Below are 115,343 nucleotides of genomic sequence, written 5' to 3'. Positions count from 1 at the left end.
GGTGGGATATTTGCACCGCGCCTTTGCGCACGCACTGGCTACCCGTAAGCCCATTGTCGTCTTGGTGTACAGTGATGCGTCCCATGCGGTCGACGCCATTGATCAACGTCGTCGCGACGGTTTGTTACATGAAATGCGGGCAAACGCCTTTGTGCATGACGTGCAACGAGGTGATGAAGCACGTTCGGTAGTAGAGACCTTTGTTGATGATCTATTGTCGCAGGATGCTTTGCCGGGTTGGTATCGTATGGATCGCCTACCCAGCGACAACAGCCACCGAGTGGCGGAGTTGCAGGCACAGGTTGAACGTCTCAGCCAATTATTGAACGAGCAGCGTGGCGCGGCCCGGATGAGTGATTTGGCTTCGGGCAAGCTCGAGGTGAATTATCGGGTCAAGGTTTTTCAAGACGGTAATGTCACCACCATTGCGCGAACCATTGGTTGCACCTGGCAACAAGTGTTTGCATTATCAGCACCGTTATTAACCGAGCCAAGACGCGAAGCCGAATGGAAAAGCAAATTGGAAGAACGCCTTTTGGCTACCGAGATTCCCAGCTTGCGAAAACTGCACAGTAAAGCGCACAGCTTTGTTGATTTACGAATGGATGGCATCATTTTCGATCACATTAAACGACAATTTCGACAACTGGATTGGGTACATAACCATCAAGGTATGTGGAGCCTGAGTTCGGTGGGTGAACACCAGTGGTTAACGTCGAAATAGTTGGGTGGTCGTTACTTTGTCGTAATAGTGTTCCATTCGAAACTCAGCCTACCATTGACTGTCCGGCGCAAAAATCGAAATAAATTCCTTTCGGTAAGGCGCTTCGTCGGGCCATGAAAGCCGCATATTCAATCGAACTCAGGTGGCCCTGTGCGTCGGTGAGCAGCAGGCTGTCAGTGATGCCTGCTTGAGTGTGTAAGAGCGCGTGTACGGCCTTTTTCAAATTGAGATATCGATGCTCACGGTTGGGCCCGGCCATGCCGGTCGCCGACGAGGTGTTGCACGCACGATACCCCCACCAATGGCGTTGCAGGTTTCCATGACCATGAAGGCGCCGTTGCAAGGCAGCGAGTCGTGTATCTAACGACATGGTGTTCAAAAGGTTCGGTCGGGCTAATGCCTGCGCATACCACCCGGCTTCGGCCAGTGAATTTACGGTTATACACCGCACCGGCCATGGAGCTTTACGCCACTGACGTTGCCACTCCAACGTTGCGGTGTGTATCTTGGTGGCCCATTTAGGCAGAGGTTGTGCGACAAAAATACAAACGCCAGCATCGGTATGGACAGACACCTCTTCTAACCGGCTAACCCATTTGCGCGCCTGTGCTGTAGGCGTGGTTTCCCACTGTACATTGGGCAACCAACCAGAGGGTAACGAGGTTGTGGATTGGAGAGTTTCCGGTACGGCAATCAGGACGCCACAGCGCCAGTCAGGCAGTTTTTTGTTTGTACTCACACAGATCCTCTATCAAGCAACTGCCACAACGTGGCTTGCGTGCTATACAGGTATAGCGCCCGTGCAGAATCAGCCAATGATGAGCATCCAGGAGAAAGGGCTTAGGGATAAGGCGCATCAGTCGATCTTCGACCTCACGGACATTCTTTCCCGGCGCAATACCGGTTCGATTGGCTACCCGGAAGATGTGCGTGTCGACCGCCATAACCGGCTGCCGAAACGCTGTGTTTAAGACGACATTTGCGGTTTTTCGTCCGACCCCGGGCAAAGCTTCTAAGGCCTCCCGATCCGCAGGGACTTCTCCGCCATATTGCTCCACCAAAATACGACAGGTCTTGATGACATTCTCGGCTTTGCTGTTAAACAAACCGATGGTTTTAATGTATTGCTTTACGCCTTCCACGCCCAATGCCAGCATGGCGGCTGGGGTGTTGGCGACCGGAAATAGATGTTGCGTGGCTTTGTTTACACTCACGTCAGTGGCTTGAGCCGACAACAACACGGCAATCAATAGCTCGAAGGTCGAATTATAGGCCAGTTCGGTTTTAGGCTCCGGGTTCGCGGTTTGCCAGCGTTGAAATATTTCAGTGCGTTTCTCTTTGTTCATGCGATTTTACCCGTCACCCGCACCCGTTTACTGCCTTTTACAACCGGGGCTTTTACGTGGCGTTGTTGCACGTAGTCGTCGAGGGCATTCTTTATGGCGATCAATAAGCCGGTGATCACAAAGGCACCGGGCGGCAACACGGCAAACAGAAATTTCGGATAATCCGGGTTGGGTTGCCAAACCCAAGCCCGCGCACCTTCACCAAACAACAAGTGCATATTACTGAACAAGGTGCCCAAACCCAGCAACTCTCGAATGGCGCCCAACAATACCAACACCAAGGTAAACCCTAATCCCATCATGAGGCCATCCAATAGGGCTATGGGCCAGGTGTTTTTACGCGCAAAGCCATCGGCACGCCCTAAAATCACGCAATTGGTCACGATGAGTGGAATGAATATGCCGAGAATTTGATACAGCTCATACGTGAAGGCTTGCATCAGCATCTCCGCACAAGTAACCAGTGCGGCGATGATCATCACAAAGGCCGGTAAACGAACAGCGTCGCTGACGAAGTTACGGATCAGCGAAACAGCAACGTTGGAACCGGTTAACACCACCAGCGTAGCAATGCCCAGCCCTAAGGCATTGACCACTGTGCCGGTGACGGCCAGTAAAGGACAAAGCCCCAATAGCTGCACGAGGGCCGGGTTGTTGTGCCATAACCCTTGTTTCATCACATCGTGCGCTGCAGTGTTCATGGCTGCTCATTCTCCGATAATGAAGAGGGTTCTGGAAACAGCAGTGCAGGCCGATTGTCGGCAAAAAATTCCAAACTGTCACGTACTGCGCGAACGACCGCTCTTGGGGTAATGGTTGCGCCGGTCAGTTGGTCGAAGTCACCGCCATCCTTTTGTACCGCCCAACGGTCGGGTCTCGGGTTGCCGAGCGATTTTCCAACAAATTGATGAATCCATCGACTCTTATCAGCCTCTATCGCATCACCCAAACCGGGCGTTTCTTTGTGTTCGACCACGCGCACACCCAAGAGCTGCCCCATGGCATCTATCGCAATCAATAGGTGGATATCACCGGTGTAGCCATCAGGCGTAGTCGCTGGCAGTACCACGGCGGTGACCGCATCGTTCACCATGGCACGGTAGGCGGGGCGCGCTGAACGGAGGCCCAATCGAGCCAGTCCTTGCCATTGCGCCGGGTCAGCCAGGGCTAGCTGTTGCTGTTCAATCGGTTGATCAAAGTAGGTCGCTGGCACCAGCTCATAAAGAATGCGTGCGGCATAGGCCTCGGCGTTTAGGATGACCCGTTCACGAGTAAGGGAGTAACTGGTCGCAATCAGCCCGGCCGTGAAAAAGGCAAACAATCCAAGACCCACGGCGTTTTTGATGATCGATTGGCGGACGGTGCTCATAAGGAGTGCCCTCCACCGTTGGTTTCTCCATAGGCTTTGGGACGCACAAAATAGTCAATCAACGGCGCGGCGAAGTTCATCAATAGCACCGCGAAAGCAACGGCATCGGGGTAGTTACCCCAGGTTCTAATCACATAGATGAACACGCCAATGCCTGCACCATAAATCAGTTTTCCGGGCTTGCTGGTAGCGGATGACACGGGGTCGGTGGCAATGAAGAATGCCCCCAAAATGGTCGCTCCGCCCAGCAAGTGCAGTGATAACGGCACGCGAACATCCGCATCCCAACTGAACAGAATGGCACAACTGGCCAAGGCTACGAGTACAGTGATGGGTGTATGCCATGTGATGATGTTGCGGTATATCAAAAACAGGCCGCCGCACAGATACAACAAACTGACCCATTCCCAGCCATACGCTCGGTAGCCCTGCGCGAACACCGGGTCTAACAACACTTCGGCCTGAGTACGGGCGGCGATATTATTTTTGTAGACATCCAACGGCGTGGCCATGGTAAAGGCATCGACTTGCAAGGGGTTCAATTGCCCGAACACCGCTTGCCAAGCCACGTAGAACGAATGGCTGTCGGTTAGGTAAGCATCGGGGGTTGCCCAGCGCGTGGTCATTTCAACCGGGAAGGCGATGAGCACCAAGGCAAAACCGATCATGGCGGGATTGAAGGGATTGAACCCTAAGCCGCCATAGAGATGTTTGGCGAACACGATGGCGGTGAAGACGGCGGTGACGGTGACCCACCAAGGTGCCATGGGCGGAAGCGCTAACACCAGTAGCCAAGCCGTTAACAGGGCGCTGCCATCGAGCAGATAAAACGTCAATGGGCGGCGGCGTAACAGGAGCACCAATGCTTCAGCCAGCAACGCCGTGACAACACCGATGATGGCATGCAGGAGATACCCCCAGCCAAAAAACACCACCAGTGCAACGAAACCGGGCAGGGTGGCGGCCCAAACGGTGAGCATGATGCGCTGCACGCTCTGGTTGCCTACCGCATGGGGCGAACTCAACCTATGCAAGGTCATGATGCAGCCTCTTGTTCTGTGGCGCTGGCAAGATCTGCTTCGCATTTACGCCGCTGCTCGTGCAACTTGGCCAGTGTGGTCGTTAACGCCTTAACCAGCTCCGGGTCGGTGGTTCGGGCTTCTTCGAGTTTTACTTCAGCCTTGGTAATACGGTTCTGTAGATTGGTCAATTTTGCGCGTAGTTGCTCGCTGTTGAGAACTGGCGGTTGGACTTTTACCGGTTCGCTTAAGGTACTCTCCGGCTGGCGCTTATTCTGCTGGCGTTCAAGCGCTGCATGCACGGCATCGGGTGCGACGGGAATGTCGAGCTTGGCGGCGTTGGCGCGTGCGGCGGCTTCTGCGCGTTCGCGGCGACGCGCTTCTTTTTCGGCCGCCTCGTCTGCTAAGCGGGCTTGCCGGGCCTCAAACCGCTGCCGTGCACGCTCGGCTTGCTGTTGGGCAGCCTGTTCCTGTCGAATGGTGCCTTTGGCCGCGCGGTAGTGGTGAACCAGTGGAATATGACTGGGGCAGACATAGGCGCAGGCACCACATTCGATACAGTCGAAGAGCCGGTGCGACTCAGCCTTTTCCCATTCCTTGGCCTGCGCAAACCAGAGCAGTTGTTGGGGTAGCAAGCTTGCAGGACAAGCATCCTCACAGAGTCCACACCGAATACAGGGTTGTGCGGGCGGGGGAAGAGGGATCTCCATGGCGGATGGCACCAATAGACAATTGGTGGCTTTTACCACGGGCAGATCAACGCTGGGCAAAGTAAATCCCATCATGGGGCCACCCATGATGATGCGTTGCACCACGTCCAAGTCTACCCCGGCATGCTGTAATAAAGCGGCCATCGGCGTGCCAATCAGTACCTCATAATTCCCAGGACGTTCGGCGCCTTCACCGGTTATGGTGGTGATGCGACGGATCAGTGGCTCATCCCGGTACACGGCATCGCCAATGGCCGCCAAGGTGCCAACATTGTGACAAAGCATCCCCAAGTCCATCGGCAGGCCGCCGGAAGGTACTTCTTGCCCGGTCAAAATATAAATGAGCTGGCGCTCACCACCGGAGGGATAGCGCGTCGGGAACGAACGAATATGCACGCACTCTTGCAGGTCGGTCGGAAGTGCTTGCCGCATGGCCTGTATGGCATCCGATTTGTTGTCTTCGATGCCGACCAAAATGCGCTCAAAATGATACAGTCGATGCACCACCCGAATGCCTTCATAAATACGCTCGGCCTGCGCCCGCATCAGGCTATGGTCGGCCGTAATATAGGGTTCACATTCTGTGCCGTTCACGATTAGCGTGGTGATGCGTTGACGATCACTGTCCAGTTTTACCGCGGTCGGAAAGCTGGCCCCACCCAATCCTGTTAAGCCTGCCCGTTGTATGCGCGCCAGAATATCCGTGGTGGAATGATCGTTTAACTCTGCCCAGAGATCACGCGGCCGCCATTGGTCTTTGCCGTCTGCACTGATGACAATACAGGTAGTGGTCAAGCCCGACGCATGTGGAACCGGTCGTTCTTCAACAGCAATCACCGTGCCGCTGGTCGGCGCATGCGCCGGTGCACTGATGTAGCCATCCGCTTCGGCAATCAAGTCGCCCTTTAGTACGGCTTGGCCTACCTGCACACTGGGCAGTGCAAAAGCCCCGATATGTTGATTCAGTGGCACCACATACTCTGTGGTTAACGTCATGGTTTGAATAGGCTGCGTCAGGCTTTGTGTTTTGTTTTCTGGCGGATGGATACTTCCTGGCAGTGGCCAGTAGAGGTCGCCAGAGGCCGTTTTTTTTGGCTTCCGAGTGCGGCTTAAACCAAACATTAGGCAGCCTCGCTGTGTGACGGAGAACGATCAGTGGCGATGATACCCGTCGCGGTATTTGGGGGTGCCCACTGCCATGTTTGTAAGGTGGTTTTAATCGGCACCATGTCAATACAATCGACCGGACAGGGGTCAAGACACAAATCGCAGCCGGTACATTCATCGGCAATCACCGTATGCATTTGCTTTGCCGCGCCGAGAATGGCGTCTACCGGGCAAGCTTGAATGCACTTGGTACAGCCAATGCATTCTGCTTCCCGAATGACGGCTACCTGGCGTGGTTTTTCTTCACCGTGTTCTGCGTCTAACGGGGGCGCTTCGACATCCAGTAAATCCGCCAACGCCTGAATGGTGCTCTCACCGCCGGGAGGGCATTTATTGATCATGTCGCCATTGGCGATGGCTTCCGCATAGGGTCGGCAGCCGGGATAACCACACTGACCACACTGGGTTTGCGGCAGTATAGCGTCGATTTGTTCGACAATCGGGTTGCCTTCGGACTTGAAGCGCACTGCTGCAAATCCCAACAGCGCGCCGAATGCCACAGCCAACATCAACAATGCCAGAATTGCCCAGAGAATGATCATGCCTTGCCTACCCTCACAGCGTGATCAACCCGGTAAAGCCCATAAAAGCTAACGACATAAACCCGGCGGTAATCATGCCGATAGCAGCGCCTTTAAAGGGTTTGGGAACATCGGCAACGTTGAGTCGTTCCCTCAAAGCGGCAAACAAAACCAACACTAACGAGAAGCCAACCGCCGCGCCAAAACCATACAAGAGAGACTCGATAAAGCCATTCTCTTGTTGAATATTCAGCAGGGCCACACCCAAAACCGCACAATTCGTGGTGATGAGCGGTAGAAAAATACCCAATACGCGATACAGCAGCGGGCTGGTTTTGCGCACCACCATTTCCGTAAATTGCACCACCGCAGCAATGACTAAAATAAAACTGATGGTACGCAGAAAAGTGACATCCAGCGGCACGAGTATGAAGTTGTACACCAGATAACTGAATAACGAGGCTAGCGTTAGCACAAATGTGGTGGCGAACGACATACCCATTGCGGTTTCCAGTTTGTTGGACACACCCATAAAGGGGCACAGACCTAAGAACTGAACCAAAACGAAGTTATTGACGAGCACAGTGCTCAACAGCAGTAATAAATAATCGGTCATGGCGCATAGGGTTCCTGAACCGGGCGCTATTATGCGGAATGATCTTATTCCGATCAATACGGACAACTAAGCTGGTTATGACATTTATCTATAAGCATAAACGGCCCAGTCGAAGACGATGTCATTCGCTCAGGCCGTACGAACGAGTTAGCTGATTTTGGTGCCAGGTGGGATGGCGTTATTGGGCTCAAGAACCCAGAGATCCTTACCTTCTCCCGCGGCCAATACCATACCTTCGCTCATGCCGAAACGCATTTTACGGGGCGCCAGGTTGTAGACCAATACCACATTTTTGCCCACCAGATCCTCCGGCTGATAATGGGACTTAATGCCCGAAAATACCTGGCGTGTCGTATCTTCGCCAACATCCAAAATGAGTTGCAGTAGCTTGTCCGCCCCGTCGACATGGTCCGCGCTGACCACCTTGGCGACACGCAAGTCAACCTTAGCGAAGTCATCAAACTGAATGGTCGTCGGTGCCGCGGGTTCTTTTATCGCCTTCTTGTCTGTTTTAGCGTCTTTAGGCGCAGGTGCAGCCTGAGCCGATTTCGCTTTTGCATTGGCGGCTGGTACGGTGGTGTCGCCTTCTTTGCTGACTTCGACCATGGCATCCACGTGGGCTTTTTCGACCCGTGTCAGCAAAGGAATGAAGGCATTAAGGTTATGATTCAACAGCGGTGTACCGGCTCTGTGCCACGCAAAGTCCTCGATGTTGAGAAAGGCTGCCGCCTTGCCCGCCATTTCGGGTAGTACTGGATTCAGATAGGTCATCAAGACACGGAAAAGGTTTAACGCCTGCGTACACACGGCAATCACTTCATCTTGCTTGCCTTCCTGTTTGGCCAGCACCCAGGGCGCGTTTTCTTGAATGTATTCGTTTGCGCGGTCGGCCAAGGCCATGATCTGACGAATGGCTTTGCTGTATTCCCGTTGTTCGAAATACTCGGCAATTTCGTTACCAGCGGCCACAAAGGCGTCATACTGCGCACGATCATGCAACGTACTGGCCAGCTTGCCGTCGGCAAATTTGTGCACAAAACCGGCACAGCGACTGGCAATGTTGACCACTTTGCCTACCAAATCCGAGTTCACACGTTGAACAAAATCTTCCAGGTTGAGGTCTATGTCCTCAACCGTGCTGCCGAGCTTAGCGCTGTAGTAGTAGCGCAGGTACTCAGGATTCAAGTGATCGAGGTAAGTGCGGGCCATGATAAAGGTGCCGCGCGACTTGGACATTTTGTCCCCGTTTATCGTCACGTAGCCATGCGCGTATACCCCGGTCGGCTTGCGGAAACCAGCGGTGTCCAGCATGGCGGGCCAGAACAGGGCGTGGAAGTTGATGATGTCCTTGCCAATAAAGTGGTACAGCTCGGCCGTGCTGTCTTTTTTCCAGAACTCTTCAAAGTCGAGATCGTCACGGCGCTCACACAGATTCTTGAAACTGGACATGTAACCGATTGGGGCATCCAACCACACATAGAAATACTTGCCGGGCGCATCGGGGATTTCAAAGCCGAAGTACGGCGCGTCACGGCTGATGTCCCATTCCTGTAAACCACTGTCGAGCCATTCCGACAGTTTGTTGGCCACGGCGGGTTGCAAGGTACCGCTGCGCGTCCAGTCTTTCAGCATCGCGTTGAAATCGGGCAATTTAAAGAAGTAATGCTCGGATTCTTTTTCTACTGGCGTCGCACCCGACAGTGCCGAGCGCGGATTGACGAGTTCACTGGGTGTATAGGTGGCGCTGCAAACTTCGCAGTTGTCACCGTATTGGTCCTCAGCGCCACATTTCGGGCAGGTGCCTTTGATGAACCGATCAGCCAGAAACATCTGTTTTTCGGGGTCGAACATTTGCCGAATGGTGCGTACGGCAATATGTCCGTTGTCGCGGCAACGCGTATAAATCAGTTCACTCAGCTCGCGGTTTTCCGGTGAATGGGTGCTGTAATAGTTGTCATAACTGATCAAGAAGTCCTGAAAGTCCTGCCAGTGCTCGGCTCGGATGCGGTCGATCAGAGCTTCTGGCGTAATGCCTTCTTTTTCTGCGCGCAGCATGATCGCGGTGCCGTGGGTGTCATCGGCGCATACAGCGATGCAGCGATTTCCACGCGCCCGTTGAAAGCGTACCCAAATGTCAGTTTGAATGTGCTCCAACATGTGGCCCAAATGAATGGGGCCATTGGCGTAGGGGAGAGCACTGGTGACAAGAATGTTGCGCGGCGTCTGGTCGGTCATAATCTACAACGGCTACCATGAAAACGTTAAGAGACCGCGTATGTTAAAGCCTGTGGGGGTTGAATGCCACCGCTAGGGCATACTTCAGAACTTCCCTAGCCATAATGAATGATGTCATGAAAAAAGGTAGGCACATTGCCGGAATTGCGATAGCCGTGTGGCTGGTCTGCCGCAAAGCGTATGGCTTCTCCTGCTTGCAAGGTGATCCATTCGTTGTTCAGTAAAAAATCCAACGTTCCAGACACCACAATGCAATGTTCGGTGACCTTAGCATCGTGTGGTTCCGACATACTTTGGCTGCCGGGCTGCAGCAGCAACGACATCACTTCAAAGCCGAGCGTAGGGTCAAAAGGAAACAGCGTGGTGACCTGAATATCGGTATTTGCGGTCGGGATGCGTTCTGCTTCAATACTCCCTCGCAGCGCCGAGACCGGCTCCGGTAGCAGGTTTTGCGTCAGGGTCGAAAACGAGAGATGCAAGCCCGTGGCAATTTTCCACAAGGTCGCAATAGTTGGGCTGGATTCGCCACGCTCTATCTGCCCCAGCATGGCTTTACTGACACCCGTCTGCGCCGCTGCCTGATCTAAACTCAACTGTTTTTCCATACGCCGTTGGCGCAGGTGATTTCCCAGTTTTTGGTTGACGCTTTCCAAAGGTTATTTCTCTTTGCGTTGAATCGTTCCATGATTGTGCGTTATAGCGCACGGTGGTAAAGTGCGCGCAATGATGTGCGTTATAGCGCACGTGCAGTCCGTCTTCAACCTTTCTATGAGTGTCTTTTCAAATGCCAAACTCACCACAGAGCGCTGCCCAGCGGCCCATGCACCTCAAGGATGTGTCGGTGTCGGCCTTAGTCTCCGGTTTTGTTGCTGTGTTGGTGGGGTACACCAGTGCCGCCGTGATTATCTTCCAGGCGGTGGCGAATGCCGGTGGCGGACCTGAAATTGTCACGTCATGGTTTTTGGCCTTAGGGGTTGGCATGGGCATAACGTCCATTGGATTAACGCTGCGCTTTCGTGCGCCGGTGCTTACGGCGTGGTCGACACCGGGCGCAGCGCTATTGGTCACCAGCATGGCAGATTTTAGCTATGCGGCTGCCATCGGTGCTTTTGTGTTCAGTGCGTGTTTGATTACTCTGGTGGGTATAACCGGTTGGTTTGAGCGGCTAATGAACCGAATACCGCAGGCCATCGCGGCGGCCATGTTGGCGGGCGTGTTGTTGCAATTTGGCCTAGGCGTCTTTCAAGCCATGGAGCAGCAGTGGATATTGGTGGTTCTGTTATTTTTGGTGTATTTGGTTGCTAAACGTACACTGCCACGTTATGCCATTCCGTTGGTGTTGGTCATTGGTATGGCGGCGGCATGGGCCATGGGGCTGCTCAGTTTCGCCACCGTCGAGTGGCAGTTGGCGAAGCCTGTGTTTACCAAACCTGAATGGTCTTTGGGGGCGTTGATCAGCATTGGGGTGCCATTGTTCATTGTGACCATGGCATCACAGAACATGCCGGGTGTGGCGACAATGCGCGCATCCGGTTATGCAACGCCCGTTTCACCGGCTATTACCTGGACTGGCCTTGCCACGTTGTTACTGGCGCCCTTTGGTGCATTTGCGTTGAATTTGGCGGCTATTTCGGCCGCTATTTGCATGAGCGAAGAAACCCACCCCGATCGTAACCGGCGTTACGTTGCCACATTGTCAGCGGGATTCTTTTACCTTTTAACGGGTCTATTAGCGGGCACCATGGCGGCGTTGTTCTACGCGTTTCCAGAAGCCTTGGTATTGGCCATCGCCGGCTTGGCGTTGTTGGCGACCATTGGCAATAGCTTGGCTTTAGCCTTGCGCGAGGAAACTGTGCGTGAAGCTGCGCTCATCACCTTTTTGGTGACGGCGTCCGGGGTTACGTTGTTTTCTGTGGGCTCGGCATTTTGGGGCTTAGTCGCTGGGTTGATGGCATGGTATTTGGCCTCAGTTCGCTAGGTCAAATAAAGGAGAATTTGCTTTGGTCAGGGCGATATATGGCATGGACAGTCAACCTACCCTATAATCCGCTAAATCCTACTAATTCACTTGGTTATTCGGGGAGGCATTGTTGAGCAAGCCAGCACTGGACCGTAGTCAGATTGTACAATGTTTAAGTCGTATACAAGACCCTTATACGGCGCAGCCATTAGGCGCTAAACAACTCAAATCATTTGCAGCGGACGATAGCCATCTGCATGTTGTACTCGAACTGGCATACCCGGCGCAGCGGTTTGGCAAGGGTTTGGCCATGCTGGTGGCCGCGCAATTTGAAGCCCTATTTGCCGGAAAAATTACGGTCGATATTGAATGGCAAGTCACGCGCCAACCGGTCGCCAATCAATCCGCGGCAATGCCTAATGTGAAGAACATCATCGCGGTGGCAAGTGGTAAAGGTGGCGTAGGCAAATCAACTACGGCCGTCAATTTGGCCCTCGCCATGGCACAAGAAGGCGCGCGCGTCGGCATTTTGGATGCTGACATCTACGGGCCCAGCCAAGGTATGATGTTGGGAATTCCAGTAGGTACGAAGCCGGAAACCATCGACAACAAGTGGTTTGTGCCTATTAAAGCGCATGGTATCCAAGCCATGTCGATGGCTTTTCTGGTCAATGATAAAACGCCGATGGTATGGCGCGGGCCTATGGTCAGCGGTGCGCTGCAACAGTTGTTGACGCAAACCCAGTGGGATGACATAGATTATTTGGTGGTGGATATGCCGCCGGGTACGGGCGATATTCAATTGACCTTCGCGCAAAAAGTACCGGCGACCGGGGCCGTCATTGTAACGACACCGCAAGACATTGCCTTGTTAGACGCCAAGAAAGGTATAGAAATGTTCCGCAAAGTGAACATTCCCGTTCTGGGCGTGGTGGAAAACATGGCGCTGCACATTTGTTCAAACTGCGGGCATGCGGAGCACATTTTTGGTGAGGGGGGCGGTAGTCGGCTGGCTGAAGAATACGGGGTGAGTACGCTGGCCAGTATGCCTTTGGATATTCACATTCGTGAGCAAGCGGATGGCGGTGCGCCCACCGTGGTAGCCGATCCCGATTCAGAGGTGGCATTGCAATATTTAATGATGGCTCGCCAAGTGATGGCTAATGTGTCCCTATTGAACGAGGGTAAAACGACCATTCCAACCATTACAGTGAGTGATGACTGACGCCATGCTGTGTTGTTCGGCCGTTGCCCTCAACGCCATACCCCGCTAACATAGCGCGACTTTTTTCGTGGTCAGGAGAGGCACTGCATGAGCATTAAATCAGATCGTTGGATTCGCCAAATGGCTGAACAACACGGCATGATCGAACCCTACGAGCCTGGCCAAGTAAAAGCCGCTGCTGACGGTAGCAAGCTTATTTCCTATGGTACGTCGAGCTACGGGTATGATGTACGTTGCTCGAATGAGTTTAAGGTGTTTACCAACATTCATTCAGCGACGGTGGACCCAAAACACTTCGATGAAAACAGCTTCGTTGACGTGCAAAAAGACGTATGCATTATCCCGCCTAACTCGTTTGCCCTGGCGCGCACTGTGGAATATTTTCGAATACCCCGTGATGTGTTGACCATTTGCCTGGGTAAATCGACCTATGCGCGTTGCGGTATCATCGTTAACGTCACCCCGTTAGAGCCCGAGTGGGAAGGCCATGTGACGCTGGAGTTCTCCAATACCACCACCTTGCCAGCAAAAATCTATGCCAACGAAGGTGTAGCGCAGATGTTGTTCTTCCAGTCGGATGAAGCCTGTGAGGTGTCGTATAAAGATCGCAGCGGGAAGTATATGGGGCAGCGAGGTGTAACTCTGCCTAAAGCCTAGGCAAAACGCCTTTTTCTCAATCTGGCGGCGACGCCGTCAGTTGGGCTTCGACCACGCGTTTTCAGCACAAGCAATGCCGAGTGAAAATGATCCCGGCCCAAGGTAGGTTGCACCCGCTAAACCCATGGTGCTGATCAGCAGACGGATCTGTTTGCGTTCGTGCCGAGCACGCAGTTCGGCAATGCCTTGGTAGACGTTCAGGTCTTGTAAATCGCCAGAGTAACTAACTGCGATATAAGGCGAAGCCAGTTGCCCCGCGTCGACCTGGCGCAGGGCATGCGCAAGGGTGGCTTCGACCGCGGTAGAGAAGCCTTTAAATTTCGCGCAAGGAAAGTTTCTCTCCCGGTGGCCGCACACAACCGGTGTGATACCCAGAGCCTTGCCCATAAACGCGCTGACAAAATTAATGCTGTCTTCACCACGTTGGCGCGCGCGTTCGCGGATATAGCGTAAATCCGAAGGCACAACAAAGGTATGGACTTGATCCGCCACCAAATTGGTTAACCGGCGAACTTCGCTGCCTTCTAGTCCTTTGTTGATCAGCGCTTGCGTATGCGCAACCACCACCCCCATGCCGGCAAACAGGGCGCGGGTATCCATAACACGGATGACTTTTAACGCTCCACTCGACTTCAATTTCTGGTTCAGTCGCGCCGCCGCTTCATTCATATTGTCGTAAGTTTTAGAGCGATGGCGTCCAGTGGTTTGTACGATGACATAGTCGGCATGGCTCAGACATTGGTCTTCAATAATCTTCAGACCTTCTTCCGCCGTTACCGGTTGCGTGGTGACTTTTTTGCCCCGGTCTACTAGATGATCACGGTAATAAGCCAACGTTGTGGCGGCATCCCGCGTGTCTTGCATGGCCTGTTGATCCGTCAAAACGGTGACGGGCAAAATGGTGATGCCGTAGTCCGTGATCATGCTTTGCGGTATGTCGCATGAAGCGTCCGCAACCAAAGCAATACCCATGTATGAGGTCTCCAAAGCTGTACCCAAGGCCAAGGAGACTATGCAAATTTATGGGCTGCGCCTACTCAATGCCATGGACTGTCTTTGAAATGGCATGAACACGGGCTTTACATGGGCGATTATCAACCAAAAGTACAGAGGTCCGGGCGTTCAGCGACGAACGCAATGCACCTTTTCCATCTCCTGATGTTTGAAACCCAATAGGTTTTGTACCGTGGTGCGGGCAATGGCATCCAAAGCTTCACGGGTAAAGAACGCCTGGTGGCCGGTGATAATAACATTAGGAAAGGTTAGCAGGCGTGCGAACACGTCGTCTTGCAGTACCGTATTGGAGTAGTCTTCAAAAAACAGATCGGCTTCTTCTTCATAGACATCGAGCCCTAGATACCCGATATGGCCGCTCTTTAGCGCGGTGATGACCGACTGTGTCTGGATTAAAGCACCACGACTGGTGTTAACCAGCATGACGCCGCGCTTCATTTGAGCGATGGAACGACTGTTAATGAGGTGGTGGGTTTCGGGCATAAGTGGGCAATGCAAAGAGATGACGTCGGATTCCGCCCAGAGGCGTTCTAAGGGCACATACTCAATGTTCAGTGCCTGTACGGCCGGGTTAGGGTAGGGGTCATAGGCCAGTACTTGGCAGCCAAAGCCCTGCATGATGCGCGCAAAGGTGGCACCAATTTTCCCGGTGCCCACCACCCCTACGGTTTTTTGATACAGGTCGAAGCCCAGTAAGCCATTCAGCGAATAATCGTGCTCGCGCACCCGGTTAAAAGCGCGGTGGATATTGCGGTTCAGGTCTAATATTAACGCGACGGCGTGTTCGGCCACCGCGTGTGGTGAATATTCAGGTACGCGCGCCACAAGGATGTTGAGGCGTTCGGCACACTCCAAGTCGACATTGTTAAAGCCTGCACATCGCATAGCGATCATGCGGATACCCAGGTCAGCGAGTTGTGCCAGCGTCGGCTCGTCTAAAGTGTCATTCACAAAGCAACACACCGCATCGTGACCAGCCGCCAGGGCCGCGGTGGTCTGGTTCAGGTGAGGCTCAAGAAAGGTAAAAGACAGGGTGCCTGAATCGCAACGACTTAGGTGTTCTTCGTCGTAGCGTTTACTACTGAATACAGCAACGTTCACAAGTTTTTCCTTCCAGCGGACATAAATAAGTAGTCAGTGTAGACCATGAATGGACGGTCGGCATTGATGCTTATCAACTGGGCAGGTTACTGCGTGGGTCCGACCAGTGCGGTAGATCGGATACGTTGCGGTCACCCACTCGTGCCTCAAGCGCTCGAATTTGCTGGTCTAACTTGTCGTTGCGCCAGCGTAAAAAGTGGGTGGGAATTTGCCATTGGGTATCCAGTACGATGTAGGTGATGCCGCGCGCGGGAACACGTTGCGCAATCACGACCGCATGCGGTTCATTGACGGACGTATCGGTGGCGATGGAAAACTCGTAGTGGCGTGGGTTCCGTCGGTCTATGACTGAAAACTGAAATTCGGTTTCGCCGCGTGCCAAGCCATTCAGCAGTAACAGGGTGTACGACAAAGGGTCAAAGACATTGGCGTCATACGGGTAGGTGTAAGCATCGTCATTTAGATTGACGCGAATGCGTTGTTGTTCGGGTTCAAACCGGAGCCGTCTCGATTCATTGTTGAACGGCACACGTTGGTTGTAACGATACTCCAAGGGAACCGGCTCCCCATCGACCCAGCGGAAGTCTACCCACTCTTCAATTCGCGTCAAGGGACCGCGTAATTCTAAAGCGAGCCGCCATAACCCTTCACCACGCTGCACGAGGGTTTGCGTACCGGTTACTTTTACCGGCACGGCGGCATACTGATACCCTTCCAAGTCAATGTGAAAGGGTACTAGGGTGCGGCCATTCACCGCAGCACTTAATAAGGTGGCCAACAGAAAGAAGCTGAAGCAGCGTTGCTTAATGCGGAGTTTCAGGGTCATGCCAGTTGAGTCCTGTTTGGCCTAGGGGCTTACCGTCCATATAGGCCGCTCCGGCGCGCATTGTCAAGCGCTGCGCAGAAAACCAGCGCACCACGGCAGGGTATATACAATGTTCCTGGGCCTGCACTCTCTGCGCCAGAGTCGTAGGGGTGTCGTCTGGTAGAACGTCGACTGCCGCTTGCACGATGATAGGTCCACCATCCAAGTCTGCTGTCACGAAATGAATGCTGGCACCATGTTGTGCATCGCCGGCCGCAATGGCACGTTCATGGGTATGCAGACCGGGGTATTTTGGCAGCAGCGATGGGTGAATGTTAATCATGCGGCCAGCAAAGTGTTGCACAAACTCAGGCGTTAAGATGCGCATAAACCCGGCCAGCACCACCAGGTCGGGTCGCCACTGTTCTATCTGTTCCAGCAGAGCGCTGTCAAAAGCTTCCCGGCTCGGAAAATCCTGATGGTTTAAGGTCACGCTCGGGATCCCGGCCTGTTCTGCCCGCTTCAGTCCTCCAACATTAGGTCGATTACTGATCACACCCACCAGTTGCGCATCGTTCAGATCATGGTTACGGGCGGCATCAATTAAGGCTTGGAGATTGGTGCCACTGCCACTGATAAGCACAACAATGCGACAACTCATGCCGAGCGCGCCACCATATCCACCCAGGGCGCGCCTTCGCTGGCCTCAATGGATCCCAAAATCACCGGCGCTTCACCCTCGGCTTGCAAGGCTGACACGATAAGGTCGCTGGCGGCGGCCGGTACCACCAAGACCATCCCGATACCACAGTTGAAGGTACGGTACATTTCGGTGTCGGTGATGTTGCCTTCTTGTTGCAGCCAGTCAAAGACCGCAGGACGCTGCCAAGCATCGGTATGAATTACCGCTTTGGTGTCTTCGGGCATCACGCGGGGAATGTTTTCCAGGAAACCACCACCGGTAATGTGGCTCATGGCGTGGATCGGGTGTTCTTTCAGCACCGCCAATAACGGCTTCACATAGATGCGCGTTGGGGCCATCAAGGCCTCACCTAAGGTTGTGTCGCCTAAAGACTGCTCAGGTGAGTGACCACTGACTTCCAAGACCTTGCGGATCAATGAATAACCGTTGGAGTGCGGTCCGCTGGAAGGCAAGCCTAGAATTACATCTCCCGCTTGCACCTTGCTGCCATCAATCAATTTGGCTTTCTCAGCAATACCGACACAGAAACCGGCTAAGTCGTAATCTTCACCCTCATACATGCCGGGCATTTCAGCGGTTTCACCGCCCACTAAGGCACAGCCTGCCAACTCACATCCGGCACCAATACCCGTCACCACATCGGCGGCGATATCAACGTTCAATTTGCCGGTGGCGTAATAGTCGAGAAAGAATAAGGGTTCAGCGCCGGCCACAATAAGATCGTTGACGCACATCGCCACCAAGTCGATACCAATGGTGTCATGACGACCCAGATCCATCGCCAAACGCAACTTGGTGCCAACGCCATCGGTTCCAGAGACCAATACCGGCTCGTTGTACCCTTTAGGTAGCTCGAACAAGGCCCCGAAACCACCTAAGCCGCCCAGTACACCGGCCCGATGCGTGCGCCGCGATACAGACTTGATGCGCTCTACCAGCTGGTTTCCGGCATCGATGTCTACGCCTGCGTCTTTGTAACTGAGGGATGGCTTGGCCATGGCGGTGTGTTCTCCTGGGCGGGGTCAAAAGTTGCGCGGCATTGTAGCCTGAAAAAAAGAGAAATTCATGCTCTGCACGCCATGCGTCATGCCTTATCGGTAAAGTTCTGGTCATTCCTTTTCTGCAAAGCGTGTTAAATGGCAGAGAGTTTGTCAGAATAGCGCCCTAAACCGTTCGAATAAGCCTCTAGGAATGCCGAGTGCATGAATAAACTGATATCAATTTCGATGCTTCTGTACCTGTTGTTTTCCGGTATGGCAGGGGCGCAAGCCCGCACGCAGTCGGTCAATCTGTATGCCGCGGAGCGGGTTATATTGCAGAACGCGGATCAGCGAACTCAACTGGCTGCGGTGCGTGAGGCACTGCGTGAAGTGTTGGTGCGCGTTTCTGGCGATCCTTCTGCGGCGGATGCCGGTGGTGCCGTGGCGGCGGCACTGGAAGCCCCGAATGACGTATTAGCACAGTTTGGTTTTGGGGCCAGTGATGCCTTGTTGCCGGATGCGATCGGCAACCCGCAACCTACTTATCGACTACAAATGGTATTTGATGAACAACGCGTGCGTCAGGCCTTAACGCAATCAGGTTTTCCCATTTGGTCTGCCCAACGGCCCAGCGTTTTGATGTTGTTGGCCGGGCCATACGATGGTCGTATTGACCTTATTCACGAGGGTACTCCGACCGATGGCGTTGCCATGGCTCAATTGGCTGGCCAGCGCCAGGGTATACCTTTGTTTTGGCCTGACTGGGATATTGACGATCTGGCTTTGGCAACGGCAGATGACTTATGGGTCGGTAATGAAGGGCCAATGAATGCCTTGGCTGCGCGCTATCAAACGGAGCCGGTGTTGGCGGGTTATGTTGGGGTGCAGCCTGATTCGGGTCAATGGGTTGGGCGCTGGCATTTTCTCTACGCAGGACAAAAATTTACCGCGACATTTTTTGGTGAATCACAAACGTCGGTAATAGAACAAGGGGTTCGTTTAGCAACAGATGCCTTGGCCGATCGCTATGCAGTGGACCTGTCGGCACCCGTTCAGACGCTGACGGTAGATGTGCTTAATGTCACCAATATTGCCAATCATGGGGCCGTAAGGCGCTATCTGCGCGGTGTCAATGGTGTCAGCGCAGTGACCATGGAACGTATGCGTGGCGATGTGGCGACCTATCAGTTGGCACTACGAGCACCGCCCACACAATGGCTGGACATTTTGGCGCTGGAAGGACGCCTGCAAGGGCTCAGTGACATACAGCGTGCTGATGAGGTAGTGGCCTTGCAGTTCATTTGGCGGGAATGAAGGCATGACCCCAAACACCACCCGTCATCCCCAATTAGCCTTGCCGGTCACCTTGCGCGCCGATGCTCGGTTGTCGTCACTGTTTGCCGGACCGAATGCATGGCTGATTGACTGGTTACAGTCAACCTGGTGCTCGGGTAGCGAAAATTCCTTGTTTTTGCACGGCGTGCACGGCAGTGGATTGACGCAATGGTTGCAAGCCATTTGCCAGCAAAGTGAAGAGCAGGGCAGTAGCGGGTTTTACCTTAATCTCACGGAAGTTCGGGATGAGTCACCGGCTGTTTTGCTGGAGCTTGCAGGTACACCGCTGGTGTGTTTAGACGATGTGGATACGGTGCTGGGTCAGCAGGAGTGGGATCAACAGCTCTTTCATTTGTTTAATGCTCAAAAGGATCAGGGTTTGCAGTTGGTGCTGGCGGCGCATTGTTCGCTGCCAGAACTGGCGGATCGTATGCTGGCCGATTTGCATTCCCGTTTAAGCTGGGGCATGCGGGCGCAATTGAAGCTCCCGGAAGACGACGACTGGACCGCCGCGATTACCTGGCTGGCGGCCCAATATGGCTTAACCCTAAGCCATGAGGCAGCGCTCTATATTGCCTATCGGGGACCACGCGAGTGGCAGGGTCTGAACGCGCTCCTGCAACGTTTGGATACGGAGTCCCTAGTGGCGCAACGCAAACTGACCCCGCCGTTTATTAAGTCCGTTATGCAGTGGTAAGGTCTTCAGAGCGTATTAGTTTTCTCTTCCATCAAATGCGCATAGGCGGCACGCCAAGCCAGAATGTTCTGTTCCGCTAAATGTGGTGAAAGGTCCAGGCGGTCAATGTAGAGGCGGCGGATAGACTCCACGTGTTCGGCGTCCCACTCGGCAAAGGTTTCTAGCATGGGTGCCACTTCATACGGGCATTCTTGCTCAAGAGCGGTGTAAAAGCGTTCCAGCATGGCGGCCACCAGCTCTGGGTCCTCAGCATACAGCGTTCCTTCGGACCGGTCTTCAGCCAGCTCACGTGCTATATCGACCAGATTTTCGCCCATTTCCAGCAGCTCTGAGACCGGACGGTCCATAGCGGTTACGTCATCGTTCAAGTGGTTCAACCACTCGTCTACGGGTTGGATTAGGACGCCTTTATACATCCCGTCATCTAAAGTCCAAGCAATGGCGGTAGGAAATCCGCGTTCATCGTATTCGCTGTATTCAAGGGCGATCATGGCGGGGAAGGTCATACGACACTATTTTCCTGTTATAGATTTCCGCGCATTGTATAATGCGCGCCGAAGAATGGGTACGGGTGACGATATGAGTGATGAAAGAATCCCGCGCGACTTTTATGCGCGCGACGGTGAAGAACAGGCGGCTTTTCTAAGTCAAACGTGGTGTCAGAACTGCATGGCGGCTGATTTGGGCATGACCAATCCTGAAGAGTACGCCATCGGTGATCGGGTGTACATTACCGGAAGCTGTGTACAGTGCGGTCAACCGGTGACCACCGAGCTGATCGAAGGTGACGACGATGGCTACTACGAAGATGAAGCCCCCTAGCATTTTTACATCCAGCTATTTTACTTCCTACTTTTGAGAATAATTTATGTTTAATGTGAATCAATATTTTGACGGGAAAGTTGCTTCTATTGCCTTTCAAGGTGAACAACTGCCAGCTACCGTTGGCGTGATGGCGCCGGGTGACTATGAGTTTGGCACGTCGCAGCACGAAACCATGACAGTCATCAGCGGTGCGCTCACCGTTTTATTGCCGGGTAGTGAAAGCTGGCAAACCTTCAAAGCCGGTGCTGTATTTGAAGTGCCTGCGCACGCATCGTTCAAACTTCAGGTAGCGCAAGATACCGCGTATCTCTGTACTTACGCCTAACCGTGCAGGGTATGGGTGGTACACGCGGGGTGGATGCCCCGCCTACGAAGAATTCATTGCGGCTTAAAGAAACCATTGGCTATCTATGGCCTTACTTATGGGATTTTAAAGGCCGCGTTATTCTGGCCGTATTGGCGTTGTTGGCCGCCAAAGGTGCGACCTTGTTAATGCCGTGGGCATTGAAGAACATTGTCGATGGTGTTGATCGTAGTCTTCAGCCTGAAGTGATTTTGCCTTTGGCCTTTTTGCTGTTCTATGGGCTGTTGCGCTTTGGTGGGGTGTTTTTTGGTGAATTGCGCGATGCCTTGTTCAGTCGCGTAACCGAACATGCCATGCGACAAGTAGGTTTGAGGGTATTCAAGCACCTGCATGCACTTGAACTGGCGTTTCACTTGGAACGCCAGACCGGCGGGGTTAGCCGCGATATAGAACGTGGTACCAGTGGCATCAGTTTCCTTATGCGTTTCCTGATGTTCAACATCGTTCCCACGCTGTTTGAGATACTGATGGTCGCGGCCATTTTTACCTTCGCCTTTTCCCCATGGTACGCCCTGATTACGGTGATTGCGGTCGGTTTCTATATTCTGTTCACCATTATCACAACCGAGTGGCGCAACCGTTTTGTGCGCGAAGCGAATCAGGCCGATTCCTCCACCAACACCCGGGCCATCGACAGCCTGTTGAATTATGAAACGGTCAAGTATTTCAATAATGAGTCGTTTGAAGCGTCGGCATACGATGGATTTTTGGCCCGCTGGGAAAGCGCCAAGCTGAAAAATAGACTTTCGCTTTTGGCGCTCAATTCAGGGCAGGCACTCATCATCGCCCTCGCCATTACCGCCATGATGATCATGGCCGCGCAAGGGGTGGTGGATGGCAGCATGACCTTAGGTGATCTGGTCATGATTAACGCCTACATGATTCAGCTTTTTATACCGCTCAACTTTTTAGGTTTTGTTTACCGGGAAATACGTCGGGCACTGACGGACCTGGAAAATATGTTGGGTCTGTTGAGCCGTGCCTCAGCCATTCAAGACGCACCGGATGCCGCACCCTTAGTGCTGCAAACTGGCCGTGTAGAGTTCAAGCAGGTGATGTTTGGCTATCACCCGGACCGCGCCATTCTTAAGGGCTTTTCACTTTCCGTTCCCGCCGGTAGTAAGGTTGCCGTGGTCGGTGCCTCGGGTGCCGGAAAGAGCACTCTGGCGCGCTTGCTGTATCGTTTTTACGACGTCTGGGATGGGGTCATTGAAATCGATGGGCAAGACATTCGTAAGGTCACGCAAAGCAGTGTACGCCAGAACATAGCCATCGTACCGCAAGATACCGTACTGTTTAATGCCAGTATTCGAGACAACGTGGCCTATGGCTGCCCGACCGCCACCGAAGCAGAGATTGCCGAGGCGATACGCATGGCGCAGTTGGACGGATTTATTGCGGCCTTGCCAGACGGCGACCAGACCATGGTGGGTGAACGCGGACTGAAGGTTTCCGGCGGCGAAAAACAGCGCATTGCCATTGCCCGGGTGCTGTTGAAGAACGCGCCCATTGTGGTGTTTGATGAAGCGACCTCGGCACTGGATTCAAAATCCGAAGGTGCGATTTTGGATGCCATGCGCACCGTGGCCGCTAACCATACAACCTTGGTGATTGCGCATCGCCTTTCCACTGTTACGGATGCTGATCAAATTGTGGTGTTGGATGGCGGTCAAGTGGTGGAGCAGGGTAGGCATGAAGCGTTGTTAAAACTCAACAGGCGTTATGCGCAGTTGTGGGCGATGCAGCAGCGGGAGCGCTTAGAAGGCTAAAAACCGCCCAATGGCGGTTTTCAATTGCGTCTTTCGGTGACTTAATCTTCGTCCTCTTCTTGCGGCACTGGTGGGTGCTTTTTGATCTTCATGGCGTCGGGAGGTAAGACGTGTTTCGGTAGCTCGCTCTCGCCGACGCCCATATCCACCAACTTGGCGCGAAGCTCCAGATTCTCGTTTTCCAGGCCGCCAATGCAGGCCACCATGTCTTCGCTGTCGGTGACAAACTTCCGCAGTAAGTTCTCCATTTCGTTCGCCTGTTTATTCACTTCTTTATTATTTTTAGCTTTTTTGGCGACTTTGTGCAGCTTGCCAATCTTCTCGTTCGCATCGCGCAGTTCGTTTTCCAGTATCATCACGCAGGTTTCAGATTCTTTGAGAGAAGCCTCCATGGTTTGTATCTGGCTGTTCTGGCGTTCCAGTAGCTCTTCGCGCTCGCTTTCTTCTTTTGCGGCACGAAAGGCCACCAGGTTATCGCGCATCGCAGCAATGCTGTTCTTCTGATCGTTCGCGTAGTCGTTGAGCTTTTCGACACTTTCCGTATTTAAGGTTTCAACGGCTTCGGCGGTTTCAAAGTCGACACCCGATGGCGCAGGCATGTTTTCCAACTTGAAGCGTAAATCGGAGACCATCTTATTGGCAGTTTCCAACTCTTTTTCTAGCAGGGTAATGGCCGTATCAGATTCCTTCATGTACTGCGCTTGCTGCGAAATCTGTAACTCCATCAGATCGACAATGTCTTGTGCGTTACCGTCTGCGATGGCTTTTTGTAGTTTGAGGCGTAACTCGTTGACCGATTCCATTAAGTCAAAACGTTCCGATTTCAAACGATGAATTTCATCGGTGTGTTCGCCGGGCTCGGACGATTGATAGCCGGGGCCAAAGTCATTTTCTGTGATGGTGCGGAGCTCTTCAATCTTACGTTCAGCCTCATCCAACTCAGCCTGCAGCGAATTGACCTGGGCTTCGAACGGCTCCAACAGCGCAATGCGCTTTTTGTGCAGTTCAATTTGTTCTTGCAGTTGACCCAGTTCCGAGTCAACCGGAATAAGGTTGGCTCGCGCGCCTACGGCCTTCTCTAATTGCTGAATGAACTCTTCGGTGGCTTTTTCGCGGTTAGCGCCCGGGGCCGACATCAGGGCTTCGTATTCGAGAAAAATTTTACGCAGTTGCGCTTGATGGGAAATGTCTTCCCCTTCTTCTTCGGAGGCATCCTTCATCCGGCGACTCGTTTCTGCATCTACCTCTTTCAAGCGCGACTGAATTTGTTGCAGATAACTGTTGCCACTGTCTTCCCGAATCTTTACCACGTCAGCGGCCAGCGCTTTATTTTCCTGGCGCAGTTTGGCCAACTCGGCACGTCGTTCCATTTCACGGCGGGCGCGCTCTTTGCGCAAATGCGTCAAGATCGCAATCATGACCCTCAACAGGCGACTTTTATAGAACAGGAAGCCGGATACCACGATGACGGCGATAAATACTTCCAGCAGAATAAATAGCGCCAACGGTTCAATATACATGGGCCAAATCGCCTGTCCGAGTCATGATGAAGTTGAATCTTTATGCTTTGCCAAGGCTGCCATGGTTCGATTCCGACAGTTGTCCACCGCGAGAGTAGGTCGGATCAGGATGGCTATTTTTTAATAGTCGGTTTAACAGTTGGTATTTAATGTGGGTGCGCGCTAGCAAGCGACCGTTGATATGATTGTATTCGTCGCAGTCGTTCAAGATGGCTTTTACATCATCCAATAAAAGAATTAAGTCCGGTGCTTCACTGGCCAACTGTTGACGTAAATCGACAATGTTCCGTCCATCAATCAATTGGTCGTAGGTGCCATGCATATCCGCAAGGATACTGGCCAGTTGCGCTTTTTCTTCGGTGATGGATGCGGCAGGGGGTTCGCGCTGAATCAGTGCATCACGTTCTGCCGTTAGGACGGCAAGCATTTGCCGCCCGGTGCGCAGTAAAGAAACAAGAATATTGTGGAGGGCGGTACTTTGTTCATTGGACCAGTGCATACGGTGTGCTCCTCATTAGCATCCCATGCAGCGGTCTCAAGGTGCTAAATTCAGAGGGAACCCTCGAATTTCTGGATGGCCGCTGCCAGTCGCTCGTAATTAATCGTGTATTCGCCATTGGCGATGGCTGACTTGATTTGGTCTACACGACCCAAATCCGCATCAGGCATTTTTTTAATCTCTGCCTCAAGGCTCTGCAAGGATTGTACCTGACTGCTCAAATTCACTGAGTCGTCTTTCGCACCCTGTCCGTTAGACGTGTTCATCCCGTCGCGATGTAAGGGTGTAACGTTGTCTTTGCCTTTGGTGCCGTTCAGGCTGTTCTGGCCTGACCCGATACCGTTGTTGAAATTTATAGCCATGATGTTGCCCTCAAAATACAGTTCCGCTAGATGCAGTAGCGGCACCGGCATAAAAAACTTTAGTACAAAATGCATTTAATTGCGCGTTTTTTTTGACGCGTGAAATGGGCATTATCGGGTGGCCGTAAACGGAACTTCAACCAGCCCCCGGTCTACTACCCAAGCCCGTAAGACTTTGCCCGAACTGTTGTTTCTGACAGAAATTTGACGCCCCTCTGTGCCATCCATCATGGCCGTACCGGCCATGGATACAGAGATTCCGCCGCCGGTAGCGCGTATGGTTACAGCATCTCCACGGGAAACCAGCGTTGGTGCATTTAACACACGACTGTGCAACACATAACCTAAGCCAAGGTCACGCGCCAGCGCAGAGCCAATGACAGCATCGGCATCCAAGTAAAAACCTTGATGTTCATCGGCGATATTTTTAACTTGCATGCTGATGTCGTCGGCTGTGATCACGCTGTTTCGCGGCAGCGACCGACTGAGGGTGACAACCGGCAGATGCATGCCGACACTGGCGGTGATGTACGTTGTCCAAGTAGATTCGCCTGCACAACTGACCACCAAACGGACATTGCCTACCCATTGATTACGGCTGGCAGAGATCTCCAGCGGTGCCGTACATTCATCCAAGGAACGCACAGCGTTCGGCATGTTGATCGTGATGGAAATATTTTCTGCCGTCGCTTGCGCATAATGGTCTAGAATACTGGTAGTAATGTACTGCTGTAAGGTATGTTGTAAACGGTCTTCGTCAAGCGCTATGCTGTGGGTTGCCGACAGGAGCAGTGACAGACCGGCGACAAAGACGCGGAAGAATGTGATCAGGGCTGTTACGAACTGCGCCATGCACGTGCCTTTTGGTCTACAATGTCAGAAGTTCGACGGGATGTACCGCAGGCAGTAAAACATTCAATTATTATGCCAGTCACCAAGATTCTGGAGTGCTGAAATGGCCGGAGTATTAGACAGTGTCAACCAACGAACCCAACTCGTTGGGCAGAACCGTTTAGAATTATTGTTGTTTCGTTTGGCCGGTAAGCAGCTATACGGCATCAATGTGTTCAAGGTGAAAGAGGTTTTGCAGTGTCCTAAACTTACCAGTATGCCGAAAAGTAAGTCGGTGGTGCGCGGCGTTGCCCACATCCGAGGCGGGACGACACCCATTCTTGACCTTGGGTTAGCCACCGGAAAGCGGGCGCTGGACAATATTGAAGATGCCTTTGTGATCATTACCGAATACAACAATCGGGTGCAGGGTTTTCTGGTGCATTCGGTTGACCGCATAGTGAACATGAATTGGGAAGATATTTTGCCACCGCCAAAGGGAACCGGGCATGATCATTATCTGACGGCGGTGACCAAACTGGACAATCAGATGGTGGAAATCATCGACGTTGAAAAAATTCTGTCCGAGGTGTCGCCGGTTAATGAAACCATTCGTGAAGGTTTGATTACCGATGATGCCCGTAAAGCTGCCGTGAACAATAAAGTATTGATTGTCGACGACTCTCGAATTGCGCGTAAGCAAATCAGTCGTTGTGTTGAACAAATTGGTATTGAAACCGTGGTGCTCGAAGACGGTAAAGAAGCGTGGGATTATTTGCGCCAAATGCTGGCTGACGGTAAAGACCCGAAAAACGAGTTTGCGATGATCATTTCGGACATTGAAATGCCAGAAATGGATGGTTACACCTTGACGGCCAACATTCGTAATACCCCGGAATTGAAAGACATGCACATCATACTGCACACCTCTTTGAGTGGCGTGTTTAACAAAGCGATGGTGCAGAAAGTGGGCGCGAATGACTTCCAGGCCAAATTTCACCCGGATGAATTAGCACAAAAAGTTATCGATCAAATCATGGCGCGTGGCGGTTCTGTGCCTGCGCTCGAAGAATAAGTAAGGAGTACCCAGCCCTATGTCGGCTGTTAGCAAAGGTTACGAGGAATTTAGCCAGTTTCTGGAGAAACATTCAGGCATTGCGCTAGGCCCCAACAAGCAATACTTGGTTTCGAGCCGTCTACGAACCATTTTAAAGGACACGCAAGCAGAAACCCTGGCCGATTTGGTGAAGTTGATTGAGCGAGATGTGCGAGGTGGCTTGCGGGCCCAAGTGGTGGATGCCATGACCACCAACGAAACCCTGTGGTTTCGTGACATGCACCCGTTTGACATCTTGCGCAATAAATTGTTGCCGGAATACGCCGCTGAAAAGGTGAAGCAACCGCTGCGTATTTGGTCTGCGGCCTGTTCGACAGGGCAAGAGCCTTATTCCATTTCTATGATCATGGAAGAGTTTAAACGCACTCGCCCCGGCGTCTTTCAGGGTGAGAAGATTATCGCTACCGACATCAGCACACGCGCCCTGGGCGATGCAAAGGCCGGAGAGTACGCCATGTTGGCGCTTGGACGCGGCCTGGACACCGCCCAATTAAAGCAATACTTTGACCAGACCGCCGATGGCCGCTGGCGCATAAAGCCCAACATTTCGTCACGCGTGGAATTCCGTATTTTAAATTTGCTCGAGAGCTATTCGATGCTTGGGCAGTTTCAGATTATCTTTTGCCGCAATGTGCTGATTTACTTCACCACAGAATTAAAAATGCAGATTTTAAAGAAGATGCATCAAGCACTGCGTCCGGGAGGCTACCTGATTGTGGGTGCCTCGGAAGCTGTTAACGGGTTGAACGATTACTATGAAATGGTGCATTGCCGCCCCGGCATTATTTACCGCAAAAAATAGCGGCAGTGGCAGCGGAAAAAGCGGCAATCTTTGTCGTGTAAAACCGCTTTTTTCAATGGTGAATTCCCAAAAACCCGCATTCTATGCGGGTTTTCTGTTTTTGGCACGTATGTTGTATTAGAAAACGCAGTCACCATAGGAGCTTAGTCCATGTCCGCTTTAGGGTTTCAAAATTCGTTAGGTATTCACCAGCAGGCGCTGTTGGTTCGTGCACAGCGTACAGAAGTGTTGGCGAACAACCTGGCTAACTCGGATACCCCTGGGTTTAAAGCCCGCGACATCGACTTTGAAGCCATTTTACGTGGTGAAGTGAGCAAGAATGCCAGCTTGCCCGTGGAGCGCACGAGCAGTAAGCACTTGGCGGGCCGTGGCTCGATGAACCAGGATATGCTGTACCGCACACCGTACCAGCCCGCGATTGATGGCAATACGGTGGACGACAACGTAGAGCACGCAGAATTTACCAAGAACGCCATGGCGTACAACGCAACCTTCGAGTTTCTGAACTCCCGATTCACCGGCTTGCGCAGCGCACTGCGAGGAGAATAATCATGTCATTCAGTAACACCATCAATATTGCAGGGTCTGGCATGAACGCGCAGTCAGTGCGCTTGAACACCACAGCCAGTAACTTGGCGAACGCGCAGAGTGTGAGTTCCAGCATCGATGAAACGTATCGAGCCCGTAAGCCTGTATTTCAAATGATTCCCAAGCAGTACCATGACCCTAACTTCCGGCACATTACCGCGAATAAGGACATCGGTAACGGCGTGAACGTGGCCGCTATTGTCGAAAAAGATGGTCCGCTGGAGATGCGTTTTGATCCATCGCACCCGATGGCCAATGAAGAAGGCTATGTGTTCTATCCGAACGTGAACGTGGTGGAAGAGATGGCCGACATGATTTCCGCTTCTCGTACCTTTCAGGTGAACGTAGAAGTTTTTAACACCGCCAAAACATTGGTGCAGAAAACACTGACGCTAGGTCGATAAGGGTAGGTAGCCAGAATGTCTAATATCAATCAAGTCGGCCCGGGCAGTGCGTTAGAGCAATACGGCATTGACAAAAAAGCGCCCGCTAAAGCAGATAACGGCGAATTGGGCAAAGATCAGTTTTTGGAATTGATGATCGCTCAGCTGACCAATCAAAACCCATTGGAGCCGAAAGAAAACGGTGAGTTTATTGCCCAGTTGGCGCAGTTTTCTACCGTAGAAGGCATCACCAACATGAGCGGTGGTTTTGACCAGCTGGCCACCGCTATGAAGTCCAGTCAGGCCTTACAAGCCAGTAGCCTAGTCGGTGGCTCTGTCACCGTTGATGGGCAGCAAGAAAGTACGTTGCGATATGGTGAATTGGTATTTGGAACCGCCAATGTGGCCAGTGGTGCTGATAACTTGATGCTACAGATCGAAGACAGCAGCGGACAAATCATTGAATCGGTTGAACTGGGTCCTCAGTCAAATGGGGAGCTGACGTTCAAATGGAACGGCATTGATTTGGAAGTGAATGGCGAAATGGCGGATATTGACTACGACAAGTTTGAAACGGACGAAGACGGCAATATCTTGCCGCATCCGGAAGGGGAGTATACGTTCCGGGTTATGGGTAATGTCTTGGGACAGAATATGGCTCAAGACCTTTCCATGAGCTCGCGCGTGGACAGCGTATCCATTCAAGCGGACAACACCGTGGTCTTGAATTTGGACAGTGGACGTGAAACCACTTTGGATAAAGTAACGCGTATTAATAGCGTTTTCTAACACGCATATAACGACATAACAGAATAGCGCGGGTAAATGAATATTTACCCGTTTATGGCGAAGCCTTGCCGCTCGCCAGAGAATTACTACCCCGAAACCGGGCGAATAAGAGGAAAACATCATGAGTTTCAGTACAGGTTTAAGTGGACTTGCCGCGGCCAATAAAGACCTCCAGGTCACCGGTAACAACGTTGCTAACGCCTCTACGACCGGTTTCAAAGCCAGCCGCACGGAGTTTGGCGATGCCTACACCTCAAGCATGATCGGCTCCGGCCGCAATGTTGTCGGTGGTGGGGTTAATGTGGCGAACATCGGGCAGAAAATGACCCAAGGGAATATCACCCAAACCGGCAGCGTGTTGGATTTGGCCATCGACGGAACAGGCTTCTTTGTGACGGAATATCCCAACGGTGAAATCACCTATACCCGGTCTGGTATTTTTGGTGTCGATGAGAACGGTTTTATCACCAACAACCAAAAAGCCCGCTTGCAAGGCTATGGGGCTACATCGACCGGTGTGGTCGACGGCATCTTGCAAGACTTGCGTATTGATACCTCCAGCCAAGCGCCGCGTGGCACACACAGCGTAAATGCCGGCGTGAACGTACCGGCAGGGGCGCCTGTATTGGCACAACTCGGTAGCATAACGCGCACGAACGGTTTGGCGATTGGTCAAGTGCAGGTCGGTTCACCCGAAGCCACGGCGACAACGCTAAGCACAGTGGGCGTACCCACTACGGCCGGTACAGCTTCTTCGGTCACGGGCAGCCTGAGTCTAGCGGATATTTATACCGCCGGTGATGTGGTCGAGCCTTTGGAAATTTATTCCAGTGGTATCACGACGCCAGAATTTAATGGGCTTCAAGGTGTCGACGTAACCGGTACGTTACCCGCGACCGATGTCACTGACACCATTGAATTGGAGTTGACCCTGCCTGGCGCAGCTTCGTCCACAACGGTCGAAATTGGGCCTATGTTGGCCATTGCCACCACGCCTGCGCAAGCACGTACCGTGATGGAAACTGCATTGAACGCTAACTCAGCAACGGCGGGGCGGGTGTTCGTTAACTTGAACGCAGCCAACCAATTGGAACTCTTTACCACCGATGGTACAACGTTGCAGGGCATTGATAACGTCGGTACCGGCACCTTGGCCGATGAATTGGGCTTTGCAGCCGGTGGTGCGGTAACCGGACCTCGGTTGTTGTTTGATAACTTGGCTGCTGCTGAAGACATTGAAATTCAATATGTCGATGATACAGATACGAACCAAACGCTGACCGTTACCTTTCCATTAGGTACCAACTACGCTTCACAAGCTGATTTGCTGACCGCTTTGAACGGTGCGGCAGGTTTGCCAGCAGAACTGGAATGGCAGGCAACGCCCGATGGCTCTGGCATTGAGCTGGTTGCCGTTGATCCTGACTTTTCCATCACCAATGTGGTGGACGATGGCGGCACGGTTGGTTCGCAATTGGGTTTAGCCGGTGGTTCGGTGTTTGAGCGTGTATTCCAAACTCCGCCTGCAGCGACCGACACCATTCAGATTCAAATTCAAGATCCATTATTGAACGGTGGTGCGCCGTTGGGTGTGACCCTTGCCCCATTTCCGAACGGCGCTTTGTTTAGCAGTTTTGGTGCGATGATCGATGCTTTTCAACAAAGTATTGACAATAATTCGACCCTAGGCGGTCGGATCATTGTGCAGGCCGACCCCGAGCAAGACCCAGACTCTGCGGTTCAATTTGTGTCAACCACGGGTACACGCGTTCTGTCGGTGAATGACATTGGCACCAGTGATATCGCCCAAACCCTGTTCCTGCGCACAGCGGATGGCGCTGCAGCACAAACCTCAGTGTTCAGCCAGTTACCACCAGCCTCGCCGCAGACCATTGATATAACTATTCAGGGACCCAACATTAACGAAGGTGTGTCGACCACCATCACCTTGGAGCCTTTTCCAGTGGGTGGACAGATTCGCAGCATGAGTGATGTGATCGAGTCGTTCCAGGCCGCTGTCGACAATGATGCATCCTTAGCGGGTCGCTTGCGAGTGCAGGAAGACCCTGACCGTCCCGGATTCTTGCAGGTTATTACCGACGGTCCCTTCGCGGCTGACGGAACCTCGATTGTGCGTATTACTGACAACGTAGGAACCTTGACCGGCCTTTTAGGCATTGATACGGAAGATACGGGTACTGATGCACCTCTGGTCACGGCACCCATCGTCGGTACGGATTTGTTTGCTAATGGCGGTAGCATCGACTTAACCACGATTGAAGGCTCACCCATTCAAGTGGGTGGTAATCAAACGACTGGGTTGACGTTCAATAACTTTGAGTCAGGCTCGGTCAGTACGTTGCGTGGGTCGTTGTCTCTGCCCAGCACGGCCATCGGTGACCAAGGTGGTACAGCCGGTCGTACGCTGGATTTACGCATACTGTCGGGCAGCCTTGACAGCACAATTTCCATCAGCGTGCCTGCGGCTGGCTTTGCGTCACGGGCAGATTTAGCCAATGCCCTTAACAATGCCTTATTTACCAATCCGACATTGAGTGGCCAGGTCACCGCCGGTTTGGACGGAACGAACCTGTTGTTCGCCAATACCGCCAACAACTCGAATCCTGTAACGGTAGTAGATGACAGCAGTACGGCGGTCGGATTTAACGGCGATACCTTGGGCTTAACCGCCAGCAGTGTACCGTTGCCAACCTCCACGCCCGGTACAGCCGATGTACCTGCCAATAACCAGCTGCGCGTGAGCGTAGGCGGTGAAGATCCGGGCGTCGCTACGGTGGTCATTCCAGCGGGCGAATACACCAATGCTGATGAAGTAGCTGAGGCTATCAATCTGCAAATTAATGCCTCCGGCCAAATTGCTGGCAAAGTGGAAGCCAGCAATGTGAACGGCCGCATCGTATTCTCTCTGACTTCTTTAGGTGGTTTTCCGAATACGCTGAACATCACCAACGTATCGGGTAATACGGGATCATTAGCGGCCATTGGTCATGCATCACAAACCTCATCAACTGCCATTGACCCAGTCGATCGCCGCAACTCCTTCCGCATTAATCTGGCGGTACCGTTACCAGATACTGAAGGCCGCTCGGGCTCTGTTGAGATTGCTTTGGATGAAAATATTCGCAGCATTGAGCAATTGGCCCAGGCGATCAATCGTGAATTGGCCGATGTGCCAGAGGACGAATACATTGGTGTTCGGGCGCGCGTGCAACTGAATGACGACGGCACAAAACAAATCCAATTGGTCGCAACTGAAGCGGGTGAAGCCTCGCAAATCAGTATCTCAAACGTAATCGCCATTGGTGAAGACATCACCGTGGAAGAACTGAATGCGCTATTACAAGTGGATCGCTTGAACAGCGAGTACCTGGAATTGGGCCAGCCAAAGGTCAATAACGGGTATCCCGAGCAATCCTTCATTCTGTTTGATCCAGAAGAAAATGAAGAGCGTTTGGTCACCATTGATGCACAGCAGACAGCCGCGCAAATTGCCACCCAATTGTCCGGTTTGCCCGGGGTGAATGCGACGGCGAACACGACCCTGCGATTTGTTGCATCGGATTACTCGAACGCCGGTGATATGAATGTGTTCATCAATGGTCAGGTCATCAACGCCAATGACTTCTTAGCCATGGTGGAAGAAATAAACCAGTATCAGCAATCATCGCTGGCGGGTATCACGGCTGAGTTGGATGCGGAATCTGGGGACTTGATTTTAACCTCCTCAACCGGTCAAGACATTCAAGTAGGTATTGAATCACCTCGTGTCGCAGATCGCCTGACCTTGCTGGGTGAAACCGGCACCGCGCCAGTTACTTTGGGTGCTGTTGAAGATGGTGAGACCACGGCGCTGGTGGGTGGTAGCGTGGAAATCATCTTGAACAATGGCTATACCATGCGCCAGCCAGACCCACGGGTCACTGGTTTGTTCAATGGTTTAACCACCGATGATTTCGAAGATTACGTGATCAATGCCTTTGATCCGGACAATCCGGAAACCTATAACGAGACGGCTTCGCTGACGATTTACGACTCATTAGGTAATCAGCACGCGTTGCAAATGTTTTTTGTGAAGGATCAGGACGACCCGAATCGCCCCTTTGATTTGAACTCTTGGACCGTCTACGCCCAAGTCGATGGCCGTGATGTAGGTGACCCGGATTTGAGCCTGCCATTCCCGCAGAACCAAGAACCGACTCAAGCGTCGTTCAGAATGTTCTTCAACGCGGACGGCACCTTAAACCGTGACGCCAGCGGCTCATGGTTGATCTCTAACTGGTTGCCGCGTGATGACGAAGGTGGTGCCACTGGTGGCTATGGTCCATTGCCTGAAGCACAGGGTGGCCGTTTGCCGATTGTAGAGCCAAACACCAGCTCTAACTTTGTCATTGATTTCGAGCGTGTAACCCAGTTTGGTGGCCCGTTCTCGCGTGATAACTTTTCGCAGGATGGCTATGCCTCAGGGCAGCTGAAAGACCTGGAGATCAATGACCGGGGTGAAATTTCAGCACGCTATACCAACGGGCAATCACAAACCATCGGACAGGTATCTATTGCATCCTTCCGGAATCCTGAAGGACTGAATCCGATTGGTTTCACCGAATGGGTTGAGTCGTTCGATTCCGGCGATGCCACCATCGGGGTTGCCGGTACGGGTATCCTAGGGTCGATTCGCTCGAACGCCCTGGAAGATTCGAACGTAGACTTATCGGAACAACTGGTGCACTTGATCATCGCACAACGGAATTTCCAAGCCAGTGCGAAGACCATTGAAACCGCCAGTGCGGTAACGCAGACCATCATCAACCTTCGTTAATGATGGGCTATAACGCTCCGCTGGGCAGCAACACATAAGGCTATCCGCTGCCGCTTTTTTATGTGTTGTTGCCGCCTTTGCCGCTGTTTTTTCCTCAAAGAAACAGCGGCATCCCCCTAAAACCGCCCAGGGCCGCACCCTGTGGCGGTTTTCTTTTTAGTTGGCACAGTTATCGCATTGAGAGACATAGATGAGTTCTTAATGAGGGGTCAAACCCATGGATCGTGCCATATACATTGCTATGACCGGTGCCAAGCACAATATGCTGGCGCAGGCAGCGCACTCCAACAACCTGGCCAACGCCAGTACGACCGGTTTTCGCGCCGACTTCGAGCAAGCCCGCGCTATGCCAGTGTTTGGGGAACATTACCCATCCCGTGCGTACAGTATGACGGAACGTCCGGCCAGTGATTTCAATGAAGGCCCACTGATCAGTACCAGCCGCGATCTCGATGTGGCGATTGCCGGGCAAGGGTTTTTGGCTGTGTTGGATGAAAACGGTGAAGAAGCCTATACCCGCCGGGGTGACCTGACGGTCGATGCCGCCGGGCAAGTATTCAACGGTGACGGCAGGCCGGTGATGGGTGAGGGCGGTCCCTTGGTGATTCCACCCTATCAGCAATTGTTCATTGGGAATGACGGAGTCATCAGCGTGCGAGCACCGGGTGATGGTCCCCAGGAGCTTTTACAGGTGGATGCCTTAAAGCTGGTCAACCCGGATCTGCAAACCATGGAGAAAGGCACCGACGGCTTATTTCGCCCGAACCAGGGAGATGCGGTGTTGGCTGCCGACCCGCTGGTGGAGGTGCGTTCCGGCTATTTGGAAGGCTCTAACGTGAAAGCTGTTACCGAATTGGTAAGCATCCTGTCGTTGAGTCGGCAGTATGAAATGCAAATTAAGATGATGAAGAGCGCCGAAGAAGCCTCTGAAGCATCACAACGTCTGCTCCAAATGAGCTGATAGGAGAACCGCATCATGATGAAGGCACTGTGGGTTAGTAAAACGGGGTTGGAAGCACAGGACATGAACCTGTCAACCATCTCCAACAACTTGGCCAACGTCAGCACCACCGGTTTCAAAAAAGACCGCGCGGTGTTTCAGGACTTGATCTATCAAATTCAACGCCAGCCCGGTGCGCAGGAAAACCAGAACAATCAACTGCCGTCCGGTTTGCAGTTGGGTACGGGTGTACGCATTGTGGGTACGCAAAAAGAGTTTAGCCAAGGGGATTTGGAAGTTACCGAAAACCCACTGGATTTGGCGATCAATGGACGCGGTTTTTTCCAGATTTTGTTGCCGGATGGCAACGCCAGTTACACCCGTGACGGCACCTTCCATATCAATGCCGATGGTGAAATTGTTACCGCGTCCGGTGCCTTACTTGAACCGGGCTTGGTGGTGCCAGAGCAAACCAAAACGCTCACCATCGGCAGCGATGGCATCGTGACCGCTGTCTTTGCCGGTGACAACTTGCCGATTGAGATCGGTCAGGTTGAAGTGGTGGACTTCATCAACCCGGCAGGTCTGCAAGCCATCGGCAACAACATGTTCCTAGAGACTGCAGCCTCAGGTGCGCCACAACAAGGTGTACCGGCATTTGATGGTTTTGGGGCCATCATTCAAGGGGCGTTGGAAACCTCTAACGTGAAGATCGTGGAAGAAATGGTCGACATGATTTCCACCCAGCGCGCCTATGAAATGAACTCGAAAGTAGTGTCCACCGCCGACCAGATGCTGGGCTCTATTACGCAGAATCTTTAATCGTAGCGGCGGGTAACGAAATCCGCTACCGCGATGCCTGACGAGGAGGCAGAAACGATGAAACCGATAAGAATCCTGACGTTGTTGGTAGGTGCCGCTGTGATCAGCGGCTGCACCTCAACCGGTGAGCTGAAGTTGGATGAACGGCCAGATGAACCCGCATGGGCGCCCGTGCCCGTGCAAACCAGCATGACACCGCCACCGGCCAATGGGTCTATTTACGCGCAGGCCTATGGTATTCAGCTTTATGGCGATAAGAATGCCCACCGTGTCGGCGATGTGATCACCATTATTCTGGACGAGCGGACGGTATCGCAAAAATCCAGTCAGACAAATTCGAGTAAATCTTCGGAAGCCGATTTGCGCGCCCCGGTGATTGGTGGCAACGAGTTGCGGGTATTGAATAATGCATTGTCCGCCAGTGTGAATGGCGACCGCAGTTTTGCGGGCAGTGGGCAAGCCAACCAGAGCAACCGCTTAGAAGGCGCGATCAGTGTCACGGTGGCGGAGGTCTATCCCAACGGCGTGTTGCGCGTGCAGGGCGAAAAATGGATCACGTTGACGCGTGGGGAAGAGTATTTGCGGGTTACCGGGATGATTCGGCCGGAGGACATCAATTTGGACAACACCGTGGCGTCCAGTAAACTGGCGGATGCGCGCATTGCTTACAGCGGTACGGGAGAATTGGCAGATTCTACGCGTCAGGGCTGGTTGACCCGCGCGCTGAACAGCGGTTGGTTTCCGTTCTAAAGGGCATTGAATGCCGGTGGGTACAGGGTTGTGCCCACCCTATCTTAGGATTACAGGTTATGCGTCCTCTTTACCCACTGGTGTCCCTATTGCTGTGGTTGAGCTTCGTCTGCTCATTCGCTTGGTCACAAACGACCCAACCAACCCGATCCGTAGATGTCACGGCGCAATGCGCAGCTATTGGTCTTGGCCAACGGTTATGTGCATTGAATACGTTGAACGCCCAGCTTTGGTGGGTGGACTCCGGTGGCGAGCGCGACGCGGTTTGGGTATCGGACTATTATCGGTTGGGGAACTGGACATTAAGTGACAACGGTCAATACGTTCTGCTTGAGGCCTTCGGCTTCGGTGGACCACAGCACATCGCTCTGCTGGCCACAGAAAATTTTCTGAATCAAGAACAGCCTGTTCTACCCCTCTGGCAGCAAACATACCAAATGATCGGGACGGCGAATCAACAGTCCAGTGGGCAGGTCATAGGTTGGTTGGATGAAGGGCTATTGCTGCGTGAAAGCTTTGGTGCTGCTGTTGATAACGCGGCAATGGAGGGTGCGGCCGAACAGGCCGGTGAACACTGCTTGCGTTGGGTGGCACTGCCAGATCCTGGAAACTCCAGAACACTCTGCGGACAGGCGATCAGCCGCCTGCAGGATGCGGAAGAGGCCATGCTGCTCTGGCGTCGCTTCAGTCCGGAGGAATGAAATTTTCGGGTGGTTTTACGGCATGAAAATTGCTCTTTCTTCGGTATATCTTCGTGTGTCAAAAAATGGTTAACCTCATGCGTGTATTAAATCGATTGTTATGGCTGGGTGTGTTGGGTTGTTTGTCTACCGTGGCCGTGGCTGACCGCATCAAAGACATCGCGTCCGTCGCGGGTGTGCGCGACAACCAACTGGTGGGTTACGGCTTGGTGGTGGGTCTTGACGGCACGGGTGATCGTGCGCCCTTTACCAACCAAACCTTCAGCAACATGATGGCGCAATTTGGCATCACCATTCCGGAAGGCGTAGACCCGCGTTTACGCAACGTGGCCGCAGTATCCATTCATGCCACCTTGCCAGCCTTTGCCCGATCAGGGCAGCCGATTGATGTCACGGTATCCTCGTTGGGCAATGCCAGTTCGCTGCGCGGCGGCAGCTTGTTGTTGGCCCCGTTACGTGGCGCAGACGGGAACACCTATGCCGTGGCGCAAGGTAATTTGTTGGTGGGTGGTTTCGGAGCCGAAGGGGCTGATGGGTCCAGCATCACCGTCAACGTACCGAGCGCGGGGCGTATCCCCGGTGGTGCTATCGTTGAGCGTGAAGTTGCCAGCGGCTTTAACGAAGGCGATTACCTTACGTTTAATTTGAACCGTGCGGATTTTACGACGGCAACTCGCATGGCGCAGACGATTAATGATCTGTTGGGCCCCAACAGCGCTTATGCGATGGACGCCGGTAGCGTGCGGGTGACCGCGCCGCGTGATTCGAATCAACGGGTTTCTTTTTTGGCAGTGCTGGAAAACTTGGAAGTGCAGCAGGGTGAAGGCCGGGCGAAAGTGATTGTGAATTCACGCACGGGCACCATCGTGATCGGTCAGCATGTGCGCATTTCGCCGGTGGCCATTACGCATGGCAATTTGACGGTAACCATCGACCAAACCTTACAGGTAGCGCAGCCTGAACCCTTTACCGAGGGTGAAACCGTGGTAGTACCGGATGCGGAAATCGCTATCGATGAAGAAGAAAACCGCATGTTCCTATTTGGCCCAACAGCAACGTTGGAAGACGTGGTGACGGCGGTAAATGAAGTGGGTGCGTCGCCCAGTGACTTGATGGCAATTCTAGAAGCCATGAAGCAGGCCGGTGCGTTGAACGCTGAGTTGATTGTCATTTAATCCGTCTCTTTTATCCGCCAAACAGCCGTAGAGTATATGCCTACGGCGCTCCAGGGCAGGCCGGGAGTCGCGCCTTAAGGCATATACTCTCCGCCAGTTTGGCCTACTATGCACTGGCATACGAATTTCACAAACTTACCCACGACTCAATCCCACAATCCCCTTCTGGCACGCCATTTGCTGATACAACTACAGTGAATCTGTAACAGAGAATGGTATGGCCTTAAATAGCTTCAGTAATACAGCATCCAGCAACGCCTTTGTCTACACCGACCTGCAAGGACTTGAGTCGATCAAGCGGCAGGCCGGCAGTGACGAAGAAGGCGCGCTGCGTGCCGTTGCCGAGCAATTTGAGTCCATGTTCACGCAGATGATCATGAAAAGCATGCGTGAAGCCACGAAAACCCTGAACCCCGACAGTTTCCTGAGCTCCTACGAAACCGAGTTCTACGAACAAATGCTGGATGAACAGATGTCGCTGAACATGTCGCAACAGGGCGGCATGGGGTTGGCCGATGCACTTTATCAACAATTGAGCAGCCAAGCTCAACGAGCAAAAGGCGGCAATGGTTCGCCGGATGTGTTGCCGCTTGACCGGCATGGACGGGCAATTTTACCGGCCACCTTGCGGGCACCCGAAGCGAATACTCTGCCGTCGGTAACCAGTCCTGGTGATACGGAGTTATTGGAATCTCTGTCATCAATGTCACCCGAATCGAATTTAACCGCCGAACAAAAGCAGGCGCTGTTCAACACGCCGGAAGACTTTGTGGCAGCGGTGATACCGCACGCGGCGGCCGTGGCGGAAGAAATGAATGCCGACCCTCGTTATTTGGTGGCGCAGGCGGCGTTGGAAACCGGTTGGGGTCGTCACGTAATCAGTCGGGCCGATGGTGACAGCAGCCACAATCTATTTAACATCAAGGCCGATCATCGTTGGTCTGGTGATCGCGCTACGGTAACCACCAAGGAGTATCTGGCCGGACGGCCGGTCAACGTTCAGGCGGCCTTCCGGGCCTATGAGAGTCTGGATCAAAGTTTTGCCGATTATCGCCAGTTCCTCAGCAGTAGCCCGCGTTATGCCGAGGCGCTCGCTGTCGCCGATGATGGTGCTGCCTATGTTGAAGCCTTGCAAGCCGCAGGCTATGCGACTGATCCGCAATATGCCGAGAAAATACAACGCATTGCCCAAAGTCCGATGATGGACGCGCTGTTTCATCAAACCTTAGCCGTTCTAGGAGAGCAGCCATGAGCTTACTGAATTCTGCCCTGACCGGGTTGAGTGCATCGCAAAAGCACCTGGAGGTTATAGGTAATAACATTTCCAACGCCAACACGCCCGGCTATAGCCGCCAGGAAGTGGTGGTGAATTCGGCTGATTCTCAGTTTATGGGTGTCGGGTATGTGGGTTCCGGGGTTGAAATTACCACTATTCGTCGGCTCTATGACCGCTTTGCGACGGAACAACTGCGCACGGATACGCAGCAATTTAAAGGGTTTGAGTCGTATCGGGACAACATTGATCAAATCAACAAACTCTTGGGCGATGAACGGACCGGCATTGGCCCGGTCTTGACCGAGTTCTTTTCAGCCTTGCAAACGGCATCGGACAGCCCTGGGTTTATACCCGCACGGGAAGCCTTTCTGGGTTCCGCCAGTGTGTTGCAGGATCGTTTTAATTTGGTCTATGAGCGTATGGACCAACAAAACACCACCATCAATAACCAGCTGCAAAGTTTTGCCGGTGAAGTGAACACCATTTCCCAGTCCATCGCGCAGTTGAACCAAGACATCGCCAACTCGGTTGGTGACGCCCGGCGCGCGCCACCCAATGAGCTACTGGATAAGCGGGATGAGCTGGTGCGACAGCTCTCCGAGCTGGTCGGTGTGGATGTCGTGGAAGCCGATGGCAATTACGATGTCTACATCGGCTCCGGGCAAGCACTGGTGTTGGGGTACGAGTTCAACCGCATAGAAGTGCAGCCGGGTATTAAAGACCCGAGTCGGTTTGACTTGGTCTACCTAAACCGCAAAGAACGCACCGTGGTAACAGACATTGTATCCGGTGGACAAATTGGTGGTGTGCTCAAATTCCGTAATGAAAACCTGGACGAGGCCCTGAACTATTTAGGGCGGGTAGCCATTGGGGTGGCCACGGCGTTTAACGAACAACAAGCGGTAGGCATCAACCTGTTCGGCAACTTTGGCTCTGATATGTTTACCGACTACAACGATGTAGCATTGGCACGGGGCCGGGTGCAGTACAACTTTAACAATGCACGACCAACCGACCGTGTAGTGGAAGTCTATATTCGTGACATCAACCAGCTTTCCACCAGTGACTATGAAATGCGTTTCACCGGCCCGCGCGATGCCAACTATGAAATCATTCGGGTGGATGATGGTGAAGTGGTCAGTAACGGCGTTATTTCAGGTGAGCGTCCGGCCACGTTGAGCTTTGAAGGGGTCGAGGTAAAACTCGTGTCCGGCAGTTTTCAAGCCGGAGACCGTTTCTTGTTTCAACCCACGCGTAGCGGTGCACGCGATTTTTCTCAAGTCTTGAAACAACCGGCAGAATTGGCCTTTGCGATGCCCATCAGTGGGGGTGCGAGTTTATCCAATCAAGGCACCGGTGATATTAACCAAGGTGTTTTATTGGATGCCAATACGGATTCATTTGCCGTACCGGGGGAGTTATCGCCGCCCATACTCGTGGTGTTCAATACCCCTACGTCGTACAGCTTATTGGATAACAGTGATCCTCAGCGACCACGCCAATTGCAACCGCCGATGCGTAATTTACCCTTTACGCCGGGTGTCGCTAACGCATTGTTCTCCAACAATGTGGGTGAAACTCAGGTCACGAGTAATGCTGGTTGGCTACCCAAGGTGCCCTTCACACAGTCCGCCAGTCAACCCGATTTTTGGCCGAATAATGGGTTCAATGCCGAGCGTGTGACGTTTCAAACAATAGGTGCGGATGGTGAGCCGCAACTGCTTGAGCGGCTGTCAATACCGGCAGGGGCGACGGCCGCTGAAGTAGCCGCTGCGGTAAGTGCTATTTCCGGTGTCAGTGCGCGAGCATTTACCGAAGTAGAATTATCCAATTTTCAGTTCGCCAGTCCGCCGGAAAATGGCGATTTACGCACCGAGATTTTCATCAATGGTGTCGACATCACCATGTTGGGTGAAACGGTTGGGGAGGTGCAGGGCATCTTCAAACCGGGTTTTGAACGCGATGTTCCAGACCCGATTACCCCAAGTTTTATCGCGGGTCGCATTAACAGCAGTTACGCCTTGGAAGAATTGGGAATTACGGCCGTCAGTGACGGTGAATCAGTGCGGATTTTCTCTTCCACCGGCGAAGATATTCGCATCGAATACAAGGGTGACCGTGAACTGGGTGGCGCAGTAGGCGCAGGCGACAGTTTGGAAATCAGTAATGGCCAGGAGACGTTTCTGGATGCTATCGGTGCGGATACGCGCGGGTTACTCAGTGCCAATCGTGGCTTCGATTTTTCTGACCGTGGGCCTTACCTTTACGAATTCACCACACCCTATGGTGATAAAGCTTCCATCGAACTGACCGATAACTATGCAACCGGTGAAGAGTTGCAATTGGGTATTGCGCAAAAGATTGAAGCCGAGTTGGCGTCGCAAGAGCGGATAAAGCGTAATGATCCTTGGTTGAACGGTGCTGACGCACCGGGACGTGTTGCTGTCTCTATTGATGAGCGCGGCAACATGAGCTTCAAGGTGGTGATGAAGGTGGAAGGCTTGGGCGAGAATGCCTCCCAAAAGCTGACCATGGGCGGACAGGTGGATGTGCGCATGGATGAAGGCATTTCGCTGGCTTCAGAGCCATCGTATGGCAATCTGTTTGGCGGTAATCCTGTCGCGCAACCTACCTTCACGGGCTATCAATTTGAAATTGACGGCCGGCCGGAAGCCGGAGATCGCTTTAATATTGGCTACAACAAAGACCCCAGTGCAGATAACCGCAACTCGGAACGCATGATTGATCTGCAAACCAAGAAAACGCTGAGTGGGCGAGACGGCGGGCTGAATTTCAACGATGCCTATTCGCAACTGATACAACAGATCGGGCTATCAACCCGGCAAGCCCAGGTAAACACGGATACATCGCGCGTGTCCTTGGATCAATCCGTAGCGGCTCAGCAGCAGGTCTCCGGGGTTAATTTGGATGAAGAAGCCGCGCGCTTGGTTAGATTTGAGCAGGCTTACAACGCCAACGCACAGATGATACGCATTGCGCAAGAAGTCTTTAATGCCTTGTTGGCCGCGTTTTAATGAATTTTTAGGGCTCACTGCAGCGTTTGCGGCGGCCGAATGAGTGATTTTTGAGGGCACCACCATGGCGGATCGGTTATCCAGCTATCAAATTTCAGCGTCATCGCTGAACAACATATTGCGTTTTCAAGCGCAAGTGGCGAAGACATCGGAGCAAGTCAGTACCGGCCGCAAAGTCGTCACCCCGGCCGATGATCCGGTGGCGAATAGCCGAATTCTGCAATTGGATCAAGAAATTGCGCTAGGGGCACAATACGAAAAAAACATCGATTCATTGCGTGGTCGCTTGGAATACCAAGAGTCCATCATGGTCGGTATGGAAACGGTGCTGCAACGGGTGCGCGAACTGACTGTAGCGGCGGGTAACGGAACGACGACCATTGCCGACCGGCAAGCCTATGCCGCCGAAATTAAACTGCGCGCCGACGAATTTCTACAACAGGTCAACAGTAAGGATGCCAGTGGTGAATTTCTGTTTTCCGGCTTCTCCGGTCAAACGCAGGCGTTTGTAAAAAATCCCGGTGGTGGCTTCACCTATCAGGGAGATGAAGGTCAACGACTTATTCGGATCTCCAACTCCAACAGCGTGCCGGTGAGCGATAACGGCAAAGACATTTTTCTGGATGTGCCGGTTAAAAAGCCATCCTTTTATACCTACGCCAGTGAATTGAACCGCGGGCAGCCGGTGGGGGTGATCTCGCAGGGCATTATTGCCGACCAAGAAGCCTTCTCTGCTTTCTTTCCGGAAGACGCCATTATTACCTTCAATAATGAGCTGGATATTGAACCACCGGGCCCCAACTTTACCGTACGGCAACGCAGCGATGGCAAAGTGATTGAGGGCTTGGCCAACCAAGCCTATTTCCCCGGTATGCAGGTAGGGTTTGCCGGGTTGCAAATCGGCGTTACGGGCAACCCCGCCCCGGGTGATAGTTTTGTGGTCGAAAGCGCCAAAAAACAAGGGCCTCTGTACACCATGGAACGCTTGGTCGGCGGCTTGATGACCTTGGGTGACAGTGCCGAAGATACCGCCAAAGTTGCGACCTTACTGGCCGACTCGCTGGACAACATAGACGCTGCGATTGAGAACGTCTCGATTTATCGTTCTAAGATCGGTGCTCGGTTAAATACCGCCGAGACGACGAAAGATATTCACATGGACTTAGGCTTGGTCGCGAAGGATGTACGCTCGAACTTGGCCGACATTGATTACGCGGAAGCCGTCAGCCGACTGCAAATGGAAACCTTGGCCCTTGAGGCAGCACAGCAGACTTATGTAAAGGTAGCGAGTTTGACGCTTTTTAACTTCTTACGTTAAAGCGGTTACGTTAAAGCGGTTACGTTAAAACGGTCACGCTAACGCTGGTTTTGGTAGGCTTTGACGGCTTTTTGCTTAACGTGATCTGTCCGCAGTTGTTGATGGATGCGGGACTGCTCGGATTTCAATGCAGCGCGCAAACTCTGTTCTTCGGTGCGCAGCTCGGAGACGGCATTTTGCAACCAAGTCAGCGCTTCGGCATCCAGTTGATCAAGAAAGGATGAATTCAGCAGTTCAGCCAAATGTTGATCGCGGATTTCAATGAGTTGAAGGACCGCAGATAGCTCGTCTGTCGATTGACCCGTGGCTTGTCGGATGTCTTGAGTTAAATCCGCTATCACTTGCCACCGTTTCTGTAATGCGTACATCCGCTTGCTCCTGTTTAGCCCGTGCATTGCGTTGAAGTGTAGCATGACATCGGTGTGGAGCGAGTCCGATGGACGACCGTCCCGTTCGGCATGGCGTAATTTTTGCTGATCATTGTCTTATACAGTTGGGGCATGACAACCCTTTGACACCTGATCCCTGCGGCCACCCTGTTGAGTGAACCGAGTAAGAAGGTGTATTGCGACGAGTCTATGCACGAGGAGATTGCGCTTGACCATTCGTGTCTTGGTAACAGGAGCTGACGGCTTTATCGGCTCTCATTTAACGGAACTGTTATTGGCGCAAGGTTATGCCGTGCGTGCATTAGCACAGTACAACTCATTCAATTCTTGGGGGTGGCTGGAGGATTGCCCAGCGCATCCTATGCTGGAAGTGGTGACAGGTGATGTCAGAGATGCCCACTTTTGTCGAAGCATCACGCAAGATATGGACTGGGTGTTTCATCTGGCCGCATTAATTGCTATCCCGTACTCCTATCAGGCACCAGAGTCCTATGTGGATACTAACGTGCGTGGAACATTGAACATGTGCCAAGCAGCGCTCGACAATGGCGTGTCGAGGATGATTCATACGTCCACCAGTGAGGTCTATGGCACCGCGCAGTACGTGCCGATCGACGAACGGCATCCCTTGCAGCCTCAATCTCCATACAGTGCTTCGAAGATCAGCGCTGACGCGATGGCGATGAGCTTTTACAACGCCTTTGATCTGCCTTTGACCATTGCACGACCGTTCAACACCTACGGGCCGCGTCAGTCCGCACGCGCGATTATACCGACCATCATCGGACAGATCGCAGCTGGGGCAGAGCACATTAAGCTGGGCGACCTCACCCCGACGCGGGATTTCAATTTCGTGCAGGACACCTGTCGGGGTTTTCTCGCGTTGGCACAATGTGAACAGGCGGTTGGGAAAACGGTTAACATCGCCTCGAATTTTGAAGTCTCGATGCGCGATACGCTCGAACTCATTAAGCAGTTGATGCAGAGTCCGGTTGAATTCATCACCGATGAACAGCGGTTACGGCCAGGGAAATCCGAAGTCTTTCGGCTCTGGGGCGAAAACGCCTTGTTGCGCGAACTGACGGGTTTTGTGCCCAATACAACGCTGTCTGAGGGCCTACAACAGACCATTGATTGGTTCATAAAACCTGAAAACCTCGCAAAATACAAAACTTCTATTTACAACCAGTGACCGAAATCATGCTATCGCAGCTTGTTGAATTCATCCGTGAACACTACAGCACTAAAGAGAGCATACCGTTGCATAGCCCGGTGTTCGGCGCAGCAGAAGAAGCGCTTGTCTTGGACACCTTGCGCTCAACGTTTGTGTCCAGCGTGGGTGCGTATGTCGATCAATTTGAAACACAACTTGCGGCATTTACCGGAGCGGAAAAAGCTGTTGCCGTGGTGAACGGCACCGCAGCCTTACACATCGCCTTGCGCCTGGTTGGTGTAAAGTCGGGTGATCTCGTGCTCACCCAGCCGTTGAGTTTCATTGCCACGGTGAATGCAATTCGTTATTGCGGCGCACAGCCGGTGTTTATAGATATCGAGCGGGCAACCTTGAGTTTGTCGCCTATGGCCATGGAGCAGTGGTTGACGGAACAGGCGTTTATGGATGATCAAGGTATTTGTCGTCATCGGGATACCAATGCCGTCATTCGGGCTTGCGTACCTATGCATACCTTTGGCCATCCGGCGGATTTAAACAGCCTGATGAGTGTGTGTGCCCGCTGGAATATCGCCTTGGTTGAGGACGCCGCTGAAGCTTTAGGCAGCTACCGTGGTGGGCGGCATGTAGGTACGTGGGGAAAAGCCAGCGCACTCAGTTTCAACGGCAATAAAATCATTACCACCGGTGGTGGTGGGGCAGTATTGACCGACACGCAATCTGCCGTATGGGTGAAGCACATGACCACCACCGCAAAGGTGCCTGAGCGGCAAGACTTTACCCATGACGATGTCGGCTATAACTACCGATTACCCAACCTTAACGCCGCATTGGGCTGTGCTCAGATGAGCCGTTTGCTGGCATACGTGCAAGAAAAGCGCCTGTTAGCCAGTGAGTACCGACACATTTTTCAAGACAGCCCTTATTCGTTTGTCGATGAGCCCGAAGGAACACAAAGCAATTTTTGGCTGAATGCCATTGTTGCCGAAGACCGCCCGGCACGCGACTTCATGCTGCAGGAAACGCAAGCCAAGGGCATTCAAACACGTCCCGCATGGCGACTGCTGCACCAGCAATCAATGTATGAAGAATGTTTAAGAGGTGAACTAAAGGTTGCTGAAGACTTAGCCGAACGGCTGGTTAATCTGCCCAGCAGTGTGCGCAGGAGCACCGTGCTATGACCGCACAAAAGACCATTGCGGTCTTTACCGGCACTCGGGCGGAATATGGTCTGTTGTATTGGTTGTTACATGACCTAAACCAAGACACAGATACCCATCTGCAACTGATCGTTTCCGGCACGCATCTGGTCCCCGGTTTTGGTAATACGGTGGCGGATATCGAACGTGATGGATTCCAGATTTCGGCCCGTGTCGATATGGTGCTGGCCAGCAATTCTTCCGTCGGCGTCGTCAAATCCATGGCGGTAGGCATGATGGGCTACGCCGAAGCCTTAGATCGTTTGCAGCCGGATGCATTAGTGCTTTTAGGCGATCGGTTTGAGGCTTTGGCCATGGCACAAACGGCGCTGATCATGGGCGTGCCCATTGTGCATTTGCATGGCGGTGAAGTAACCGAAGGTGCTTATGACGACGCCATACGCCACAGCATTACCAAAATGGCCAGTTTGCATTGTGTCGCTGCAGAGCCGTATCGACAACGGGTGATCCAACTCGGAGAAGACCCGGCACAGGTGCATACTGTGGGTACTGTGGGTTTGGAACACTTAAAGCGAACCCCGTTACTGGCGCGGAATGATCTCAGTGCAGACCTCGGCTTTGATCTGACACGGGACTATTGTCTGGTCACGCTGCATTCAGAAACTCATGCCTTAGCGCAAACCCGGCGTGAACTGGATGCGTTAATTGAAGCCTTGGCGGATTATCCCGACATTAATGTGCTCTGGACCTACCCTAACGCAGATCAGGGTGCACAGGTCATCATCGACACCATTCTAACGCTGCAACAAGAACTGCCCGAGCGCTATAAGGTGGTGGTTAATTTGGGCTCGCAACGGTATTTGTCGGCCATGGCGGGTGCGCGTGCAGTGCTCGGAAACTCATCCAGTGGCTTGATTGAAGCGCCTGCTTTGGGTAAACCCACATTGAACATTGGTGGCCGCCAGCAAGGCAGATTACTGGCCGACAGTGTTGTCGGCGCTGATGCAGACAATATGAAGGCTGCATTGAAACAGGTGTTCTCAGCCGAATTTGCCCAACAATGCCAAACGGTGACCAACCCCTATGGCGATGGTGAAGTGAGCAAACGCATTATCCACCTGCTAAAAACAACATCGCTTACGTCGAGGAAAGCATTCCATGACCTCATACAATAACCGAGCCTCGGTCTACATTATTGCTGAAGCCGGCGTCAACCATAACGGTGATGAACAGCGTGCCTTGGCGATGGTAGACGCCGCTGCAGACTGTGGTGCGGACGCCGTTAAGTTTCAAACGTTCAAAGCCGAATACCTGGTGTCGGCCAACGCACCCAAAGCACAATATCAAAAAGCCAGTACGGATGCGGCCGAAAGCCAGTTGGACATGGTGCGAAAACTGGAATTAACGTACGAGTTCCACCATAAACTGCAAGCCAGAGCGCGTGAACGCGGCATAGATTTTATCAGCACCGCATTCGAGTTACCCAGCCTGAAGTTTCTGCAAACACTTGATTTACCGTGGTTTAAGATCCCGTCCGGTGAGATTACCAATGGGCCACTCTTGATGGCTTTTGCGCGCACGCAGAAGCCGTTGATTCTATCGACGGGCATGGCCACGCTAAGTGATGTTGAAACAGCGTTAGCGATCTTGGTGTGGGGGCGCTTGAGAAGCGATGAGCCCAAAAGCCTCAACGACATTTGGCAACACTGGAGTAACGTGCGGTCGAGCCTCGATCTTGGCCGATGGGTGACCTTGTTGCACTGTACATCGCAATATCCGACACCTGCAGACGAAGTCAACTTGTTGGCTTTGCGCACCTTGCAAAGCACTTTCGGTGTGCCGGTGGGTTACTCCGATCACACCGCGGGACATTTGGCGACGACGGCCGCCGTAGCCCTGGGCGCTACGGTCATTGAGAAGCATTTTACATTGGACCGCGCACTACCCGGCCCCGACCATCAAGCGTCTATGGACCTCCCCATGTTACAAGACATGGTAGAACGCATACGGGAACTGGAAGTTATGCTGAGCCACGGTATGAAAGTGCCTCAGCCGAGCGAATGGGATACCCGGCAAGTTGCACGGCAACATCTCATTGCTGCCAAACCGATTTCTGCGGGAGAACCGTTTTCCATGGATAATGTCCGCACGGCCAGAACGGGCGGCGGGATGTCGCCCGTTCATTATTGGGATGTTTTGGGGACACGCGCAAAACGGAATTTTGCGCTGGGTGAGGTGATTGGCGAGTGAATGTTCACGCCGCCATGCTGAAGATCGAATTTTTATGAAGTTGAATTTAACGGAAGCGCGTCGTTTTTGGCAGTTACTCCCTACTGAGCTAAAGTCGCCGTACCACGCACCTGACTATGTGGCGATAGATGCGGGCGATAAAAGAGCGACCGCCGAGCCATTTTTTTATGGCTTTCAGAAAGGTGGAGAGAAATATTTCCATCCACTTCATTGCATTGTTACAGAGTCACTGAATGTGGTTGATTTGGAAAGTGCTCGTGGTTATGGCGGCCCCGTAAGCACGACAACCAATATCGATTTTTTGGCAGAAGCCCATTTAGGCTATGAGACCTGTATCAAAGAACTGGGCGTCATGGTGGAGTTTGTACGGTTTTCTCCGGTACTTCAGAATGACGCCTATTATGCCGGCACTGTTGTGGAAAACAGACAGACATGCGGGATTGATTTGAGCGATTATTCCTTGCAACACGTGGGTGGAAATTCACGTGGGAATATTCGAAAAGCCATAGCCAATGGTTGCGAATTGGTCGTGCATGATAGACCTGACAGTGCAATTGTGCGGGCATTTTATGTGGGCTACCGACAACGGATGGTCGAATTAAATGCTTCTGACGATTATTTTTACTCTGAAGACTATTTTCAGTTGCTATTGACGAAGAATACGTTGTTGGCACAGGTTGTTTTAGGGAACAAAGTTCTTTCACAGGCACTATTTTTGCTTACTGATTTTGTACTGGAATACCACCTTTCTTATACGACAAGAGAGGGTATGACGTTGGGTGCCACAAATTTTCTCCTGCATCAAATGGCACTCCGGCAACAAGGCCAACAGCAATGGTTCCATCTGGGAGGGGGGTTAACGCGCCATGAGGACGATCCTCTTTACCGCTTCAAAAAGCGAGCAGGAAGCTTGTCCTTTTTGTACAAAACGGGTTATCAAATTTTTGACACCACCCAATATCTACATTTGCGCGGGAGAATGGCCTCACTGGACCCATGCTATCCCGAACGAACCATTTTCTATCGCGATTAATAAACCGTAAATGAATAGGGGAACAGTAATGGCTTGGGACAGTAATTGGGAATCAATATTCAGCACGCGGCCCTGGGGCAAGTACCCAGGTGAAGATGTTATCCGCTTTGTGGCGCGGAATTTCTACAAGTCACCGGATCGATCCGCGATTAAGTTGTTGGAAGTTGGCTGTGGTACAGGGGCCAATATCTGGTATATGGCGCGGGAAGGATTTTCAGTTTTTGGTGTTGATGGCTCAAAAACCGCCGTTTCACTGTGCGAGCAAAGATTGAGCGAGGAGGTCAGCGGTTGGTCGGGTGAGATCGTGCAAGGCGACATCCTTAATTTACCGTTTGAGGATGGAACATTTGACGGGGTACTGGATGTTGAAGCCATTAGCTGCAATGCATTTGAGGATTCTGTTCAGATTTATCGTGAAATGGCTCGTGTTTTGAAGCCCCATGGGAAGTTGTATACGCGTTGTTTCGCCACGGGTACACATGGCGAAGGGACGGGCAAACAAGTGGGCTATCGGGGTAGTTACCCCGACGAAGGTCCGATGGCCGGTATGGGTTTCTTGCGCTTAACGGCGAAGGGAGACCTGCCCAACTTGTTAGCACCCTTTACCATTGATGAAGTGGACTTAATCGTTCGTGGTGAAACGATGAATGAACCGATAAGAGAGTGGTGCGTGACGGCCACCAAAACGCAGTGAACAACAACGGCGTTATTAAGTTTTGGCGTGATTTGCCGATAACCGAATTGTAGGTTCTACCATGAGGGCATAGCGATGAAGCAATGGCAAACAACACTCATCCAACAGGCAGTGTCCTTGGAAGATGCTATTCGAACGCTGAATGACAGTGGTATGCGAATCCTACTGGTTGTTGACGAGCAACGCAGACTACTGGGTACGGTAACAGACGGCGACATTCGTCGCGCATTGATGGCTCATGCGCCACTATCGTCACCTGTCAGTGCTGTCATGCATAATGAGCCGATAACGGCACGAATGGATTGGAGCAAAGCCAACATTCAAAAAGCGATGGACCGCCATCAAGTGCTGCAAATGCCGGTGTTGAACTATGAAGACCAGGTCATTGGTCTTGAAACGCTTTACAGCCTCCGAGATACGCCCAAAAAAGACAACTTGGTATTTCTCATGGCTGGGGGATTCGGTACCCGGCTAAGGCCCTTAACGAATGATTGCCCTAAACCTATGTTAATGATTGGTGGCAAGCCCATATTAGAAACCATCCTGGAAAGTTTCATCGCTGCCGGATTTCATCGATTTTGCATTTCCACGCATTATCGTGGTGAGATGATTCGTGACCATTTTGGCGATGGTGATAAATGGGGTGTTTCCATTGACTATGTAGATGAAAAGGATCCGTTAGGCACCGCGGGCGCTTTGAGTCTGTTGCCAGATGATAAGCTCGATGCGCCGGTATTTGTCATGAATGGTGATCTCCTTACGCAGCTGAATTTTACCAATCTGCTCGACTTTCATGTGGACAATGCCGCTGTGGCAACAATGTGTGTCCGTGAGTACGAGTATCAAGTGCCATATGGTGTTATCTCTAGCGTTGGGCATCAAATAACGTCAATCGTCGAGAAACCTGTACAAAAGTTCTTTATCAATGCGGGAATATACTTGCTATCGCCGGAGATGATCGCGAGCATTCCAAAAGAAGAAAGAGTCGACATGCCGGAATTGATAGAAAGCGCTATGCAAGACGGCCAAACAGTCAACATGTTTCCGTTGCATGAGTACTGGCTGGATATCGGCCGTATGGAAGATTTCAAAAAAGCCCAACTTGAATTTCTCGCCCTGTGAACGCGAAAAGAATTGCAGTTGTAGGGTCCGGCAATATTGCGAAACGCCACATTGGGAATATTGCAGCAAATTGGCCGAACTATCATATTACCGTGATCCACCCCACGGGAAGGTTGGCGAATGCAGAGGAATATAGCCCAGAAATAGACGTTGGGTGTTTCTCAATGGTTGACCAGAATGCCTTTGACTGGGCCATTATTGCTTCACCTTCCGCTTACCATGTGCAGCATGCGGACTATTTGCTGGCGAAGGGTGTGCCCGTTCTGCTCGAGAAACCGATCGCACACCAGATTACTGATGAACTACTGCGGCTGGACGCGCAGAAGCACCGTATACGAGTAGCCTATAATCTAAGGTTTTTGTCGTCTGCACAATTTGTAAAAAATTGGCTCCAACATCATAAATTAGGGGCAATACATTCGGTGATCGTAGATGTAGGCCAGTTCTTGCCTGACTGGAGACCTAATAAGGACTATCGGGAGACGGCATCTGCCCGATCAGATCTTGGGGGTGGCGTGCTACTGGAGTTGAGTCACGAGCTTGACTATTTGCAGTGGTTGTTCGGTCACTTTGTCGGGTGTTTTTGTAATGCGCGCCGCTCAGGGGTATTGGAATTAGATGTGGAAGATACAGCAGATTTATTGCTGCAGCACAGTTCCGGATGGGTAGCAAATGTACACCTCGATATGCTTCAAAGAAAGCCGTTTAGAGTCTGTAAAATTGTTTTCGAACGCGGCGTTCTTTCTTGGAACATTATAAAAAATACCGTTTGCCTCTCGGAAGGGAATACGCCAGACGTTGTGGTGTTCGACGGGCAGGACTGGGATCGAAATCTAATGTATAAAAATATGCTTGTAGCCTACCAAGATACAATGGCTGGAGCTGCTCGAGAGGTCTGCACCTTTGACGAAGCATTGGCAACCCTTAACCTCGTTGTGTCGTTAAAGTCGTCCTCAGAAGAAGCTAGATGGATGAGTCTCGTATGATGAACGACAATTCATTCAACATAATAGCTTTTGTCTTTGCGCGTGGAGGTTCAAAGGGTGTACCAAGGAAAAACGTTAAGCTATTAAATAACAAGCCCTTAATTGCTTACTCTATTGAAATGGCCAAGCGAGTGCCTGGTGTTGATAAAGTGTATGTGTCGACCGATGACAACGAGATAGCAGATGTATCAGTAAGGTATGGTGCGGATATTATTGAACGGCCTGCTGAACTGTCGACGGATACGGCATCGGAATGGATGGCGTGGCGGCATGCAGTTGAATACCTGCAGGATCAAGGCATCACGTTTAACACCTTTTTGAGCTTACCGGCGACCAGCCCATGCCGCAATTTGAATGATGTTGTTCAATGTGTCGAAATGTTGGATGACCAGACAGACATGGTCGTAACGGCATCACCGTCGTACCGAAACCCTTATTACAACATGATAACCTTGGATGACGATGCGTATTGTCACGTCGTTATAGAAGGAGTTACAGCCCACGGTCGGCAAGATGCACCAATAACTTATGACATGACGACCGTCGCTTATGTTTGTCGACCTTCGTTTATTTTATCGGCCGATGGTGTATTAGCCGGCAGAACACGTTCGACAATTATTCCAAGAGAGCGCTCGATTGATATTGATACGGCATATGATTTCAAAATGGCTGAGGTGCTGATGCATGAAGAAATCTGAAATGCAAGAATCGGTTATCATTTTTGGCGCCTGTGGTCGCATTGGTAAAGTGTTGGTTGAGGCATTCAGCAAAAAAGAGAATACTTGGGTCGTTGCTGTTGATATATCACATGAAAGGCTTGCGGACATTGAGCTAGTACGTGGCGAAAAACATGTACTTGATATTTCTAGTGCCGAATCGATAACGCAATTGTTTGAATATTTGATGAATGAGGGTAGGGTGCCGAAATATGCCGTCAATACCAGCTACCCTATCGGGCGAAATTATGGAAGGGACTTCTTTGAAGTAGAGTATGATGACTTTTGTGACAATATCAGTAAGCACATGGGTGCATATTTTGTTGTAATGCAACAGTGTGCCCGGTTTGCAACCACACATGATGTCGAGTTTTCGTTGGTGAATCTCTCATCGGTATACGGGGTCATTGCGCCGCGACTGGATGTCTATAATGGTACGGATATGACCATGCCGATTGAGTATGCTGCCATTAAATCGGGAATTCAGCATATGCAACAGTTTGTGACATCCTACACTAAGGGAACACAATTTAGAGTAAACTCAATCAGTCCCGGTGGAATTTTTGACAATCAACCCTCTGAATTCCTACAACACTATCGGGAGTACAGTCGCACGAAGGGTATGTTAGATGCGGAAGATCTCGTTGGGATGGTTCTTTGCCTATTAAGCCCTGCATCACGGTTTATTTGTGGACAGAATATCGTTATCGATGACGGGTTTAGCATCGGTGGTAGACACCGCAAACCGACATAGAGGTATGAGCATGAAAGTCGATGATCTGATCGTAGGGGGCGGCGTTGCGGGTTTGGTAGCGGCATTGGCGGCGCAAAATAAAGGACGCAAAGTACTTTTGGTGGACTCTGCAGATCACGTGGGTGGTCTACTCAGTTCGATACAGCATGCTTCTTATACATTTGACTACGGCACGCATTTTGTAAGTGCCACCGGACGTCCTAATATTGATGAAGTGTTGTTGTCGTCGGTTACAAAAGAAGACTGGTTGAAAATACCTCATGTTAATGCGGGCAGCTATTTTAAAGGGCTCCATGAGTCTTCAACAGTCATTAACGCACTCAATGCCTTGGACAGCGATACATTAAATAAAGGTATAGGTGAGTTAGTTGGGGTATTGCAAAATAGCACCCTATCCGAAAAGTATGACAACGCTGAGGATCAGATAAAAGCCGTTTTTGGTGATGTTTTTTCGACTCATATACTGATCCCGGCGCTGGAAAAACTGTACCAAGTACCAGCCAGTTCCTTAGCCAGCAACGCACAGCTTTTATTTGGGTTAAGTCGTTTAATAATAGCTAACCCGGAAGTCAGCAAGGCGTTAAAAGAATTACCAGCGTTCGATGATAGGATCGCTTATCATTCTGCAGAGGAAGGGCCTAAGAGCCCAATGAAGTACTACCCTAAGGTAGGAGGCATCCATCAATGGGTTGATCAACTTGCTGATCAAGTCGGCAAGGAGTGCATTTGTCTTGGCCAGTCAGTTGAACAGCTACAATACCAAGGCGAGGGTATTAAGGCTCGTTTGTCCGATGGTGACGTTATAGAGGCCGAGCGCTTAGTATGGACACTACCGTTGTTTCCTTTATTGCGAATGACGAATTCAAACTGGCAGCCAACCGGGAAGCCACAATTTCTATCGACGCAGTTGATGCATTTGGTTATTGATAAGGCACCAATAACGTCTTGTCATTATGTTACAAATTATGATCCTGACTTTAAGCACTTTCGTGCAACCTTATACTCCAATATCAACCACCGTAATGATCATCGCATTACGGTCGAGGTTTTTACGCAAGACCCCCTTTCAGTTGAAGAAATCTTTAATGAACTGGTAGAGACAGGCTTGATCGATAAAAAGTCATTGGTATTATTTTCGGCTTCTGATTTCCTTCCGATAAGTTTTCCTGTCTATACAAAAGACTTTCTTACTGCACGAGATGATATGTTGTGCGAGGCAGAAAAGTTGCCTAATACCCTCTTGCTCGGTAAGGCAAGAGGGGATCAGTTCTTTATGAATGATGTGATTATAGATGCATTTAATAGAGTGACCTGACGTTTATTCTGGTAGTGGTTCTAGAATGCTTAATGTCAGCCGGTCTTCTGATTTGCTGGCTTGATTTTGTTTAAAGATATCATCAGTTTCTTTTCTTATTGTAAGAAGTAACTTTCTAAAGCTTATACGCCAGTCGTTCGCAAACGCCAATTGTCTTTCTGTCTCTCTTGTCATTAATACTAGGCTTAAGCCAAGATATATGTATTGTCTCAACGTTCCTGATATCGTCATACAAAGTTTGCCATGTTTTTTCTCTAACTTTATTATTTCTTTATTTATAATGAAAGACTTCCGGCTCATGTAATCTACAGGGTCAGTTACCGGCTCTATTATTGATTTTTGAATGAACTCAATTAGCTCGTCTTCCATTGCTAGCGTTTTTGTGTGTAATTTATTTAAATCATTGATATGTAGTTTCTTTCCTGATGTCAATAGGTCTTCCCAGGCTTCCTTGCTGGCTTTTGAATTAATTTTTTCTTTTGGTGGTGTTAATTCTTCTTCGCGTAAGCAATCCTTAATAACAGCGCCATCTGAGTGATTTATCACCAACGTGTCTTTTGTTATCGAGATGAGTCGCTCAATTGATTTTCTTGCAAAGTCGAAAACCCAATATGTAAAGACAGTTCCTTTATACCCCTGAACCATTTTCATATTCTTCTTTTCATTGTTCAGCTTATCCATATTTTTGGAAAGCTTTTTTCCCATATCAGAATCATCATAGTATACTGACGACTTACTGTGGTGTTGATCGAGTTGATAGTAGCCTAAATCTAATCCAATGAGTCTGACCTCTGGTGCTTGAAAATGAATGGCAATTGAAAGTGCTGTGTTTGTACAAGTCGGTGTCGCATATCTTAATCTATTGTTCACATCCGGCTCGAGTACTGCAGAAGATGGGAGTTCTTCTTTAAAAAATGCTACTGATTGTTCAAAAAAATCAAACAGGAAAGGTGAGCATTGTACCGCTGCGCACAAGGGTATTTTTCTAATTTCGTTATGGTATTTAGATTCGCTTAATTTTTTATATGTTAAATAATCGCTTTCTATTTCTACGTGTAAGTCTGGGGTTATATCATTGGCTAACAATGAAGTTATTGAGCTTCCAGCACTAAAAATTAAATAGTTGCTTCTCAATTCCTTGATTTTTTCAATATGGCGATCCAGTGAAGGTCCTGACCCTACCACTATTACTGGCTTATTTATTTTGAATGAATTTTTTTCAGGAATTACGCGTAGACTTTTCTGCAGGTTTCTTATTATATGATTGGTTTGGTTTATCTCATCGTCATATTGTCCCCACGATGGCATGAATAAATGACGCTGGCTGATAATGGATTGCGCAATTTTATAAGTGTCTTTGTTTTGGTTGTGGTTGTAGAAAATGGTGCACAATGGGAAGTGCGGCGCTGTGTTTTGCAAGAAGTTCCATATCTGCTTGTCGCCTTCTTCGATGTCTATATTTAAAATGGTCAATGATCTCCCTTCACCATATTGTTTTTTGAATAATTCCTCCCAGTCCGTTACGAATGTACTCATTAGTATCATTGCTAGATCAGATTCGTAGACCACGAGACTGTGAATAATGTGTTGATCTAATAAATTCGTTATGTGTAGCCCTAGTCCAACACCTAACACGACAACTTGAGGATAAAAAGCAGGTACTTGCCAGTCACTTTTCTCGTCTTTAGCAGGGTCTGAATGTCTCGCGACCAGTCGATCAATAAACTGGTGTGCTGTTCTCGGCAAATTGAAGTCTCCAGGTCGCAGTCTCTCCATGCTCACTTGTCGTTTTCCTACGCCAGAACGAAACAAAAAGTCCGAGTACTCTAATTCAACTTCTTTCATTGCTGAGCCACTGTAGTAGAGTTGCCCTTTGACGCGCACATCCACATCTCCTCGATCGCTATCGATCAAGATCTCATATTCACTATGATCGATACCGATGAGCTTTTGATGTATCGCGGGGTAGTGAGTTGCAAAAAAATTCATGTTTTTTTGATGTAATTCTTGGAGAAGTGCACTCATAGAAGGGTTCCGCGTAACGATTTGGGTTTAGCTTTGCTGAATTACAAGCAATTATTGTGCCTGTGCTCTTCTAACGCTTTTTGTTGCTTAATTTTCCGAGTGAGAAGAATGACTTTCAAAAAAAATGTCATTTGGGCAAAAAAATCCTAAAGAACGGCAACTCCTTGCCGCCAATAGTGCTGTGACAAAAGTGCAACGACACTCTGGGTTGAGATGTCGGCATTCAACTGAGGAGATTCTCTCATGGCACAGATAATTAATACCAACCTTGCGTCATTGACCGCTCAGCGGAATTTGACCAACTCTCAATCCGCCAACGAAACGGCGTTGCAGCGTTTGTCTTCTGGTCTTCGGATCAACAGTGCGAAAGACGATGCCGCCGGTCTGGCGATTTCTACACGTTTTGAATCTCAAACCAAGGGTTTGGGTGTGGCCATCCGTAACGCGGGTGACGGTATTTCTTTGGCGCAAACCGCTGAAGGTGCATTGCAGTCAATGACGGATGCGCTGCAGCGTATTCGTGAGCTGGCTGTACAGTCCGCAAACGCGACTAACTCAGATGACGACCGCGTCGCGTTGCAATCTGAAGTAAATCAGTTGATTGCTGAGATTACACGTACGTCTGAAGAGACAACGTTCAACGGCCGTAAGTTGTTCGACGGGCAGTTTGATGGCAGCTTCCAGGTAGGCTCAAACGCAGGGCAGACTGTTGGCGTTAAAATCGGTGAATTGACTGCAGGCCGTTTAGGCTCTGGTGAGCAAGTCGGTGTATCTGCGTTCGGTTCTGATGTTGCCCTAGCTAATGGCGACTTGACCATTAACGGCGTAGGCATCGACTCTTCTCGTGCCGGCGACGATACAGCTTCTGTATCTAATGCAGCGGCGTCAGCCATTGCCAAAGTTGAAGCGATTAACCGCAAGTCAGACGAAACTGGTGTTACAGCGTTTGTTAATGACAATGTGGCGTCTGGCTCTGCAATGAAGGGTGCATCCACCAGCGGTACGATTAAACTGAATGGCGTTGAAATTGAAATTACCACGTCCAGTGATACGAACTCCAGTCGTGCATCGGTAGTTCAGGCCATTAATGCCTTCACTGAACAAACCGGTATTACAGCGGTTGATACAGGCTTGGCCTCCAACGGTGTTGAATTGGTTGCCTCCGATGGTCGTAACATTACGCTGGAATATGTGGATTTTGGTACGGATGACGTCTCAACCGCTGCAGGCTTGGAAAAAGTGGTTGCTGCAACTGGTTTGGGTAACACCAATCTTGCTGATACCGACGCAGTAGAGAGCACTCGTACGTTCACCGGCGGTTATACCTTGATTGCCGATGGTGATGTGAAAGAAATCGAGATTACCGGCGGTAACGGCACTGGTAAAGGCGACTTGGCCAACGCCGGTTTGACGGCGGGTACCTATACCCGTGGCGTAGCGTCGAGCGTTTCACAAGTCGTGTCAGATGATACCGTAGCATCAACCATTTCTGCCGGTACAGGGGCGAACTCACTCAATAACAAAGTTGATCGTGCAGATGCAACTGGTACCGTTCTTAATGCTACAGGTACAGTGATCAATGCTTTAGGCAACTCGTTAGCTTCCTCTATCCAGTTGGTTGGTACTGCAGCAGCAGCAGCTTCACGCCTAACCACCACTGTAGAGATCGGTGATTTGGAGTATGCACTTGTGGCGGACACTGCTTCCGCAGCAACGGTTGCTGATACTGCTGCACTGTTGACGACAGATGCTTCCGGTGCGGCTCAATTCTATGAGCGTATCGATATGACCATTACCGACATGACTTTTGTCGGTGGCTCATTGGGTGCAAGCTCCTTCACCTTGGCTGGTGTATCGTTGAATGTTGGTACCGGTACACTGGAAGAACGTTTGGTGTCCTTACAAGATAGCATAAATGCTGGCGATTTCAGTGCTGTTGTTGGAACCGCAGGGTCCATTGTTGCGCAGTTGAACGAAGCACGCGATGAGCTTGAAATTACTGTTAAGAATTACACCAATACTGAAGTTCAGGTTGTCTTGGACAACTCAACCTTTACAGATATAGATCTGACCTTCGGCTCTGGAGCAACGGCAACGTTGACAAGTACAGTTGCACAATTTGTTGGTGGCGACCTGGCTTGGGAAGCGACGGGAGATGATCCAGTTCGTGTCACCAATTTCTATGAAGGTGGTGCTCAAGCTCGGGTTCAGGGTGGTACGATCGATACCTTGACCTTTACTTCCTACGGAACATCTGCATTGGGATCCACCGCGGAAATAGATGCTTCTATTCAGCTGGGTGATGAAACAATCGCATTGGATCCTCCAGTTGCAGCCGGTAGCACCATGGCTCAGCTTGCTGGTCGCATCAATGACGACGTTGATGGTGTAACTGCTTGGGAAGAAGTAGCGGTTAACCTGACGCTATCAACAACTGCCAACTTAGAGGCAGGCGATGCGCTTCAGTTTAATTACGATGGCGGCTCGATCAGTGTCCTGGCTTCTGCAGATAATGATGCAGGTGGTGCGGTGACATTGAATTCGTTGCTGGAAGACATCAATCGCACCGACTTCTCTGCAGGTGGATTTGCTGTCTCTGCTGAATTGGCAGAGGATACTGCCGACGGTATAGTACTGACGATTCGTAACTTCTCCGGTGAGCAGTTGTCGGTTGAATCCGAGAATGCCGAAGGCCGTGGTGTTCGTTTAACGGACAATGCAGGTACTACTACGTTTGTCGGCGAAGGTGCCCAGGCACTGTCTGGTGAACTGAAGTTTGTATCTGACGATACCCGCAACGTGACAGTCGCCTTGGCAGATCCTGCCGGTCGTGGTGAATTCTTCGTGGGTACGAATGCCAATGAAGATTTCCGTGGCCCTCAAGGTCTGCGTGATGGTGACTTACTGATCAATGGCGTAGCCATCGGCAGTGCACGTGCAGCGGAAGACACGGCTTCGGCCACGGTAGCTTCTGATGGCAGCCGGATTCTGTCCAGCTCGAAAGAACTGTCTGCGATCGCAGTTGCTGCAGCCATCAACGACGTATCGGGCGAAACCGGCGTAACAGCAACGGTCAACGCAACGAAGGTTGTGGGTGGTGACGGTACGAACCTTGATACAACCAACTTCAATGTTGGCGATGAATCAGCGATCTATATCAACGGCGTAAACGTTGGTGTGGTGACCTTGCAAGCCAACGGCGAAGGTAACATTGATACCGACCGTGCACGTGCTGATGCTCTGAATCTGATTAATCAGAACAGCGGTAAAACGGGTGTGACGGCAGATGACAACGGTGTGTCATTAACCATGACAGCTGCCGATGGCCGTAACATCTCCATCGCCATTGATGACCGTTCAGGCCAAAATGACTCGATCGGTGCTCTGTTCGGCTTGGATGCAGCGGTTGAAGGTATCGGTGAAGCTACCTTTGGTGAAGGTTCGTCTGTAGACGGTATCGGCGCTGAAGCGCTGGCGTACGAGACTACATACGGTACCGTCAGCCTGGAAAGTGCTGGTCAGTTCACGGTAGAAGGTGGTTCTAACGGTGCGGCTGGTTTGGAAGGTTTGGGCTTACGCCTGGGTACTTTCGGTGGCGGTGAAGACGGTCAGTTCATCAAAGACATCGATATTTCGACGTTTGAAGGTGCACAGTCTGCCATTACTGCGGTAGACAACGCATTGCGTACCGTAACCAGTACGCGTGCTGACCTCGGTGCTGTTCAAAACCGCTTCGAGTCTACCATCAGCAACCTGCAGATCACTCAGGAAAACCTGACCGCGGCCAACTCACGTATTCGTGACGCGGACTTCGCGGCTGAATCGGCCGAGCTGAGCCGGACTCAGGTACTGCAACAGGCGGGTATCTCCATCCTGGCGCAGGCTAACCAGCGGCCACAGCAGGTTCTGTCACTGTTGGGATAATAGGCGAATAGCCGAGTAAGTGAGCGGTAACGCTCACTTGCTTCCTTCCCAATAACGATAGGTTTGTATGTAAGAGGTATTTGCAGATGGCAAATTCAATGGAGAACAGCGTGGCGGTTTATCAAAACAGCCTGTTGAAGTCCGCCTCTTCACCTGCAGCTTTGCAGGCCAGAACGCAAGAAATCGGCAAGGAATTGCCGACCTCAACGGCCCAAGTGGCCAGTTTGAGTGGTTCAGGCCTAAAGGTTTCAATGATGAAACCCAGTGAACAAAAAGTGGTAGAAGCCGCGACCGATGTGAGCGATGCCGTAGCCCGTTTGCAGGACTACGTGCAGAACACCCAGCGGTCACTGAATTTCAGTTTGGATGAGTCGACCGGTATTACTGTCATCAGTGTCTATGACGCCAGTACCCAAGAACTCATTCGGCAGATTCCCAGTGAAGAAGCGGTTTCCTTAGCCCAAAAGCTGAATCAGGAAGAACCACTGGCCTTGTTTCGGGCACAGGTGTAAGTAGGTAACTAGCACAACAATTGCTTACAATGTAGGGTGTAAAGTTTATTGGCGAAATGCCGATAAACTTTACGCCCTTTTTGTATTTGTGCGGAATACACTGGGGGATGAATTTAGGTGCAGGGTAGATGAGTATTTTCTACCTTGAGATGAGCCAGAGCGAACTTCTGGTGGTGCGAGTAGCGGAGAAACATCATGGCGACCATTCAATCTCTTGGTATTGGGTCAGGTTTGCTGACAGCAGACTTAGCCGATCAGATTATCGCGGCCGAACGCGAGGCCAGCGATCTTAGATTGGAACGGAAAACCGCCAAGGTTGACGCCCAAATTACCGCCTATGGCGAAATTCAAAGTGCGTTGAGCAGCCTGCAGGCGTCTGCGCAGTCGTTATCCAGTGCCACCAACATTCGGCAAACCAAAGCCTCTTCCAGTGACTCCAGTGCCGTGACCGCAACCACATCATCAACAGCCGATGTTGGGAACTATTCATTAGTGGTTAATTCAGTGGCGCAGTCACACACCGTGGCCTCCCAGTCGTACAACTCGGTAACGGACACACTTGGCCTAGGCACTTTGACGTTCCGTTTTGGCGAATACAGCTATGACGACATTACCGATGAAGTGACCGGCTTTACCCAAAACAGTGCCGGTAAAGAATTCAGTATCAATCTGACCTCTGCTAATAACACCTTAGGTGGGGTGCGTGATGCTATAAACGCCGCCGACATAGGCGTGCAAGCCTCATTGGTCAATGATGGTTCTGGCTATCGTCTGTTGCTAAGCAGTAAAGAAGCCGGTTTAGACAACTCGATGGAAATTACCGCAACCGGTGATGCAGCCATTCAAGGCTTGGCGTACAACGCTACGCAAAACGATGAAAACGCCAACATGGTCATGACGCAAAAGGCTCAGAGCGCCTCATTAACCGTCAATGGTTTGGCGGTCACCTCGCGAACCAACCAGCTTACTGAAATTATTCGTGGGGTTACGGTCAATTTGAACTCGGCGACGGAAGGCAAAACCGTCAATCTGTCGATCTCACGCGATACGTCCGGTGTCGTAGAGAAGACCGAAGCCTTCGTGGAAGCCTACAATTTTTACCGTGAAGTGTATTCTGAGGTGACGAAATTCACCCCCGGGGAAAATGCTGGAGGTTTGCTATTAGGTGATTCGACACTGCGAACCGTGCAGAACCAAGTACGGAGTGCATTGACGCAAATTGTCAGTGGTTTAGAGAGTGCAGAGTATCGCTCACTGGCGGATATCGGTATTTTTACCGACAGTACCGACAACTATAAGCTGTCGTTGAATGCCAGTACTCTGGAAGCGGCCTTTCAAAGTTCCATCGAATCAGTGACGGGGCTGTTTGCTAATACGAACTCTGCATCTGATTCGCTCATTAATTATGTAGCCAAAACGGCCGACACCAAGCCGGGTTCGTATCCCATTGAAATAACCCAGTTGGCGACGCAAGCGAAGTATACCGGCAAATCCATCGCTGAACCGACGGCGATGAGCCCCGTGGTGATAGGTGGGTCAAATGATTCCTTGCGAATGAATGTGGACGGCACCACGGCCACCATCGCATTGACACAAGGCAGTTACGAAAGTTACGACGACCTGGCTTTGATGGTGCAAAATGCCATCAATAACAATGAAACAATGCAGGGGCGGGGGCGCAGTGTGTCCGTCGCTTATGATCAAACAACGGGTGAAATTGAAATAACGTCCAGCCGGTTTGGCAGCAGCTCACAAATTTCCATTGTGGACGCTGATCCTATGGTGGCCAATACCTTGGGTATTACGCTGGCCGGACAAGGCGGTGTCAGCGGCCAGTTCTATAATTCGTTGAATGATCAGGCCTTTGCGGCGTCGACCATTCCCGGTTCAAGAGAAGTCTTTGCAACGGATGCGTTTGATTTTGCGGTAAATACCGTCTCTTTTGATTTAAATGTCGATCTGGGTGACGGTGGTGGGGTGCAGACCTACAACATCACGCTCGATGAAGATATGTCTGATGTGCTGGATATCGAAGGTAATATTGTTAATGATCGGACGCGCTCCGATATGCTGGCCTACATCAACCAGCAGCTTGCTGCAACGGGTGTTACTGCATCCTTCAACTCAGCGAACCGAATTGTGTTCAGCACCGGAGTAACCGGTGATGCCAAAACGCTTGAGCTTGCCAATGTGAACGTTACAGGGCAAAACGATGTGCTCGGACTTGCGGATGCTGAGGGCCTGGCCTCTTCTGGTGTAACGATCGCTGCGGATACGGAATTTGTCATCGACATCAGCAACCGCTATACCACGGGCATCGATGGTTTTGGTGAGGAGTTTGATACGATCAGCAGCAACACGCTGACCATTCCACCAGGTACCTATCAAACGCCGGAAGACCTAGCGCAACAGATTCAGGACTTAATCAACGCAGATGCTAATATCGTGGCAGAGGCGAATGGTGCACTAACCTCCCCGGCGTCGCGTCCGATCGGTACGGCGATTGACTTTACGGGTCGCCCGGCCAGTTTTATCTTCGAGCTCAATGGCACGCAAGTTGAAGTTGACATCAATGCCAATGGCGCCGACAACCTTGATAGCATCCAGACGGCTTTGGACGATGCGCTGGTCGCCAGCGGTTTTGCAGCAGGCGATGTCATCGCCAAAAACGATTCGGGTGGCCTGGCGCTAGAAACCTTGGCAACGGGCAGCAACCAAGTTTTAAACATCTTGTCCGATGGGCAGGGCGCAAGAACAGCGACGGGGATAGATCTTTCCGTTGGCGCCCTGGATTTATCCACGGATCCTATGGATCCGGCCAACACCTACACATTACGCGTGTCTGACACCAACATTGAGTTCACGCTGAATGAAGACTTAACCGCCATGTCGCTGGAAGAGCGCTTGGCCTATATTCAAGCACAGTTGGATGAAGGTTTAGTAGCTGCAGGCGGCGGCGGGGAGTTTATCCCCGGTGATGTGGTGGCTCGGGTCAACGATGCCAATGAATTGTTTTTCGAGACACAGTCTAAGAATGGTATTGCGAATACTGCGACCTTTGGTGCCTTGGCCTCTATCCAAATGGTGTCCGCACCGGTGGCTGACCCCCTAGGTATTCCGGCAGGAGCCGTACAAACCAACGGCAGAGATACCTTCGGTTTTCAGTTGGGTACTTATCGCGGGTTTGATGCGCAAGCTTCCGTCACCTACGAGAAGGATGAGCAGGGGAGAGGGCGATTCAATATTCGGTTCGATAATGAAACCGCGGTGTCGTTCAGCGCTACGTCAGTATCCGCGACCAGTCAGTTGGGCTTCAGCTTGTCCGACGGTACCGAGAACACAGTGGCAACCGGGCGTGATGTAGAGGGCACGATTAATGGTATTGAAGCGCGCGGAAATGGCCAGTTACTGATTGCCGGTAACGGTGATTCGGCGGCCACTAACGGCTATATCTTAGGTTCGCCTGGGTTTGATTTTTCATCGTCCGTAGTGCTGGATAGCACGAGCAATTCATTCCGGGTCACCATTGATGGCATTGCCTCCGGTGAAATCAGCCTTTCGGAGACTTCGTACGCAACAGGTCGTGCTTTGGCCGATGAAATGCGTCGGGCGATTAACGAAGACGCCACCTTGGCCGCAGCAGGGAAAACGGTAGACGTTCAATTTGATGACGCGACCAGTACCTTCGGTATTTTTTCCGCTTCAACCGGCGTGCAGTCAAGAGTGCGCTTGACCAGCATTGAAGCGCCTTTGTCGGCGATTATGGGGCTTTCACCTTCTTCTGAAATTGTGGATGGTAAAGCAGCCACAGGTACGCGTGATCCAGCCGCAGGGCTTCAGGTACGCGTGCTGGGAGGCCAAACGGGGTCTCGTGGTACGGTACAATACATCAGCGGTGTATTCGAACAGCTTGGCAATTTGTTCAAGGGAATTCTAAGCCAGGGCGGGACAGTCGAAGCCCGGCTATCCGGATTGGAAAAAGAGCGAGAATTGATTGATGAGGAGAAGGCGCGTTTGGAAACACGGATAGCGGCGACTGAACAGCGCTTAAAATCACAGTTCTTGTTCAATGACCGGATAATTTCTCGGCTGAACAGCACGGAATCGTTCTTGCAACAACAGTTCGAAATTATGAACGGTATGCTGTCCGGCAAGAAATAGGGCGGATTACGCAGGGAAATAGGCCGATCAATATCGGCCTATTTTTTTTGTAAGTACATTTGATACATCCCACCAAACAGACGCGGGTTATCTATTTCCAGGCGTTCCCAGTTATCCAGGTTGTTCATCAGGGCGTCATCGGGGAAGAAGTGCTGGTATGAACGCCGTACCGATGGTGGCAACACAAAGCCTAAGAACTCTAACGGCAAATGTTCGATCATCTGTTTGAGATCTGCAGGGGAAAACACATGCTCCTGGGCATGAAAAAGCAGGTCTCGGACACCGCTCATCGAGTAAAAATCGGGCGATGTCAAAATGGTTTGCAGCTCCGGACTGGTTTTCTTATCCAGCAATACTTGCCGAAAGCGTCGAATGTCTTCCGGGCTGGTGGATAATCCTTCTCGCTGAATAACCTGACGAAGCTGGGTAATGGTCGTGCGGGCGCGTCGACTGTACAGCGCCACTTTCATTAACCCATTTTTGCGCAGTAAATGGCTCAATACTTCCCAACCAGCCATTGGATTCTCCATGTGGTGCAGCACACCGGAGCATTCAATAACATCAAACAGCGTTTTCTCCGGAAATTGTGAACGCCTGAGACTAAGGATGTCGGCGTGGTAAAACGCAATATTCTTTGTTTCGTAGCGTTCGGCCATCATCTGCCCATAGGCCAGACTCCGTGTGCTGAGATCAATGGCTGTCACCTTCATATCATGAAAGTGGCGAGCCAGGTTGATCGCATGTCGACCGGTGCCAGAGCCCGCAACTAACAGACGTATGGAGTCATCGGGTTGAAATGACTGAGACATAAACGCTGGAATTTCCGCTGCCACAGCGCGACCATAATGCGTCGGTGAATAGTCGGGTAAATGTGTCCAGCGCGGATAAGGATTGTCTTCATATTGTGCGCGCACTTTATTTGAAATGTGCGTGTTCACGGTGTTGAGTGCCGGGATACTTTGGGCGCGCATTTCTTCTTCGGCGGTATCCACCCAATGCGCTGTAAAAATGCTTTGCAGGGTTTGATCAGTATGTTGCAGGAGCGCACGCATGGGCAGCGCAGCAAAATGTTGTGTCAACGGACCATACAGTGATAGCAATAGAAGCGGCAGTGACAGCTCGTTGACACTGCTTTGACCCTCGGCTACGAGTGTCTTCGTATAATCGCGCAGGGCCAGCAAGGTGTCTTGTTCTTCCGTGGTTTGGAAGGTAACAAATTCATTGTGGATGCTGTATTGAGCAAGGCTCAGCAATAAGGGTTTCACATCGGCATCAAAATGCCCCAGCGTTAAATGATGATGCAGCACCGTGTGGCGCAACGTGGCGACCAATTCATCCAGTTCCGGATGCACAAACAGCACTTTTCGTAACGCGGCGAGCAATAAGTCATCTTGAACAAGTTGGTGCAATTCAATTTGCGCTTGCGGGTTGGTCAATTGGTAGCGGTGGATGAGCAAGGAGCCAGCCAACGGAGCCAGGGCTTGGTAATCCAAGCCATCCGTATTCAGTAGTTCGGTGATGTCGGCCGCCAAAGAAGCATCATAATAATCGGCTTTTATCTGTGCACAGCATTCGAGAAGCCGATTTTTAAGGGCTTGGCTTTGCGGGTACTTGCGAACCAGTTTGCGGTAATCAGCAAATGCTTCGGCATACAGTCCGCTGCGAAACTTTACGTAAGCCAGTGACTGATCGGCGATGGTCGCATTGGGATCGATGTCGATCGCTCGACGAAACCATGTACTGGCTTCACTGAGCCGGTGTTGCAATAGGGCAAGGTGACCACGACTGAAAGCAATGCCTGCATGTTTGGGTGCTAATTTACTGGCTTCGCTAAGGAAAAACTCTGCCTCAATAAATTGACCCTTCTCCAAGGCTATGCGCCCTTGCAGATTGAGTGCAATGGGCAGATGCTCTGGAAACTGTGCCAAAGCGGTGGCTAAGGTATTCGCCTGCGCTAGGTGTTCTGAACTTGCAGCGTAGCCAACATCGTGTCTACCGGATTGCTCCAAATGCCAGACCGCTTGCCGTTCGACCACAGAGACATCGCTGTGTTCGGGCAACAGAGTAGAATGAAGCTGTTTTTTTGCCTGTGTCATGGTCTTTCTCCGGCGGTCTCTTGCCATGTTAAGCGGCAGCCTCTTGCCACCTGTGTGCAAACAAATGGTGAGCATATTGCCATTCGTTCAGTGTTCATGCGCCTTTGCGCTGGCGTATGTGCTAATAGGCGCTACACTCAGATAGTGTCGTTTCAAGGACCGTGCCAGATTTGTAGGCTAAACTATGCAACAGCCCTGCACTTCACGGGAAAAAACATTCAAGTTTTTGTGCGCGGAGTCGCCACAGTGTAAGAGTGTTGTGACTTACAGAGGACATGAATATGTACGCACGCGGTGCAAAGCAGTACCAAGCAGTTGGCACGCAGACCAGTATTATGGATGCGGATCCGCACAAGCTGATTCAGCTTCTCATCGATGGTGCATTAGCGCGCATGTCGGCTGCTAAAGGGCACATACAGCGCAATGAAATTGAGCAACGCAATAAAATGCTTAACTCAGCCATTAACATCATTTCTGGTTTGCAAGAAAGTTTGAACATGGACGCCGGTGAGCTGTCGCTGAACCTAGAGCGATTGTATGACTACATGACGCGTCGGCTATTCGAAGCAAACCTCAAGAACGATGAAACGATCGTGGATGAAGTTGTTAAGTTGATGTTAGAAATCAAGTCAGCATGGGACGGCATTCGTGAAGAAGCGCTTTCTATCGCGCGATGAAGACCTTGGAGCGCTTGCAAGCTGAACATGACTTTCTTGCGCGGTTAAGCGCATGTGAGCAGCAGGCGCTTTGCGCCATGCAGAAGGCGGATTGGCAAGCTTTGGCCCAGACCGCTACGGATCTGGATGCGTTAGCAGGTTACATTAATCAAGCGATGGCTGCCGGCTTTCACAGCGAAGAGGTTGCCGCTCAACTGCAGCGCCTCCTGACTCTTTATCAGCAAGCCTTGTTGCAAGCCAAGGGCGCGGACCAAGCACTGCGTCAACGGGAAGAAGATTTATTGCAACAGCGTTCCGAACTGGCCGAAGTGGACTCAAACAACGTCAACGATCCGGCCAGTAATCCTTCCGTCAATGATGGCTCACGAGAATAATTTTTCTTACACTCATCATTTCTTGGCAAATATTGACAAATATTTGACTCTGCCTCAAAACCTGTTAAAAAGGATACCTAAAGTCAATTAGATGACGTCAATTCGATAAAAGACAGTCAAATTATAGGTTCTGCCGTCTATCATTGTGACAAACTATGTCGCTAACGGTGGCGAAATTACCGGCAAGTGACGCAGATTTGACGCTTTTACGTTGTGATGTCCAGAGGAAAGACAGGGTATGTGGCGCGATAACAAATTTCTGGTGTTGACCGATGACGTAGCTTTGCGTCAAGAAATTGAAGTTATTTTCTCGTTTTTACAAGAAGAAACGGTAGCCCTGACGCTTGATGTCAATTGGCGACAAGCGCTAGATGCCGCGGTGTCAGCCGCTTCAGAAAATACGGCGTTTGTCGGCGTTTTGTTGGGGTCTTTACAACAACCCGCCGCACCCTTAGTCGAAGCCTTGTTTGATTGGAACCCCGGCGTACCCATAGTCGTACTAAACGATTCAGTTAACGTGGCGGAAGTGGCGGAGACAGCGCGCGCGCAGATTCTTGCCAATATCAAATGGCCCGCCAGTTACAACAAGGTCGTGGATGTTTTGCATCGTTGTCAGATGTATCGTGAGCAATATGAATGGGGCCGTAACCGTCAAATGCAGCGTGACACCAAGTTGTTTCATAGCTTGGTGGGCAGTTCTCGGCAAGTCCAGCAAATCAGAGAGCTGATGGCGCAGGTTGCTGACAAAGATGTCAGTGTGTTGATTTTGGGTGAATCCGGAACGGGCAAGGAAGTCGTGGCGCGCAATCTGCACTACCACAGTGAGCGCAAAAAGGCCCCGTTTGTGCCCGTCAACTGTGGCGCCATTCCCCCGGAACTCTTGGAAAGCGAGCTATTCGGGCATGAAAAAGGTGCCTTTACTGGCGCCATCACCTCTCGCCCCGGTCGTTTCGAAATGGCGGAAGGTGGTACGTTGTTTCTGGATGAAATCGGCGATATGCCACTGGCGATGCAAGTGAAGCTTTTGCGTGTGCTGCAAGAGCATACTTATGAGCGGGTTGGTGGCTCGAAAACCTATAAAACCGATGTGCGCATTGTGGCCGCTACCCACCGCAATCTTGAACAGATGATCATCGATGGAACCTTTCGCGAGGACCTCTATTATAGACTGAACGTGTTTCCTATTGAGATGCCTTCCTTGCGCGAGCGGTCGGAAGACATTCCCTTGTTGATCAACGAGCTTATCCGCCGCATAGAGGCCGAAAAGCGCGGCTCACTGCAATTTAATTCAGCGGCCATCATGTCGCTGACCCGCCACGATTGGCCCGGTAACGTGCGAGAGCTGGCCAACCTGGTTGAGCGTTTGGTGATCATGCACCCGTTTAGCGTGGTGGGCATTCAAGAGTTACCCATGAAGTACCGCCACGTAGAAGATGGTGATCCGGTTGAAATTCCCGTTCGCGCTCCGGCAGCGCCTGCACCAGCAACTAACCGGGTTTCTGTAGCAGAAGGTAAAGCCTTGTTGCCCGTGAATGGTTTGAACTTAAAAGAATACCTGACCGATCTGGAGCAGGACTTGATTGTCCAAGCGCTGGAAGACTGTGACAACGTGGTGGCGCGCGCCGCCGAGCGTTTGCATTTGCGCCGCACCACCTTGGTCGAAAAAATGCGCAAGTATGGCTTAATGAATAAGGAAGAAGCCTGATCTCACTCCTGCGCATATGTTAATGGCATACCCCGAAAGCCCATCATGACGCACTCAGGCGGGCCAATCTCATAAGCGGCAAAACTTTGCCGCTTTCCGGCACGCCCCTTGCTTAGTTCTGTTTAATTGCATGCATTGACAGAATTTTGGCAGCTATGACACAGCCTGTTTCACCCACGCTACGGCGCGCAAAGAAAACTGACTCAGAAAAGTCCGCCTCAGCACATGAAGTGGACGGTATTCTGCAGGTCTTCCGTCGCATGACGGAGGAAATGAGCGCCTCTTCCGAAGAGTTTGAGCGTCGGGTAGCGGTGTTGAATGGTGAAATCAGTGCGTTAAGTGCCCAGCGTATGGCCGAGCTGAAAGAGAAAGAACGGCTCGCGGATCAACTGGAAGGTTTGCTGCGCATTCTGCCGACCGGGGTGATCGTGATCGACCGTTCCGGTCGCATTCAACGTGCGAATCCTGCTGCCGAGCAGCTTCTGGTACACGATCAGCTACCCACCTTAAATGGCGTTGTTTGGGCTAAGGTGATTCAAGTCGCGTTTCGACCCCAAGAACACGATGGCCACGAGATCTCCCTGCACAATGGTCGCTTGGTGAGCTTGGATACCTGTGCCTTGGAGGGCTTTGGTCAGCTTGTAGTGCTGCACGACCTCACCGCAACCCGACGTTTGCAAGCCGAAGTTTCCCGGCATCAACGCCTGGCCGGTATGGGGCGTATGGTCGCCTCCATGGCGCATCAGATTCGTACCCCCTTGTCGGCCGCCATGTTGTATACCGAAAATTTGCGTAAACCCGGTATCTCCGAACAACAGCGACAGCGTTTTGCCGAAAAAGTACAGTCCCGCTTGGAACATCTTGAACAACAGGTCCGCGATATGCTGTTGTTTGCTAAGGGTGATTCCAAACTCGTTGATCGTTCGCTTACCGGCGAACTGTTACAGCAACTGAGAAGCTCTTGTGCGGCCGCCATGGAGCGTAGCAGCTCACAGTTCAATGTTCTCAATGAGGCACCGGAAGCGCTCATCATCTGCAACAGAGACACGCTGGTCAGTGCCTTCAGTAATTTGATCAATAACGCGATAGATGCCGTCGGTCAAAACGCCGCCATCGATTTACGCGTGTATCAACAGCAAGACCGGATTGTTTTTGATTTTCACGACCATGGCCCGGGCATACCTGATGAGGTATTGCGTCAACTGGGTGAGCTTTTTGTGACCACAAAAGCCAATGGCACCGGCTTAGGATTACCGGTCGTGCAGGCGGTTGTGCGGTCACACCAGGGAACCTTTCAACTATCCAACGTCGACGGCGGTACCTTAGCCCGCATCAGTCTGCCGTTTCAAACCCTTACGGAGGCATCATCATGAGCCTAAAACCGACCATTTTAGTGGTAGAAGACGATCAAAATCTGCGTGACGCCTTGCAGGACACGCTTGAACTTGATGATTATCAAGTGTTGGTGGCGGACGCTGCCGAGTCGGCTATGCAACTGTTGGCTCGGCATGCCGTGAACATGGTAGTGTCCGACGTGCGTATGCCGGGTATGTCAGGTTATGAATTGCTGGCAGTATTAAAGCGTGAATACCCGCACATTCCTGTACTCCTGATGACGGCTTATGGTGAAGTGGCGCACGCTGTTGAAGCGATGCAAAACGGCGCCGTGGACTATTTGGTGAAGCCCTTCAAGCCGCAACAATTGCTTGATATTTTGGTGCAGCATGTGGGTGGTCGGGTTGTTGGCAACAGCAATGAACCCGTGGCAGAAGACCCCAGCTCCCGGCACATTCTTGAACTGGCGCGCAAAGTTGCCCCAACGGACTCGACAATTTTAATTTCAGGTGAGAGTGGCACCGGTAAAGAGGTATTGGCGCGTTACATTCATACACACTCCAAGCGCTCGGGTGAGGCCTTTGTGGCGATAAACTGCGCCGCTATTCCCGAAAATATGCTGGAAGCGACCTTGTTCGGCCACGAAAAAGGGGCGTTTACCGGAGCTATTCAGAGCATGCCGGGTAAGTTTGAACAAGCCAATGGCGGCACCATTCTCTTGGACGAAATCTCTGAAATGGACTTAGGCCTGCAAGCCAAATTATTGCGCGTACTGCAAGAGCGTGAGGTAGAGCGCATTGGTGGCCGAAAGACCATTCAGTTGGATGTGCGCGTGTTAGCCACGACCAACCGGGACCTGCGCCAGTCCGTTGCGCAAGGTGATTTTCGTGAAGATCTTTTCTATCGGCTGAGTGTATTTCCCATTGCGTGGCGGCCCTTGCGTGAACGTCCAGCCGACATTCTACCGATGGCTGAACGACTCATTCGTCTGCACGCCGAAAAAATGCAAAAGCCCGTCGTGAGTTTGGACGACAGCGCGCGCAAAGCGATATTGGCCCATCCGTGGCCGGGCAATATTCGTGAAATGGACAACGCAATCCAGCGAGCGCTCATTCTGCAAACCGGAGCCACCATTACCGAGTTTGACCTTGGTTTGGCCGGGGAGCATTTGATTGACCGTGATACGAGAGCTCCTGCTCAAAACGTATCGATGGATACAACCAACGTATTGAATGCCGGTGTTAAACAACACGAATATCAGCTCATCATAGATGCTTTGCGGGCCGCCGGTGGGCGGAAGAAGCAAGCCGCTGAAGATTTGGGTATCAGCCCGCGCACACTGCGTTACAAGATGGCGCGGCTGCGTGAAATGGGCATTGAGGTAGCGTAGCCGCTTCAGGCGGCAAGAGTAGGGCGGCAATGTGGCGGCAAAAGTTGGCCTCATTGTTGCAGTTTCATCTTTATACGTATTGCTTAACGGTTTTTTGACACTTGGCCGACGTGCCGTGTCAATTCGAGGTAACAAGCCATGATCAACAACAGAATGGATGTGCAGGATGTATTGAGCCAAATGCGGCAAATGCGTTCACAAATGCAAATTCAGCCGCAGCCCATGCAAAACATGAATCCGGCGGCCATGGCACAGCAACTCAATCAATTGACGCAGGGTACCGCTATTGCGGATCAACCGCGTGGCATAGCGTCGGTCAATGATGTGGGTACCGTTCGGGATGCGCCGCGCTTCGGCGAGATGTTCAAGTCCGCCATTGATACCGTAAACGCCAGTCAACAGGAAGCCTCTAGAATGCGGACGGCCTACGAGCAAGGCGTGCCGGGCATCGACTTGCCGGAAGTGATGATTGCTGCGAATAAAGCGTCTATTACCCGTGAGGCCACCACCCAAGTGCGTAACAAACTCTTGGAAGCCTATAAAGAAATCATGAATATGCCGGTGTAAGAGGCTAGCCCACCATGGAAAATGTACCTGCCGCGTCAGCCAACAATCTACCCAGCACCTCGTCCTCGAGTTCGGATGGTAACGACGTGCGTGCCAATGCATCATCGGTGGGAGACAGCGGTGGGTTCGATGTTCGCCCAGCGAAAAAATATCATCCCTTGGTAGAAGGTTTTCAGCGTCTCGCCTTAATGCGTCAGTTATGGATGATGGTGGCACTGGCGGCCTCCATTGCCATAGGCGTCGGCGTTGTGATGTGGTCACAAGGGAGCTCTTATCGGCCATTAGTGACATCCAACGAAAACTATCAGGTTAGTGACATTATTGCTGTGCTCAGCACAGCCAACATTGATTTCACCATGGATCCGACCAATGGGATTGTGTTGGTGAAGGACAGTCAATTACACCGTGCACGATTGGAAATTGCGCGGGCCGGGTTGAGCACTGACCAAACGGTGGGCTTGGAATTGCTTGATGAAGCCAGCGGTCTGGGCACCAGTCAGTTTATGGAAACGGCTCGGTTCCGGCGTGCCTTAGAGGGCGAACTGGCCCGTACCGTCACTTCTCTGGACCAAGTGCGCTCAGCACGCGTGCATTTGGCCATTCCCGAACGCAGTGTATTTGTCCGGGATAACCGTCGTCCCACCGCCAGCGTTTTTGTCGACCTTTATTCCGGTGCGGCATTAGAGCGTGAACAGGTCAGAGCCATCACCAATTTGGTCGCCACCAGTATTCCTGAATTGGCTGCCGAAAACGTCAGCATTGTCGACCAACGCGGCAACCTATTGAGCGATTTCGAACGCACCAATGCCGATGAAGAAACGGAGCGCCAGTTCGAGTTTGCCCAGCGCGTGGAGGATTCTGTATCCCGGCGCATTCAGGGTATTCTTGAACCCGTCATTGGCTTCCGAAATTTCAAAGCGGAAGTCTCAGCCGATGTCGACTTCACTCGTGTTGAAACCGCGGAAGAGTTATTCAATCCGGATCTTATTGCGTTACGCAGTGAACAAACCATTGACGAGACGACGACAGGACAGGTAAATGGCGGCATTCCGGGAGCCTTGACCAATCAGCCCCCACAGGATGCTGAAGTACCGGAAGAAGTCGATGAAAATGGCAATCCCATTAACACGCCGCCCACAACATCTCGTTCGGAAGCGACACGTAATTTCGAAGTTGATCGCACCTTAAGCTACACCCAGAATCAAGTCGGCCGGCTGCGTCGTCTGACGGTGGCCGTGGTGGTAGACGACATGCGCGTTCCTGGCCCAGACGGCACCCTGGTGCGTCAAGCATGGACTCAAGATGAGCTGAACCGTCTGCGTATCCTGGTGCAGGATGCTGTAGGCTATGACGCCGCGCGCGGCGACAGCGTGAGCGTGATCAACTCGCCCTTTATGGCCCCTGAAGAAGTGGTGGAAGAGGTTGCCTTCTGGACCGAGCCATGGTTCTGGGACATCATGAAGATGGTGTTGGCGGGTATCTTTATCTTAATCCTGATCTTCGGTGTGTTCCGCCCAGCCTTGCGCAGCATTCTGGATCAGGGTGGCGAAGAAGAAATTGAAGAAGATGCGGCCTTGGATGCCTTGGATATTGATGAAGAAGCAATATCCGACGACAAGGTTACCCTCAGCATGTCGGATGAATACTTGCTGCCTGGCCCGTCTGAGACCTTTGAAAAACAATTGGATGCATTGCGCGGCTTGATCGCTGAAGACCCAGGCCGTGTATCTCTCGTAATGAAACACTGGATCATGAGCGATGACTGAGAACGTAGGCAACCAAATGCCCGCAGACCCTAAGCGCAAAGCGCTGGATGGGGTTCGCATGACCGACCGCGCCGCCATTCTATTGATGTCACTCGGTGAAATGGACGCGGCAGAAGTGCTCAAAAATTTAGGTCCAAAAGAAGTTCAGCGCGTGGGCACGGCGATGTCGCAGCTCACCAACGTTACCCAAGAGCAGGTTGAAGGCGTGGTGCAGTTGTTCCTGGATGAAGTGAGCGGTCGTACCAGCTTGGGTGTGGGCTCCGATGAATACATCCGCGCCATGCTGACGCAAGCCTTAGGGGCCGACAAAGCTTCTGGCTTGATTGATCGTATTCTGTTGGGTGGTAACACCACGGGTCTGGATACCCTGAAGTGGATGGAGTCGCGCTCCGTGGCCGACATCATCCGCAACGAACACCCGCAGATTCAGGCCATTGTTATTGCCTACTTGGAAAGCGATCAGTCGGCCGAAATATTGGCCCACTTCCCGGAAAAAGTGCGCCTGGATATTATGATGCGTGTTGCTGCTTTGGATACCGTTCAACCGGCGGCATTGCGCGAACTGAACGACATTCTGGAGCGTCAATTTGCCTCCAGCGCCGGTACGCAGCAGCAAGCATTGGGCGGCGTGAAACGCGCAGCCGCCATTATGAACTACCTCGAATCGTCCATCGAAGCAGAACTGATGGATGGCATTAAAGAAATTGATGAAGATCTGGGGCAGGAAATCGAAGACCTCATGTTCGTCTTCGAGAATCTGTCGGATGTTGATGATCGGGGCATTCAGGCCCTGTTGCGTGAAATCAACACAGACTTGTTGAAGGTTGCCTTACGTGGTTCCGAGCCTGCCTTGATGGAGAAATTCTTCGGAAATATGTCGAAGCGGGCGGCAGAACTGCTGCGCGATGACATTGAGGCCATGGGGCCGGTTCGGGTCAGCGAAGTGGAAGCCTCGCAAAAAGAAATTCTTGCCATTGCGCGCCGTATGGCGGACGCAGGCGATATCGTCCTCGGCGGTGCCGGTGGCGGCGACAGTATGGTGTAAGGGGAAACCAACTTGGCAAAGCAACCCATCAGGCAAGATGACCGGGTGCATGTAGAAACTTGGCGTCTGCCACGGCTGGATGGCAAGGTGGTGAACGAGCCAATGGAGGAATCCGATGAGCCCGAGGAAGAACCCGAACCTGAATTAGTGCCGCCTTCTGCCGCCGAGTTGCAAGCCATTCGTGATGCGGCGCGTGAAGAAGGCTATCAGGAAGGCCTGGCGCAAGGGCATGCTGCAGGGGTAGAACAAGGGCATGAAGAAGGCTTTCAAGAGGGTTTTTTAGCGGGCAAGGCCGATGGTGAAAAAGCCGGGCTAGACGCTGGAGCGGAAAAATCCTCTGCTGAATTGGCCACCTTAACGGCCGACCTTACTAAACGTTTTGGTTTAGCGATTGCTGCCCTGAATGACAAAGAAGCCGCGTTAGAGGCCGAATGGACGCCAGTTATTCGTGATCTGGTGTTGCGCTTGGTACAAAGCCTGGTGGCCGATTCCTTACGGCATAATCCGGCCCAAATTGAACAGATGGTACACCAAGCCATTCAGTTGATGCCGGCCGCACACGAACGCATTGATATTAGCCTGCACAAAGACGATCTCGCCATCATGCGTGAGGTGAATCGCCCCTGGTTGGAGCATGTTCAACTGCATGAAGATCCGGCGTTATCGCCTGGTGGCTGCACCCTAAAAACCCGTCACAGTTTGTTGGACTACAGTCTTTCTAACCGCTATGCCCAGCAAGTTATGGCACTGCTGGACATTGATTCCGATTCCGTGCCCGACAATTTGCGCACCTTGAATGTCCAGCGATTTGCCGAGCTGGTTAACGCGCTAGAAGCACCCGTACAGGACGCAGAGAACGATACGCCGTCGGTGGAAGCAGCGCCTGAGTCTGCTACAGAGGCGGCCGAACAACAATCAGCTGAACCTTTAGAAGACCCCCAAGATCAAACCGCAGAACAATCCTCAGTTCATACCTCAGTACATCCCAAAGAACCGCTGGCCGAACAGCTCGACGACCAAGCGAGCGCAGAAGCCAGCGCACAGACATCATCGATAGAGCCAACGCCCCCCGAAGACCCTCATGAGCAGTAAACTGACCGGTACCTTGCAGCACATTTTAGATCGGTTACCGCCGTATGTTGAACCGCCGGTGGCTGGCAAATTGACGCGTTTGGTTGGCTTAACCTTAGAGGCCTCGGGCCTTTCTGTGTCGGTGGGTGACCGTTGTTTGGTAAAAGACCTTCATCAAACCGTTGAGGCGGAGGTGGTCGGATTCTCTGAAGACAAAACGTACCTCATGCCGGTTCAGGCCATGGGCCACCTGCGTGCGGGAGCGACCGTGATCCCCATTGCCAGTGCATCCGAACTGGTGATCGGTGAGGAGTTACTGGGCCGGGTGGTAAACGGCTTTGGCGAGCCGATTGATGGCAAAGGGCCGCTCTATTGTCGTTCTCGTCAGCCGCTCAATGGCGAATACATCAACCCCATGCACCGGCAACCTATTCGTGAGCCCTTGGATGTTGGCATCAAAGCCATTAACGCGATGTTGTCGGTTGGCCGTGGTCAGCGATTGGGTTTATTTGCCGGTTCCGGGGTCGGAAAATCGGTTCTCTTGGGCATGATGACCCGCTTCACCAATGCCGACATCATTATTGTAGGGTTGATTGGCGAACGCGGCCGGGAAGTGAAAGAATTCATTGACGAGATCTTGGGCACCGAAGGCTTGTCCCGCAGCGTTGTCGTTGCCTCTCCGGCGGATGACCCGCCATTGCTTCGTCTACGGGCCGCTCAATACACCACCTCGATCGCCGAATACTACCGTGGGCAAGGTAAAAACGTACTCTTGTTAATGGACTCCTTGACCCGTTATGCGCAAGCCCAGCGCGAAATTGCCCTGGCCATTGGCGAGCCACCGGCAACCAAGGGCTATCCGCCTTCAGTATTTGCCCGGTTGCCGCAACTGGTAGAACGGGCCGGTAACGGCGAAGAAGGGGGTGGTTCTATCACGGCTTTCTATACCGTATTGACCGAAGGGGATGACCAGCAGGACCCGGTGGCCGATTCGGCGCGGGCTATCTTGGATGGCCACATCGTACTCTCGCGTCGTTTGGCGGAACAAGGTCATTACCCGGCGATTGATATTGAAGCATCGATCAGCCGTGCCATGCCGCAAGTGGTCAGTGAGGGACACTTAAAAGCCGCGCAAAGGTTCAAACAACTGTTTTCGCGGTATCAGCAAAGCCAGGATCTTATTACCATCGGTGCCTATACTCAGGGGCAGGATCAAGAGCTCGACGCCGCGATACGCTTGATGCCGGATATGCGCGCATTCTTGCAGCAAGGCTTAAAGGAAAAAGTGGACTATCAACGCAGTGGCCAACTGCTGAGTGCTCTGTTACAACAAGCAAATGGTGGGCAGCCAGCGAACAGCGGGCAACAAGCAGCCGACAGAGCGCCAGCGGGACAGGCAGTAGCCGGTCAACAGGGTGCTCAGCAAGAACTTAGACGAGCCCCGGCGGTGAAACAACGTCAAGGCGGCATCCAGCCCGTCAAACCGAAAAAGTAATGGGTTGCCATGAAACGGTCCGTACGCTTACAGGTAGTGTTGCAGCTCTTCCAGCAGAAAGAAGATCAGGCTCTGCAGGGCGTGCAGCTCGCTACGCAAGATGTTGAGCAACAAAAACTGCAATTGAGCAGTTTGGTCGACTATCAGAACGAATACTATCGTTCGTCCGGTGACACCCAGCAGGCGGTCAGTATTATGCAATGGCGGCGTTTGCAGGATTACATTGAGCAGTTGAAAGGCATTATTGCCAAGCAAGAATATCAGGTGCAACTCAGTGAGGTTGCCTTACAACGTGCTCAGGATGCGTGGCGCGAAGCCCATTTGAAGCGTAAATCCATGGAAAGCATGATCGAAAAAATTGTCGTGCAAGAGGTATTAGACGCGGACAAGAAAGAGCAAAAATATTTGGATGAACTGGTTCAACAACTGCAACAAAGCCGATACCATCAAAAATAAAGAATCCCAACAACGAACCTGACAAAACATATTGCGCGGGTTAGACTGCGTAAAGCAAAGCCCGTCAGACAGAACGTGCCGGAATGGCTTCCCTCAGGGGAGATGCAGCTAGGGAGATAAGCGTTCAAGGTTGGCGTCAATAAGAAGTGTTTGAAGATCATTTGAGGATCATTTGGTATGACAGTGACTGCACATCCCTCCGACGATCGTTCGGTAATCACGATACGCGTCTCTGGACGATTTGATTTCAGTTCGCATCAAGAGTTCCGCAAACTATACGAAGCGGCACCCGCTGACGTGAAGCAATACGTCATCGACATGACCGACGCTACCTATTTGGACAGTTCGGCACTGGGTATGCTGCTGCTGCTGCGTGATCATGCCGGGGGAGACAATGCGAATATTCGGATCAGCAACTGCAATCCGGACGTAAAAAAGATTTTGACGATCTCGAATTTTGGTCAATTGTTCACGCTTGAGTAGACCATGACCGAAGTCCTCAAAATTCTCATCGCTGAGGACAATGAAACGGATCGGTTAATATTGTCCCGCATTATTACCCGGGAAGGTCACACCGTATCGTTAGCGATGAACGGAGCGCAAGCGGTGGAACTTTATGACCGCGGGCGCCATGATATCGTCTTACTGGACGCACTCATGCCCGTTAAAGATGGATTTGAGGCCGCCATGGAAATTCGGGAACTGGCAGGCGAAGAACTGGTTCCCATCATCTTCCTAACCTCGCTGCAAGATGTTGACTCACTGACGCGTTGCCTCGAATCCGGTGGTGACGACTTTCTGTCCAAGCCTTACAACAGCTTAATTCTGAAAGCCAAGATTAAAGCGTTCGGACGCATGCGCAGTATGCACGCCGATTTGCGCAGCAACCACCGGCAATTATTGATCGAGCAGTCGGTCGCCAAAAATGTGTTCGACAACGTGACCTATTCCGGCAGTTTAGCGGCCAGCAATATTCGATATTCGCTGTCTCCCATTGCCATGTTTAACGGTGATACGGTATTGGCACAACACCGCCCTGACGGTGGCTTGCATGTTTTCCTGGGTGACTTTACCGGGCATGGCTTGCCCGCGGCCATTGGCGCTATGCCATTGGCGGATACCTTCTATGGTATGACCGCAAAAGGTTTTGAGCTGGAAGAAATTGTCCGCGAAATGAACATCAAACTGTGCAAAATTTTGCCCAGTGGTATTTTCTGTTGTGGCGCCGCGCTGCACATTGATATGGTGGAAAAGACCGCCCGTTTATGGCTGGGAGGTGTTCCGGATTGCTATCTCTACTACGCCGATCAAGGTCAGGTTTTGCCTTTCGGTTCGAGTAATTTGCCGTTAGGCATTACGGCTGGGCCCAAGTTTACCATGCACACCGATGAATTCAGTATGAATAACGGTGATCGACTATTTCTTTGGTCGGATGGCATTATTGAAGCCGAAAATGCGCAGCAAGGCATGTTTGGTGAAGACCGGTTACGTGCCGTATTTGATGCAACACATCAACCGGGTGATATTTATCCTAATTTACTGCGTGCAGTAGACGAATTTATCGGCAAAGGCGTGCGGAACGACGACATTACCTTGGTTGAAGTATTGATGTCGGATCCGGTGGCGGAGGATTTGCACTACCTCGAAGAAGTCGCGGAGCGCGTTCCGCCCGCTTTAGACTGGGAAGTGAATTTTCGCTTTTCCACCATCACGTTACAAAACCACAACCCGATGCCGTTGGTGATGCATGTATTGAGCGAAACGGAAGGGTTGAAGCCCTATGTGAGCCAGTTGTATACCCTGATCGCTGAATTGTATTCCAACGCCTTGGAGCACGGTGTGTTGCAACTGGACAGCAGTTTGAAGAAAACGGGTGCCGGGTTCGGGCGTTATTATCAAGAGCGCGAGCAGCGATTAGCCGAGATGAAACAAGGAGAGATTCGGCTCTCTATCCGCCAAGTGCCGATTGGGCGTGGCGGACGAATCACCATTCGAGTAGAAGACAGCGGGCCGGGTTTCCCTTACACTGAACAACATACCGAAGCCAAGCCGGATACGGATTATAGTGGTCGCGGTTTACGGTTGCTGCGGCAACTGTGCAGCCGGGTGGAATATTTTGGTCGTGGTAATCAAGTGGAAGTGGACTTTGAATGGCCACGGCGTCGACTAGAATGAGTGGGGTACCGACATGAGTGATCGCCTGGATCTTACCGCCTTGCAGGAATTGCAGGAGATCATGGAGGAAGACTTTACTCTGTTGATTGAAACCTTTATCAACGACGCCCGCGAGCGCTATGCTGATATTGAGAAGGCCGTTGGCGATTGGCAACGCCTACGGAGAGCTGCGCATGCGTTCAAGGGCAGTTCGTCGAACATCGGGGCGCGTCGCTTGGCGAAACTTTGTCAGCGTTTGGAGTTGTACTGTATAGAGTCACAGGAGCCGCATGGTGTCGCCGAACAAGTGGCCGCCATTGAAACAGAAATGCATGCGGTGTCAGAGGCGTTAAACGCCCGATATTTGTCTTCTGCAACAAAAACCTAAGTTATCTTAATATTTTGGCGCAGTTATTGCTGAAGCTACCGCAAGAACATGAACATGGTAGTCAGCATGCTGGATAATGTATTGTCGATATCCCCTGCCAAAGAACGCAGCCAACCACGGGCGCCGGAAGCCGCCCATGCCTCGGCGTCTGCCCAGCGTCCCGCGCAATCCGCGTCGTCAACCGGCGATAAAGACCGCTTTGATCAGCACTACGCGGCAGCCCGGCGTGACCAATCGGCCGTTGGGCCGCTGCGCAAAGAGCCTGCGCCATCGAACCCGACAACGAAAAACGGCAAAGAATCACCGCAAGCAACCTCAGGTGATGACGATAAAGGTGACGAAATCTTGCCACTGGAGAGTGCATCAGAAAGCATTGAGCCCGTCGCCGCTGATCAATCAATAGAGACCGCAGATAGGCCGTCCTCGAATATGGCCATCACCATCGATATCGTGCATCGGTCGACAGACGCTATGGACGACGCAGATTCAGGCGATCTACTATTATCCGACGAAAAGATGGATGGCGAATTAGCTATCTCCGAACTCTCTGCGCTGGACACCAACAGCGTAGGTGATGGCCAAGACGAGGGCGATCGTGCAGCAGCGGGTGACACTGACGCCGAGCAAGCCAACACACTCCTATCTGGATTGGCCGATGATGCGGGTGAGTTAAGCCATACAGAGACTGACGCGTCGACCACAGCGAATAACGCTGATGCACCGTCTACCGATCTTGATCCGATACTGACTGCGCTTATGGAACAAGCGGATTCGGACGCCAACCCATTGGTGGGCGAGGCCGATGTACAGGACGATGAGTCGCTTGAGGGCGATGCCGAGGCTGCTGTTTCAGAGGATGGCGACGCGTTATTTGATCCCACCTTGGGCATGGCCAAGGCCACCAAAATTGAAGGGGAACGAGCTGGCCAACCTGGTGCAAACCCAAGCAATGCCACGGATAATGCAGCCGGGCGTACATTGGCTGCTGCTAATTCGGGGTTGACGGCAGCAATAGCGGAGCAGGCGTTAGCAGAAGAACAAGTAACCGTGCGGCAGCCGTTAGATGCCACCGCCTTGCGTGAGACGTCGGTGCGCCCGGATACCGACGCATTGATTAAACAGCATTTGGAGCGTGATTTTCCGGTGCGGCAAAGTGCTACCGAGGTAACCCACCGCCTGTCAGAGCGATTGGTTCTTATGGTGAGCCGCGATATTCAGCAAGCAACTATTCGATTAGACCCGCCAGAACTGGGCAAAATGGACATTCAGATCAAAACCAACGGTGATCAAGTGCAGGTGCAGGTGGTCACACAGCAGCCGATGGTACGAGATTTGCTGGAGCAACAGGCATTCCGCCTACGTGAAATGCTTGAACAGCAAGGATTTGCCAAGGTGGATGTTAATGTATCCGACCAATCTCAGCGTGACCATGAACAGGCGCGCCACGGGGAAGGTGGTCAGGGTCAAGGTGATGGCACAGAAGACGGTGATTGGGCTGAACGTCCAACGCCGGTAAGACAAACAGTGGGATTAGTAGATCATTATGTATAATGTGGTGATTCGCAGTAATGAATGAGGCCGTACAATGACTGAACAAGCCAATGAAGAAAATGGCACGCCGGGGAAGAAACGCACCATCCTTAAGATTTTGTTAATGGCGTTGGGTTTGATCCTGGTGATTGGTTTGTCGGTTGGGTTGACCCTGTTTTTTACACGAGGCTGGGGTGGAAATGTAGATCCTGCTGACGCTCCGTTGGAACAGCAGGGTGGTTTGGCGTATTACATGGCGCTGACACCGGAATTCATTGTGACCTACACCATCAACAGTCGGCAGCGTTTTTTACGTACCGATCTTTCTGTACGAACCCGGGATACTCGGGTGTTGGATGTGTTGACCCAGCACATGCCGGTGGTACGCAACGCCATTATAGAGACGTTGGGTGAACAAGAATTTGATGACCTGCAATCAGAAGTGGGTCGAGAACAGTTGGTGGCCGTTATTACCGACAGTGTGAATGAAGTGTTAGTAAACATAACAGGTGAGCCCGGCATTGATGCCGTGCTGTTCACCAACTACGTGGTTCAGTAAAGGCACGGTTATGCAGGACTTACTGTCACAAGACGAAATTGATGCGCTCCTTCATGGTATCGACGATGGTGCTGTAGAAGAGGAGAGTGCGGTTGACCCGGATGGTGTGCGTCCTTACGACATCACCAGCCAAGACCGTATTGTGCGCGGCCGCATGCCGACGTTGGAAATGATCAACGAACGCTTTGCCCGCTATACCCGCATCAGTATGTTCAATTTTTTGCGCCGGAGTGCCGATGTGGCATCTGGTGGGATTCAGATTCTGAAATTTGGTGAGTACATCCATACGCTGTACGTGCCGACCAGTTTGAATTTGGTAAAAGTTAGGCCATTGCGTGGAACGGCGCTGTTTATTCTGGATGCCAAGCTCGTTTTTAAGCTGGTGGACAACTTTTTCGGTGGTGATGGTCGACACGCCAAGATCGAAGGTCGTGAATTTACCCCGACAGAAATTCGAGTGGTACAGATGGTGTTGTCGCAGGTCTTTTCGGACATGAAAGAGGCTTGGGGTGCGGTCATGGGCGTCGACTTCGAATACGTTTCATCCGAAGTAAACCCGGCCATGGCGAACATCGTGAGTCCGAGCGAAGTGGTGGTGGTCAGTACCTTCCACGTGGAACTGGACGGTGGCGGTGGTGATTTACACGTTACCTTGCCTTATTCGATGATCGAGCCGGTGCGTGAAATACTGGATGCCGGGGTGCAGAGTGATGTCGATGAAATTGATGAGCGCTGGGTGCAATCGCTGCAGCGCGACATCATGGACGCAAAAATCACCATTACGGCTCGTGTTGCCCAGCGTGAAATATCGCTGAAGCATTTGGTGGATATTAAGCCTGGCGACATCATTCCGATTGAAATGCCGGAATCGACCATTATGTCGGCGAATGGTGTGCCCATTTTTGAAACCCAGCTTGGCCAGTCTCGAGATCAATTGGCCCTGAAAATCAAGCGGCCGTTAGAGCGTGAACGGCGTGAAGAAACCGATATTGCCTCGGTAGTATTGGCCAATCGACGGGCGCTGCAACAAGCACGTCGAGAAGCGGAAGAAGCCGCCGAGCAGAAGAAAATTGAAGAACAAAAGAAGCGTTCGCGGCGGCGTTAGGCGAAATCCCGCGCGCCACGAAATCCAGAATTGAATGGGAGCCGAGAGGAGATAACCCATGGCCGATGAAAATTTACCACCAGAAGACGAGTCGGGTATTGATGCCGATGCTTTAGCCAGCGAAGTGGCCTCGGACAGCAGTGATCAAGACCTCGCGGATGAGTGGGCGGCAGCGATGAGCGAAGCCGGTGAGGGGCCTGAAGAGGAAGAAGATGTTCCCAAGGCGCCGTTAGAAAAGCTCATGGATGAATCAAAAGGGCCGGGTCAGTCGTCGCCGGATTTGGACGTCATCTTGGATATCCCTGTATCCATTGCGATGGAAGTCGGGCGTACCGATATTCCTATTCGTAACTTGTTGCAGTTGAACCAAGGCTCGGTCATAGAACTGGACCGCTTAGCCGGGGAACCGTTGGATGTGTTGGTCAACGGTACCTTGATCGCTCATGGTGAGGTTGTCATGGTGAACGAGAAATTTGGTATCCGGTTAACCGATGTGGTCAGCCAGCAAGAACGGATTAATCGGTTACGCTGATGGTTCAGGGATTGAAAGTGCCAATTGTTGCCTTGTCTCTGGGGCTCTTGTGGAGCCTTAGCGGCGTGATTTTGGCTGCGCCATCGTCCACCGTACCCACCATTGGCCTCAGCGAGGTGGTGACGGTAATCTTAGGCCTTCTTTTTGTATTAGGTATTATATTTGCATGCGCTTGGTTGATGCGTCGATTTAATGGCGGTAGTGCGGTCAATGGCCGCGCAATTAAAGTACTGGCCGTGACGCCTCTGGGCGCAAAAGAAAAATTGGTATTGGTTTCCGTAGGGCAGCAACAGCTTTTGCTTGGCGTAACGGCTCAGCAAATCTCAACTCTGCATGCTTTGACCGAACCACTCAATCTCACTTCGCACCCGGAAGGCAGTCCCTTTGCCCGACAGTTGGGAGCGTTAATTGGTGGTAACAAAGCGTCACAGGATCAAGATAACTCTACGTCGCAATAGCCCGTGGCTGCTTGCGCTTTTAGTATTCCTGCTACCTCTATTAGCCCATGCGGCGCCCAGTGGCGCGGGCGTGCCCGCCTTGACCTACACCACTGATGATGCTGGAAATGGGCAATACTCCGTAACCCTGCAAATTCTCGCCATCATGACGGCGCTGTCGTTTATTCCGTCAGCGGTCATCATGATGACGTCTTTTACCCGAATCATTGTTGTGCTCGCCATTTTGCGCCAGGCCATGGGCCTCCAGCAAACACCCTCCAATCAGGTGTTGATTGGCATGACGCTGTTCTTGACCTTTTTCATCATGTACCCCATTTTTCAAGACATCAACACGCGCGCCGTGCAGCCCTATATCGCAGAAGAAATCACACCACTGGAAGCGCTTGAAGTGGCTCGTGGGCCCATTCATGCCTTTATGTTGGGTCAAACCCGGCAGAATGATTTGGCCATGTTTTCACGGTTGTCGCAGCAGCAAACCGGGACCGATGTGGGCGAGGGCGAGGACATTCCGTTATCCGTGTTGATTCCCGCATTCGTCACCAGTGAATTGAAAACCGCCTTTCAAATCGGTTTCTTATTATTTATTCCGTTTTTGATCATTGATCTGGTGGTTGCCAGTGTCCTGATGGCGATGGGCATGATGATGCTTTCGCCATTGATTATTTCGTTGCCCTTCAAAATCATGATGTTTGTGTTGGTCGACGGTTGGGCGCTGGTCATGGGGTCGATGGCGGCCAGTTTCGGCGTGTGAACGAGGAGTTAGTAACATGAGCGCAATGTATATCGGTGATTTGTTTCGAGAAGCCTTGTTCATTGTTTTTTTGATTGTGGCGGTGTTGATTGTACCGTCATTGATTGTCGGCTTGGTCGTCGCGACCTTTCAGGCTGCGACGCAAATCAACGAACAAACCCTGTCATTTTTACCTCGCCTTTTGGTGACCATCGTAACGCTGATCGCTACAGGGCCGTGGCTGGTCGCTAAAGTGGTCGATTTCGCGCAACGTATTTATATTGATATCCCATACCTGATGTTGTGACATGGAGATCACCGACGCTCAAATTGCCAGTTGGGTCACCCATTATCTGTGGACCTTGTTTCGTATTTTAGGCTTTTTTGCGGTGGTTCCTATTTTTGGTGCGCAAACGGTTTCTATGCGTATCCGCTTGTCCTTGGGGCTGGTTTGTACCATTGCACTGACCCCTATTTTGCCCCCGATGCCCGATGTTGAAGGGGTATCGCTGACCAATTTCATCATCATCTTTCAGCAAATGGCCATTGGTATTGCGCTGGGCTTTTTGGTGCTCTTGATGTGGCAGATCTTTGTGATCGCCGGGCAAACCATCGCCATGCAAATGGGGCTTGGTTTTGCTTCGATGATGGACCCGTCAAACGGTGTGACGGTGGCCGTGCTGTCGCAGTGGTACATCGTTTTGGTGACCCTGATTTTCCTGGGGGTTGATGGGCACTTGGTGGTGTTTGAAGTGTTGGTAGACTCGTTTTACACCATGCCGATTGGCGTCAATGGACTGACACAAGGCAGCTTGATGGAAATCGTTATGATGGGCAGTTGGATGTTCGCGGCTGGTTTTTTGATTGCATTGCCGGCCATCACGGCCTTGCTGATTGTGAATTTGGCTTTTGGTGTCATGACACGATCGGCACCGCAATTGAATATCTTTGCCTTGGGTTTCCCGATCACCATGTTGATGGGGATCTTTATCGTGTGGGCTTCCTTTACGGGAGTCTTTGGTGTTTTAACCGAACTGGTACTGGACGTAGTGCCGGTGATGCGCCGCTTGGAGATCACCAATGGCTGAAGACCAAGACAGCAGTCAAGAAAAAACAGAAGAACCCACGCCCCGAAAACTTGAAAAGGCGCGTGAAGACGGGCAGGTAGCCAGGTCCCAAGAATTGGCGACCACGGTGTTGCTGTTCGCTGCCGCAATGGCCTCCATTATCTTTGCACCCGTTGTGTCCCGCAATATGCTGGATGTTGCGGTGTTTAATTTCACCTTTGACGAATCCGCGGCCGGGGATCCGGCCTTTATGTTCGGACATTTGGCTGAGTCATTTCGGGTGATGGGCTTGGTAACAGCGCCCTTTTTCGCCATCATGGTCATCGCTGCATTTGCAGGGCCATTGGGCTTAGGCGGCTGGAACTTCACCACGAAATCCCTCATGCCGAAAGGCTCTCGTATTGATCCCTTGGCGGGATTGAAACGCATGTTTTCCATGAATTCCTTGGTCGAATTGATAAAGGGTTATGCCAAGGTGGGTGTGATCAGCGTTATTGCGGTGCTTATTCTGTGGAGTCAGGTTGATGAGTTGCGCGCGATCGCACGTGAGCCCACACGCCTTGCCATTGTGCATTCAGCTACGATCATTGGTTGGAGTTTTTTGCTGATGGCCTTGTCTACGGCCGTCATTGCAGCGGTGGACATCCCCTATCAGATATACAGCCATACCAAAAAGCTAAAAATGACCTTCCAAGAGATTAAGGATGAATACAAAAACACGGAAGGTAAGCCGGAAGTTAAAGCCAAAATCCGTCAATTGCAGCGTCAACTGTCGGAAGGTCGAATGATGTCGGATGTACCTAAGGCCGACGTGATCATCACCAACCCTGAGCACTTCTCGGTCGCGCTGCAATATGATCCCAATTCCATGCCAGCACCCCTGTTGCTGGCCAAAGGCGTCGACGAAGTGGCCTTTAAAATTCGTGAAATTGGCCGCGAGAATGGCGTTAGCATTATTGAAATGCCACCGTTGGCTCGGGCGCTTTACTACCACACCAAGGTCGGAGAAGAAATTCCCGCTGAACTGTATTTGGCCGTAGCCCAAGTGTTGGCCTATGTATTCCAAATGAACGAAGCCCGCAAAGGACGGATGCCACCACCAGAGCGTAAACCGAAAGTCGACATACCACCCGATTTCCGGCGCGACGAGTAAAATCGTCTGTATGGCGTCAGTATGGCAAGCCTTTTGCTGTAGCCTCTGAGTTCGTCAGCGTTTTGGCGCTGCACTGAGAGGCGGGGTTAAGGGTTTCAATGGCAATACCGGGCAGTAGTACGCTTAAACAATTGCAAAATACCGATCGCGTGACGCTGATGCGCGGCGCGCGAATGAATTTGCAAAATGTATTAACCGGCCACTTGGGTGTGCCGATCTTCTTGTTGGTGTTGTTGGCGTTTGTGACCCTGCCAATACCTACCTTCATTCTTGATATCTTCTTCACCTTTAACATTGCGCTTTCCATCATTGTATTGTTGGTGACCATTTATGCCTTGCGGCCACTGGATTTCGCCGTATTTCCGACGATCTTGCTGGTGGCTACGTTGCTTCGTCTGGCGCTTAACGTGGCGTCTACCCGCGTCGTTCTGCTGTATGGGCACGAAGGTGGTGATGCGGCGGGTAAGGTCATTGAGGCTTTCGGTGAAGTGCTCATCGGCGGTAATTACGCCGTTGGTTTGGTGGTGTTTACGATCCTCATGATCATCAACTTCGTCGTGGTGACCAAGGGTGCCGGACGGGTTTCCGAAGTCAGCGCACGTTTTACGTTGGATGCAATGCCCGGCAAGCAAATGGCCATTGATGCCGATTTGAACGCCGGTTTGATTGATGCTGATACGGCCAAGTTACGACGTGCTGAAATTGCCCAGGAGGCTGACTTTTACGGTTCTATGGATGGTGCCTCGAAATTCGTTCGGGGTGACGCCATTGCCGGTATTCTTATCTTGATCATCAACGTGGTCGGCGGCATTGCCATTGGTATGGCGCAGCACGCACTAACCTTTGGCACGGCGGTTGAAAATTATGCGTTACTGACCATTGGTGATGGTTTGGTGGCCCAGATTCCATCGTTGTTACTGTCCACAGCCGCAGCCATTATGGTGACCCGAAACTCCAGCAGTCAGGAAATGGGTGGCCAGATTACGGATCAAATGTTGGCGTCGCCTCGTATTATGGCCGTGGCCGCTTCTATCTTGTGGGTGTTGGGTGTTGTGCCGGGCATGCCACATTTGGTTTTCTTGAGCTTGGCGCTGTTGATGACTTTCATCGCCCTATGGACCTATTTGCGCGCCAAAGAAGATGCCGAAGAACTGGCGCTCGGTGGTAAGCCCAAACCAGCGGGTGGCGGGGGCGGTGGCTCTGGTGGTAAGCCTGGCAGTGCTCCGGATGGCGTCGCGCCAAGACCGGGCAGCCCTAGAGCCCAAGAAGGCGCACTGGAACAAGATACCAAAGAACTCAGTTGGGATGACGTACAGCCCGTCGACATGGTCGGTTTAGAAGTGGGCTACCGATTGATTCCCTTGGTCGACAAGTCACAAGGCGGTCAGTTGCTGGGACGCATTAAAGGTGTACGCAAAAAGTTGTCGCAAGAGGTGGGCTTCTTGATGCCTTCCATTCATATTCGCGACAACTTGGATTTATTGCCCAATCACTATCGGATTACTTTGATGGGTGTATCCATTGCGGAGGCCGAAATTCACCCTGAACGGGACATGGCGATCAACCCGGGGCAGGTGTTTGGCGATATTCAAGGCATCGCCGCTAAAGATCCGGCGTTTGGCTTGGACGCGGTATGGATAGAGTCTTCGCAAAAAGACCAAGCCCAAGCATTGGGCTACACCGTAGTGGATTCCAGTACGGTAGTGGCCACGCATTTGAACCAAATTCTGTTCAAGCATGCGCATGAAATGTTGGGCCACGAAGAAGTCCAGAAATTGCTGGACCAGTTGGCGAAAAACTCACCGAAACTGGCCGAAGAGCTGGTGCCAAATACCCTCAGCATCAGTGCCTTGTTGAAGGTCTTGCAGAATTTGTTGCTGGAGCAGGTGCCCATTCGCGATATGCGTACCATTGCTGAGGCTTTGACCAACGCGGGTACGCAAGACAGTAGCCAATTGACCGGCGCAGCGCGGACGTCCTTGGCACGGTTGATTGTGCAAAACATAGTCGGTAATGACAGTGAAATACCCGTGATGACGCTGGATCGAGATTTGGAACAGTTGTTGCAGAGGATCTTACAGCAAGGTCAACAAAATGGCGGCGGTGATGCCATCATGATTGAACCGGCGCTGGCTGAAAAATTACAAGGGTCGGTGACGGAATTAGTACGCAGACTAGAAGCAGAAGGCAAACCGGCCGTTCTGTTGGTCCCAGGGCCATTGCGTATGATGTTGGCTCGATTCTTCCGTTTTGCCGTAGACAACCTGCATGTGTTGGCTTACGACGAGATACCCGAGAACAAGAGAATTACTGTCGTTGCATCGGTTGGGCAGTCTTAGGAGCGATTGAATGAAAGTACGTAAGTTCATTGCGCGGAACATGTCAGAGGGCCTGAAAATGGTGGCCGCTGAGCTGGGTGATGAGGCGATGATTCTGTCGAACCGCAAGGTTGCCGAAGGTATTGAGATTCTCGCGGCGATCAAAGATGAGCAAGAAGAGGCGGGCGCTCCGGTCGTCGAACCCACCCCGGCACCGGCTCGTCGTGCGCCCTCACTGCCTGAAGCTAAAGCCGACCCGTTGGCGCCAACCACAGCCCTAACCCGGGATTCCCTGCGCGACCTGCTGACGCCACGCGGCGCGCAAAAATCGCCTACAGCCCCACGTAAAGCACCGGAAACGATGCAGGACAGTATCATTCGGCTTTCAGAGCAAGAAGGTGGCGGTGGTTTGACGCGTGATGCCTTGATGCAGCTCTTGAACAAGCATAAAGATCCCCTGGAAGAAAAACGGCAGAAGCTGCGTGAGCAAATGGCGGAACAATCGTCGGATTTTGACGTTCCCGAGAAGATTGTGAAATCACCGTCAGCCGCGCGTCCGGTGAAGCCAGAGCCGAAATTCGTTGAAGATGTAGCTCCGGCTCCAGTGCCAAAAGCGCAGAAACCGGTCGAAAAGCCCAAGCCTATACCACCTCGGCCCGGCGTATCGCCCGAACAAAAAGAATTGTCGGCGATGCGCGAAGAGCTATCAGCACTGCGCGAATGGCTGGAAGTGCATGAGCGTCAGAACATGGGTGTTACCGGTGGGCCATTGGCCCAGCGCCTTGGTCTGTGTGGCTTTGATAGCCGTTGTGTGACACCCTTGGTCGAAAAATACGGTGACCAGCTAGCCGATGATAGCTGGACCTTGGCGTTAGAAAAAATCGCCAGTCTGGCCGAAAACAATGCGGAGTGTTTGGTCAAACGCGGCGGTATCGCGGCCTTGGTGGGTCCAACGGGCGCCGGAAAGACGACCACTTTGTCAAAGATTGCTACACGCTTCGCCATGCAGCATGGTGCGGACGCATTGGGTATTATCTCACTGGATCAGTATCGCATCGGCGCGCATGAGCCCGTCAAAATACTGGCGCGCATTCTGGGTTGCGAGATCATTCTGCAAGATCAGGCCGACAACTTGGAAGCCGCACTTAACCGGCTAGCCAACAAAAAGTTGATCCTGATCGATACCAACGGTTCCGAACGCGGGCTGACGGCGTATCAGGCTCAACTCGGTGACAGCGCGCTTGAGCGGCACATTAAACCCATACTTGTCTTGCCTTCTAATTTGTCGGTGAACAGTCTGCAAAATGCGTTCAATCGTTTTAATGTTTTGAAAGTTCGCGGCATCATCCTGACCAAAGCGGATGAAAGCGCTGAAATTGGCCCCGTATTAAGCCTCAGCCTGCGCAAGAAAGTGCCCATTCTGTATTGGAGTGACGGCACATTGGTGCCGCAAGACCTTCACTTTGGACAAGTCAAGCGCTTGGTGGAGGTGAGTTACAACCAGTTAAAGCGAGAATTCTCGGGGGCTAAAATAGCTCTCGCGGGATAATCGAACACTATTATAATATGGTCTTGGCAAGGTAGACTTACTGCCAACCGTTAGGAATTGACGCAACATGGCAAAACAGGAACCCGTACAGGTTATTGCAGTCACCGGAGGTAAAGGCGGTGTCGGCAAGAGCAATGTATCCATCAATGCCGCTGTTGCTATGGCAAAGTTGGGGAAGCGGGTCGTTGTGCTGGATGCCGACCTTGGCCTAGCCAATATAGACGTTTTGCTGGGGTTGCGCGCAACCCGAAATCTGGTCGATGTATTGGATGGTCGCTGTGACTTAAAAGATGTCATGGTCGAAGGGCCGTGTGGCATCAAAGTGATCCCAGCCTCTTCTGGTACTCCCTACATGGCCAATCTGGCCGAGCAAGAACATGCAGGTATTATTCACGCATTTTCGTCCTTGGCGGATGAAATGGATGTATTGATTGTTGATACTGCTGCGGGGATTTCCCGTACCGTGGTCAGTTTTGTTCGTGCCTGTCAGGAAGTTTTGGTGGTGGTGTGTGATGAACCCACTTCCATTACCGATGCGTATGCCTTGATTAAGGTCATTAGTCATGACTACAACATGAACCGTTTTCGTATTTTAGCCAATATGGTTCGTACCAAAAATGAAGGTTTGCGGTTGTACCAAAAATTAACCAGTGTCACGGAACGCTTCGTAGACGTTGCACTTCAGTACGCGGGTGAGATACCTTTTGACGACAATGTACGGCGCGCTGTACAAAAACAGAAGTCGGTGGTGGACGCGTACCCCAATACCAAAGCCTCTATTGCCTATGAGCAATTGGCGCAACAAATGGTACGATGGCCATTACCAACGTCACCCAAGGGACATTTGGAGTTCTTTGTAGAGAGACTGATAACGGGCAGCATTCGCTGACGTGCTAGGTATGGGTAAACCCTTAGATGTATGAATCGAAAAGTAAACATCAGTTGGATGAATTGGTTACTGCGCATGCGACGCTGGTAAAGCGCATTGCGCACCATCTGATGGCCCGTCTCCCGGATACCGTTTTGGCCGAAGACCTTATTCAAGCAGGCATGATCGGCCTGATTGAGGCGGCAAAAAATTACGATCGGAGCAAGGGCGCTACCTTTGAAACCTACGCCGGTATTCGCATTCGTGGTTCCATGCTTGATGAAGTGCGCAAAGGGGATTGGGTGCCGCGCAGTGTGCACCGTAACAGTCGCCGCGTTTCAGACGCCATTCGGACCGTGGAAAATCGTGAAGCTCGCGACGCGCAAGATCAGGAAGTCGCCGCGGAGATGGGCGTTTCACTGGATGAGTTCTATGCGTTGTTAAAAGATACGCAAAACGCGCGCTTGTTTAGTTTTGAAGAGTTAATGGAAAATTCGTCTGCCGCCGAGGGCGAGCCGGATTGGCATTCCACAATGGAACATGGCCCCGCGCAAGCACACGAAAGCACCACAATGCACAGTTCTATGGTTGAAGCCATAAAAACACTACCAGAACGTGAGCAACTCATACTATCCTTGTACTATGACGAAGAATTAAACCTGAAGGAGATCGGTTTGGTGCTTGGGGTCAGTGAATCGCGCGTGAGTCAGATCCATTCTCAAGCGACCCACCGACTGCGAGCGCGCTTGCGGGACTGGCGTGAGACGGAAGATTAACGTATACCTATACTTATAACGAAAAAGAATTTTAATTTGCGCCGAGAACCTTGACTGGGTTTGCGTGTTTGGAGGTAGCCTTGGATAAGAACATGAAAATTCTGGTAGTGGACGACTTTTCCACAATGCGCCGCATTGTGAAAAATCTCCTGCGGGATTTGGGGTTTTCAAATACTCATGAAGCAGACGATGGCAGTACAGCATGGCCCATGTTGCAAAGTGGGGATTTCGACTTTCTGGTTACAGACTGGAACATGCCCGGCATGACCGGCATTGAACTGTTGCAAAAAGTACGTGCTGACGAGCGACTAAAAACATTGCCCGTACTCATGGTCACGGCAGAAGCCAAGCGTGATCAGATTGTCGCCGCCGCACAAGCGGGCGTGAATGGATACGTGGTTAAGCCCTTTACCGCAGCAGCGCTGAAAGAAAAAATCGAAAAGATTTTTGAGCGCGTAGATGCCAGCAAATAACTGACTGACGGAGCAATTATGAGTCAGACAGGAACCGAAACGAGACAAGAGTTCGAAGAACTCATTAAGCTCAAGTCACACGAGCTGCAAGCCTTTATTGAGCGCGGTGATTTAACGGGCGCCATGGCGATCATCCAGCAGTTGCAAGACGCCCGCGAGCAAACACTCTACAAAGAAGTGGGTCGATTGACCCGTGGCCTGCACAATGCCATCACCAATTTTCACATCGACGCGAGCCCCGATGAAAACCCTACGCAACTGTCTGAAATGGCCGATGCTACGGATCGCTTAGACTATGTGGTCAAAATGACCGAAGACGCCGCCAACAAAACCATGGACAAGGTAGATGAGTGTATGCCCATCGCCAATGATCTCGGTAATGTGGCCGACGAGCTGCGAGCCGAGTGGCAGCGCTTGTCCCGGCGTGAAATGTCGGCCGACGAATTTAGAGAATTATACTGGCGGATGGATACGTTCCTGGACCGTTTAAGTACAGATTCCAAATCGCTCTACACGCATTTATCTGACATTTTGTTGGCTCAAGATTTCCAAGATCTCACCGGACAGGTGATTCAGCGAGTGACCGGCTTGGTGCGGGATGTGGAGAAAAGTCTCGTTGACTTAGTCTTGCTGGCCAGCAAAGTAGAGAATGTGGCGGGCTTTGAACATAAAGACGAGCCCGAAGAAAAAGTGCACGACGTATTGGCCGGTCATGGTCCTTCCGTGAAGAAAACCGAAGATGTCGTATCAAGTCAGGATGATGTCGACGACTTACTATCCAGCCTTGGCTTTTAGGGAGCTGTACTATGAGCTTTGATGCCGACGAAGAGATACTACAGGACTTCCTGGTTGAAGCAGGTGAGATTCTTGAATCTTTATCCGAGCAATTGGTGGAACTGGAGCAGCGTCCTGAAGATCCTGACTTACTGAATTCGATATTCCGGGGTTTCCATACCGTTAAAGGCGGAGCCGGTTTTCTCCAGTTAACGCCTTTGGTGGATTGCTGCCACATCGCCGAAAACGTATTCGATGTATTGCGCAAGCGCGAACGCCCGGTAACGTCTGAGTTAATGGACATCGTATTGCAGGCACTCGACACCGTGAACGTCATGTTTGATCAGGTACGCAGTGGTGCCATGCCTGAGCCTGCATCGCCTGAACTCCTTGCGGCACTGGAAAAGATGACCCATCCGGACGATGCCGAAGAACCCTTGGTTGCAGCGTCAGAGCCAGAGGAAGAGCCTGAAGTACCGGCGGACGACGAGTCTCCAGTGTCAACAGAACCGTCTGGTGACGCGAATATCGTGGCGGGCAGTGACATCACCGACGATGAATTTGAACATTTACTCGATGCCTTGCAGCAAGGTGCTGCGTCTTCGGCAGCCTCAGCATCGCCACCGCCTACAGCAAAACCTACCGAAACTAGCGCTCCGGCCGCTGGAGCAGATGATGCTGATGAAATCACCGATGATGAATTCGAAAAATTGTTGGATGAATTACACGGGGCCGGAAAGTTCACGGTAGCGGGTGAAACCGTTAGCGCGGAAAAACCGAAATCATCGAAAAAGCCAGGTGTCGCTGCGGTCACCGCCAGTGGTGACGAAATCACCGATGAAGAATTCGAAAAATTACTGGATGAACTGCACGGTAAAGGCAAGTTTGACGGGGATGTCGCACAAAGTTTTGATCAAGATGCGGTAAAAAAAGCGGCAGAAGAACCGCCGAAAGACGATTCCGTCGCTGTGGCTCCGAAGGCGCCCGCTGCATCAACCGCAGCGGTTAAGCCAGCGGCAGCGAGTTCGGCAGAGCCAGTTAAGCCAGCCCCTGCGGCTAAAGCATCTGAGCCTGCTAAATTGCCACCCGCCAGCATTCCTGCACCGGCGATGCCAGACCCGAAAGGTGCTGCATTGGCGCAAGAAGCGACCGTCCGAGTCGATACCAAACGGCTTGATGACATCATGAATATGGTGGGTGAGTTGGTCTTGGTGCGTAACCGGCTGGTTCGTTTGGGTGAAGCCCAAGGCGACGAAGACATGCAAAAAGCCGTGGCCAATTTAGACGTGGTCACCACCGATCTGCAAAATTCAGTGATGAAGACGCGCATGCAACCGATCAAGAAAGTGTTTGGTCGGTTCCCTCGCGTGGTACGCGATTTGGCGCGTAGCCTGAAGAAAGAAATCAATCTAGAGCTCATTGGCGAAGAGACCGATCTCGACAAGAATCTGGTGGAAGCCTTGGCTGATCCTTTGGTGCACTTGGTTCGGAACTCGGTGGATCATGGCATCGAAGCACCGGACGTTCGAGTGGCGGCAGGAAAACCTAAAGTGGGTAAAATAACCCTATCCGCAGAACAGGAAGGGGACCATATTCTGTTGTCCATTCATGATGATGGCGGTGGTATGGACCCCAACAAACTGCGTGCTATTGCCGTCGAACGTGGGGTTATGGATCAGGATGTGGCCGACCGGTTATCGGATAAAGAGGCGTTCAATCTTATCTTCGCCCCGGGTTTTTCAACCAAGAAAGAGATTTCCGATGTGTCCGGCCGTGGTGTTGGCATGGATGTGGTGAAAACCAAAATAGCGCAGCTCAACGGTAGCATTGATATCGAATCGCACATGGGCAAAGGCACCAGTATTCGTATTAAGGTGCCTTTGACTCTGGCCATTATGCCGACCTTGATGGTGATGCTGGGTGAGCAAGCGTTTGCCCTGCCGTTGGTCAGCGTCGATGAAATTTTTCATCTGGATTTGACCAAAACTAATGTTGTTGACGGTAAGGAAGTGGTGGTGGTGCGTGGTCGTCCGTTGCCGCTGTTTTACTTGAAGCGTTGGTTGATTAAAGGGTCTGTTAAACATGGCAAAGAAGATGGTCATGTGGTGGTTGTGTCGGTTGGCACCCAGCAAGTTGGCTTTGTAGTGGATCAGTTGGTTGGGCAGGAAGAAGTGGTGATTAAGCCTCTGGGTCGTACCTTGCATGGTACGGCGGGGATGGCAGGCGCCACTATTACGGGCGATGGTCGTATTGCTCTTATCTTGGATGTACCCAGCATGCTGAATCATTATGCTTGATGTTGGGTGTATATAACGAGGAACCATAATGCCCATTAGCGTTCTGGTGGTGGACGATTCGTCGTTCTTCCGCCAGCAGATTATTACTATTTTGCGCGGAAATGCGGAAATAACTGTGGTTGGTACTGCGAGCCATGGGCGGGAAGCGGTTGATAAAGCGCTTCAGCTCAAGCCCGACGTGATAACCATGGATTATGAGATGCCCGTTATGGATGGCATCTCGGCGGTGCGGGAAATCATGGCCAAGCAGCCGACAGCCATTTTGATGCTGTCTTCGTTAACTACGGCGGGAGCGCGTGTTACCCTTGATGCGCTTGATGCGGGTGCTCTGGACTATCTGCCGAAGTTTCGTGAAAGCATTACGCAAAACGAACAACTCAAGAAGCAGTTGGTCGATAAAATTATTGCCGTGGCCCGGCAACGCAAAGCCCATTCCACGCCAAGCACGGCACACATCAGTCGTCCGACAACGTCGTCGGCACCCGTTGAACGCAAAACCTCTCGAATTACATTACCACGTAAGCCCGAGCTCATCATGATCGGTACCAGTACCGGTGGCCCTGTTGCTCTGCAGCGCGTACTGACGCAACTCCCTGGTAATATTCGTGTACCGATTTTGTTGATTCAACATATGCCGGAAGCCTTTACCGGGCCATTTGCCGAACGCTTGGACAGGCAATGCCAGATCCGTGTTGCTGAAGCAAAAGATGGAAGTGTTTTAGAGCCCGGCTTGGCGTTGTTAGCGCCCGGTGGTAAACAAATGATGTTGTCGTCGCGGAATTCCGTGCGCATTGTGGCGGGCGACGAACGTTTGAATTACAAGCCATCGGTCGACCTCACCTTCAGCAGCGCGATTAAGTACTACAGTGATCGAGTGTTGGCGGTGGTATTGACAGGTATGGGGGCGGATGGGCGTGACGGTGCCCGCCTACTGAAACAAGCGGGCGCTCACGTATGGACGCAAGACAGCGCCAGTTGTGTGATTGATGGCATGCCAGCCTCTGTGCGCAATGCAGGGTTGTCCGATGCGGATATCCCATTGGACGATATCGCTAAAACCATCGTCGGCGTTTTGTAGGCGGGTCCGCCATGTTGATCACCGGGCTGGTTATTGCCTGCACCCTGTTTCTCCTCGGCGTTATTCTAAGTGGCGGCACCACCACCGCCTTGTTCAATGTACCGGCGCTTATCATTGTGTTGGGTGCTACCTTCGGATTAGCCTTAGCGCAGTCGGACCGCCGTCGGCTGCGCCTGGTCGGTAAACGATTGACCACTTTGCACCTTCCATATGTTCCGCCTTACCAAGAAAATGATCTGGTGGTGTGGGCGCAAACTGCCCGGAAGGAAGGGCGGTTGGCCTTGGAGCCAGTGGCACAAGGAGTGACCGACACGCTCGCGGCGCAAGGGTTGCAATGTTTGATCGATGGTGCGGAACCCGACGATATTGAACACTTCGTCAACGTTGCCATGGTTGCTGAAGAGGAGCGAGAGCTTCAGGTCGCGGAGTTTCTCGAGCAATTGGCCATTTACGCACCCTTGATGAGTGCTATTGCAGCCGTGATTGTGGTTTTGCAGTCGGCAGCTCAGCCAACGAACCCACTGTTGTCGCAAATCGGATTCTTTAATGCCGGTGTCACCTTAGTCTATGGTCTGATGCTGTCGGCCATCGTCTTCCTGCCTTTGGCATCGCGCACTCGTTGGTTAGCACGGTGCCAGTACCGATGCCGTGAGACGCTATTGGATGCCTTATTGAGCATAAGCCGAAATGAACCACCGCGACGTTTATCAGATCGCCTAGCGTACCGCTCAAAATGACCAGGCCCGGACGCACATTCCCTCGCCGACACAGTGAAACGTCTTCAATTCATCGTTGGCACAGGCCCATTGTCTACACTTTTTTCTCCTTGAGTTTAGTGTTGTGGTGGTTGCTGGGTGGGCGTTTTTTTATGGTGCAGCCTGATACTGACGCCTTGGATGTGTTGACCCCAGCTGCGCCCGTGTCAGGCGTTGAACGTTCGCCTCGAATTACTCAAACACCTGAAGATGCGGGTGGGCAGACGATACAGCCATGGGTACCTATTGCAGATGGGGAACAGTGGGTGATCATTGAACGAGAATTAAATCGCCTGCATGAGGTATTACCCGAGCAATTGAACTATGATTGGTATCGAACAGACTCTGGTGCCATGTTGGCGTTGTCTGCCGATTCTTTATTTGCGCCGGGCGATTATGTTTTGCGAGCCGACCAAGTGGGCGCTGTCGAGCGGGTTGCTGAAACGTTAAAAACGCTGCCCGTTTTGGTTGCCGTGGCAGGTCATGTGGATGATCGAGCGCTTTCATCTGAAGCCGCATGGCAGTTATCCAGTCGCCGTGCTGCCAGTGTTGTCAGTGTTTTAGCGCGCGTGGATATTGCACCGCAACGTTTGTCAGCTGTCGGTTACGCTGGTGCGTTGCCACAAGTGCCTAATGACACGGCAGACCAACGGGCAATCAATCGACGCATGGAGTTGATTCTTACGGTGGTATCGGATATTCCTAAAGTTGAATCTGCGTTGGCAGATACACTACCTACTATCTACCCGGAGTAATAGGCGTGCACGTTTGGGCCATAGCGAATCAAAAAGGGGGCGTCGGTAAAACGACCTCTGTAGTTAACCTCAGTGCCTTGCTGGGTGAGCAGGGTAAGCGTGTGTTGATGGTTGACATGGACCCTCAGGGTAGCTTGACCAGTTATTTCCGCATGAACCCTGATGCTATTGAGCAAAGTGTGTACGACTTGTTTATGTACAAAGGGCGAGTGCCTGATAACCTGACGGCACAACTCATCGTTGATGATGTTATGCCCAATGTGGCGTTATTGCCTGCCAATACGGCCCTGGCAACCTTGGAGCGCAATATATCGCAGCAAGGAGGCATGGGGCTGGTTTTATCGCGCGCGTTGGCGCAGCTGTGGGACGACTTCGACTATGTATTAATCGATACCCCGCCCTTGTTGGGTGTATTGTTGATTAACGCCATCGCCGCTGCACAGGTTCTTATTCTGCCGGTGCAAACAGAATTCATGGCATTAAAGGGTTTGGAACGCATGATTCATACCCTGCAGATGGTGACGGCTTCGCGCAAGAAACAGTTGACCTATTTGATCGTACCCACCATGTATGACCGACGCACGCAAGCCGGTCAGCGCAGCCTTCGCACCTTGCGACAAACCTATGATGATCGCTTGTGGAAGTCAGCCATTCCAATTGATACGCGCCTGCGGGATGCCTCCCGCGAGGGTATGTCCATCACACAATTGGATCCCACTTCGCGGGGTTGTGAAGCTTATACCAGCCTGTTGAAGACACTGCAGCACGATCTGCCATAATGCGTTACCATGACACCCTAACCGGTTGGGCAAGCAGAAGCTTCAGCCTCGTAAACGGTAAGAGACATTTTAACCTGTTCCTGGGAGTTCGGGGTGAGTAGTTCTGATTCAAGCAAGAAAGTGGTCACTGAGATAGCGCCCGCTAAATTGGCACTCAATCATTATCTGGCCATCATGCTGGAAGAAGCAACGTCTTGGGAAGATGAGCTGGAGCCCGCAGTTGCAGTGCCGGACGAGCCTGCGCAACAAGAGCCGGTGTCCGAACCGCCGCCTGCACCAGACACGGCGACGGTTGTGCCTGACCCCGAGCCCGAGCCGGAAGTAGAGCCCTCGTTGCCCGAGCCGCCTGTAGCGTTGGCACCCGTGGAGCCCAAGTCGGCGCCCAAAGCACCTGCGCCAGTAGAGACCACACCACCCGTTGTGCTGCCAGAAGAAGGCGCACCGACCTTCAATGATGAAATTCATTTAGGCGCTCAACAACCCATATTAGCTTGGGAAGAAAACGGACGGCCCGGTTGGGCGCAAAGCCGGTTCGATTGTTTGCTCTTCAAAGTCGATGGTTTGGCACTGGCGGTTCCGATGATTTTGCTCGGTACTATCTATAAAATGGACAGCGAATTAACACCGCTTTTTGGCCAACCAGACTGGTTTCTAGGCTTACTGCGAGTGCACGACGGGCGGAATATTCGGGTGGTGGATACTGCCCGGCTGGTGATGCCAGAGCGCTATCGTTCGGAGGCCATCGAGTCGTTGACCTATGCCATTGGCATCCATGATTGTGATTGGGCGATGGGCTGCCACGAAGTGGTGGGTTCGATTACCCTAACGCCGGATGATGTGAAATGGCGCTCGGAACGTACCCGGCGACCTTGGTTGGCCGGTACAGTGGTCGATCATATGTGTGCCTTGATCGACTTGGATGCGTTTGAAACAACCTTATTGGCGCAGCGGGCCAAGGCGTCCAAATCGAAGTAAAAATGGATGGAAGGGCGATTGCGAAGAATTTGTTATTGGGAAGTATGCCGAACAAGGGTAAATTAGGCTATATTGACAACATCATATGCAACATTACGGAAGAGCAGCTTCTTTTGTTTTGTTGAGTAGGACAGCTGACTGAATTAAGGCGGGCAAATTATGAGTACACAAGCGGCAAAAGCGTCAGACGATCCAATCCTACAGTGGGTCACTTTCCGATTGGAAAATGAAACCTATGGCATCAATGTGATGCAAGTGCAGGAGGTTTTACGTTATACCGAAATCGCACCTGTGCCGGGTGCCCCGTCTTATGTCTTGGGGATAATCAACCTGCGCGGCAATGTGGTTACGGTGATTGATACGCGTGAACGTTTTGGCATGTCGCCTTCAGAAGTCACCGATAATTCCCGCATTGTGATCATTGAAACCGATATGCAGGTGGTGGGTATTCTGGTTGATTCAGTGGCTGAGGTGGTTTACCTGCGGCAGTCTGAAATTGAAACTGCACCGAACGTCGGTAATGATGAAACCTCGAAGTTCATCCAAGGGGTTTGCCATAAGAATGATGAGTTACTCATCTTGGTCGAATTGGATCGTCTGTTCAGTGTTGATGAATGGCAGGAATTGGGCGAAATTTAAACCCATGACCATGTGTGCACGGATTGCTCAACAGCGTTTAAAGGTCGTTTGAAGATGAATCTCGCAGATTCTTCTTTGTTGCTATGGTTTGTGGCTTTTGCCAGTTTATTCGTCGTTGTCCTGTTGGTGTTGTGGGTTTCAGCAGGACGACGCAACAAGCAATTGGCGGAAGATGTGTCGGCGATGCGGCGTGAGTTATCGATGATTCAGGCCGGTAATATCGGGCTGGGCAAAAAATTACTGGCCGTGGCTCGGCAAACCCAGCATGCCCAAGCGCAATTGCGACAGCAAACCGTTGCGCCCCCAACAGTCTCCGTGCCCAATCCAGTACCACCAAAACCCAAAGACGTTAGCAAGCCCACCGCACCGGCGGATGATGAGGAAGACAGTTTAGCGCAGTTCGATACGGCGCAAGACCTACTGCGCCATGGGGCAGGTATCGATCAGGTTATCAAGCAAACCGGTTTGACGCGTTCAGAGGCTGAGCTTATTTTGTTGTTAAACAAACCCAGCATGAGATGACCAACATATACGGGCACATTATTTAATGCGTTCAATCTCCAAGCCCAGCTGAAAGCGTTTTGGCCCAACTTCCTCTACGCGCTGCACAATCACATCGGCGTCCAGTGGTGCGAACTGCCCGGTCAGCGCTGGTAGGTGTACGGAAAATTGCGTAAGCATAGGAAATGATTCATCGACTTCAATCAGCATACCTACGGCACTCAGATCAATGCAAAGACACGATTTTTGGGTACCATCTGCCAAATGAATGACCGCAGGCGCTTCCATGTTCATGCGCATGAAAGAACGTTTTTCCAAATAGTCTCTATCGATCATTTACCCCACCTTCCGGTCAGTCAAAAAAACATCGTTCTACAAGCCCGTTTATAAAAACTATTGCGCAGTCTGTCAAAGACAAATATGGATCGGCACTATGCTTCTGCGGGTTTTGTGGTTCAATCGGTGAAATTCAACGAGCAGACTTGCAGCCCGCAGAGTGAAAGAGTAGGCTCCCCAAAAACACATTTGTAGGGCACTTCATGGCAGTTGCCAAAGCGACACTCTTGGTTATCGATGATGACGCTTCGGTCCGTGAATCACTAGCAGGCTATTTGGAAGATTCCGGTTACGACGTACTGCAAGCCTGTGACGGTGTAGAAGGGCTGGACATATTTTACCGAGAGCTGCCGGATTTGGTTCTCTGCGATCTTCGCATGCCCCGCAAAGACGGTTTGGCCGTATTGCAAGAAGTGGTCGAACAGCGTCCCGATGTGCCTTTTATTGTGGTGTCCGGTGCGGGTGTCATGTCAGATGTGGTGTCCGCATTGCGCTTCGGGGCTGCCGATTATATTGTTAAACCCGTGACGGACTTGGCTGTCGTAGAGCATGCGATTGATCGTGCTTTGGAACGTGTCCGTTTGCTCCGTGAAAATAACCGTTACCGTGATACGCTCGAAGATACCAACCAAAAATTGCAAGACACCATAGAAACACTGGAAGCGGATCTGCGCGCCGGGCGCCATGTTCAGCAAACCATGTTGCCAGCGCGTCCGTTCAAGGCGCACGGCATTCAGGTTGATTACGTGTTGCAGCCGTCAATGTTCTTAAGTGGCGATTTTGTCGACTACTTTGAACTGCAACCCGGTGTGCTCTTACACTACATTGTTGATGTTGCCGGACATGGCGTGTCCTCTGCCATGGTGACTATCCTGATTCGCAATGAAGTGAATCGTTTACGGTATGAATGGCGCTACAAAATTTCGCAACATGTTGAACACCCCGCTGAAGTGCTCGCCTTGTTAAATCAAGAATTGTTGCGCAGCAACATTGGTAAGCACGCCACCTTATTTATTGGCATCCTTGATTCGCTCAATCAAACCTATCGCTACGCCAATGCGGCGCATTTTCCGTATCCGATTGTTGCCGTGGACGACCAATTTCGCACCTTGGAGCTGCCAAGCTCACCACTGGGTTTGTTTGCCGAAGCACGTTATGAGGAGCATAGCCTGACGTACAGCGAACAACTTGCGGTGGCGATGTGTTCCGATGGTTTGTTGGAAATTAATCCGGCACAGAGCTTGAGCGAGCGTGAAGAGGCGTGGTTGTCGCTGGTGCGGAATTGCCGTTTTAATGTGCCGGAGATGAGCCGTGCACTGAATTTGCATGACATTGAAGAAGCGCCAGACGACATGACGGTCATGACGGTCGCGCACTGGAAAGAGAAATCATGAAACAAGGCCAGATACTGGTAGCAGACAAGCAAGACGTTTATGTCCTAAAACTGGTGGGGGATGTGCGTCTGACCCTATCAACGACGTTAGAGCAGTGCATGCAGAAAATGCTGGCTGCCGAACATTATCAGCATGTGGTCGTCGATTTGACCGACGCCGATGGGCTGGACAGTACAACCTTGGGGTTATTGGCCAAATTGAGCATACAGGTGCAAAAACTCCAACATTACGTGCCGCTTTTGGTGTGGCGCTCACCGGATATTCAGCGCGTATTGCTGAGCATGGGTTTTGCCGATACGGTGTATCAAATGGTGGATAAAAGTGACTTAGTAGCTGCCCCTGTAGAGGCGATAGAAGCCGTTGCTAGCGATGAAGAAGAGATTCGCACCCAGGTACTGGACGCGCATCGTGTCCTGATGTCATTGAATGAGACGAACGAACATACCTTTCGTGATTTGGTGTGTGCCTTGGAGCAAGGCCAGTGCTGAAGCCAACACGTTTAATCTTTAAGGAAACAGTATGACCAATCCAGCGGCGAAAATTGCCGTTTTAGGGGGTGGCAGTTTTGGCACCGTCATTGCGAATATAGCAGCACAAAATGGATGCGATGCTCGGTTGTGGATGCGCAGCGAAAAACAGCTAGAAGACATTCTCGAAACGGGTATGAATTCACGGTATCTGCCGAAGTATGAATTGCACGAAAATTTATTGCCGACCAATGATCTGGCAACAGCGGTGCACGACTGTGATGTGGTCTTCGTTGCGGTGCCCAGTAAGGCCTTCCGGGTTGTGTTGGAAGACGCGTTGAAGTATATGTCGCCGAGCGCGGGCCTGGTCAGTTTAACCAAAGGCATTGAACCGCATTCATTTCATTTGATGAGCGAAATCATGCGTGAAATGGCCCCGAAACATCCGATTGCGGTGATCAGTGGGCCAAACTTGGCGAAAGAGATTGCACAAGGTCAATTGACGGCGACCGTTGTGGCGTCTAAATCGGCCGCGTTGCGGCATCAGGTGCACGATGTGTTGGGTAGTCCCCGTTTCCGTGTTTATGCGAATCCTGACATTTATGGTGTTGAGCTGGCCGGGGCACTGAAGAACATTTACGCTATTGTTAGTGGTATGGCTGGGGCATTGGGCATGGGCGAAAATACACGTGCCATGTTAATGACGCGCAGCTTGGCGGAAATGAGCCGCTTCGCCGTGAAAATGGGCGCTAATCCGTTAACCTTTATTGGTTTGGCTGGCATGGGGGATTTGATCGTTACCTGTACTTCTCCACTTAGCCGAAACTATCGTGTTGGCTATGCCATTGGTCAAGGTTACTCACTCAAACAAGCGGTAAAGCAACTGGGTGAAACGGCGGAAGGTGTGAACACCTTGCGGATGGTAAAAGAGAAAGCCGATGAACTGGGTATTGACATGCCGTTAGTCAACGGGCTTTATGAAGTGGTTCATAACAATCAAAATGTCGACCTGATCGCAGATCACCTAATGTTGGGTGAGCGGGCGCAAGATGTCGATTTCATGTTTGATCAGGAATGAGGAAACATCATGTCGGACGATAGCCGGAGTAAATGGGAATACCTGTTGTTTCGTGTACTTTACATGATTCTTTTTTGGCTGGTGAGTCGCATCGCTTGGATCTTCATTGGTATCTTTGCCTTCGTGCAATTGGTGTATGTGATGATCAAAGGTGAAAAGCAACCGGCTCTTCTGAATGTCGCCCATTCAACCGTGCAATACGCTCATCAGTGTGGTGACTATTTAACCTTTCAGTCAGAATATAAGCCGTTTCCGTTCAATGATTGGCCGGGAACAGACGCAGAAGAGACCAACAGCGACGATGCTTGAGTTATTTTTATTGCGTCACGGTGAAGCCGAAGCGCGGGCCGCACACGACTCGCAACGTCGGCTAACCCAGCAGGGCGAGGCAGAAATAGGCCGTGCCGCGCAAAAATTGCCCACTCAATTGAGTGGGCTGATACACAGCCCTTATGTCCGCACGCAACAAAGTGCTCAACTGGTGTTGCAACATAGCCAGGCCGAGCAGGTTATTTCCGCAGACTGGATTACGCCGGATGCCGCTGTTTCAGATGCAATTGACCAGTTGCAAGCGCTCGAAGGTACTTGGCTGTTGGTAACGCACAATCCCTTTGTAAGCTACTTGGCCGCTCAACTGAGTGCTATATCGGTCAATCAAACCAGTTTCTCGACAGGTTCCTTAGCGCTCTTGGCAGGCGCTCAAGCGCTGCCCGGTACGCTGTCCTTTGCTTGGAAATAATAGGCGCCGATGACAGATCCGATTTTGCATTTTGCGCACGCCAACGGGTTCCCGGTTGCTACTTACCAGCGGTTTCTCAAGCCCTTGGCTGAAGGGTTCACGCTTCATTCTACCGATTTCTTAGGGCATCACCCGGACTTTCCGGTCACGAACAACTGGTTCAGCCTATGCGATCATTTGATCCATGACATTGAGCAACATGGGCAGCCCATCGTTGGCGTGGGTCATTCATTGGGTGGCGGCCTGATGTTCATGGTTTCCTTGATGCGTCCCGAACTGTTTCGTGCCGTCTATGTGTTGGATGTGCCTCTGATGACCTTTTGGGAGTCTTCGGTGCTTGCGCTGTTGAAAAGAACGCCATGGCGCGACCGAGTTACCCCGGCGGGTCGGGCCATGAAACGACGTGCCGTGTGGCCCAGTCAGGAAGACGCCTTTGCCTATTGGCGAACGCGCCCGCTGTTTCGCCGTTTTCCTGATGATGTGCTGTGGGATTATGTGCATGCGGTGACTGAACAGAATGCGTCCGGCGATTGGTCCTTGCGCTTTCGCCCGGATGTTGAGGCGCACATTTTTCGTACTTACCCGACAAACTGGGTGCGTCACTACCGGCGTCGACATGTCGGTTTGCAGGTGGTGGTAGGGCAGGATACCCGTTTGGTGAAACCACACCATCGCCAAATGATGGCGCAGAAATTGGGTATTCCGGTACATGAGGTGGCGGGAGGGCATTTATTTCCTTTGGAATTACCCGAAGCATCCGCCCATGAACTGCGTCAATTAATGGCCAACAGCGGCGTATTGCCCCATGCGTGAGACACAGACCCACAGTTTGGGCATGACGTTGGCGGAATGCCATTGGGGCGATGGGCAGCAGATCATCCTAGCATTACATGGATGGCAGGATAATGCCGCAAGCTTCGCTGCGCTCGGTGAAGCACTTGAGGCGTCGTCCAGCCCTTATCAATTAATTGCGATTGACTTGCCGGGGCATGGTAAGTCAGGGCATTTTCCGCCGTCACAATTTTACAACCTGTGGGATTACCTACCCGTATTGGCAGAACGTATTGCCCAATGCGCGGAACCGGTTTGGTTGTTAGGGCATTCACTGGGCGGCATGTTGGCGACTCAGTTAGCAGCACTCTTGCCGCAACAGGTTTGTGGCCTAATAACGCTCGATATGGTAGGTCTACGCGCCGATAAGAATACGCAACAGGTTACACAATTCCTGAACGTCCTGCGTGAACAATTGGTGAAACATCCCGCCATTGCTCCCTCTAAAAGCTTTCCCGCTATGGTAGCTCGCCGGGCTTCTGTTGGCAGTCCCTTTACTACCGAGGCAAACGCAGCACTGATGGCCCGTGGTACACTTAAACGAGACAGTTCCACCGGCGAGGAATGGCACCTGCGGATCGACCCGCGAGTGAGAATTGGCTCCTTGTGGCGATTTCAAGAAGAACAAAGTCTGCATTTGGCGGCTCAGGTGGCTTGTCCATGGCATGTTGTGGTGGCGGAATCGGGGTTTTTTGCCCATCCGTTAGTCGAGCGTCTGCGTAACCAGTTACCGATACAGACGGTTACCTGGTGGCCAGGCGGGCATCACTGCCATATGGAATCGTCGCCCCATGAATTATGGAATACTTTAGTACAGAGGATAGAAGAATGAAGACAGCTCTACGTGGTGCTGTAATGGCCTTGGTGTTGAGCGCAATAACGTTGCCCTCGGTCGCTTATGCTTCTGTGATAGACGTGTTGCAATCCTTCCCGGCAAGAAGTTTGTTGGCGGAAACCGAAGAGACGGAACCGCAACAGTTTTGGTGGTTACAGAGTGCCGTAAAGCGGGTGGGAAACGACTATATTGCGGATCGGGAAGAGCGGATCAATGTGCAGCGGCTGCGCACCCAATTGTTCGAGCTGTCGAGCCAGTACAGTGAGCAGACTATCTACCAACGTATTATCGAGTCGTGGAAAGCAGAGGGTTACGAAGAGCTTTACAGTTGTTCTGCCGTCAGTTGTGGCTCCAGTCAACATTGGGCGGTGCATGTTTTTGATATTCCAACCCTCTATGGTTTAAACCGCAATCAGTTTTACAGCACCGGTATGATCAATGGCGATATACGCGTGTTGTATGTTGTCCGCCGTGGTACGCAAACCAACTATGTATACTGGCAGGAGGCTTCCCAGCGCGGAAGTATCGAACGGCTGCCGGCCTATTTGCTGTCTGGTCAAGCGGTTCCGGTTGAGCAATTTGACGCGGATGATTGGGCTGTTGTACTGAATGACAACCCTGAATGGGTGGTGACCTTGGTGGGCCATGACTACAGCACAGACTTAACGGAAGCCTTGGCACAAGGCCGCGAGCGCGCCAATCAGGTCGCTGAAATATGGCGCACGGCGGGTGTCGCTGAAACGCAGATCCAAGTAGAAACCGTGGGTTATCTGGCGCCTGATGACGACAATGCAGAAGCGCGGGTTAAAGCCATCTTGTCGCCCCACTTTCGTTAACAGGAGATTCAGCCGGTGACGTCCCTTGCATCATGGCATGACCCAGAAGAATTTGGCGTATTGGAAACCATTGGCGACTTTGTTCGTTGGTGCAGCAGTGAAATGATCCGTCATGGCGTGTATTTCGGCCATGGTTCCGACAATGCTTGGGATGAGGCAACGTATCTGGTGCTGTCAGCCGCCAGTCAGCCCTTGGCTGGGCGGTTGGAGTTGTTGCAGGCGAAGTTGTTGCCCAGCGAGCGTTTGCGCATTGTCGAATGGTTAGGCATGCGGATTGAGCAGCGATTGCCTTTGCCCTACATCACCGGTGAGGCATGGTTTGCTGGTCGCCCCTATTGGGTCAACGCCGATGTTTTGATCCCACGCTCGCCCTTTGCGGAACTGATCAATCAGCATGGCGAGCCGTGGCTCCAAGCCGAACCAACAGCGATTTTAGATATGTGTACCGGGTCCGGCTGCATTGGCATTGCAGCGGCGTTGGAATTTCATGAAGCCACCGTAGACTTGGTGGATATCAGTCCGGCGGCTTTGCAGGTAGCCGAGCGTAATATCGCCCGGCATGGTGTCGACGATCGAGTCCGAACCTACCTGAGTGACGGTTTTTCGGCCTTACCGGAACAAGGTTATGATGTCATTTTGGCCAACCCGCCCTACGTGGATCAAGAAGACTTGGCTGAAATGCCGCCGGAATACCAGCATGAGCCAGCACTCGCGTTGGGGTCCGGCGAGGATGGCTTGGACCTGACCCGACAATTGCTTGCCCAGGCTCACCGGTTCTTAGCCCCCGAAGGATTGTTGTTTTTAGAAGTCGGCAACAGTGCTGCCGCTTTGGATGAGGCGTTTCCGGAGCTACCGTTCACTTGGTTGGAATTTGCCGATGGCGGACACGGTATTTGTGTCATCAGTCGGGAAGATCTGCTGGCGGCTCGAGTCGGTGGGTGAGCCGGGTGCTGCAATTCGGTTAGCGCGCCCGAGTTGAATTCTTTATAATGCGCGCACGTTTAATACCCATACGATAATTAAGGTCAGACCTCATTACAGTGCAGTACTGGATTCTTCAGTGATCGCCTCGGTCGACCCAACTTAGGCCCTTGATCAAGGGTACGTCCAGAAGAGAGCACCGCATGTCAGGCAATACCTTTGGCAAATTGTTTACCGTCACATCGTTCGGCGAAAGCCATGGCCCAGCGTTAGGTGCCATTGTTGACGGCTGTCCTCCGGGGTTACCCATTACCGAAGCCGACTTGCAGCTCGACCTCGACCGGCGCAAGCCAGGCCAATCGCGTTACACCACTCAGCGCCGCGAGGATGACCAAGTACGCATCCTGTCAGGGGTCTTTGAAGGCAAAACCACCGGCACGGCCATCGGTTTGATGATTGAGAATACGGATCAGCGGTCGAAAGATTACGCCAACATCAAAGATACCTATCGCCCGGCCCATGCTGACTATACTTATGATCAAAAATACGGTTTTCGGGACTATCGCGGTGGTGGGCGTTCATCAGCCCGTGAAACCGCCATGCGCGTGGCGGCTGGGGCCATTGCAAAGAAATATCTGGCGACTGTTGAAGGCATTGAGGTCGTGGGTTACCTATCGCAATTGGGGCCGATTGAAATGGCGCCGGTGGACTTGTCGATCGTCAACGATAATGCCTTCTTTTGCCCCGATCCGACCAAATTGCCAGAACTGGAAGCGTACATGCAAGCCCTGATTAAAGAGGGTAATTCAGTGGGTGCCAAGGTGACGGTGGTTGCCCGAGGGGTGAAGCCTGGCCTTGGCGAGCCTATCTTTGATCGCTTGGATGCTGAGTTGGCGCATGCCTTGATGAGCATCAATGCCGTAAAAGGGGTAGAAATCGGTGATGGGTTTGCTTCGGTTGCACAGAAGGGCACAGAACATCGGGACGAAATGACGCCGGAAGGATTCCTCAGCAACCATGCCGGTGGCATTCTTGGCGGGATCAGTACCGGCCAGGACATCATCGCGCATCTTGCATTGAAACCAACGTCCAGCCTCCGTTTACCTGGCCGCAGTATTGATCGCAACGGCAATGCTATTTCTGTCGAGACGAAAGGCCGTCATGATCCTTGCGTAGGTATTCGTGCTACCCCGATTGCAGAGGCCATGATGGCCATTGTGCTGATGGACCATTATTTGCGGCATCGCGGGCAAAACCACGGTGTAATCCCGCCGCTTCCCCCCATTGGTAACCGGTAAATAACCCCTTCAAGGGCATATTTTCTAGCTGCTCTTCGTTGTCGGAATCTCTGTAGGGGAGGGTCACGACCCTCCCGCAACGTTGGGTCTTGCAAATTCTTCCGGCATTTTGGCTATGAGCCAAGCTTCTTACTCTGTTCGTCATAATTCTGACTCAATAGTGTATTTTACGTGACGTTTTCATGTCATTTTTGCCTGTTTGCTCAACAAAACCACACAGCGTTTTTGTTGTGCCCACTGTCAACGCCCCGTAAAGTCTTTCACATGGCCGCCTGTCACCGTCGCGTGGCTATTGCCGTACAGGAGTGCGGATTCGATGGAGGGAGAACTGGCTGTGGTTTAACTGATGTGCCGTGGTGTACTCCCTCCTGTTTTTTCACCGTTTAATGAGCGGCAGCGAGACTGTTTGTCGAATTTGTACTTTCAACAAAGTGTGAAACGCATCTTTACCCGTCAGGCTGACTAAATTAGTCTTTACACACATAACCTGTTTTTACAACCAAGGAGAAAATGATGAAAAAACTGTCCACACTGTTCATGGCCCTGTGGCTGTCTGCATCTATGGCAATAGCTGATAATCATGGTGAGCCGGTAGAAGCCGTGGGTGAAGTTGCTCGCGCTATCTTCACCACAGCGATCAGCGATCGTGAGCCAGTAGACAATCTGAGCACCCTACCTTCGGGCTTGGATCAAGTGTATTTGTTCACCGATTTACGTGATTTTACCGGACAACGTGTGTTGCACCGCTGGGTGTACAACGAAGTCGTGGAAGCCGAAGTCGGTTTTAACGTCGGCGGTCCTCGGTGGCGTACGTGGTCGTCCAAGACCATCCCTACCAGCCAGTCGGGTGAGTGGCGCGTAGACATCGTCGATGGGGAAGGCTTTATCGTTGAATCCCATTACATCACAGCCGACTAAGGTCGACGTATTGGAGGTTTTCAGGGATGCTCTCTGAAAACCTCTCGTCGATACAACTCAATTTCTTCCAGCCAAGCATTATCTTGCATCGCCTGAACACGCTCGTGTTGGCAGGCTTCATCCGGTTTATTCGTAAAATACAATTCCAGACGCACGCGTTGCTGTCGATAGTGGATCTGCATACGCTGATATGTTGATAGATTAGGGTACTTAGCCAGTGCAGAAATAATAGCCGGACGCAAGGGCGCGTTTGCATTGCGCGTTGTGCTGGCATCATCTTCCGGGTCGACGTGCAACGTAATGTCACTCACATCCGGGAAGTTATGGTAGAGCTGAGACATCACGCTGTCACCAATATGATGGCCTTCGGACACCGAAATAAAGTTGCTGACCTGAATGTG

Annotated in this window: 110 protein-coding genes (2 of these 110 running past the window's edge); 85 read left to right on the top strand and 25 right to left on the bottom strand. The window is 51.7% G+C overall.

Annotated elements, in window-relative coordinates; genetic code table 11:
• A protein-coding gene (locus ACFOSD_RS11320; protein ID WP_380696568.1) for a DUF4062 domain-containing protein crosses the window boundary here: on the top strand, positions 1–724 show its 3' portion. It extends 242 nt beyond the left edge of the window; the window shows 724 of its 966 coding nt (coding positions 243–966); its start codon lies beyond the left edge, outside the window; the stop codon is at positions 722–724.
• Positions 725–767: 43 nt separating this feature from the next.
• On the opposite strand, the gene ACFOSD_RS11315 is transcribed toward ACFOSD_RS11320, so the two are convergent.
• The 10 genes from ACFOSD_RS11315 to ACFOSD_RS11270 all read right to left on the bottom strand — a co-directional run bounded on the left by ACFOSD_RS11315 (position 768) and on the right by ACFOSD_RS11270 (position 10,360).
• Entirely contained in the window at positions 768–1,463 is a 696-nt protein-coding gene (locus ACFOSD_RS11315; RefSeq protein WP_380696566.1) for a hypothetical protein, read from the bottom strand.
• Entirely contained in the window at positions 1,438–2,070 is a 633-nt protein-coding gene (nth, locus tag ACFOSD_RS11310; RefSeq protein WP_380696564.1) for an endonuclease III, read from the bottom strand. Before nth ends, ACFOSD_RS11315 begins: the two co-directional genes overlap by 26 nt.
• Positions 2,067–2,771, bottom strand: coding sequence for an electron transport complex subunit E (locus tag ACFOSD_RS11305; RefSeq protein ID WP_380696562.1), 705 nt, complete (start codon positions 2,769–2,771; stop codon positions 2,067–2,069). Before ACFOSD_RS11305 ends, nth begins: the two co-directional genes overlap by 4 nt.
• Positions 2,768–3,439: an electron transport complex subunit RsxG gene (gene rsxG, locus ACFOSD_RS11300; protein WP_380696560.1), complete on the bottom strand. Its 672-nt coding sequence runs from the start codon at positions 3,437–3,439 to the stop codon at positions 2,768–2,770. Before rsxG ends, ACFOSD_RS11305 begins: the two co-directional genes overlap by 4 nt.
• Positions 3,436–4,479, bottom strand: a complete 1,044-nt coding sequence (locus ACFOSD_RS11295) for an RnfABCDGE type electron transport complex subunit D (RefSeq protein WP_380696558.1) — start codon at positions 4,477–4,479, stop codon at positions 3,436–3,438. The genes rsxG and ACFOSD_RS11295 overlap by 4 nt, the downstream gene beginning before the upstream one ends.
• A complete protein-coding gene (gene rsxC, locus ACFOSD_RS11290) occupies positions 4,476–6,290 on the bottom strand; it encodes an electron transport complex subunit RsxC (protein ID WP_380696556.1) in 1,815 nt (604 codons plus the stop codon). The genes ACFOSD_RS11295 and rsxC overlap by 4 nt, the downstream gene beginning before the upstream one ends.
• Positions 6,290–6,877, bottom strand: a complete 588-nt coding sequence (rsxB, locus tag ACFOSD_RS11285) for an electron transport complex subunit RsxB (protein ID WP_380696554.1) — start codon at positions 6,875–6,877, stop codon at positions 6,290–6,292. The genes rsxC and rsxB overlap by 1 nt, the downstream gene beginning before the upstream one ends.
• Positions 6,878–6,890: 13 nt before the next feature.
• Complete coding sequence (rsxA, locus tag ACFOSD_RS11280; protein ID WP_380696552.1) at positions 6,891–7,472, bottom strand: electron transport complex subunit RsxA; 582 nt, start codon at positions 7,470–7,472, stop codon at positions 6,891–6,893.
• Between the two features lie 147 nt (positions 7,473–7,619).
• Positions 7,620–9,707: a methionine--tRNA ligase gene (gene metG, locus ACFOSD_RS11275; protein ID WP_380696550.1), complete on the bottom strand. Its 2,088-nt coding sequence runs from the start codon at positions 9,705–9,707 to the stop codon at positions 7,620–7,622.
• A gap of 95 nt (positions 9,708–9,802) precedes the next feature.
• Complete coding sequence (locus ACFOSD_RS11270; protein WP_380696548.1) at positions 9,803–10,360, bottom strand: helix-turn-helix domain-containing protein; 558 nt, start codon at positions 10,358–10,360, stop codon at positions 9,803–9,805.
• A 131-nt stretch (positions 10,361–10,491) separates the two neighbouring features.
• On the opposite strand from ACFOSD_RS11270, the gene ACFOSD_RS11265 reads away from it, so the two are divergent.
• The 3 genes from ACFOSD_RS11265 (at position 10,492) to dcd (ending at position 13,549) form a co-directional block, all read left to right on the top strand.
• Entirely contained in the window at positions 10,492–11,685 is a 1,194-nt protein-coding gene (locus ACFOSD_RS11265; protein ID WP_380696546.1) for a benzoate/H(+) symporter BenE family transporter, read from the top strand.
• A gap of 112 nt (positions 11,686–11,797) precedes the next feature.
• Positions 11,798–12,892, top strand: coding sequence for an iron-sulfur cluster carrier protein ApbC (gene apbC / locus ACFOSD_RS11260; RefSeq protein WP_380696544.1), 1,095 nt, complete (start codon positions 11,798–11,800; stop codon positions 12,890–12,892).
• Positions 12,893–12,979: 87 nt separating this feature from the next.
• The gene (gene dcd, locus ACFOSD_RS11255) at positions 12,980–13,549 is read left to right on the top strand and encodes a dCTP deaminase (protein ID WP_380696542.1); all 570 of its coding nucleotides are present in this window, start codon (positions 12,980–12,982) and stop codon (positions 13,547–13,549) included.
• Positions 13,550–13,585: 36 nt separating this feature from the next.
• On the opposite strand, the gene ACFOSD_RS11250 is transcribed toward dcd, so the two are convergent.
• The 5 genes from ACFOSD_RS11250 to purM all read right to left on the bottom strand — a co-directional run bounded on the left by ACFOSD_RS11250 (position 13,586) and on the right by purM (position 18,170).
• On the bottom strand, positions 13,586–14,521 hold the full coding sequence (locus ACFOSD_RS11250; protein ID WP_380696540.1) for a DegV family protein: 936 nt from the start codon (positions 14,519–14,521) through the stop codon (positions 13,586–13,588).
• A gap of 150 nt (positions 14,522–14,671) precedes the next feature.
• Positions 14,672–15,664 (bottom strand): 2-hydroxyacid dehydrogenase, encoded by a 993-nt coding sequence (locus tag ACFOSD_RS11245; RefSeq protein WP_380696538.1) that lies wholly within the window; start codon positions 15,662–15,664, stop codon positions 14,672–14,674.
• Positions 15,665–15,737: 73 nt separating this feature from the next.
• Positions 15,738–16,490, bottom strand: coding sequence for a DUF3108 domain-containing protein (locus tag ACFOSD_RS11240; protein ID WP_380696536.1), 753 nt, complete (start codon positions 16,488–16,490; stop codon positions 15,738–15,740).
• On the bottom strand, positions 16,468–17,130 hold the full coding sequence (gene purN, locus ACFOSD_RS11235; RefSeq protein ID WP_380696534.1) for a phosphoribosylglycinamide formyltransferase: 663 nt from the start codon (positions 17,128–17,130) through the stop codon (positions 16,468–16,470). Before purN ends, ACFOSD_RS11240 begins: the two co-directional genes overlap by 23 nt.
• On the bottom strand, positions 17,127–18,170 hold the full coding sequence (gene purM, locus ACFOSD_RS11230) for a phosphoribosylformylglycinamidine cyclo-ligase (protein ID WP_380696532.1): 1,044 nt from the start codon (positions 18,168–18,170) through the stop codon (positions 17,127–17,129). The genes purN and purM overlap by 4 nt, the downstream gene beginning before the upstream one ends.
• 204 nt (positions 18,171–18,374) lie before the next feature.
• Here purM and ACFOSD_RS11225 point away from each other — a divergent pair, with 204 nt between their 5' ends.
• Together ACFOSD_RS11225 and ACFOSD_RS11220 are read left to right on the top strand one after the other, a co-directional pair.
• Positions 18,375–19,466, top strand: coding sequence for a DUF2066 domain-containing protein (locus ACFOSD_RS11225; RefSeq protein WP_380696530.1), 1,092 nt, complete (start codon positions 18,375–18,377; stop codon positions 19,464–19,466).
• A 4-nt stretch (positions 19,467–19,470) separates the two neighbouring features.
• A complete protein-coding gene (locus ACFOSD_RS11220; RefSeq protein ID WP_380696528.1) occupies positions 19,471–20,184 on the top strand; it encodes an HdaA/DnaA family protein in 714 nt (237 codons plus the stop codon).
• Positions 20,185–20,189: 5 nt separating this feature from the next.
• Here the strand turns inward: ACFOSD_RS11220 and ACFOSD_RS11215 are convergent, their stop codons facing one another.
• Positions 20,190–20,690: a hypothetical protein gene (locus ACFOSD_RS11215; RefSeq protein ID WP_380696526.1), complete on the bottom strand. Its 501-nt coding sequence runs from the start codon at positions 20,688–20,690 to the stop codon at positions 20,190–20,192.
• Positions 20,691–20,763: 73 nt separating this feature from the next.
• Between ACFOSD_RS11215 and ACFOSD_RS11210 the strand changes: the two genes are divergently transcribed.
• The 3 genes from ACFOSD_RS11210 to ACFOSD_RS11200 are packed head-to-tail and all read left to right on the top strand — an operon-like array spanning position 20,764 to position 23,142.
• A complete protein-coding gene (locus ACFOSD_RS11210; protein ID WP_380696524.1) occupies positions 20,764–21,006 on the top strand; it encodes a hypothetical protein in 243 nt (80 codons plus the stop codon).
• Between the two features lie 46 nt (positions 21,007–21,052).
• Positions 21,053–21,334, top strand: a complete 282-nt coding sequence (gene ppnP, locus ACFOSD_RS11205; RefSeq protein ID WP_380696522.1) for a pyrimidine/purine nucleoside phosphorylase — start codon at positions 21,053–21,055, stop codon at positions 21,332–21,334.
• A gap of 11 nt (positions 21,335–21,345) precedes the next feature.
• Positions 21,346–23,142, top strand: a complete 1,797-nt coding sequence (locus ACFOSD_RS11200; RefSeq protein WP_380696520.1) for an ABCB family ABC transporter ATP-binding protein/permease — start codon at positions 21,346–21,348, stop codon at positions 23,140–23,142.
• A gap of 41 nt (positions 23,143–23,183) precedes the next feature.
• Here ACFOSD_RS11200 and ACFOSD_RS11195 read toward each other — a convergent pair whose 3' ends face one another.
• The 4 genes from ACFOSD_RS11195 to flgA all read right to left on the bottom strand — a co-directional run bounded on the left by ACFOSD_RS11195 (position 23,184) and on the right by flgA (position 26,375).
• Positions 23,184–24,662: a hypothetical protein gene (locus ACFOSD_RS11195; RefSeq protein WP_380696518.1), complete on the bottom strand. Its 1,479-nt coding sequence runs from the start codon at positions 24,660–24,662 to the stop codon at positions 23,184–23,186.
• 40 nt (positions 24,663–24,702) lie between these two features.
• The gene (gene flgN / locus ACFOSD_RS11190; protein ID WP_380696516.1) at positions 24,703–25,161 is read right to left on the bottom strand and encodes a flagellar export chaperone FlgN; all 459 of its coding nucleotides are present in this window, start codon (positions 25,159–25,161) and stop codon (positions 24,703–24,705) included.
• Between the two features lie 50 nt (positions 25,162–25,211).
• Positions 25,212–25,523 carry a flagellar biosynthesis anti-sigma factor FlgM gene (gene flgM / locus ACFOSD_RS11185; protein ID WP_380707602.1) on the bottom strand — a complete coding sequence of 104 codons (312 nt, stop codon included), beginning with the start codon at positions 25,521–25,523 and terminating at the stop codon, positions 25,212–25,214.
• Between the two features lie 111 nt (positions 25,524–25,634).
• Positions 25,635–26,375: a flagellar basal body P-ring formation chaperone FlgA gene (flgA, locus tag ACFOSD_RS11180; protein ID WP_380696512.1), complete on the bottom strand. Its 741-nt coding sequence runs from the start codon at positions 26,373–26,375 to the stop codon at positions 25,635–25,637.
• Positions 26,376–26,478: 103 nt separating this feature from the next.
• Here flgA and ACFOSD_RS11175 point away from each other — a divergent pair, with 103 nt between their 5' ends.
• The 14 genes from ACFOSD_RS11175 (at position 26,479) to flgL (ending at position 44,887) form a co-directional block, all read left to right on the top strand.
• Positions 26,479–27,429, top strand: a complete 951-nt coding sequence (locus ACFOSD_RS11175; protein WP_380696510.1) for a chemotaxis protein CheV — start codon at positions 26,479–26,481, stop codon at positions 27,427–27,429.
• A 19-nt stretch (positions 27,430–27,448) separates the two neighbouring features.
• Positions 27,449–28,273: a CheR family methyltransferase gene (locus ACFOSD_RS11170; RefSeq protein ID WP_380696508.1), complete on the top strand. Its 825-nt coding sequence runs from the start codon at positions 27,449–27,451 to the stop codon at positions 28,271–28,273.
• A gap of 150 nt (positions 28,274–28,423) precedes the next feature.
• A complete protein-coding gene (flgB, locus tag ACFOSD_RS11165) occupies positions 28,424–28,822 on the top strand; it encodes a flagellar basal body rod protein FlgB (protein WP_380696506.1) in 399 nt (132 codons plus the stop codon).
• Positions 28,823–28,824: 2 nt separating this feature from the next.
• The gene (flgC, locus tag ACFOSD_RS11160; protein WP_380696504.1) at positions 28,825–29,265 is read left to right on the top strand and encodes a flagellar basal body rod protein FlgC; all 441 of its coding nucleotides are present in this window, start codon (positions 28,825–28,827) and stop codon (positions 29,263–29,265) included.
• A gap of 15 nt (positions 29,266–29,280) precedes the next feature.
• Entirely contained in the window at positions 29,281–30,033 is a 753-nt protein-coding gene (locus ACFOSD_RS11155; RefSeq protein ID WP_380696502.1) for a flagellar hook assembly protein FlgD, read from the top strand.
• A 121-nt stretch (positions 30,034–30,154) separates the two neighbouring features.
• Entirely contained in the window at positions 30,155–34,870 is a 4,716-nt protein-coding gene (locus ACFOSD_RS11150) for a flagellar hook-basal body complex protein (RefSeq protein WP_380696500.1), read from the top strand.
• Positions 34,871–35,087: 217 nt separating this feature from the next.
• Entirely contained in the window at positions 35,088–35,831 is a 744-nt protein-coding gene (locus tag ACFOSD_RS11145) for a flagellar basal body rod protein FlgF (RefSeq protein ID WP_380696499.1), read from the top strand.
• A 15-nt stretch (positions 35,832–35,846) separates the two neighbouring features.
• Positions 35,847–36,632, top strand: coding sequence for a flagellar basal-body rod protein FlgG (gene flgG, locus ACFOSD_RS11140; RefSeq protein ID WP_380696497.1), 786 nt, complete (start codon positions 35,847–35,849; stop codon positions 36,630–36,632).
• A gap of 57 nt (positions 36,633–36,689) precedes the next feature.
• A complete protein-coding gene (flgH, locus tag ACFOSD_RS11135; protein WP_380696495.1) occupies positions 36,690–37,382 on the top strand; it encodes a flagellar basal body L-ring protein FlgH in 693 nt (230 codons plus the stop codon).
• Between the two features lie 59 nt (positions 37,383–37,441).
• Entirely contained in the window at positions 37,442–38,083 is a 642-nt protein-coding gene (locus ACFOSD_RS11130; protein ID WP_380696493.1) for a hypothetical protein, read from the top strand.
• Positions 38,084–38,160: 77 nt separating this feature from the next.
• Positions 38,161–39,258 carry a flagellar basal body P-ring protein FlgI gene (locus tag ACFOSD_RS11125; protein WP_380696491.1) on the top strand — a complete coding sequence of 366 codons (1,098 nt, stop codon included), beginning with the start codon at positions 38,161–38,163 and terminating at the stop codon, positions 39,256–39,258.
• 217 nt (positions 39,259–39,475) lie between these two features.
• On the top strand, positions 39,476–40,510 hold the full coding sequence (gene flgJ / locus ACFOSD_RS11120; RefSeq protein WP_380696490.1) for a flagellar assembly peptidoglycan hydrolase FlgJ: 1,035 nt from the start codon (positions 39,476–39,478) through the stop codon (positions 40,508–40,510).
• Positions 40,507–43,569 (top strand): flagellar hook-associated protein FlgK, encoded by a 3,063-nt coding sequence (gene flgK, locus ACFOSD_RS11115; protein WP_380696488.1) that lies wholly within the window; start codon positions 40,507–40,509, stop codon positions 43,567–43,569. The genes flgJ and flgK overlap by 4 nt, the downstream gene beginning before the upstream one ends.
• A 64-nt stretch (positions 43,570–43,633) precedes the next feature.
• Positions 43,634–44,887, top strand: a complete 1,254-nt coding sequence (gene flgL, locus ACFOSD_RS11110) for a flagellar hook-associated protein FlgL (RefSeq protein WP_380696486.1) — start codon at positions 43,634–43,636, stop codon at positions 44,885–44,887.
• Between the two features lie 38 nt (positions 44,888–44,925).
• Here flgL and ACFOSD_RS11105 read toward each other — a convergent pair whose 3' ends face one another.
• Entirely contained in the window at positions 44,926–45,255 is a 330-nt protein-coding gene (locus ACFOSD_RS11105) for a hypothetical protein (RefSeq protein WP_380696484.1), read from the bottom strand.
• 229 nt (positions 45,256–45,484) lie between these two features.
• Between ACFOSD_RS11105 and ACFOSD_RS11100 the strand changes: the two genes are divergently transcribed.
• The 11 genes from ACFOSD_RS11100 to ACFOSD_RS11050 all read left to right on the top strand — a co-directional run bounded on the left by ACFOSD_RS11100 (position 45,485) and on the right by ACFOSD_RS11050 (position 56,477).
• Positions 45,485–46,468, top strand: a complete 984-nt coding sequence (locus tag ACFOSD_RS11100) for an NAD-dependent 4,6-dehydratase LegB (RefSeq protein WP_380696482.1) — start codon at positions 45,485–45,487, stop codon at positions 46,466–46,468.
• An 8-nt stretch (positions 46,469–46,476) separates the two neighbouring features.
• A complete protein-coding gene (locus ACFOSD_RS11095; RefSeq protein ID WP_380696480.1) occupies positions 46,477–47,628 on the top strand; it encodes a LegC family aminotransferase in 1,152 nt (383 codons plus the stop codon).
• Positions 47,625–48,782 (top strand): UDP-N-acetylglucosamine 2-epimerase, encoded by a 1,158-nt coding sequence (gene neuC, locus ACFOSD_RS11090; protein WP_380696478.1) that lies wholly within the window; start codon positions 47,625–47,627, stop codon positions 48,780–48,782. Before ACFOSD_RS11095 ends, neuC begins: the two co-directional genes overlap by 4 nt.
• Positions 48,766–49,857, top strand: a complete 1,092-nt coding sequence (gene neuB / locus ACFOSD_RS11085; protein WP_380696476.1) for an N-acetylneuraminate synthase — start codon at positions 48,766–48,768, stop codon at positions 49,855–49,857. Before neuC ends, neuB begins: the two co-directional genes overlap by 17 nt.
• A 34-nt stretch (positions 49,858–49,891) precedes the next feature.
• Positions 49,892–50,890 (top strand): hypothetical protein, encoded by a 999-nt coding sequence (locus ACFOSD_RS11080; protein ID WP_380696474.1) that lies wholly within the window; start codon positions 49,892–49,894, stop codon positions 50,888–50,890.
• Between the two features lie 28 nt (positions 50,891–50,918).
• Entirely contained in the window at positions 50,919–51,584 is a 666-nt protein-coding gene (locus ACFOSD_RS11075) for a class I SAM-dependent methyltransferase (protein ID WP_380696472.1), read from the top strand.
• A 75-nt stretch (positions 51,585–51,659) separates the two neighbouring features.
• On the top strand, positions 51,660–52,706 hold the full coding sequence (locus ACFOSD_RS11070) for a nucleotidyltransferase family protein (RefSeq protein WP_380696470.1): 1,047 nt from the start codon (positions 51,660–51,662) through the stop codon (positions 52,704–52,706).
• The gene (locus ACFOSD_RS11065; protein WP_380696468.1) at positions 52,703–53,692 is read left to right on the top strand and encodes a Gfo/Idh/MocA family protein; all 990 of its coding nucleotides are present in this window, start codon (positions 52,703–52,705) and stop codon (positions 53,690–53,692) included. Before ACFOSD_RS11070 ends, ACFOSD_RS11065 begins: the two co-directional genes overlap by 4 nt.
• The gene (locus ACFOSD_RS11060) at positions 53,689–54,390 is read left to right on the top strand and encodes an acylneuraminate cytidylyltransferase family protein (protein WP_380696466.1); all 702 of its coding nucleotides are present in this window, start codon (positions 53,689–53,691) and stop codon (positions 54,388–54,390) included. The genes ACFOSD_RS11065 and ACFOSD_RS11060 overlap by 4 nt, the downstream gene beginning before the upstream one ends.
• Positions 54,377–55,162, top strand: a complete 786-nt coding sequence (locus tag ACFOSD_RS11055; RefSeq protein WP_380696464.1) for an oxidoreductase — start codon at positions 54,377–54,379, stop codon at positions 55,160–55,162. The genes ACFOSD_RS11060 and ACFOSD_RS11055 overlap by 14 nt, the downstream gene beginning before the upstream one ends.
• A 10-nt stretch (positions 55,163–55,172) precedes the next feature.
• Positions 55,173–56,477 (top strand): NAD(P)-binding protein, encoded by a 1,305-nt coding sequence (locus ACFOSD_RS11050; RefSeq protein ID WP_380696462.1) that lies wholly within the window; start codon positions 55,173–55,175, stop codon positions 56,475–56,477.
• 3 nt (positions 56,478–56,480) lie between these two features.
• Here ACFOSD_RS11050 and ACFOSD_RS11045 read toward each other — a convergent pair whose 3' ends face one another.
• The gene (locus tag ACFOSD_RS11045) at positions 56,481–58,502 is read right to left on the bottom strand and encodes a motility associated factor glycosyltransferase family protein (protein ID WP_380696460.1); all 2,022 of its coding nucleotides are present in this window, start codon (positions 58,500–58,502) and stop codon (positions 56,481–56,483) included.
• 243 nt (positions 58,503–58,745) lie between these two features.
• On the opposite strand from ACFOSD_RS11045, the gene ACFOSD_RS11040 reads away from it, so the two are divergent.
• From ACFOSD_RS11040 to fliD, 3 genes are all read left to right on the top strand, one after another.
• Complete coding sequence (locus ACFOSD_RS11040; RefSeq protein WP_380696458.1) at positions 58,746–62,426, top strand: flagellin N-terminal helical domain-containing protein; 3,681 nt, start codon at positions 58,746–58,748, stop codon at positions 62,424–62,426.
• Between the two features lie 86 nt (positions 62,427–62,512).
• The gene (locus tag ACFOSD_RS11035; protein ID WP_380696456.1) at positions 62,513–62,938 is read left to right on the top strand and encodes a flagellar protein FlaG; all 426 of its coding nucleotides are present in this window, start codon (positions 62,513–62,515) and stop codon (positions 62,936–62,938) included.
• Between the two features lie 195 nt (positions 62,939–63,133).
• Complete coding sequence (gene fliD / locus ACFOSD_RS11030) at positions 63,134–67,099, top strand: flagellar filament capping protein FliD (RefSeq protein WP_380696454.1); 3,966 nt, start codon at positions 63,134–63,136, stop codon at positions 67,097–67,099.
• Positions 67,100–67,137: 38 nt separating this feature from the next.
• Here fliD and ACFOSD_RS11025 read toward each other — a convergent pair whose 3' ends face one another.
• Complete coding sequence (locus ACFOSD_RS11025; RefSeq protein ID WP_380696452.1) at positions 67,138–69,195, bottom strand: methyltransferase domain-containing protein; 2,058 nt, start codon at positions 69,193–69,195, stop codon at positions 67,138–67,140.
• 281 nt (positions 69,196–69,476) lie between these two features.
• On the opposite strand from ACFOSD_RS11025, the gene fliS reads away from it, so the two are divergent.
• The 37 genes from fliS (at position 69,477) to ACFOSD_RS10840 (ending at position 105,310) form a co-directional block, all read left to right on the top strand.
• Positions 69,477–69,872, top strand: coding sequence for a flagellar export chaperone FliS (gene fliS / locus ACFOSD_RS11020; RefSeq protein ID WP_380696450.1), 396 nt, complete (start codon positions 69,477–69,479; stop codon positions 69,870–69,872).
• A gap of 77 nt (positions 69,873–69,949) precedes the next feature.
• Positions 69,950–70,246, top strand: coding sequence for a hypothetical protein (locus ACFOSD_RS11015; protein ID WP_380696448.1), 297 nt, complete (start codon positions 69,950–69,952; stop codon positions 70,244–70,246).
• A gap of 238 nt (positions 70,247–70,484) precedes the next feature.
• A complete protein-coding gene (locus ACFOSD_RS11010) occupies positions 70,485–71,951 on the top strand; it encodes a sigma-54 dependent transcriptional regulator (RefSeq protein ID WP_380696446.1) in 1,467 nt (488 codons plus the stop codon).
• A 155-nt stretch (positions 71,952–72,106) separates the two neighbouring features.
• Positions 72,107–73,324, top strand: coding sequence for a sensor histidine kinase (locus tag ACFOSD_RS11005; protein ID WP_380696444.1), 1,218 nt, complete (start codon positions 72,107–72,109; stop codon positions 73,322–73,324).
• Positions 73,321–74,676 carry a sigma-54-dependent transcriptional regulator gene (locus ACFOSD_RS11000; protein ID WP_380696442.1) on the top strand — a complete coding sequence of 452 codons (1,356 nt, stop codon included), beginning with the start codon at positions 73,321–73,323 and terminating at the stop codon, positions 74,674–74,676. The genes ACFOSD_RS11005 and ACFOSD_RS11000 overlap by 4 nt, the downstream gene beginning before the upstream one ends.
• 138 nt (positions 74,677–74,814) lie before the next feature.
• Positions 74,815–75,243, top strand: coding sequence for a flagellar hook-basal body complex protein FliE (fliE, locus tag ACFOSD_RS10995; protein ID WP_380696440.1), 429 nt, complete (start codon positions 74,815–74,817; stop codon positions 75,241–75,243).
• 14 nt (positions 75,244–75,257) lie between these two features.
• Positions 75,258–77,009 carry a flagellar basal-body MS-ring/collar protein FliF gene (fliF, locus tag ACFOSD_RS10990; RefSeq protein WP_380696438.1) on the top strand — a complete coding sequence of 584 codons (1,752 nt, stop codon included), beginning with the start codon at positions 75,258–75,260 and terminating at the stop codon, positions 77,007–77,009.
• 16 nt (positions 77,010–77,025) lie between these two features.
• Positions 77,026–78,054: a flagellar motor switch protein FliG gene (gene fliG, locus ACFOSD_RS10985; protein ID WP_380697271.1), complete on the top strand. Its 1,029-nt coding sequence runs from the start codon at positions 77,026–77,028 to the stop codon at positions 78,052–78,054.
• Between the two features lie 12 nt (positions 78,055–78,066).
• On the top strand, positions 78,067–79,146 hold the full coding sequence (locus ACFOSD_RS10980) for a FliH/SctL family protein (RefSeq protein WP_380696436.1): 1,080 nt from the start codon (positions 78,067–78,069) through the stop codon (positions 79,144–79,146).
• Positions 79,136–80,620 carry a flagellar protein export ATPase FliI gene (fliI, locus tag ACFOSD_RS10975; RefSeq protein ID WP_380696434.1) on the top strand — a complete coding sequence of 495 codons (1,485 nt, stop codon included), beginning with the start codon at positions 79,136–79,138 and terminating at the stop codon, positions 80,618–80,620. The genes ACFOSD_RS10980 and fliI overlap by 11 nt, the downstream gene beginning before the upstream one ends.
• A gap of 9 nt (positions 80,621–80,629) precedes the next feature.
• On the top strand, positions 80,630–81,076 hold the full coding sequence (gene fliJ / locus ACFOSD_RS10970; protein ID WP_380696432.1) for a flagellar export protein FliJ: 447 nt from the start codon (positions 80,630–80,632) through the stop codon (positions 81,074–81,076).
• Positions 81,077–81,253: 177 nt separating this feature from the next.
• Positions 81,254–81,559 (top strand): STAS domain-containing protein, encoded by a 306-nt coding sequence (locus ACFOSD_RS10965; RefSeq protein WP_380696430.1) that lies wholly within the window; start codon positions 81,254–81,256, stop codon positions 81,557–81,559.
• Between the two features lie 3 nt (positions 81,560–81,562).
• Positions 81,563–83,251 carry an ATP-binding SpoIIE family protein phosphatase gene (locus tag ACFOSD_RS10960; protein ID WP_380696428.1) on the top strand — a complete coding sequence of 563 codons (1,689 nt, stop codon included), beginning with the start codon at positions 81,563–81,565 and terminating at the stop codon, positions 83,249–83,251.
• A gap of 13 nt (positions 83,252–83,264) precedes the next feature.
• The gene (locus tag ACFOSD_RS10955; RefSeq protein ID WP_380696426.1) at positions 83,265–83,618 is read left to right on the top strand and encodes an Hpt domain-containing protein; all 354 of its coding nucleotides are present in this window, start codon (positions 83,265–83,267) and stop codon (positions 83,616–83,618) included.
• Between the two features lie 48 nt (positions 83,619–83,666).
• A complete protein-coding gene (locus ACFOSD_RS10950) occupies positions 83,667–85,169 on the top strand; it encodes a flagellar hook-length control protein FliK (protein ID WP_380696424.1) in 1,503 nt (500 codons plus the stop codon).
• 34 nt (positions 85,170–85,203) lie between these two features.
• A complete protein-coding gene (locus ACFOSD_RS10945; RefSeq protein WP_380696422.1) occupies positions 85,204–85,707 on the top strand; it encodes a flagellar basal body-associated FliL family protein in 504 nt (167 codons plus the stop codon).
• A gap of 10 nt (positions 85,708–85,717) precedes the next feature.
• Positions 85,718–86,812 (top strand): flagellar motor switch protein FliM, encoded by a 1,095-nt coding sequence (fliM, locus tag ACFOSD_RS10940; protein WP_380696420.1) that lies wholly within the window; start codon positions 85,718–85,720, stop codon positions 86,810–86,812.
• Between the two features lie 58 nt (positions 86,813–86,870).
• Positions 86,871–87,344, top strand: coding sequence for a flagellar motor switch protein FliN (gene fliN / locus ACFOSD_RS10935; RefSeq protein WP_380696418.1), 474 nt, complete (start codon positions 86,871–86,873; stop codon positions 87,342–87,344).
• Positions 87,345–87,409: 65 nt separating this feature from the next.
• Positions 87,410–87,802, top strand: coding sequence for a flagellar biosynthetic protein FliO (fliO, locus tag ACFOSD_RS10930; RefSeq protein ID WP_380696416.1), 393 nt, complete (start codon positions 87,410–87,412; stop codon positions 87,800–87,802).
• The gene (gene fliP, locus ACFOSD_RS10925; protein ID WP_380697269.1) at positions 87,783–88,553 is read left to right on the top strand and encodes a flagellar type III secretion system pore protein FliP; all 771 of its coding nucleotides are present in this window, start codon (positions 87,783–87,785) and stop codon (positions 88,551–88,553) included. Before fliO ends, fliP begins: the two co-directional genes overlap by 20 nt.
• A gap of 16 nt (positions 88,554–88,569) precedes the next feature.
• Positions 88,570–88,839 carry a flagellar biosynthetic protein FliQ gene (locus tag ACFOSD_RS10920; protein WP_380696414.1) on the top strand — a complete coding sequence of 90 codons (270 nt, stop codon included), beginning with the start codon at positions 88,570–88,572 and terminating at the stop codon, positions 88,837–88,839.
• Position 88,840: 1 nt separating this feature from the next.
• The gene (gene fliR / locus ACFOSD_RS10915) at positions 88,841–89,620 is read left to right on the top strand and encodes a flagellar biosynthetic protein FliR (RefSeq protein ID WP_380696412.1); all 780 of its coding nucleotides are present in this window, start codon (positions 88,841–88,843) and stop codon (positions 89,618–89,620) included.
• Positions 89,613–90,752, top strand: coding sequence for a flagellar biosynthesis protein FlhB (gene flhB, locus ACFOSD_RS10910; RefSeq protein WP_380696410.1), 1,140 nt, complete (start codon positions 89,613–89,615; stop codon positions 90,750–90,752). Before fliR ends, flhB begins: the two co-directional genes overlap by 8 nt.
• 158 nt (positions 90,753–90,910) lie before the next feature.
• Positions 90,911–93,091 carry a flagellar biosynthesis protein FlhA gene (gene flhA, locus ACFOSD_RS10905; RefSeq protein WP_380707612.1) on the top strand — a complete coding sequence of 727 codons (2,181 nt, stop codon included), beginning with the start codon at positions 90,911–90,913 and terminating at the stop codon, positions 93,089–93,091.
• 10 nt (positions 93,092–93,101) lie between these two features.
• Entirely contained in the window at positions 93,102–94,619 is a 1,518-nt protein-coding gene (flhF, locus tag ACFOSD_RS10900; RefSeq protein ID WP_380696406.1) for a flagellar biosynthesis protein FlhF, read from the top strand.
• Positions 94,620–94,686: 67 nt separating this feature from the next.
• Positions 94,687–95,508 (top strand): MinD/ParA family protein, encoded by an 822-nt coding sequence (locus tag ACFOSD_RS10895; RefSeq protein ID WP_380696404.1) that lies wholly within the window; start codon positions 94,687–94,689, stop codon positions 95,506–95,508.
• 26 nt (positions 95,509–95,534) lie between these two features.
• The gene (locus tag ACFOSD_RS10890) at positions 95,535–96,263 is read left to right on the top strand and encodes an RNA polymerase sigma factor FliA (RefSeq protein ID WP_380696402.1); all 729 of its coding nucleotides are present in this window, start codon (positions 95,535–95,537) and stop codon (positions 96,261–96,263) included.
• A gap of 92 nt (positions 96,264–96,355) precedes the next feature.
• Complete coding sequence (gene cheY, locus ACFOSD_RS10885; RefSeq protein ID WP_449329096.1) at positions 96,356–96,736, top strand: chemotaxis response regulator CheY; 381 nt, start codon at positions 96,356–96,358, stop codon at positions 96,734–96,736.
• Between the two features lie 18 nt (positions 96,737–96,754).
• Positions 96,755–97,531: a protein phosphatase CheZ gene (locus ACFOSD_RS10880; protein WP_380696398.1), complete on the top strand. Its 777-nt coding sequence runs from the start codon at positions 96,755–96,757 to the stop codon at positions 97,529–97,531.
• Positions 97,532–97,542: 11 nt separating this feature from the next.
• Positions 97,543–99,807, top strand: a complete 2,265-nt coding sequence (locus ACFOSD_RS10875) for a chemotaxis protein CheA (RefSeq protein ID WP_380696396.1) — start codon at positions 97,543–97,545, stop codon at positions 99,805–99,807.
• Between the two features lie 28 nt (positions 99,808–99,835).
• Complete coding sequence (locus ACFOSD_RS10870; protein ID WP_380696394.1) at positions 99,836–100,885, top strand: protein-glutamate methylesterase/protein-glutamine glutaminase; 1,050 nt, start codon at positions 99,836–99,838, stop codon at positions 100,883–100,885.
• Between the two features lie 11 nt (positions 100,886–100,896).
• A complete protein-coding gene (locus ACFOSD_RS10865) occupies positions 100,897–101,622 on the top strand; it encodes a motility protein A (protein ID WP_380696392.1) in 726 nt (241 codons plus the stop codon).
• A 131-nt stretch (positions 101,623–101,753) separates the two neighbouring features.
• Positions 101,754–102,395 (top strand): OmpA/MotB family protein, encoded by a 642-nt coding sequence (locus ACFOSD_RS10860; protein WP_380696390.1) that lies wholly within the window; start codon positions 101,754–101,756, stop codon positions 102,393–102,395.
• 5 nt (positions 102,396–102,400) lie between these two features.
• Positions 102,401–103,174 (top strand): ParA family protein, encoded by a 774-nt coding sequence (locus ACFOSD_RS10855; RefSeq protein ID WP_380696388.1) that lies wholly within the window; start codon positions 102,401–102,403, stop codon positions 103,172–103,174.
• Between the two features lie 93 nt (positions 103,175–103,267).
• On the top strand, positions 103,268–104,149 hold the full coding sequence (locus ACFOSD_RS10850; protein ID WP_380696386.1) for a chemotaxis protein CheW: 882 nt from the start codon (positions 103,268–103,270) through the stop codon (positions 104,147–104,149).
• A 159-nt stretch (positions 104,150–104,308) separates the two neighbouring features.
• Positions 104,309–104,788: a chemotaxis protein CheW gene (locus tag ACFOSD_RS10845; protein ID WP_380696384.1), complete on the top strand. Its 480-nt coding sequence runs from the start codon at positions 104,309–104,311 to the stop codon at positions 104,786–104,788.
• A 54-nt stretch (positions 104,789–104,842) separates the two neighbouring features.
• Positions 104,843–105,310 (top strand): DUF2802 domain-containing protein, encoded by a 468-nt coding sequence (locus ACFOSD_RS10840; RefSeq protein WP_380696382.1) that lies wholly within the window; start codon positions 104,843–104,845, stop codon positions 105,308–105,310.
• 18 nt (positions 105,311–105,328) lie between these two features.
• Here ACFOSD_RS10840 and ACFOSD_RS10835 read toward each other — a convergent pair whose 3' ends face one another.
• Positions 105,329–105,625, bottom strand: a complete 297-nt coding sequence (locus tag ACFOSD_RS10835; protein WP_380696380.1) for a PilZ domain-containing protein — start codon at positions 105,623–105,625, stop codon at positions 105,329–105,331.
• Positions 105,626–105,828: 203 nt separating this feature from the next.
• Here ACFOSD_RS10835 and ACFOSD_RS10830 point away from each other — a divergent pair, with 203 nt between their 5' ends.
• The 11 genes from ACFOSD_RS10830 (at position 105,829) to ACFOSD_RS10780 (ending at position 114,942) form a co-directional block, all read left to right on the top strand.
• Positions 105,829–107,019: a response regulator gene (locus ACFOSD_RS10830; protein ID WP_380696378.1), complete on the top strand. Its 1,191-nt coding sequence runs from the start codon at positions 105,829–105,831 to the stop codon at positions 107,017–107,019.
• Positions 107,016–107,507, top strand: coding sequence for an STAS domain-containing protein (locus tag ACFOSD_RS10825; RefSeq protein WP_380696376.1), 492 nt, complete (start codon positions 107,016–107,018; stop codon positions 107,505–107,507). Before ACFOSD_RS10830 ends, ACFOSD_RS10825 begins: the two co-directional genes overlap by 4 nt.
• 31 nt (positions 107,508–107,538) lie before the next feature.
• Complete coding sequence (locus ACFOSD_RS10820; protein WP_380696374.1) at positions 107,539–108,564, top strand: NAD(P)H-dependent glycerol-3-phosphate dehydrogenase; 1,026 nt, start codon at positions 107,539–107,541, stop codon at positions 108,562–108,564.
• A 9-nt stretch (positions 108,565–108,573) separates the two neighbouring features.
• The gene (locus tag ACFOSD_RS10815; protein WP_380696372.1) at positions 108,574–108,873 is read left to right on the top strand and encodes a DUF4389 domain-containing protein; all 300 of its coding nucleotides are present in this window, start codon (positions 108,574–108,576) and stop codon (positions 108,871–108,873) included.
• Positions 108,866–109,303: a phosphohistidine phosphatase SixA gene (gene sixA, locus ACFOSD_RS10810; RefSeq protein ID WP_380696370.1), complete on the top strand. Its 438-nt coding sequence runs from the start codon at positions 108,866–108,868 to the stop codon at positions 109,301–109,303. The genes ACFOSD_RS10815 and sixA overlap by 8 nt, the downstream gene beginning before the upstream one ends.
• Before the next feature lie 9 nt (positions 109,304–109,312).
• Positions 109,313–110,116: an alpha/beta fold hydrolase gene (locus tag ACFOSD_RS10805; protein WP_380696368.1), complete on the top strand. Its 804-nt coding sequence runs from the start codon at positions 109,313–109,315 to the stop codon at positions 110,114–110,116.
• On the top strand, positions 110,109–110,966 hold the full coding sequence (locus tag ACFOSD_RS10800) for an alpha/beta hydrolase (RefSeq protein ID WP_380696366.1): 858 nt from the start codon (positions 110,109–110,111) through the stop codon (positions 110,964–110,966). Before ACFOSD_RS10805 ends, ACFOSD_RS10800 begins: the two co-directional genes overlap by 8 nt.
• The gene (locus ACFOSD_RS10795) at positions 110,963–111,805 is read left to right on the top strand and encodes a DUF4892 domain-containing protein (protein ID WP_380696364.1); all 843 of its coding nucleotides are present in this window, start codon (positions 110,963–110,965) and stop codon (positions 111,803–111,805) included. The genes ACFOSD_RS10800 and ACFOSD_RS10795 overlap by 4 nt, the downstream gene beginning before the upstream one ends.
• Positions 111,806–111,820: 15 nt before the next feature.
• Positions 111,821–112,747: a 50S ribosomal protein L3 N(5)-glutamine methyltransferase gene (gene prmB / locus ACFOSD_RS10790; RefSeq protein ID WP_380696362.1), complete on the top strand. Its 927-nt coding sequence runs from the start codon at positions 111,821–111,823 to the stop codon at positions 112,745–112,747.
• Between the two features lie 182 nt (positions 112,748–112,929).
• Positions 112,930–114,024, top strand: coding sequence for a chorismate synthase (gene aroC, locus ACFOSD_RS10785; RefSeq protein ID WP_380696360.1), 1,095 nt, complete (start codon positions 112,930–112,932; stop codon positions 114,022–114,024).
• A gap of 513 nt (positions 114,025–114,537) precedes the next feature.
• Entirely contained in the window at positions 114,538–114,942 is a 405-nt protein-coding gene (locus tag ACFOSD_RS10780; RefSeq protein WP_380696358.1) for a DUF2914 domain-containing protein, read from the top strand.
• Between the two features lie 20 nt (positions 114,943–114,962).
• Here ACFOSD_RS10780 and ACFOSD_RS10775 read toward each other — a convergent pair whose 3' ends face one another.
• A protein-coding gene (locus ACFOSD_RS10775) for a cation diffusion facilitator family transporter (RefSeq protein WP_380696356.1) crosses the window boundary here: on the bottom strand, positions 114,963–115,343 show its 3' portion. Its footprint extends 759 nt past the window's final position; 381 of the gene's 1,140 nt are visible here — the last part of the coding sequence; the start codon falls outside the window, past its right edge; the stop codon is at positions 114,963–114,965.

The organism is Salinispirillum marinum, assembly GCF_042650105.1.
Taxonomy (GTDB): domain Bacteria; phylum Pseudomonadota; class Gammaproteobacteria; order Pseudomonadales; family Natronospirillaceae; genus Salinispirillum; species Salinispirillum marinum.
This window is presented reverse-complemented; position numbering and strand designations above follow the sequence as displayed.

Excerpts from the sequence above, each read along its gene's own strand:
- nth (WP_380696564.1), bottom strand. The coding sequence starts at position 2,070 with ATGAACAAAGAGAAACGCACTGAAATATTTCAACGCTGGCAAACCGCG.
- ACFOSD_RS11305 (WP_380696562.1), bottom strand. The coding sequence starts at position 2,771 with ATGAACACTGCAGCGCACGATGTGATGAAACAAGGGTTATGGCACAAC.
- rsxG (WP_380696560.1), bottom strand. The coding sequence starts at position 3,439 with ATGAGCACCGTCCGCCAATCGATCATCAAAAACGCCGTGGGTCTTGGA.
- ACFOSD_RS11295 (WP_380696558.1), bottom strand. The coding sequence starts at position 4,479 with ATGACCTTGCATAGGTTGAGTTCGCCCCATGCGGTAGGCAACCAGAGC.
- rsxC (WP_380696556.1), bottom strand. The coding sequence starts at position 6,290 with ATGTTTGGTTTAAGCCGCACTCGGAAGCCAAAAAAAACGGCCTCTGGC.
- rsxB (WP_380696554.1), bottom strand. The coding sequence starts at position 6,877 with ATGATCATTCTCTGGGCAATTCTGGCATTGTTGATGTTGGCTGTGGCA.
- rsxA (WP_380696552.1), bottom strand. The coding sequence starts at position 7,472 with ATGACCGATTATTTATTACTGCTGTTGAGCACTGTGCTCGTCAATAAC.
- metG (WP_380696550.1), bottom strand. The coding sequence starts at position 9,707 with ATGACCGACCAGACGCCGCGCAACATTCTTGTCACCAGTGCTCTCCCC.
- ACFOSD_RS11265 (WP_380696546.1), top strand. The coding sequence starts at position 10,492 with ATGCCAAACTCACCACAGAGCGCTGCCCAGCGGCCCATGCACCTCAAG.
- dcd (WP_380696542.1), top strand. The coding sequence starts at position 12,980 with ATGAGCATTAAATCAGATCGTTGGATTCGCCAAATGGCTGAACAACAC.
- ACFOSD_RS11250 (WP_380696540.1), bottom strand. The coding sequence starts at position 14,521 with ATGGGTATTGCTTTGGTTGCGGACGCTTCATGCGACATACCGCAAAGC.
- ACFOSD_RS11240 (WP_380696536.1), bottom strand. The coding sequence starts at position 16,490 with ATGACCCTGAAACTCCGCATTAAGCAACGCTGCTTCAGCTTCTTTCTG.
- purN (WP_380696534.1), bottom strand. The coding sequence starts at position 17,130 with ATGAGTTGTCGCATTGTTGTGCTTATCAGTGGCAGTGGCACCAATCTC.
- purM (WP_380696532.1), bottom strand. The coding sequence starts at position 18,170 with ATGGCCAAGCCATCCCTCAGTTACAAAGACGCAGGCGTAGACATCGAT.
- ACFOSD_RS11225 (WP_380696530.1), top strand. The coding sequence starts at position 18,375 with ATGAATAAACTGATATCAATTTCGATGCTTCTGTACCTGTTGTTTTCC.
- ACFOSD_RS11220 (WP_380696528.1), top strand. The coding sequence starts at position 19,471 with ATGACCCCAAACACCACCCGTCATCCCCAATTAGCCTTGCCGGTCACC.
- ACFOSD_RS11215 (WP_380696526.1), bottom strand. The coding sequence starts at position 20,690 with ATGACCTTCCCCGCCATGATCGCCCTTGAATACAGCGAATACGATGAA.
- ACFOSD_RS11210 (WP_380696524.1), top strand. The coding sequence starts at position 20,764 with ATGAGTGATGAAAGAATCCCGCGCGACTTTTATGCGCGCGACGGTGAA.
- ppnP (WP_380696522.1), top strand. The coding sequence starts at position 21,053 with ATGTTTAATGTGAATCAATATTTTGACGGGAAAGTTGCTTCTATTGCC.
- ACFOSD_RS11200 (WP_380696520.1), top strand. The coding sequence starts at position 21,346 with ATGGGTGGTACACGCGGGGTGGATGCCCCGCCTACGAAGAATTCATTG.
- ACFOSD_RS11195 (WP_380696518.1), bottom strand. The coding sequence starts at position 24,662 with ATGTATATTGAACCGTTGGCGCTATTTATTCTGCTGGAAGTATTTATC.
- flgN (WP_380696516.1), bottom strand. The coding sequence starts at position 25,161 with ATGCACTGGTCCAATGAACAAAGTACCGCCCTCCACAATATTCTTGTT.
- flgM (WP_380707602.1), bottom strand. The coding sequence starts at position 25,523 with ATGGCTATAAATTTCAACAACGGTATCGGGTCAGGCCAGAACAGCCTG.
- flgA (WP_380696512.1), bottom strand. The coding sequence starts at position 26,375 with ATGGCGCAGTTCGTAACAGCCCTGATCACATTCTTCCGCGTCTTTGTC.
- ACFOSD_RS11175 (WP_380696510.1), top strand. The coding sequence starts at position 26,479 with ATGGCCGGAGTATTAGACAGTGTCAACCAACGAACCCAACTCGTTGGG.
- ACFOSD_RS11170 (WP_380696508.1), top strand. The coding sequence starts at position 27,449 with ATGTCGGCTGTTAGCAAAGGTTACGAGGAATTTAGCCAGTTTCTGGAG.
- flgB (WP_380696506.1), top strand. The coding sequence starts at position 28,424 with ATGTCCGCTTTAGGGTTTCAAAATTCGTTAGGTATTCACCAGCAGGCG.
- flgC (WP_380696504.1), top strand. The coding sequence starts at position 28,825 with ATGTCATTCAGTAACACCATCAATATTGCAGGGTCTGGCATGAACGCG.
- ACFOSD_RS11155 (WP_380696502.1), top strand. The coding sequence starts at position 29,281 with ATGTCTAATATCAATCAAGTCGGCCCGGGCAGTGCGTTAGAGCAATAC.
- ACFOSD_RS11150 (WP_380696500.1), top strand. The coding sequence starts at position 30,155 with ATGAGTTTCAGTACAGGTTTAAGTGGACTTGCCGCGGCCAATAAAGAC.
- ACFOSD_RS11145 (WP_380696499.1), top strand. The coding sequence starts at position 35,088 with ATGGATCGTGCCATATACATTGCTATGACCGGTGCCAAGCACAATATG.
- flgG (WP_380696497.1), top strand. The coding sequence starts at position 35,847 with ATGATGAAGGCACTGTGGGTTAGTAAAACGGGGTTGGAAGCACAGGAC.
- flgH (WP_380696495.1), top strand. The coding sequence starts at position 36,690 with ATGAAACCGATAAGAATCCTGACGTTGTTGGTAGGTGCCGCTGTGATC.
- ACFOSD_RS11130 (WP_380696493.1), top strand. The coding sequence starts at position 37,442 with ATGCGTCCTCTTTACCCACTGGTGTCCCTATTGCTGTGGTTGAGCTTC.
- ACFOSD_RS11125 (WP_380696491.1), top strand. The coding sequence starts at position 38,161 with ATGCGTGTATTAAATCGATTGTTATGGCTGGGTGTGTTGGGTTGTTTG.
- flgJ (WP_380696490.1), top strand. The coding sequence starts at position 39,476 with ATGGCCTTAAATAGCTTCAGTAATACAGCATCCAGCAACGCCTTTGTC.
- flgK (WP_380696488.1), top strand. The coding sequence starts at position 40,507 with ATGAGCTTACTGAATTCTGCCCTGACCGGGTTGAGTGCATCGCAAAAG.
- flgL (WP_380696486.1), top strand. The coding sequence starts at position 43,634 with ATGGCGGATCGGTTATCCAGCTATCAAATTTCAGCGTCATCGCTGAAC.
- ACFOSD_RS11105 (WP_380696484.1), bottom strand. The coding sequence starts at position 45,255 with ATGTACGCATTACAGAAACGGTGGCAAGTGATAGCGGATTTAACTCAA.
- ACFOSD_RS11095 (WP_380696480.1), top strand. The coding sequence starts at position 46,477 with ATGCTATCGCAGCTTGTTGAATTCATCCGTGAACACTACAGCACTAAA.
- neuC (WP_380696478.1), top strand. The coding sequence starts at position 47,625 with ATGACCGCACAAAAGACCATTGCGGTCTTTACCGGCACTCGGGCGGAA.
- neuB (WP_380696476.1), top strand. The coding sequence starts at position 48,766 with ATGACCTCATACAATAACCGAGCCTCGGTCTACATTATTGCTGAAGCC.
- ACFOSD_RS11080 (WP_380696474.1), top strand. The coding sequence starts at position 49,892 with ATGAAGTTGAATTTAACGGAAGCGCGTCGTTTTTGGCAGTTACTCCCT.
- ACFOSD_RS11075 (WP_380696472.1), top strand. The coding sequence starts at position 50,919 with ATGGCTTGGGACAGTAATTGGGAATCAATATTCAGCACGCGGCCCTGG.
- ACFOSD_RS11070 (WP_380696470.1), top strand. The coding sequence starts at position 51,660 with ATGAAGCAATGGCAAACAACACTCATCCAACAGGCAGTGTCCTTGGAA.
- ACFOSD_RS11060 (WP_380696466.1), top strand. The coding sequence starts at position 53,689 with ATGATGAACGACAATTCATTCAACATAATAGCTTTTGTCTTTGCGCGT.
- ACFOSD_RS11055 (WP_380696464.1), top strand. The coding sequence starts at position 54,377 with ATGAAGAAATCTGAAATGCAAGAATCGGTTATCATTTTTGGCGCCTGT.
- ACFOSD_RS11050 (WP_380696462.1), top strand. The coding sequence starts at position 55,173 with ATGAAAGTCGATGATCTGATCGTAGGGGGCGGCGTTGCGGGTTTGGTA.
- ACFOSD_RS11045 (WP_380696460.1), bottom strand. The coding sequence starts at position 58,502 with ATGAGTGCACTTCTCCAAGAATTACATCAAAAAAACATGAATTTTTTT.
- ACFOSD_RS11040 (WP_380696458.1), top strand. The coding sequence starts at position 58,746 with ATGGCACAGATAATTAATACCAACCTTGCGTCATTGACCGCTCAGCGG.
- ACFOSD_RS11035 (WP_380696456.1), top strand. The coding sequence starts at position 62,513 with ATGGCAAATTCAATGGAGAACAGCGTGGCGGTTTATCAAAACAGCCTG.
- fliD (WP_380696454.1), top strand. The coding sequence starts at position 63,134 with ATGGCGACCATTCAATCTCTTGGTATTGGGTCAGGTTTGCTGACAGCA.
- ACFOSD_RS11025 (WP_380696452.1), bottom strand. The coding sequence starts at position 69,195 with ATGACACAGGCAAAAAAACAGCTTCATTCTACTCTGTTGCCCGAACAC.
- fliS (WP_380696450.1), top strand. The coding sequence starts at position 69,477 with ATGTACGCACGCGGTGCAAAGCAGTACCAAGCAGTTGGCACGCAGACC.
- ACFOSD_RS11015 (WP_380696448.1), top strand. The coding sequence starts at position 69,950 with ATGCAGAAGGCGGATTGGCAAGCTTTGGCCCAGACCGCTACGGATCTG.
- ACFOSD_RS11010 (WP_380696446.1), top strand. The coding sequence starts at position 70,485 with ATGTGGCGCGATAACAAATTTCTGGTGTTGACCGATGACGTAGCTTTG.
- ACFOSD_RS11005 (WP_380696444.1), top strand. The coding sequence starts at position 72,107 with ATGACACAGCCTGTTTCACCCACGCTACGGCGCGCAAAGAAAACTGAC.
- ACFOSD_RS11000 (WP_380696442.1), top strand. The coding sequence starts at position 73,321 with ATGAGCCTAAAACCGACCATTTTAGTGGTAGAAGACGATCAAAATCTG.
- fliE (WP_380696440.1), top strand. The coding sequence starts at position 74,815 with ATGATCAACAACAGAATGGATGTGCAGGATGTATTGAGCCAAATGCGG.
- fliF (WP_380696438.1), top strand. The coding sequence starts at position 75,258 with ATGGAAAATGTACCTGCCGCGTCAGCCAACAATCTACCCAGCACCTCG.
- fliG (WP_380697271.1), top strand. The coding sequence starts at position 77,026 with ATGCCCGCAGACCCTAAGCGCAAAGCGCTGGATGGGGTTCGCATGACC.
- fliI (WP_380696434.1), top strand. The coding sequence starts at position 79,136 with ATGAGCAGTAAACTGACCGGTACCTTGCAGCACATTTTAGATCGGTTA.
- fliJ (WP_380696432.1), top strand. The coding sequence starts at position 80,630 with ATGAAACGGTCCGTACGCTTACAGGTAGTGTTGCAGCTCTTCCAGCAG.
- ACFOSD_RS10965 (WP_380696430.1), top strand. The coding sequence starts at position 81,254 with ATGACAGTGACTGCACATCCCTCCGACGATCGTTCGGTAATCACGATA.
- ACFOSD_RS10960 (WP_380696428.1), top strand. The coding sequence starts at position 81,563 with ATGACCGAAGTCCTCAAAATTCTCATCGCTGAGGACAATGAAACGGAT.
- ACFOSD_RS10955 (WP_380696426.1), top strand. The coding sequence starts at position 83,265 with ATGAGTGATCGCCTGGATCTTACCGCCTTGCAGGAATTGCAGGAGATC.
- ACFOSD_RS10950 (WP_380696424.1), top strand. The coding sequence starts at position 83,667 with ATGAACATGGTAGTCAGCATGCTGGATAATGTATTGTCGATATCCCCT.
- ACFOSD_RS10945 (WP_380696422.1), top strand. The coding sequence starts at position 85,204 with ATGACTGAACAAGCCAATGAAGAAAATGGCACGCCGGGGAAGAAACGC.
- fliM (WP_380696420.1), top strand. The coding sequence starts at position 85,718 with ATGCAGGACTTACTGTCACAAGACGAAATTGATGCGCTCCTTCATGGT.
- fliN (WP_380696418.1), top strand. The coding sequence starts at position 86,871 with ATGGCCGATGAAAATTTACCACCAGAAGACGAGTCGGGTATTGATGCC.
- ACFOSD_RS10920 (WP_380696414.1), top strand. The coding sequence starts at position 88,570 with ATGAGCGCAATGTATATCGGTGATTTGTTTCGAGAAGCCTTGTTCATT.
- fliR (WP_380696412.1), top strand. The coding sequence starts at position 88,841 with ATGGAGATCACCGACGCTCAAATTGCCAGTTGGGTCACCCATTATCTG.
- flhB (WP_380696410.1), top strand. The coding sequence starts at position 89,613 with ATGGCTGAAGACCAAGACAGCAGTCAAGAAAAAACAGAAGAACCCACG.
- flhA (WP_380707612.1), top strand. The coding sequence starts at position 90,911 with ATGCGCGGCGCGCGAATGAATTTGCAAAATGTATTAACCGGCCACTTG.
- flhF (WP_380696406.1), top strand. The coding sequence starts at position 93,102 with ATGAAAGTACGTAAGTTCATTGCGCGGAACATGTCAGAGGGCCTGAAA.
- ACFOSD_RS10895 (WP_380696404.1), top strand. The coding sequence starts at position 94,687 with ATGGCAAAACAGGAACCCGTACAGGTTATTGCAGTCACCGGAGGTAAA.
- ACFOSD_RS10890 (WP_380696402.1), top strand. The coding sequence starts at position 95,535 with ATGTATGAATCGAAAAGTAAACATCAGTTGGATGAATTGGTTACTGCG.
- cheY (WP_449329096.1), top strand. The coding sequence starts at position 96,356 with ATGAAAATTCTGGTAGTGGACGACTTTTCCACAATGCGCCGCATTGTG.
- ACFOSD_RS10880 (WP_380696398.1), top strand. The coding sequence starts at position 96,755 with ATGAGTCAGACAGGAACCGAAACGAGACAAGAGTTCGAAGAACTCATT.
- ACFOSD_RS10875 (WP_380696396.1), top strand. The coding sequence starts at position 97,543 with ATGAGCTTTGATGCCGACGAAGAGATACTACAGGACTTCCTGGTTGAA.
- ACFOSD_RS10870 (WP_380696394.1), top strand. The coding sequence starts at position 99,836 with ATGCCCATTAGCGTTCTGGTGGTGGACGATTCGTCGTTCTTCCGCCAG.
- ACFOSD_RS10865 (WP_380696392.1), top strand. The coding sequence starts at position 100,897 with ATGTTGATCACCGGGCTGGTTATTGCCTGCACCCTGTTTCTCCTCGGC.
- ACFOSD_RS10860 (WP_380696390.1), top strand. The coding sequence starts at position 101,754 with ATGGTGCAGCCTGATACTGACGCCTTGGATGTGTTGACCCCAGCTGCG.
- ACFOSD_RS10845 (WP_380696384.1), top strand. The coding sequence starts at position 104,309 with ATGAGTACACAAGCGGCAAAAGCGTCAGACGATCCAATCCTACAGTGG.
- ACFOSD_RS10840 (WP_380696382.1), top strand. The coding sequence starts at position 104,843 with ATGAATCTCGCAGATTCTTCTTTGTTGCTATGGTTTGTGGCTTTTGCC.
- ACFOSD_RS10835 (WP_380696380.1), bottom strand. The coding sequence starts at position 105,625 with ATGATCGATAGAGACTATTTGGAAAAACGTTCTTTCATGCGCATGAAC.
- ACFOSD_RS10830 (WP_380696378.1), top strand. The coding sequence starts at position 105,829 with ATGGCAGTTGCCAAAGCGACACTCTTGGTTATCGATGATGACGCTTCG.
- ACFOSD_RS10825 (WP_380696376.1), top strand. The coding sequence starts at position 107,016 with ATGAAACAAGGCCAGATACTGGTAGCAGACAAGCAAGACGTTTATGTC.
- ACFOSD_RS10820 (WP_380696374.1), top strand. The coding sequence starts at position 107,539 with ATGACCAATCCAGCGGCGAAAATTGCCGTTTTAGGGGGTGGCAGTTTT.
- ACFOSD_RS10815 (WP_380696372.1), top strand. The coding sequence starts at position 108,574 with ATGTCGGACGATAGCCGGAGTAAATGGGAATACCTGTTGTTTCGTGTA.
- sixA (WP_380696370.1), top strand. The coding sequence starts at position 108,866 with ATGCTTGAGTTATTTTTATTGCGTCACGGTGAAGCCGAAGCGCGGGCC.
- ACFOSD_RS10805 (WP_380696368.1), top strand. The coding sequence starts at position 109,313 with ATGACAGATCCGATTTTGCATTTTGCGCACGCCAACGGGTTCCCGGTT.
- ACFOSD_RS10800 (WP_380696366.1), top strand. The coding sequence starts at position 110,109 with ATGCGTGAGACACAGACCCACAGTTTGGGCATGACGTTGGCGGAATGC.
- ACFOSD_RS10795 (WP_380696364.1), top strand. The coding sequence starts at position 110,963 with ATGAAGACAGCTCTACGTGGTGCTGTAATGGCCTTGGTGTTGAGCGCA.
- aroC (WP_380696360.1), top strand. The coding sequence starts at position 112,930 with ATGTCAGGCAATACCTTTGGCAAATTGTTTACCGTCACATCGTTCGGC.
- ACFOSD_RS10780 (WP_380696358.1), top strand. The coding sequence starts at position 114,538 with ATGAAAAAACTGTCCACACTGTTCATGGCCCTGTGGCTGTCTGCATCT.